At 65.5% G+C, this 108,945-nt stretch carries 119 protein-coding genes, 4 tRNA genes and 2 riboswitches (2 of these 125 only partly in view); of the genes, 68 read left to right on the plus strand and 55 right to left on the minus strand.

Going from position 1 to position 108,945, the window contains the following annotated elements:
* The 17 genes from folP to dhaM form a co-directional block, all read left to right on the plus strand.
* Window positions 1-469, plus strand: the 3' portion of a protein-coding gene (gene folP, locus AC4D2Q_RS05725) for a dihydropteroate synthase (RefSeq protein ID WP_490945601.1). Its footprint begins 437 nt before the window's first position; the window shows 469 of its 906 coding nt (coding positions 438-906); its start codon lies beyond the left edge, outside the window; its stop codon occupies window positions 467-469.
* 3 nt (window positions 470-472) lie between these two features.
* On the plus strand, window positions 473-895 hold the full coding sequence (gene folB / locus AC4D2Q_RS05730; RefSeq protein ID WP_490927518.1) for a dihydroneopterin aldolase: 423 nt from the start codon (window positions 473-475) through the stop codon (window positions 893-895).
* Window positions 892-1,392, plus strand: coding sequence for a 2-amino-4-hydroxy-6-hydroxymethyldihydropteridine diphosphokinase (folK, locus tag AC4D2Q_RS05735; RefSeq protein WP_490927519.1), 501 nt, complete (start codon window positions 892-894; stop codon window positions 1,390-1,392). The genes folB and folK overlap by 4 nt, the downstream gene beginning before the upstream one ends.
* 6 nt (window positions 1,393-1,398) lie before the next feature.
* Window positions 1,399-1,911, plus strand: coding sequence for a DUF3180 domain-containing protein (locus tag AC4D2Q_RS05740; protein ID WP_490927520.1), 513 nt, complete (start codon window positions 1,399-1,401; stop codon window positions 1,909-1,911).
* Window positions 1,904-2,416 (plus strand): PH domain-containing protein, encoded by a 513-nt coding sequence (locus AC4D2Q_RS05745; RefSeq protein ID WP_490945602.1) that lies wholly within the window; start codon window positions 1,904-1,906, stop codon window positions 2,414-2,416. Before AC4D2Q_RS05740 ends, AC4D2Q_RS05745 begins: the two co-directional genes overlap by 8 nt.
* Window positions 2,413-3,975 carry a PH domain-containing protein gene (locus AC4D2Q_RS05750; protein ID WP_490945603.1) on the plus strand — a complete coding sequence of 521 codons (1,563 nt, stop codon included), beginning with the start codon at window positions 2,413-2,415 and terminating at the stop codon, window positions 3,973-3,975. The genes AC4D2Q_RS05745 and AC4D2Q_RS05750 overlap by 4 nt, the downstream gene beginning before the upstream one ends.
* Window positions 3,962-4,885, plus strand: coding sequence for a Rossmann-like and DUF2520 domain-containing protein (locus AC4D2Q_RS05755; RefSeq protein WP_490945604.1), 924 nt, complete (start codon window positions 3,962-3,964; stop codon window positions 4,883-4,885). The genes AC4D2Q_RS05750 and AC4D2Q_RS05755 overlap by 14 nt, the downstream gene beginning before the upstream one ends.
* Window positions 4,882-5,811, plus strand: coding sequence for a pantoate--beta-alanine ligase (gene panC / locus AC4D2Q_RS05760; protein ID WP_490945605.1), 930 nt, complete (start codon window positions 4,882-4,884; stop codon window positions 5,809-5,811). Before AC4D2Q_RS05755 ends, panC begins: the two co-directional genes overlap by 4 nt.
* 129 nt (window positions 5,812-5,940) lie before the next feature.
* Window positions 5,941-7,395 carry a lysine--tRNA ligase gene (lysS, locus tag AC4D2Q_RS05765; RefSeq protein ID WP_490945713.1) on the plus strand — a complete coding sequence of 485 codons (1,455 nt, stop codon included), beginning with the start codon at window positions 5,941-5,943 and terminating at the stop codon, window positions 7,393-7,395.
* A gap of 5 nt (window positions 7,396-7,400) precedes the next feature.
* Window positions 7,401-7,580: a hypothetical protein gene (locus AC4D2Q_RS05770; RefSeq protein WP_490927525.1), complete on the plus strand. Its 180-nt coding sequence runs from the start codon at window positions 7,401-7,403 to the stop codon at window positions 7,578-7,580.
* A 101-nt stretch (window positions 7,581-7,681) separates the two neighbouring features.
* Entirely contained in the window at window positions 7,682-8,008 is a 327-nt protein-coding gene (locus AC4D2Q_RS05775; protein WP_490927526.1) for a histone-like nucleoid-structuring protein Lsr2, read from the plus strand.
* Window positions 8,009-8,133: 125 nt separating this feature from the next.
* Window positions 8,134-10,641, plus strand: a complete 2,508-nt coding sequence (locus AC4D2Q_RS05780) for an ATP-dependent Clp protease ATP-binding subunit (protein ID WP_490927527.1) — start codon at window positions 8,134-8,136, stop codon at window positions 10,639-10,641.
* Between the two features lie 140 nt (window positions 10,642-10,781).
* Window positions 10,782-11,297, plus strand: coding sequence for an amino-acid N-acetyltransferase (locus AC4D2Q_RS05785; protein WP_490927528.1), 516 nt, complete (start codon window positions 10,782-10,784; stop codon window positions 11,295-11,297).
* A 175-nt stretch (window positions 11,298-11,472) separates the two neighbouring features.
* On the plus strand, window positions 11,473-11,649 hold the full coding sequence (locus AC4D2Q_RS05790; protein WP_104159952.1) for a CsbD family protein: 177 nt from the start codon (window positions 11,473-11,475) through the stop codon (window positions 11,647-11,649).
* Between the two features lie 208 nt (window positions 11,650-11,857).
* Window positions 11,858-12,856 carry a dihydroxyacetone kinase subunit DhaK gene (dhaK, locus tag AC4D2Q_RS05795; protein WP_490945606.1) on the plus strand — a complete coding sequence of 333 codons (999 nt, stop codon included), beginning with the start codon at window positions 11,858-11,860 and terminating at the stop codon, window positions 12,854-12,856.
* Between the two features lie 2 nt (window positions 12,857-12,858).
* On the plus strand, window positions 12,859-13,500 hold the full coding sequence (gene dhaL / locus AC4D2Q_RS05800) for a dihydroxyacetone kinase subunit DhaL (protein ID WP_490945607.1): 642 nt from the start codon (window positions 12,859-12,861) through the stop codon (window positions 13,498-13,500).
* Window positions 13,497-14,246, plus strand: a complete 750-nt coding sequence (gene dhaM, locus AC4D2Q_RS05805; RefSeq protein ID WP_490927531.1) for a dihydroxyacetone kinase phosphoryl donor subunit DhaM — start codon at window positions 13,497-13,499, stop codon at window positions 14,244-14,246. The genes dhaL and dhaM overlap by 4 nt, the downstream gene beginning before the upstream one ends.
* Before the next feature lie 41 nt (window positions 14,247-14,287).
* Here the strand turns inward: dhaM and AC4D2Q_RS05810 are convergent, their stop codons facing one another.
* Entirely contained in the window at window positions 14,288-15,241 is a 954-nt protein-coding gene (locus AC4D2Q_RS05810; RefSeq protein ID WP_490945608.1) for an HhH-GPD family protein, read from the minus strand.
* 87 nt (window positions 15,242-15,328) lie between these two features.
* Here AC4D2Q_RS05810 and AC4D2Q_RS05815 point away from each other — a divergent pair, with 87 nt between their 5' ends.
* Window positions 15,329-16,021 carry a hypothetical protein gene (locus AC4D2Q_RS05815; protein ID WP_490927533.1) on the plus strand — a complete coding sequence of 231 codons (693 nt, stop codon included), beginning with the start codon at window positions 15,329-15,331 and terminating at the stop codon, window positions 16,019-16,021.
* Window positions 16,022-16,172: 151 nt separating this feature from the next.
* Here AC4D2Q_RS05815 and disA read toward each other — a convergent pair whose 3' ends face one another.
* The 3 genes from disA to AC4D2Q_RS05830 form a co-directional block, all read right to left on the minus strand.
* Window positions 16,173-17,249 carry a DNA integrity scanning diadenylate cyclase DisA gene (gene disA / locus AC4D2Q_RS05820; protein ID WP_400929856.1) on the minus strand — a complete coding sequence of 359 codons (1,077 nt, stop codon included), beginning with the start codon at window positions 17,247-17,249 and terminating at the stop codon, window positions 16,173-16,175.
* A gap of 142 nt (window positions 17,250-17,391) precedes the next feature.
* A complete protein-coding gene (radA, locus tag AC4D2Q_RS05825) occupies window positions 17,392-18,759 on the minus strand; it encodes a DNA repair protein RadA (protein WP_400929853.1) in 1,368 nt (455 codons plus the stop codon).
* A 54-nt stretch (window positions 18,760-18,813) separates the two neighbouring features.
* Window positions 18,814-19,944, minus strand: coding sequence for an FUSC family protein (locus tag AC4D2Q_RS05830; RefSeq protein WP_490945609.1), 1,131 nt, complete (start codon window positions 19,942-19,944; stop codon window positions 18,814-18,816).
* A gap of 244 nt (window positions 19,945-20,188) precedes the next feature.
* Here AC4D2Q_RS05830 and pstS point away from each other — a divergent pair, with 244 nt between their 5' ends.
* From pstS to pstB, 4 genes are all read left to right on the plus strand, one after another.
* Window positions 20,189-21,310: a phosphate ABC transporter substrate-binding protein PstS gene (gene pstS / locus AC4D2Q_RS05835; protein ID WP_490945610.1), complete on the plus strand. Its 1,122-nt coding sequence runs from the start codon at window positions 20,189-20,191 to the stop codon at window positions 21,308-21,310.
* Between the two features lie 148 nt (window positions 21,311-21,458).
* Window positions 21,459-22,391 carry a phosphate ABC transporter permease subunit PstC gene (pstC, locus tag AC4D2Q_RS05840; protein ID WP_490927536.1) on the plus strand — a complete coding sequence of 311 codons (933 nt, stop codon included), beginning with the start codon at window positions 21,459-21,461 and terminating at the stop codon, window positions 22,389-22,391.
* A complete protein-coding gene (gene pstA / locus AC4D2Q_RS05845; RefSeq protein ID WP_490927537.1) occupies window positions 22,391-23,494 on the plus strand; it encodes a phosphate ABC transporter permease PstA in 1,104 nt (367 codons plus the stop codon). The genes pstC and pstA overlap by 1 nt, the downstream gene beginning before the upstream one ends.
* 68 nt (window positions 23,495-23,562) lie before the next feature.
* A complete protein-coding gene (pstB, locus tag AC4D2Q_RS05850; RefSeq protein WP_490927538.1) occupies window positions 23,563-24,342 on the plus strand; it encodes a phosphate ABC transporter ATP-binding protein PstB in 780 nt (259 codons plus the stop codon).
* A 55-nt stretch (window positions 24,343-24,397) separates the two neighbouring features.
* Here the strand turns inward: pstB and AC4D2Q_RS05855 are convergent, their stop codons facing one another.
* The 3 genes from AC4D2Q_RS05855 to AC4D2Q_RS05865 form a co-directional block, all read right to left on the minus strand.
* On the minus strand, window positions 24,398-25,411 hold the full coding sequence (locus AC4D2Q_RS05855) for an inorganic phosphate transporter (RefSeq protein WP_490945611.1): 1,014 nt from the start codon (window positions 25,409-25,411) through the stop codon (window positions 24,398-24,400).
* Entirely contained in the window at window positions 25,412-26,029 is a 618-nt protein-coding gene (locus tag AC4D2Q_RS05860) for a DUF47 domain-containing protein (protein WP_490927540.1), read from the minus strand.
* Between the two features lie 236 nt (window positions 26,030-26,265).
* Window positions 26,266-26,910 carry a hypothetical protein gene (locus AC4D2Q_RS05865; RefSeq protein ID WP_490927541.1) on the minus strand — a complete coding sequence of 215 codons (645 nt, stop codon included), beginning with the start codon at window positions 26,908-26,910 and terminating at the stop codon, window positions 26,266-26,268.
* Between the two features lie 215 nt (window positions 26,911-27,125).
* Between AC4D2Q_RS05865 and AC4D2Q_RS05870 the strand changes: the two genes are divergently transcribed.
* Window positions 27,126-27,198: transfer RNA gene (locus AC4D2Q_RS05870), tRNA-Lys, on the plus strand.
* Window positions 27,199-27,272: 74 nt separating this feature from the next.
* On the opposite strand, the gene AC4D2Q_RS05875 is transcribed toward AC4D2Q_RS05870, so the two are convergent.
* Window positions 27,273-27,599, minus strand: a complete 327-nt coding sequence (locus tag AC4D2Q_RS05875; protein WP_490945612.1) for a CDGSH iron-sulfur domain-containing protein — start codon at window positions 27,597-27,599, stop codon at window positions 27,273-27,275.
* The gene (locus tag AC4D2Q_RS05880) at window positions 27,596-28,681 is read right to left on the minus strand and encodes an iron-containing redox enzyme family protein (RefSeq protein WP_490945613.1); all 1,086 of its coding nucleotides are present in this window, start codon (window positions 28,679-28,681) and stop codon (window positions 27,596-27,598) included. The genes AC4D2Q_RS05875 and AC4D2Q_RS05880 overlap by 4 nt, the downstream gene beginning before the upstream one ends.
* Window positions 28,682-28,892: 211 nt before the next feature.
* Between AC4D2Q_RS05880 and AC4D2Q_RS05885 the strand changes: the two genes are divergently transcribed.
* The 4 genes from AC4D2Q_RS05885 (at window position 28,893) to AC4D2Q_RS05900 (ending at window position 31,470) form a co-directional block, all read left to right on the plus strand.
* Complete coding sequence (locus tag AC4D2Q_RS05885) at window positions 28,893-29,489, plus strand: hypothetical protein (RefSeq protein ID WP_490945614.1); 597 nt, start codon at window positions 28,893-28,895, stop codon at window positions 29,487-29,489.
* A gap of 46 nt (window positions 29,490-29,535) precedes the next feature.
* Window positions 29,536-29,850 carry a GNAT family N-acetyltransferase gene (locus AC4D2Q_RS05890; RefSeq protein WP_490945615.1) on the plus strand — a complete coding sequence of 105 codons (315 nt, stop codon included), beginning with the start codon at window positions 29,536-29,538 and terminating at the stop codon, window positions 29,848-29,850.
* Window positions 29,851-30,136: 286 nt separating this feature from the next.
* Window positions 30,137-30,739 (plus strand): hypothetical protein, encoded by a 603-nt coding sequence (locus AC4D2Q_RS05895; protein WP_490927546.1) that lies wholly within the window; start codon window positions 30,137-30,139, stop codon window positions 30,737-30,739.
* 83 nt (window positions 30,740-30,822) lie between these two features.
* Entirely contained in the window at window positions 30,823-31,470 is a 648-nt protein-coding gene (locus AC4D2Q_RS05900; RefSeq protein WP_490945616.1) for a hypothetical protein, read from the plus strand.
* Window positions 31,471-31,630: 160 nt separating this feature from the next.
* Here AC4D2Q_RS05900 and AC4D2Q_RS05905 read toward each other — a convergent pair whose 3' ends face one another.
* The 4 genes from AC4D2Q_RS05905 to AC4D2Q_RS05920 are packed head-to-tail and all read right to left on the minus strand — an operon-like array spanning window position 31,631 to window position 36,950.
* Complete coding sequence (locus AC4D2Q_RS05905; RefSeq protein WP_490927548.1) at window positions 31,631-31,909, minus strand: HPr family phosphocarrier protein; 279 nt, start codon at window positions 31,907-31,909, stop codon at window positions 31,631-31,633.
* Window positions 31,910-31,959: 50 nt separating this feature from the next.
* Window positions 31,960-33,672: a phosphoenolpyruvate--protein phosphotransferase gene (gene ptsP, locus AC4D2Q_RS05910; protein ID WP_490945617.1), complete on the minus strand. Its 1,713-nt coding sequence runs from the start codon at window positions 33,670-33,672 to the stop codon at window positions 31,960-31,962.
* Window positions 33,673-33,702: 30 nt separating this feature from the next.
* Window positions 33,703-35,919 carry a PTS fructose transporter subunit IIABC gene (locus AC4D2Q_RS05915; protein WP_490945618.1) on the minus strand — a complete coding sequence of 739 codons (2,217 nt, stop codon included), beginning with the start codon at window positions 35,917-35,919 and terminating at the stop codon, window positions 33,703-33,705.
* Complete coding sequence (locus tag AC4D2Q_RS05920) at window positions 35,919-36,950, minus strand: 1-phosphofructokinase family hexose kinase (protein ID WP_490945714.1); 1,032 nt, start codon at window positions 36,948-36,950, stop codon at window positions 35,919-35,921. Before AC4D2Q_RS05920 ends, AC4D2Q_RS05915 begins: the two co-directional genes overlap by 1 nt.
* A 319-nt stretch (window positions 36,951-37,269) precedes the next feature.
* Here AC4D2Q_RS05920 and AC4D2Q_RS05925 point away from each other — a divergent pair, with 319 nt between their 5' ends.
* From AC4D2Q_RS05925 to AC4D2Q_RS05935, 3 genes are all read left to right on the plus strand, one after another.
* Window positions 37,270-37,926, plus strand: a complete 657-nt coding sequence (locus AC4D2Q_RS05925) for an alpha/beta hydrolase (RefSeq protein WP_490945619.1) — start codon at window positions 37,270-37,272, stop codon at window positions 37,924-37,926.
* Between the two features lie 129 nt (window positions 37,927-38,055).
* Window positions 38,056-38,328 carry a GlsB/YeaQ/YmgE family stress response membrane protein gene (locus tag AC4D2Q_RS05930; RefSeq protein WP_490927552.1) on the plus strand — a complete coding sequence of 91 codons (273 nt, stop codon included), beginning with the start codon at window positions 38,056-38,058 and terminating at the stop codon, window positions 38,326-38,328.
* A 163-nt stretch (window positions 38,329-38,491) separates the two neighbouring features.
* Window positions 38,492-39,238 carry a hypothetical protein gene (locus tag AC4D2Q_RS05935; protein WP_490927553.1) on the plus strand — a complete coding sequence of 249 codons (747 nt, stop codon included), beginning with the start codon at window positions 38,492-38,494 and terminating at the stop codon, window positions 39,236-39,238.
* On the opposite strand, the gene AC4D2Q_RS05940 is transcribed toward AC4D2Q_RS05935, so the two are convergent.
* Window positions 39,235-40,491: a DUF445 domain-containing protein gene (locus AC4D2Q_RS05940; protein ID WP_490945620.1), complete on the minus strand. Its 1,257-nt coding sequence runs from the start codon at window positions 40,489-40,491 to the stop codon at window positions 39,235-39,237. The two genes, AC4D2Q_RS05935 and AC4D2Q_RS05940, sit on opposite strands and share 4 nt — an antisense overlap.
* 180 nt (window positions 40,492-40,671) lie before the next feature.
* On the opposite strand from AC4D2Q_RS05940, the gene AC4D2Q_RS05945 reads away from it, so the two are divergent.
* From AC4D2Q_RS05945 to AC4D2Q_RS05955, 3 genes are read left to right on the plus strand one after another with little or no spacing between them, the layout of a single operon-like run.
* On the plus strand, window positions 40,672-42,585 hold the full coding sequence (locus AC4D2Q_RS05945) for a glycoside hydrolase family 15 protein (RefSeq protein ID WP_490945621.1): 1,914 nt from the start codon (window positions 40,672-40,674) through the stop codon (window positions 42,583-42,585).
* Complete coding sequence (locus AC4D2Q_RS05950; protein ID WP_490945622.1) at window positions 42,582-42,977, plus strand: DoxX family protein; 396 nt, start codon at window positions 42,582-42,584, stop codon at window positions 42,975-42,977. The genes AC4D2Q_RS05945 and AC4D2Q_RS05950 overlap by 4 nt, the downstream gene beginning before the upstream one ends.
* Before the next feature lie 9 nt (window positions 42,978-42,986).
* Window positions 42,987-43,496, plus strand: a complete 510-nt coding sequence (locus tag AC4D2Q_RS05955; RefSeq protein WP_490945623.1) for a metallophosphoesterase family protein — start codon at window positions 42,987-42,989, stop codon at window positions 43,494-43,496.
* 12 nt (window positions 43,497-43,508) lie between these two features.
* Here the strand turns inward: AC4D2Q_RS05955 and AC4D2Q_RS05960 are convergent, their stop codons facing one another.
* The 4 genes from AC4D2Q_RS05960 to pta form a co-directional block, all read right to left on the minus strand.
* A complete protein-coding gene (locus AC4D2Q_RS05960) occupies window positions 43,509-44,693 on the minus strand; it encodes a zinc-dependent alcohol dehydrogenase (RefSeq protein WP_490945624.1) in 1,185 nt (394 codons plus the stop codon).
* A gap of 143 nt (window positions 44,694-44,836) precedes the next feature.
* Window positions 44,837-45,367: a hypothetical protein gene (locus tag AC4D2Q_RS05965; protein WP_490945625.1), complete on the minus strand. Its 531-nt coding sequence runs from the start codon at window positions 45,365-45,367 to the stop codon at window positions 44,837-44,839.
* 114 nt (window positions 45,368-45,481) lie between these two features.
* A complete protein-coding gene (locus AC4D2Q_RS05970) occupies window positions 45,482-46,639 on the minus strand; it encodes an acetate/propionate family kinase (RefSeq protein ID WP_490945626.1) in 1,158 nt (385 codons plus the stop codon).
* Entirely contained in the window at window positions 46,639-48,711 is a 2,073-nt protein-coding gene (pta, locus tag AC4D2Q_RS05975; RefSeq protein ID WP_490945627.1) for a phosphate acetyltransferase, read from the minus strand. Before pta ends, AC4D2Q_RS05970 begins: the two co-directional genes overlap by 1 nt.
* A 275-nt stretch (window positions 48,712-48,986) precedes the next feature.
* Between pta and AC4D2Q_RS05980 the strand changes: the two genes are divergently transcribed.
* The 3 genes from AC4D2Q_RS05980 (at window position 48,987) to AC4D2Q_RS05990 (ending at window position 51,956) form a co-directional block, all read left to right on the plus strand.
* Window positions 48,987-50,537, plus strand: a complete 1,551-nt coding sequence (locus AC4D2Q_RS05980; protein ID WP_490945628.1) for an APC family permease — start codon at window positions 48,987-48,989, stop codon at window positions 50,535-50,537.
* A gap of 62 nt (window positions 50,538-50,599) precedes the next feature.
* A complete protein-coding gene (locus tag AC4D2Q_RS05985; RefSeq protein ID WP_490927563.1) occupies window positions 50,600-50,944 on the plus strand; it encodes a thiamine-binding protein in 345 nt (114 codons plus the stop codon).
* Window positions 50,945-51,080: 136 nt separating this feature from the next.
* Window positions 51,081-51,956, plus strand: a complete 876-nt coding sequence (locus AC4D2Q_RS05990) for a spermidine synthase (RefSeq protein WP_490945629.1) — start codon at window positions 51,081-51,083, stop codon at window positions 51,954-51,956.
* Window positions 51,957-52,082: 126 nt separating this feature from the next.
* Here AC4D2Q_RS05990 and AC4D2Q_RS05995 read toward each other — a convergent pair whose 3' ends face one another.
* Together AC4D2Q_RS05995 and AC4D2Q_RS06000 are read right to left on the minus strand one after the other, a co-directional pair.
* Window positions 52,083-53,513, minus strand: coding sequence for an NCS2 family permease (locus tag AC4D2Q_RS05995; RefSeq protein ID WP_490945630.1), 1,431 nt, complete (start codon window positions 53,511-53,513; stop codon window positions 52,083-52,085).
* 149 nt (window positions 53,514-53,662) lie between these two features.
* Window positions 53,663-54,367 (minus strand): FAD-dependent monooxygenase, encoded by a 705-nt coding sequence (locus tag AC4D2Q_RS06000; protein ID WP_490945631.1) that lies wholly within the window; start codon window positions 54,365-54,367, stop codon window positions 53,663-53,665.
* 271 nt (window positions 54,368-54,638) lie between these two features.
* Here AC4D2Q_RS06000 and AC4D2Q_RS06005 point away from each other — a divergent pair, with 271 nt between their 5' ends.
* The gene (locus AC4D2Q_RS06005; RefSeq protein WP_490945632.1) at window positions 54,639-55,643 is read left to right on the plus strand and encodes a universal stress protein; all 1,005 of its coding nucleotides are present in this window, start codon (window positions 54,639-54,641) and stop codon (window positions 55,641-55,643) included.
* Window positions 55,644-55,658: 15 nt separating this feature from the next.
* On the opposite strand, the gene AC4D2Q_RS06010 is transcribed toward AC4D2Q_RS06005, so the two are convergent.
* Both AC4D2Q_RS06010 and AC4D2Q_RS06015 read right to left on the minus strand, forming a co-directional pair.
* A complete protein-coding gene (locus tag AC4D2Q_RS06010) occupies window positions 55,659-56,588 on the minus strand; it encodes a cation diffusion facilitator family transporter (protein WP_490945633.1) in 930 nt (309 codons plus the stop codon).
* Between the two features lie 13 nt (window positions 56,589-56,601).
* Entirely contained in the window at window positions 56,602-56,961 is a 360-nt protein-coding gene (locus AC4D2Q_RS06015) for a metallopeptidase family protein (protein ID WP_400930911.1), read from the minus strand.
* Window positions 56,962-57,119: 158 nt separating this feature from the next.
* Here AC4D2Q_RS06015 and AC4D2Q_RS06020 point away from each other — a divergent pair.
* The 9 genes from AC4D2Q_RS06020 (at window position 57,120) to AC4D2Q_RS06060 (ending at window position 60,451) form a co-directional block, all read left to right on the plus strand.
* Window positions 57,120-57,192 (plus strand) — tRNA-Glu (locus AC4D2Q_RS06020).
* Between the two features lie 59 nt (window positions 57,193-57,251).
* Window positions 57,252-57,325: transfer RNA gene (locus AC4D2Q_RS06025), tRNA-Asp, on the plus strand.
* A 58-nt stretch (window positions 57,326-57,383) separates the two neighbouring features.
* A tRNA-Phe gene (locus tag AC4D2Q_RS06030) sits at window positions 57,384-57,459 on the plus strand.
* A gap of 124 nt (window positions 57,460-57,583) precedes the next feature.
* Entirely contained in the window at window positions 57,584-58,027 is a 444-nt protein-coding gene (locus AC4D2Q_RS06035; protein WP_490945634.1) for a pyridoxamine 5'-phosphate oxidase family protein, read from the plus strand.
* Between the two features lie 56 nt (window positions 58,028-58,083).
* Window positions 58,084-58,614, plus strand: a complete 531-nt coding sequence (locus AC4D2Q_RS06040; protein WP_490927570.1) for an Asp23/Gls24 family envelope stress response protein — start codon at window positions 58,084-58,086, stop codon at window positions 58,612-58,614.
* A 64-nt stretch (window positions 58,615-58,678) separates the two neighbouring features.
* On the plus strand, window positions 58,679-58,870 hold the full coding sequence (locus tag AC4D2Q_RS06045; protein ID WP_400929742.1) for a hypothetical protein: 192 nt from the start codon (window positions 58,679-58,681) through the stop codon (window positions 58,868-58,870).
* Window positions 58,867-59,262: a hypothetical protein gene (locus AC4D2Q_RS06050; RefSeq protein WP_490945635.1), complete on the plus strand. Its 396-nt coding sequence runs from the start codon at window positions 58,867-58,869 to the stop codon at window positions 59,260-59,262. Before AC4D2Q_RS06045 ends, AC4D2Q_RS06050 begins: the two co-directional genes overlap by 4 nt.
* A complete protein-coding gene (locus AC4D2Q_RS06055) occupies window positions 59,259-59,843 on the plus strand; it encodes a DUF6286 domain-containing protein (protein WP_490927572.1) in 585 nt (194 codons plus the stop codon). Before AC4D2Q_RS06050 ends, AC4D2Q_RS06055 begins: the two co-directional genes overlap by 4 nt.
* Complete coding sequence (locus tag AC4D2Q_RS06060; protein WP_490945636.1) at window positions 59,840-60,451, plus strand: hypothetical protein; 612 nt, start codon at window positions 59,840-59,842, stop codon at window positions 60,449-60,451. The genes AC4D2Q_RS06055 and AC4D2Q_RS06060 overlap by 4 nt, the downstream gene beginning before the upstream one ends.
* Window positions 60,452-60,469: 18 nt before the next feature.
* On the opposite strand, the gene AC4D2Q_RS06065 is transcribed toward AC4D2Q_RS06060, so the two are convergent.
* The 3 genes from AC4D2Q_RS06065 to nadE are packed head-to-tail and all read right to left on the minus strand — an operon-like array spanning window position 60,470 to window position 62,997.
* On the minus strand, window positions 60,470-61,324 hold the full coding sequence (locus tag AC4D2Q_RS06065; protein ID WP_490945637.1) for a DUF8083 family protein: 855 nt from the start codon (window positions 61,322-61,324) through the stop codon (window positions 60,470-60,472).
* 2 nt (window positions 61,325-61,326) lie between these two features.
* Window positions 61,327-62,130 carry an exodeoxyribonuclease III gene (locus AC4D2Q_RS06070; protein WP_490945638.1) on the minus strand — a complete coding sequence of 268 codons (804 nt, stop codon included), beginning with the start codon at window positions 62,128-62,130 and terminating at the stop codon, window positions 61,327-61,329.
* 30 nt (window positions 62,131-62,160) lie between these two features.
* Entirely contained in the window at window positions 62,161-62,997 is an 837-nt protein-coding gene (gene nadE, locus AC4D2Q_RS06075) for an NAD(+) synthase (protein WP_490927576.1), read from the minus strand.
* A 65-nt stretch (window positions 62,998-63,062) separates the two neighbouring features.
* On the opposite strand from nadE, the gene pyrE reads away from it, so the two are divergent.
* Together pyrE and AC4D2Q_RS06085 are read left to right on the plus strand one after the other, a co-directional pair.
* Window positions 63,063-63,632 carry an orotate phosphoribosyltransferase gene (pyrE, locus tag AC4D2Q_RS06080; RefSeq protein WP_490927577.1) on the plus strand — a complete coding sequence of 190 codons (570 nt, stop codon included), beginning with the start codon at window positions 63,063-63,065 and terminating at the stop codon, window positions 63,630-63,632.
* Window positions 63,633-63,680: 48 nt separating this feature from the next.
* Window positions 63,681-64,694, plus strand: coding sequence for an alpha/beta fold hydrolase (locus tag AC4D2Q_RS06085; RefSeq protein WP_490945639.1), 1,014 nt, complete (start codon window positions 63,681-63,683; stop codon window positions 64,692-64,694).
* A gap of 42 nt (window positions 64,695-64,736) precedes the next feature.
* On the opposite strand, the gene AC4D2Q_RS06090 is transcribed toward AC4D2Q_RS06085, so the two are convergent.
* Complete coding sequence (locus tag AC4D2Q_RS06090) at window positions 64,737-65,489, minus strand: HAD-IIA family hydrolase (RefSeq protein WP_227891138.1); 753 nt, start codon at window positions 65,487-65,489, stop codon at window positions 64,737-64,739.
* A gap of 169 nt (window positions 65,490-65,658) precedes the next feature.
* Between AC4D2Q_RS06090 and AC4D2Q_RS06095 the strand changes: the two genes are divergently transcribed.
* The 3 genes from AC4D2Q_RS06095 (at window position 65,659) to AC4D2Q_RS06105 (ending at window position 67,889) form a co-directional block, all read left to right on the plus strand.
* Complete coding sequence (locus AC4D2Q_RS06095) at window positions 65,659-66,297, plus strand: TrmH family RNA methyltransferase (RefSeq protein ID WP_490945640.1); 639 nt, start codon at window positions 65,659-65,661, stop codon at window positions 66,295-66,297.
* A 144-nt stretch (window positions 66,298-66,441) separates the two neighbouring features.
* Entirely contained in the window at window positions 66,442-67,461 is a 1,020-nt protein-coding gene (gene fbaA / locus AC4D2Q_RS06100; protein WP_104053615.1) for a class II fructose-bisphosphate aldolase, read from the plus strand.
* Window positions 67,461-67,889 (plus strand): DUF3151 domain-containing protein, encoded by a 429-nt coding sequence (locus AC4D2Q_RS06105; protein WP_490945641.1) that lies wholly within the window; start codon window positions 67,461-67,463, stop codon window positions 67,887-67,889. The genes fbaA and AC4D2Q_RS06105 overlap by 1 nt, the downstream gene beginning before the upstream one ends.
* 65 nt (window positions 67,890-67,954) lie before the next feature.
* Here AC4D2Q_RS06105 and AC4D2Q_RS06110 read toward each other — a convergent pair whose 3' ends face one another.
* From AC4D2Q_RS06110 to AC4D2Q_RS06125, 4 genes are all read right to left on the minus strand, one after another.
* Window positions 67,955-68,443: a DUF427 domain-containing protein gene (locus AC4D2Q_RS06110; RefSeq protein WP_490927581.1), complete on the minus strand. Its 489-nt coding sequence runs from the start codon at window positions 68,441-68,443 to the stop codon at window positions 67,955-67,957.
* A gap of 149 nt (window positions 68,444-68,592) precedes the next feature.
* Window positions 68,593-69,132, minus strand: a complete 540-nt coding sequence (locus AC4D2Q_RS06115; RefSeq protein ID WP_490945642.1) for a sortase domain-containing protein — start codon at window positions 69,130-69,132, stop codon at window positions 68,593-68,595.
* 198 nt (window positions 69,133-69,330) lie between these two features.
* Window positions 69,331-69,774, minus strand: a complete 444-nt coding sequence (locus AC4D2Q_RS06120; RefSeq protein ID WP_490945643.1) for an excalibur calcium-binding domain-containing protein — start codon at window positions 69,772-69,774, stop codon at window positions 69,331-69,333.
* A 138-nt stretch (window positions 69,775-69,912) separates the two neighbouring features.
* The gene (locus AC4D2Q_RS06125; protein WP_490945644.1) at window positions 69,913-70,506 is read right to left on the minus strand and encodes a hypothetical protein; all 594 of its coding nucleotides are present in this window, start codon (window positions 70,504-70,506) and stop codon (window positions 69,913-69,915) included.
* Between the two features lie 231 nt (window positions 70,507-70,737).
* On the opposite strand from AC4D2Q_RS06125, the gene AC4D2Q_RS06130 reads away from it, so the two are divergent.
* On the plus strand, window positions 70,738-72,027 hold the full coding sequence (locus AC4D2Q_RS06130) for an adenylosuccinate synthase (RefSeq protein WP_400929701.1): 1,290 nt from the start codon (window positions 70,738-70,740) through the stop codon (window positions 72,025-72,027).
* 68 nt (window positions 72,028-72,095) lie between these two features.
* Here AC4D2Q_RS06130 and mscL read toward each other — a convergent pair whose 3' ends face one another.
* The 3 genes from mscL to AC4D2Q_RS06145 all read right to left on the minus strand — a co-directional run bounded on the left by mscL (window position 72,096) and on the right by AC4D2Q_RS06145 (window position 74,232).
* Entirely contained in the window at window positions 72,096-72,524 is a 429-nt protein-coding gene (gene mscL / locus AC4D2Q_RS06135) for a large conductance mechanosensitive channel protein MscL (RefSeq protein WP_490945645.1), read from the minus strand.
* Between the two features lie 97 nt (window positions 72,525-72,621).
* Window positions 72,622-73,182, minus strand: coding sequence for a CueP family metal-binding protein (locus AC4D2Q_RS06140; RefSeq protein WP_490945646.1), 561 nt, complete (start codon window positions 73,180-73,182; stop codon window positions 72,622-72,624).
* 57 nt (window positions 73,183-73,239) lie between these two features.
* Window positions 73,240-74,232 (minus strand): DUF2804 domain-containing protein, encoded by a 993-nt coding sequence (locus AC4D2Q_RS06145; RefSeq protein ID WP_490945647.1) that lies wholly within the window; start codon window positions 74,230-74,232, stop codon window positions 73,240-73,242.
* 72 nt (window positions 74,233-74,304) lie between these two features.
* Between AC4D2Q_RS06145 and AC4D2Q_RS06150 the strand changes: the two genes are divergently transcribed.
* Window positions 74,305-75,111: a carbon-nitrogen hydrolase family protein gene (locus AC4D2Q_RS06150; protein ID WP_490945648.1), complete on the plus strand. Its 807-nt coding sequence runs from the start codon at window positions 74,305-74,307 to the stop codon at window positions 75,109-75,111.
* 177 nt (window positions 75,112-75,288) lie between these two features.
* On the opposite strand, the gene AC4D2Q_RS06155 is transcribed toward AC4D2Q_RS06150, so the two are convergent.
* A complete protein-coding gene (locus AC4D2Q_RS06155; RefSeq protein ID WP_490945649.1) occupies window positions 75,289-75,795 on the minus strand; it encodes a CoA-binding protein in 507 nt (168 codons plus the stop codon).
* Entirely contained in the window at window positions 75,785-77,110 is a 1,326-nt protein-coding gene (locus AC4D2Q_RS06160; RefSeq protein ID WP_490945650.1) for an O-acetylhomoserine aminocarboxypropyltransferase/cysteine synthase family protein, read from the minus strand. Before AC4D2Q_RS06160 ends, AC4D2Q_RS06155 begins: the two co-directional genes overlap by 11 nt.
* A gap of 86 nt (window positions 77,111-77,196) precedes the next feature.
* On the opposite strand from AC4D2Q_RS06160, the gene AC4D2Q_RS06165 reads away from it, so the two are divergent.
* Window positions 77,197-77,457: a hypothetical protein gene (locus AC4D2Q_RS06165; RefSeq protein ID WP_490927589.1), complete on the plus strand. Its 261-nt coding sequence runs from the start codon at window positions 77,197-77,199 to the stop codon at window positions 77,455-77,457.
* Here the strand turns inward: AC4D2Q_RS06165 and acs are convergent.
* The 4 genes from acs to AC4D2Q_RS06185 all read right to left on the minus strand — a co-directional run bounded on the left by acs (window position 77,451) and on the right by AC4D2Q_RS06185 (window position 82,243).
* Window positions 77,451-79,427, minus strand: coding sequence for an acetate--CoA ligase (gene acs / locus AC4D2Q_RS06170; protein WP_490945651.1), 1,977 nt, complete (start codon window positions 79,425-79,427; stop codon window positions 77,451-77,453). The two genes, AC4D2Q_RS06165 and acs, sit on opposite strands and share 7 nt — an antisense overlap.
* Complete coding sequence (locus tag AC4D2Q_RS06175) at window positions 79,418-80,248, minus strand: ABC transporter permease (protein ID WP_490945652.1); 831 nt, start codon at window positions 80,246-80,248, stop codon at window positions 79,418-79,420. The genes acs and AC4D2Q_RS06175 overlap by 10 nt, the downstream gene beginning before the upstream one ends.
* Window positions 80,245-81,306, minus strand: a complete 1,062-nt coding sequence (locus AC4D2Q_RS06180; RefSeq protein ID WP_490945653.1) for an aliphatic sulfonate ABC transporter substrate-binding protein — start codon at window positions 81,304-81,306, stop codon at window positions 80,245-80,247. Before AC4D2Q_RS06180 ends, AC4D2Q_RS06175 begins: the two co-directional genes overlap by 4 nt.
* A gap of 112 nt (window positions 81,307-81,418) precedes the next feature.
* Entirely contained in the window at window positions 81,419-82,243 is an 825-nt protein-coding gene (locus tag AC4D2Q_RS06185; protein WP_490945654.1) for an ABC transporter ATP-binding protein, read from the minus strand.
* 327 nt (window positions 82,244-82,570) lie between these two features.
* A riboswitch (SAM riboswitch) is annotated at window positions 82,571-82,685 on the plus strand.
* Here AC4D2Q_RS06185 and AC4D2Q_RS06190 point away from each other — a divergent pair.
* From AC4D2Q_RS06190 to AC4D2Q_RS06230, 9 genes are all read left to right on the plus strand, one after another.
* Window positions 82,641-84,263 carry an LLM class flavin-dependent oxidoreductase gene (locus AC4D2Q_RS06190; RefSeq protein WP_490945655.1) on the plus strand — a complete coding sequence of 541 codons (1,623 nt, stop codon included), beginning with the start codon at window positions 82,641-82,643 and terminating at the stop codon, window positions 84,261-84,263. It overlaps the preceding riboswitch by 45 nt.
* Before the next feature lie 38 nt (window positions 84,264-84,301).
* Window positions 84,302-84,919 (plus strand): alpha/beta fold hydrolase, encoded by a 618-nt coding sequence (locus tag AC4D2Q_RS06195; protein WP_490927595.1) that lies wholly within the window; start codon window positions 84,302-84,304, stop codon window positions 84,917-84,919.
* Window positions 84,920-84,977: 58 nt separating this feature from the next.
* Entirely contained in the window at window positions 84,978-85,394 is a 417-nt protein-coding gene (locus tag AC4D2Q_RS06200) for a CoA-binding protein (protein ID WP_490945656.1), read from the plus strand.
* Between the two features lie 177 nt (window positions 85,395-85,571).
* Window positions 85,572-85,670: riboswitch (SAM riboswitch) on the plus strand.
* A gap of 103 nt (window positions 85,671-85,773) precedes the next feature.
* Complete coding sequence (locus tag AC4D2Q_RS06205; RefSeq protein ID WP_490945657.1) at window positions 85,774-86,568, plus strand: methionine ABC transporter ATP-binding protein; 795 nt, start codon at window positions 85,774-85,776, stop codon at window positions 86,566-86,568.
* The gene (locus tag AC4D2Q_RS06210; RefSeq protein ID WP_490945658.1) at window positions 86,561-87,226 is read left to right on the plus strand and encodes a methionine ABC transporter permease; all 666 of its coding nucleotides are present in this window, start codon (window positions 86,561-86,563) and stop codon (window positions 87,224-87,226) included. The genes AC4D2Q_RS06205 and AC4D2Q_RS06210 overlap by 8 nt, the downstream gene beginning before the upstream one ends.
* A 52-nt stretch (window positions 87,227-87,278) precedes the next feature.
* Window positions 87,279-88,193: a MetQ/NlpA family ABC transporter substrate-binding protein gene (locus tag AC4D2Q_RS06215; RefSeq protein ID WP_490945659.1), complete on the plus strand. Its 915-nt coding sequence runs from the start codon at window positions 87,279-87,281 to the stop codon at window positions 88,191-88,193.
* A gap of 13 nt (window positions 88,194-88,206) precedes the next feature.
* Window positions 88,207-89,706, plus strand: a complete 1,500-nt coding sequence (locus AC4D2Q_RS06220) for an LLM class flavin-dependent oxidoreductase (protein ID WP_490945660.1) — start codon at window positions 88,207-88,209, stop codon at window positions 89,704-89,706.
* A 2-nt stretch (window positions 89,707-89,708) separates the two neighbouring features.
* Window positions 89,709-90,587 (plus strand): MetQ/NlpA family ABC transporter substrate-binding protein, encoded by an 879-nt coding sequence (locus tag AC4D2Q_RS06225; RefSeq protein WP_490945661.1) that lies wholly within the window; start codon window positions 89,709-89,711, stop codon window positions 90,585-90,587.
* Window positions 90,584-91,822 carry an acyl-CoA dehydrogenase family protein gene (locus AC4D2Q_RS06230; protein WP_490945662.1) on the plus strand — a complete coding sequence of 413 codons (1,239 nt, stop codon included), beginning with the start codon at window positions 90,584-90,586 and terminating at the stop codon, window positions 91,820-91,822. Before AC4D2Q_RS06225 ends, AC4D2Q_RS06230 begins: the two co-directional genes overlap by 4 nt.
* Before the next feature lie 58 nt (window positions 91,823-91,880).
* On the opposite strand, the gene AC4D2Q_RS06235 is transcribed toward AC4D2Q_RS06230, so the two are convergent.
* The gene (locus AC4D2Q_RS06235; protein ID WP_490945663.1) at window positions 91,881-92,708 is read right to left on the minus strand and encodes a DUF1206 domain-containing protein; all 828 of its coding nucleotides are present in this window, start codon (window positions 92,706-92,708) and stop codon (window positions 91,881-91,883) included.
* Window positions 92,709-92,823: 115 nt separating this feature from the next.
* Here AC4D2Q_RS06235 and AC4D2Q_RS06240 point away from each other — a divergent pair, with 115 nt between their 5' ends.
* On the plus strand, window positions 92,824-93,210 hold the full coding sequence (locus AC4D2Q_RS06240) for an MmcQ/YjbR family DNA-binding protein (RefSeq protein WP_490945664.1): 387 nt from the start codon (window positions 92,824-92,826) through the stop codon (window positions 93,208-93,210).
* Window positions 93,207-93,776 (plus strand): DUF1990 domain-containing protein, encoded by a 570-nt coding sequence (locus AC4D2Q_RS06245; protein ID WP_490945665.1) that lies wholly within the window; start codon window positions 93,207-93,209, stop codon window positions 93,774-93,776. Before AC4D2Q_RS06240 ends, AC4D2Q_RS06245 begins: the two co-directional genes overlap by 4 nt.
* Here the strand turns inward: AC4D2Q_RS06245 and AC4D2Q_RS06250 are convergent.
* From AC4D2Q_RS06250 to AC4D2Q_RS06285, 8 genes are all read right to left on the minus strand, one after another.
* Window positions 93,752-94,285 carry a GNAT family N-acetyltransferase gene (locus AC4D2Q_RS06250; RefSeq protein WP_490945666.1) on the minus strand — a complete coding sequence of 178 codons (534 nt, stop codon included), beginning with the start codon at window positions 94,283-94,285 and terminating at the stop codon, window positions 93,752-93,754. The genes AC4D2Q_RS06245 and AC4D2Q_RS06250 overlap by 25 nt on opposite strands.
* A 148-nt stretch (window positions 94,286-94,433) precedes the next feature.
* On the minus strand, window positions 94,434-96,743 hold the full coding sequence (gene purL / locus AC4D2Q_RS06255) for a phosphoribosylformylglycinamidine synthase subunit PurL (protein WP_490945667.1): 2,310 nt from the start codon (window positions 96,741-96,743) through the stop codon (window positions 94,434-94,436).
* Complete coding sequence (purQ, locus tag AC4D2Q_RS06260; RefSeq protein ID WP_490945715.1) at window positions 96,743-97,519, minus strand: phosphoribosylformylglycinamidine synthase subunit PurQ; 777 nt, start codon at window positions 97,517-97,519, stop codon at window positions 96,743-96,745. Before purQ ends, purL begins: the two co-directional genes overlap by 1 nt.
* On the minus strand, window positions 97,519-97,773 hold the full coding sequence (gene purS, locus AC4D2Q_RS06265; protein ID WP_400929618.1) for a phosphoribosylformylglycinamidine synthase subunit PurS: 255 nt from the start codon (window positions 97,771-97,773) through the stop codon (window positions 97,519-97,521). The genes purQ and purS overlap by 1 nt, the downstream gene beginning before the upstream one ends.
* A gap of 154 nt (window positions 97,774-97,927) precedes the next feature.
* Window positions 97,928-98,710 (minus strand): amino acid ABC transporter ATP-binding protein, encoded by a 783-nt coding sequence (locus AC4D2Q_RS06270; protein ID WP_490945668.1) that lies wholly within the window; start codon window positions 98,708-98,710, stop codon window positions 97,928-97,930.
* Window positions 98,697-99,365, minus strand: coding sequence for an amino acid ABC transporter permease (locus AC4D2Q_RS06275; RefSeq protein ID WP_490927609.1), 669 nt, complete (start codon window positions 99,363-99,365; stop codon window positions 98,697-98,699). Before AC4D2Q_RS06275 ends, AC4D2Q_RS06270 begins: the two co-directional genes overlap by 14 nt.
* A gap of 8 nt (window positions 99,366-99,373) precedes the next feature.
* The gene (locus AC4D2Q_RS06280; protein WP_490945669.1) at window positions 99,374-100,174 is read right to left on the minus strand and encodes an amino acid ABC transporter substrate-binding protein; all 801 of its coding nucleotides are present in this window, start codon (window positions 100,172-100,174) and stop codon (window positions 99,374-99,376) included.
* A 92-nt stretch (window positions 100,175-100,266) separates the two neighbouring features.
* Complete coding sequence (locus AC4D2Q_RS06285) at window positions 100,267-100,680, minus strand: hypothetical protein (RefSeq protein WP_490945670.1); 414 nt, start codon at window positions 100,678-100,680, stop codon at window positions 100,267-100,269.
* A 168-nt stretch (window positions 100,681-100,848) separates the two neighbouring features.
* Between AC4D2Q_RS06285 and AC4D2Q_RS06290 the strand changes: the two genes are divergently transcribed.
* Entirely contained in the window at window positions 100,849-101,331 is a 483-nt protein-coding gene (locus tag AC4D2Q_RS06290) for a DUF4442 domain-containing protein (protein WP_490945671.1), read from the plus strand.
* Window positions 101,332-101,349: 18 nt separating this feature from the next.
* Here the strand turns inward: AC4D2Q_RS06290 and AC4D2Q_RS06295 are convergent, their stop codons facing one another.
* From AC4D2Q_RS06295 to AC4D2Q_RS06310, 4 genes are read right to left on the minus strand one after another with little or no spacing between them, the layout of a single operon-like run.
* A complete protein-coding gene (locus tag AC4D2Q_RS06295; RefSeq protein ID WP_490945672.1) occupies window positions 101,350-101,850 on the minus strand; it encodes a hypothetical protein in 501 nt (166 codons plus the stop codon).
* 40 nt (window positions 101,851-101,890) lie between these two features.
* Window positions 101,891-102,418 (minus strand): SRPBCC domain-containing protein, encoded by a 528-nt coding sequence (locus AC4D2Q_RS06300; RefSeq protein ID WP_490945673.1) that lies wholly within the window; start codon window positions 102,416-102,418, stop codon window positions 101,891-101,893.
* The gene (locus AC4D2Q_RS06305) at window positions 102,361-103,362 is read right to left on the minus strand and encodes a 3-methyladenine DNA glycosylase (protein ID WP_490945674.1); all 1,002 of its coding nucleotides are present in this window, start codon (window positions 103,360-103,362) and stop codon (window positions 102,361-102,363) included. Before AC4D2Q_RS06305 ends, AC4D2Q_RS06300 begins: the two co-directional genes overlap by 58 nt.
* Window positions 103,349-103,807 (minus strand): MarR family winged helix-turn-helix transcriptional regulator, encoded by a 459-nt coding sequence (locus AC4D2Q_RS06310; protein WP_490945675.1) that lies wholly within the window; start codon window positions 103,805-103,807, stop codon window positions 103,349-103,351. Before AC4D2Q_RS06310 ends, AC4D2Q_RS06305 begins: the two co-directional genes overlap by 14 nt.
* A gap of 87 nt (window positions 103,808-103,894) precedes the next feature.
* Between AC4D2Q_RS06310 and AC4D2Q_RS06315 the strand changes: the two genes are divergently transcribed.
* Window positions 103,895-104,110 carry a hypothetical protein gene (locus AC4D2Q_RS06315; RefSeq protein ID WP_490927617.1) on the plus strand — a complete coding sequence of 72 codons (216 nt, stop codon included), beginning with the start codon at window positions 103,895-103,897 and terminating at the stop codon, window positions 104,108-104,110.
* Between the two features lie 140 nt (window positions 104,111-104,250).
* A complete protein-coding gene (locus AC4D2Q_RS06320) occupies window positions 104,251-104,562 on the plus strand; it encodes a hypothetical protein (protein ID WP_490945676.1) in 312 nt (103 codons plus the stop codon).
* Between the two features lie 65 nt (window positions 104,563-104,627).
* Here the strand turns inward: AC4D2Q_RS06320 and AC4D2Q_RS06325 are convergent, their stop codons facing one another.
* The 3 genes from AC4D2Q_RS06325 to AC4D2Q_RS06335 all read right to left on the minus strand — a co-directional run.
* A complete protein-coding gene (locus tag AC4D2Q_RS06325) occupies window positions 104,628-105,914 on the minus strand; it encodes an aspartate kinase (RefSeq protein WP_490945677.1) in 1,287 nt (428 codons plus the stop codon).
* 205 nt (window positions 105,915-106,119) lie between these two features.
* Window positions 106,120-106,716 carry a recombination mediator RecR gene (recR, locus tag AC4D2Q_RS06330; RefSeq protein ID WP_400929581.1) on the minus strand — a complete coding sequence of 199 codons (597 nt, stop codon included), beginning with the start codon at window positions 106,714-106,716 and terminating at the stop codon, window positions 106,120-106,122.
* A gap of 113 nt (window positions 106,717-106,829) precedes the next feature.
* Window positions 106,830-108,945 carry the 3' portion of a DNA polymerase III subunit gamma and tau gene (locus AC4D2Q_RS06335; protein WP_490945678.1) on the minus strand. 965 nt of this gene lie beyond the right edge of the window, so only the last 2,116 of its 3,081 coding nucleotides appear in the window; the start codon falls outside the window, past its right edge; its stop codon occupies window positions 106,830-106,832.

Raw genomic sequence — 108,945 nt, forward strand, 5'->3', positions numbered from 1 at the left:
GATGCCGGAGCTGATAGCCCGCACGGGGGTCCACTACGTGCTCATGCACAGCCGCGGCGCGGTCCGCAGCAAGGACCCGAACGCGTCCTACACCTCGGTGGTGGACGAGGTCATCGCCGAACTGAGCCAGATCCGGGAGCGGTTCTACGCCGCCGGAGTCTCGCCCGAGCAGATCATCATTGATCCCGGGCTGGGGTTTTCCAAGGACGGGGAATCCAACTGGGAGCTGCTGCGGTCCCTGGATCAACTCAACGGCCTGGGCCACCGGGTATTGATCGGCGCCTCCCGGAAGCGTTTCCTTGGCACCCTGCTGGCCACGGGAGGCCGCCCGGTTCCGCCCCGGGAACGTGATGACGCCACCACGGCGGTCACGGCCCTGGCCGCGTTCTCCAATGCCTGGTGCGTTCGCGTACACAACGTCAGCCCCAGCGCGGCTGCCGTCAAAACCACTGCTGCCTGGAAGGGCTAACCCATGACCACATCCGGAAGGGCGAACACCCTGAACACTGAGGCTCCCGCCCGCAGCCCCCTGCGCGACACCATTACCCTTACCGGCATCACCGCGCAGGGATTTCACGGCGTATTTGAAGACGAGCGGCGCAACGGCCAGCCGTTCGTGGTGGACGTTGTCCTGCATGCTGACCTGCGCCCGGCCGGAATCAGTGACGACCTGACGCAGACCGCCCACTACGGCGAACTTGCCGAGCAGGTGGCTGCAATCATTGCGGGCGAACCGCTGAACCTGATCGAGGCCCTGGCAGAACGCATTGCCGGTGCCGTCCTCGCCGGCTATGCCGGCGTTGATGCCGTGGAGGTCACCGTGCACAAGCCGCAGGCGCCCATCACGGTGCCGTTCGGCGACGTATCAGTCACCATCCGCCGGGACCGCTCATGACCGCGCCGGGCGCGGTGACCGCCGTCCTGGCCCTGGGCAGCAACCTCGGGGAAAGCCGGGACACCCTTTCGCGTGCCGTGGCTGAGCTGGCGGACCATCCCGGCGTGCGGCTGCAGGCGGTTTCCCCCGTGGTGCGGACCCGGCCGGTGGGCGGTCCGGAGCAGCCCGACTACCTGAACCTGGTGATTTCGGTGGAGACGGACCTTGCTCCGCACGAGCTGCTGGCCCACTGCCAGGCGGTGGAAACCCTCCACCACCGCACGCGCGAGGTGCGCTGGGGGCCGCGGACGCTCGACGTCGACATCATCACCTACGGGGACACCGAGATGGCGGACGAAACCCTCACCCTGCCGCATCCGCGGGCGCACACCCGGGCCTTTGTGCTGCAGCCCTGGGCATGGATGGACCCGGACGCCGTGCTTTCGGGAACTCCCGTTGCCGAGCTCGCCGCCCGGGCAGAGGACCTTCCCGGCCTGGAAATCTTCGAGGGGGACTAACCCGCCATGGGGAACATCCGCTACCGCTGGCTGGCCCTCATCGCCGTCGGATCCGGTGTGGCCGGCTGGCTGGTCAACAACTGGGCCGCCCGCAATTCCCTGCCCACTCCCGTCCTGAGCATCGTTGGGCTGCTCACTGTGCTGCTGATATCCGGGGCCACCCTGATCCTCGGCCTGCGCGTGCGGCGCTGGCAGCAGGGCAACCGAACCCGCGAGCTGGACCCGATCGCCGCGGCACGCACGCTGGTCCTGGCCCAGGCCGCCGCATATGCCGGCTCCCTGCTGCTCGGCTGGCACGCCGGGATTTTCATTGACCTGCTGCCGCTGTGGTCGCTGCGTCCCGGGCATGCCGCCACCTGGGGATCAGTGGCTATGATCGCCGGAGGAGTCCTCATGATCTCCGTCGGCCTCCTGGTGGAACGTTTTTGCCGCCTGCCGCCGGACGACTCCAACGGACACGGCGGAACGGCAGCCCGTCCGGACGCCAGGGAAGAACCGGGAGACGGAGAATATGCCTAGTCAAGCGATCGACCCGGACGGCCTGTCCTGGGAGCACGTCTCGCCCAAATACCTCACGGTCCGCCTTATCGGCTGGGCGGTGGAAGCCGTGCTGATGGTGGCCCTCTGCTGCCTTCCCCTGATCATGCTTGCCGCCGCGGACTGGGCCTGGATCCCCTCATGGCTGGCCTGGGGACTGCCCGCCGTCGTAGCGGCGGCTTATCTGTGGCGGGGAGTGCTGCTGCCGCGCCAGGTGCGCGCCGTCTGCTATGCCGAACGCAACGAGGACTTCCTGCTGCGCCGCGGCATCTTTTTCCAGCGCACCCTGGTGGTGCCCTACGGCCGGATGCAGTACGTGGATGTCACCGTTGGGCCCCTGGAGCGGGCCTTTGGCCTGTGCTCCCTCAAACTCCACACCGCCGCCCCCGGCACCAACGCAGCACTGCCCGGCCTGCCCGCATCAGAGGGCGCCCGGCTGAGGGAGCACCTCTCCGAACGCGGCGAAGCGCAGCTGGCAGGGTTGTGAGCACCCCGCACAGCGGGGAATGGACCCGCGTCCACCCCGTTTCGCCCCTGGTACGCGGCTGGATTGCCCTCGCCGCGTTCGCCTTCATCCTCGGCCGGAACTGGGTGGAGGATTTTGCCGGCCACGACGACGGCGGCGCCCCCGCCCGCCCGCCGGACGGCACCACCTTGCTGATCGCCGCGGCCGTCCTCGCCGGAATCCTGCTGATCCTTGCCGGCCTGTTCTTCCTGTCCTGGTGGTTCACCCGCTATCAGGTCACCAATGATCACGTCCGGGTCCACTCCGGAGTGGTCTTCCGCCAGCAGCGCCAGGCGCGCCTGGACCGGGTCCAGGCCATTGACATTGTCCAGCCGCTGCTGGCGCGGCTCTTCGGGCTGGCTGAGTTGCGGTTCGAGGTTGCCGACGCCGGCGAATCCGCCGTCCATTTGGCGTACCTGAAAGTCGACGACGCCAGGAGCCTGCGGGCCCTCATCCTGGGCCGTGCTTCCGGCGCCCTCGCCCCCGCGGCGAATCCCGCAGCGGAGACGGCGACGGCGGATCCCGGGACAGCGGCTGCCGGAACCGCTGTTACCGGTGACGGCAGCGCCGTCGTTGAAGCCGGAACAGCTCCGGGCGTCGCCGAAGCCCCCGAGCAGCCCATCCTGGCGCTGACCCCCGGAAGAGTCATTGCCGCTACGCTGCTTTCCGGAACCAGCTTGTTCCTGATTGCCGGAATTGCCGCCGTTATTATCCTCACCGCCCTCACCGGCGCGCCCCTCAGCCTGGCCATCCTGCTGCCCCTCCTGTTCGGTGCGGCGGGCGGCTTCTGGACGGAGTTTTCCACCTCCTTCAACTTCCGGGCCTCGGTGTCCCGGGACGGAATCCGGGTCCGGTACGGACTGTTGGACACCCGCACGCAGACGGTCCCCCCGGGCCGGATCCAGGCAGTGTCCGTGACGCAGCCGCCCCTGTGGCGGCTCACGGGCTGGTATCGGATCTCCGTGAACGTGGCCGGTTACGGAACCGGCAGCAACAACGCAGGGCAGGCCCGCACCAAGCTCCTGCCGGCCGGAACCCTTTCCGAAGTCTTTGACATCCTCGCCCTGGTCCTGCCGGAGCCGGGTACCGACCGTCCGATTGACGTGTTCACGGCCGGCATTACCGGGCGGGACAACGAGGCCGGCTTCGCGACCACCCCCCGCCGGGCCCGCTGGATCGCACCGCTGGCCTGGCGCCGGAACGGATTCGTCCTCACCGACACAGCCCTGCTGATCCGCAGCGGTGCGCTCTGGCGCGTGCTGTCCGTGGTGCCGCATGAACGCACCCAGTCGATGGCACTGGAGCAGGGCCCGCTGCGCCGGCGTTTTGCCACCAGCGACCTGGTCCTGCACTCAACGCCCGGCCCGGTCCGGCCGCGGATCCGCAAAATGGACGACGACGCCGCCCGCCGGCTCTTCCGGGAACAGGCGACCCGGGCGCGCGAGGCCCGGCGCCGGGACCGTACCGGCTCCTGGAACTCGCCCGCTCCAACCACCCCCACCGATCCGTTTTCCAAGGAGATTCCCCATGAACAGCGCTGAGACGAGCACGGCCGACAAGCGAAGGCGCGGCCGGCTGGGAATCGGCGTCATTGGTGCCGGCCGGGTGGGTGCCGTACTGGGTGCGGCCCTGCGGGCCGCTGAACACGCCGTCGTCGGCGTCTCTGCAGTCAGCGAGGAAAGCCGCGAGCGCGCAGCGAACCTGCTGCCCGGCGTACCGGTCCTGGACATTCCGGAAATTGTGGAGCGCTCGGAGCTGGTGCTGCTGGCCGTGCCCGACGACGCCCTGGGGCCGCTGGTGGCGGGGCTGGCGAAGACCAATGCCTGGCAGGCAGGCCAGCTGGTGGCCCACACCTCGGGACGGTTCGGCACGGATATCCTCGAACCCGCCCGCCGCGCCGGAGCCATCCCGCTGGCACTTCATCCGGCCATGACCTTCACCGGGATGAGCCTTGACCTGACCCGGCTGGCCGACTGCTCGTTCGGGGTAACCGCCCCCACCGCCGTGCTGCCCATTGCCCAGGCGCTGGTGGTGGAAATGGGCGCCGAGCCGGTGGTCATCGACGAGGCGGACCGGGTCAATTACCACCTGGCACTGGCCCACGCATCCAACCACCTCGTCACCATCACCGCCCAGTCAGTCCAATTGCTCAAGGACATCGGAGTGGAAAACCCCGACCGGCTGCTGGGGCCCCTGATGCGGGCCTCGCTGGAAAACGCCCTGGCCTCCGGCGAACACGCACTGACCGGTCCGGTGGCCCGCGGCGACGCCGGCACCGTGGCCGCGCACCTGCAGGAGCTGAGCCGCCAGGACAGCGCCGATCTGCAGGACACCTACCGCGCCCTGTCACTGGCCACTGCGCGGCGCGCCATTGACCGGGGACTGCTCAGCGAGACGCGCGGCCAGGCCGTCATTGATGCCCTGACCCTCGACGCGGAAGGACCGCGGTGAACGCTCCCCGCGTGCTGCGCACCGCAGCTGAACTGAAAAGCGCCATCGCTGAAGCCCTTGCCGCCGGCACAGAGTCCGGCGGGAATGCGGTGCAAAGCCTTGGTCTGGTCCCCACCATGGGCGCCCTCCACTCGGGGCACCGCTCCCTGATGGATGCCGCCCGGGCGGAGAACGACGTAGTTGTTGCTTCCGTGTTCGTTAACCCCCTGCAGTTCAACGATCCGGAAGACCTGCGCCGCTACCCCCGTGACCTAGAGGCCGACCTTGAACTGCTGGGTACGGCCGGCGTGGACCTGGTGTTTGCGCCCGCTGAGGCGGAGGTCTATCCGGACGGAGAACCGCTGGTGCGGATCAGCTCGGGAGAGCTGGGTGCCCGTTACGAGGGAGCCTCGAGGCCGGGGCATTTTGACGGCGTACTGACCGTGGTGGCCAAGCTGCTCCACTATGCATCCCCCACTGCATCCCCCACCGCCCCGAACGTCCGGTTCCGGGCCTACTTCGGGCAGAAGGACGCCCAGCAGCTGGCCTTGATCCGCCGGATGGCCGCGGACCTGAACTTCGACGCTGAAATTATTGGTGTTCCCGTGGTCCGCGCCGCTGACGGTTTGGCCGAATCCAGCCGCAATGTCTTCCTGGACCCGGCACAGCGCAGGGCAGCAACGGTGCTCTCCCGCGCCCTGTTCTCCCTGCAGGAACGGGTTGCCGCCGGCCGGCCCGCAGACCTGGACGCCGCCGTCGCCCTGGTGGCGGCAGAACCGCTGGTGGAACTGGACTACTTCGACATCGTGGACCCGCAAACGCTGCAGCCGCTGGCGGACGAAAACGGCCCGCTGGAAACACCGGCGCTGGCACTCCTGGCCGCACGCGTGGGGCCGGTGCGCCTGATCGACAACCTGCCGCTGCAGCCCGGCACGGAAACCAGCTGACCCAGCGGTCTGTGCGCCAGCCGGGAGCAAGCTGGGCGCCGGCCGTAAACCCCCTTCGCGCAGCTCTGTAAACTTAAGGGTGTGACCACACCTAATCCCGTTCCCGAAGCAGCCGACACCTCCGAGCAGATGCGCATCCGCGCCGAAAAACGCGCTCGTCTCATCGCCCGGGGCGATGAGGCCTACCCGGTGGGCGTGGAACGCACGCATTCCCTTAAAGAAATACGGGAGAAGTTCGGACACCTGGCCGCCGATGAAACGAGCGGTGAAACCGTAGGCGTTACCGGCCGCGTCGTCTTTGTCCGCAACACCGGCAAGCTATGCTTCGCGACCCTTCAGGAGGGCAACGGAACCCGCGTCCAGGCCATGCTGAGCCTGGCCGTTATTGGCGAAGAGGCACTTGCCGACTGGAAGGCGCTGGTTGACCTCGGCGACCATGTCTTTGTCCGGGGTGAAGTGATTTCCTCCCGCCGCGGCGAGCTCTCCATCATGGCCGACTCCTGGTCCATGGCCTCCAAGGCGCTGCGTCCCCTGCCCGTGCTGCACGCCGGTCTGAACGAAGAAACCCGCGTCCGTCAGCGCTATGTGGATCTCATGGTCCGCGAGGAAGCCCGGGACATGGTTTACAAGCGGGCAGCCATTATCCGCGGTGTCCGGGACACTCTCCACGGCCACGGTTACGTGGAAGTGGAAACCCCCATGCTGCAGCTGGTTCACGGCGGCGCCGCAGCGCGTCCGTTCGAAACGCACTTGAACGCCTTTGATCAGAAGATGACCCTGCGGATCGCCACCGAGCTGTACCTCAAGCGTGCGGTGGTCGGCGGCATTGAGCGGGTTTTCGAGCTCGGCCGCATTTTCCGCAATGAGGGAGTGGATTCCACCCACAGCCCCGAATTCACCACGCTGGAATGCTATGAAGCGTATGCGGACCAGTATGTGATGGCGGACCGCATCAAGGAAATCATCCTGCACTGCGCCGATCTGGTGGGCAGCCGGCAAATTGAAACCGAGGCCGGCACCATTGACCTGGACGGTGAATGGAAGTGGCTGTCCGTCTATCCGGGCCTTTCCGAGGCCGTGGGCGTGGAAGTCACCCCTGAAACCGATCTTGAGACGCTGCGCGGCATTGCGGAAAAGCACTCCGTCAAGGTGGATCCCAAGTGGGATGCCGAGAAGCTCGTGGTTGAACTCTTCGGCGAAATCGTTGAGCCCACGCTGATCCAGCCGACATTCGTCTATGACTACCCGCCCTCCGCCCAGCCCCTGGCACGGCCCAACCGCGACGATCCCCGCCTGATCGAGGCCTGGGACCTCATCATCGGCGGCATGGAGCGCGGCACGGCATTCTCGGAGCTCATTGACCCGGTAATCCAGCGTGAGCGCCTCACCGAGCAGTCCCTCCGGGCCGCCGGCGGCGATGAAGAAGCCATGGCGCTGGACGAAGACTTCCTGCGGGCCCTTGAATACGGAGCACCGCCCATGGGCGGCATCGGCCTGGGAATTGACCGTTTAGTGATGCTTTTCACGAATACAGGAATCCGGGAAACAATTCTGTTCCCTCTCCTGAAGCCGGAAATGGGTTAGAGACTATGGAATACGTGGAAGTCCTACTGCCTTCAGTGTGTGTTGCAGCACTTTTCTATTTTGTGATGAAGGCGCTGCTGAATGTGGACCGGTCAGAGCGAAAGGCGCTGGCTGAAGCGGAACGGGAGGCCGACCTTGCGGCTGACCGCGATACAAGTAGTGGCGCCCCGGAAAAAGAAAAGTAATTAAATTTGGCTCCTACGCTTTGACGAGGGATTCGAATTTGCGCCATACTCTAAGTGGTCTCATTCTCGTTTTCCCGGTTTAAACTGCTTAGGAGCCTGTCGTGGCGCAAAAGGTAAATATCATTCTGGTCGATGACCTCGATGCTGGAAGTGCGGATGAGACCGTACGGTTTGGTCTTGACGGATCCCAGTACGAGATCGACCTGTCAAAAGACAATGCAAAGAATCTTCGTGCAGCCCTGAAGCCCTACGTTGATGCCGGCCGCAAGGTGGGCGGCCGCACGGGCCGTCCCCGTGCTGCAGGTGCTGCGCGGAGCAATGAAGCAGCCCAGATCCGCGAGTGGGCCCGCAACAACGGGTACACCGTGTCCGAACGCGGCCGCGTGAACAGCGAAATCATCGAGGCTTACCGCGCAGCCCAGGGCTAACACCCGGGGCTGGGGGTCTGGGGGCCCCCAGTTGGAGCACCTTGGTCACGCCTTGGGCGAACACGCTCCTTAAGCACGCGCAGGACACGTAGCATCGAATTACGCGTTAGCTAGGAGTGTGCCTCATGTTTGAAAGATTTACCGACCGTGCCCGTCGCGTTGTCGTGCTTGCCCAAGAAGAGGCTCGCATGCTCAACCACAACTACATCGGCACCGAGCACATCCTGCTCGGGCTCATTCATGAGGGCGAAGGTGTCGCAGCTAAGGCCCTTGAATCCCTGGGTATTTCACTGGGTGCCGTGCGTGAGCAGGTGCAGGAGATCATCGGTCAGGGCCAGCAGGCCCCGTCCGGCCATATCCCCTTCACCCCCCGTGCCAAGAAGGTGCTTGAGCTTTCCCTCCGGGAAGCCCTGCAGCTTGGCCACAACTACATTGGAACCGAGCACATCCTGCTCGGCCTGATCCGCGAAGGCGAAGGCGTGGCCGCACAGGTCCTCGTCAAGCTGGGAGCGGACCTGAACCGGGTGCGCCAGCAGGTTATCCAGCTGCTCTCCGGTTACCAGGGCAAGGAGCCTGTCAGCTCGGGCGGCCAGCAGCAGGAAGGCCAGCCCGCCGGTTCGGTGGTGCTGGACCAGTTCGGCCGCAACCTGACACAGGCTGCACGCGAATCCAAGCTTGATCCCGTCATCGGGCGCGAGCATGAGATGGAACGTGTCATGCAGGTCCTGTCCCGCCGTACCAAGAACAACCCTGTTCTGATTGGTGAGCCCGGCGTCGGCAAGACCGCGGTTGTCGAGGGCCTGGCCCAGGCGATCGTGCGCGGCGATGTTCCGGAGACCATCCGTGACAAGCAGCTGTACACCCTTGACCTGGGTTCGCTCGTCGCCGGATCCCGCTACCGCGGTGACTTTGAGGAACGCCTGAAGAAGGTCCTCAAGGAAATCCGCACCCGCGGCGACATCATCCTCTTCATCGATGAGATCCACACCCTTGTGGGTGCCGGTGCCGCCGAAGGCGCCATCGACGCAGCATCCATCCTGAAGCCGATGCTGGCCCGAGGCGAGCTGCAGACCATTGGTGCCACCACGCTTGATGAGTACCGCAAGCACATTGAGAAGGACGCAGCCCTCGAACGGCGTTTCCAGCCGATCCAGGTCAACGAGCCTTCCGTTGCCCACTCCATCGAGATCCTCAAGGGCCTGCGGGACCGCTACGAAGCGCACCACCGCGTGTCCATCACGGATGCTGCGCTGACATCGGCGGCCACCCTGGCAGAGCGGTACATCAGCGACCGCTTCCTTCCGGACAAGGCCATCGACCTGATTGACGAAGCCGGTGCCCGGCTGCGCATCCGCCGCATGACCGCTCCGCCGGAGCTCAAGGAGATCGACGAGCGTATTTCCGCGCTGAAGCTGGAAAAGGAATCGGCCATCGATTCCCAGGACTTCGAAGGCGCCGCCTCCCTGCGGGACAAGGAGCAGAAGCTCCATGACCAGCGGGCGGAAAAGGAGCGCCAGTGGAAGTCCGGGGGACTGGATGACATTGCCGAGGTGGATGAAGAACTCATCGCCGAGGTGCTCGCCAATTCCACCGGCATCCCCGTGGTCAAGCTCAACGAAGAAGAATCCACGCGCCTGCTCAAGATGGAAGACGAGCTGCACAAGCGCGTCATCGGTCAGGACCAGGCCATCAAGTCCATCTCGCAGGCCATGCGCCGTACGCGGGCCGGACTTAAGGACCCCAAGCGTCCGGGCGGTTCCTTCATCTTCGCCGGTCCCACCGGTGTGGGTAAGACGGAGCTTGCCAAGGCGCTGGCGGAATTCCTCTTCGGGGACGAAGACGCGCTGATCACCCTGGACATGTCCGAATACTCCGAGAAGCACACAGTTTCCCGGCTCTTCGGTGCCCCTCCGGGCTACGTCGGCTACGAAGAAGGCGGGCAGCTGACCGAAAAGGTCCGCCGCCGTCCGTTCTCCGTGGTGCTGTTCGACGAAGTTGAGAAGGCCCACGCTGACCTGTTCAACTCGCTGCTGCAGATCCTCGAAGACGGCCGCCTGACCGACAGCCAGGGCCGGGTGGTGGACTTCAAGAACACCATCATCATCATGACCACCAACCTGGGAACCCGGGACATCTCCAAGAGCGTCTCCACCGGTTTCCAGTCCGGCACGGACACCAAGACCGGTTACGACCGGATGCGGGCCCGGGTCACGGAAGAGCTGCGTCAGCACTTCCGCCCCGAATTCCTCAACCGTGTCGATGACACGGTGGTGTTCCCGCAGCTCACGCAGGACGAGATCGTTCAGATCGTGGACCTGTTCCTGGAACGCCTCGGCAAGCGCCTGGCGGACAAGGGAATGACCATCGAGCTGACCCCCGCGGCCAAGGAACTGCTGGCCACGCGCGGCTACGATCCCGCCATGGGTGCCCGGCCGCTGCGCCGGACCATCCAGCGCGAGATCGAGGACCAGCTCTCCGAGAAGATCCTGTTCGGGGATCTCAAGCCCGGCGAACTGGTATCCGTGGATGTGGAGGGCGAAGGGGACGACGCCACCTTCACGTTCGTGGGTCACGGTGCGCCCAAGGCCATCGAGGAAGCACCCTCGGCGATTGAGGCCGGCGTCGGCGACTAAGCCGCGCAGCGCTTGAATAATGCGGAAGGACCCGGCGGGCACTCAGCCCGCCGGGTCCTTCCGCATGTGCCGGCCCCTTCTGTTGCGTCGCCGGCGAAGCATTTTTCCGTCTGCGTCCCGCACAGTCCTAGACTGGGCCGGTGACTTCCGCGACTACCATCACAGTTCGGCGTGCCCGTACCTCAGATGTTCCCCTGATCCGCTCCCTCGTGGCGCCGCTGGCCGCTGACCGGATCCTGGTCGCAAAGGAAGCAGTGGCCTATTACGAGGGGCTGCAGGAGTTTCGGGTGGCTGTTGGGCCCGACGGCGCAGTGATTGGCTGCGGTGCGCTGCATGTGATGTGGGAAGACCTTGCAGAGGTCCGGACCCTGGCGACGGACGCCCGGTGGCGAGGCCGCGGGGTCGGCCACGTCCTGCTCGAAGCCCTGCTGGCCGAAGCGTCTGAAATTGGTGTGGACCGGGTGTTCTGCCTGACTTTTGAAGTGGATTTTTTCCGCCGCCACGGCTTTGAGGTGATGGCCAATCAGTCTGCAGTCGATCCGGAGGTTTATTCGGAACTGCTGCGCTCCCATGACGAGGGAGTTGCGGAATTCCTGGACCTCGCCCGGGTTAAGCCAAATACGCTCGGGAACACCCGAATGATCCGCAGCCTATAGCCGTTTTTCGGCCGGCAGGCCTAAAGTGCGTGTTCGCAATAAGGGAAACCGATGGACTCCGGCTGGTCTTTTGCGCTTTGGCGTGGATAAGCTCAGGGTACTGAGCATCACACAAGGTTCTGATTCCGGCAGTATTTCCGGCGGAGGGACCACGATCAGAAAGCGGGATCCTATTATGGGCGCAGATGACAAGGTGCAGAATTCAGCCGAGAAGCTTGGCGGCAAGGTCAAGGAAGGTCTTGGAAAGGCCACCGGCAACGAGAGCATGGAAGCTGAAGGACACGGCGACCAGGCCAAGGGCAGTGCCAAGCAGGCCGGCGAAAACATCAAGGATGCTTTCAAGGGTAAGTAGGACCCGCAGGACAACAGCGTCCTGAAAAGGTGTGGGAGAGGCGTAATGCCTCTCCCACACCTGTTTAACCCGAGCTTGCGGGCAGCCTGTCCAGCGACTCCAGTCGGGGGTAGGGTCGGAAGCACTCGCAAAACATGCCCTGATCCATGTCTGACCCGGGCCGGTGCGCTGCACCGCACGGGCGCTGCGCCGAAGGAGCTGCTCACGAATGAAGAAGCTGATCAATGATCCGCGCAGAGTCGTCTCCGAATCCCTCGCCGGATTCGGACTGGCTCATCCCCATCTGGTCCGGGTGCATCAGGATCCGGACCTCGTTCTGCGCCGGGAACCCTCGCAGGGCAAGGTGTCCCTGGTCTCCGGCGGAGGCAGCGGCCATGAACCCCTGCACAGCGGTTACGTGGGCCGGGGCATGCTGGACGCCGCGGTGCCCGGCGCGGTGTTCACCTCACCCACGCCGGACCAAATTCTCCCGGCCATCACGGAAACGGATACCGGAGCCGGGGTCCTGCTGATCGTGAAGAATTACACCGGGGACATCCTGAACTTTGAAACCGCGGCGGAACTGGCGCAGGCGGAGGGCGTCACGGTAGCCACTGTGGTGGTGAACGACGACGTCGCGGTGGAAGACTCGCTGTACACGGCAGGCCGCCGCGGGGTGGCGGGAACCGTGCTGGTGGAACGGATCGCCGGCGGCGCAGCTGAGCGGGGCGATTCCCTGGAGCAGGTGACCGCAGTGGCCGAACGCGTCAATGCGAACGTCCGGTCCATGGGAGTGGCGCTGGCACCGTGCACGGTTCCCCACGCCGGTGAGCCCAGCTTTACCCTCGAGGACAATGAAATCGAGCTGGGGGTCGGAATCCACGGCGAACCCGGACGGCGGCGGATGCCCATGGCAGACGCGGACACCATCACGGACCAGCTGCTGGAACCCGTCCTGCAGGATCTGGGCGCACTGGAGGGCGAACCGGTGCTCCTCTTCGTCAACGGCATGGGCGGCACTCCGCTCAGCGAGCTTTACATCGTGTACCGCCGGGCAGCGGAAGTGCTGGCCGAGCGCGGAATCCGCGTTGAACGATCGCTGGTGGGCAACTACATCACGGCCCTGGACATGCAGGGAGCTTCCGTGACGGTGCTGCGGCTGGATGAGGAAATGATGGAACTTTGGGACTCGCCGGTGAATACTCCGGCCATGCGGTGGGGGGTTTGACCATGGCACTTGATGCGCAGTGGGCAGCAGATTGGATGCGGGCCAGCGCCGCCGCGATGGCGGAAAACCGGCAGCGCCTGATCAATCTTGACCGGGACATAGGCGATGCGGACCACGGAGAAAACATGGACCGGGGCTTCTCTGCGGTGGTGGAGAAGCTGGAGGCGGACGGAATTCCGGAAACTCCGGGCCAAGTCCTGAAACTGGCCGCAATGACCCTGATGTCGAAGGTGGGCGGGGCGGCCGGCCCGCTGTACGGGACAGCCTTCCTGCGGGCCTCCACCGCCGCGGGACCGGCCACTGAACTTGACCCCGCCGCCGTCGTCGCCGTCCTGACGGCAGCACGGGACGGCATTGTGGCCCGGGGTAAAGCGGAGCCCGGAGACAAGACCATGGTGGACGCCTGGACCCCCGCAGTTGAGGCGGCCGGGACAGCGGCGGATGCCCACGCCGGACCTAAGGAAGTGCTGGCAGCCGCCGCCAATGCTGCTGACGCAGGACTGGCCGGGACGGAACCGCTCATTGCCCGCAAAGGACGGGCCAGCTACCTCGGAGAACGCAGTGCCGGGCACCTGGATCCGGGCGCCGCATCCACTGTGCTGATCCTGCAGGCGGCGGCGGAAACGGCGGAAGAGGACGCATGAGTGTTGGACTGGTGATTGTTTCCCACAGCGCCAAGCTGGCGGAGGGTGTCCGTGAGCTGGCGGCACAGATGGCGCGTGATGTGAGGCTTGAACCGGCCGGCGGCACCGATGACGGCGGTATTGGCACCAGCCTGGAGAAGATTCAGACTGCAATTGCCGCCGCGGACACAGGCGAAGGCGTCCTGTTGCTGGCCGACCTTGGGTCCGCCGTGATGACCGCTGAAACGGCAGTGGAATTCCTCGACGACGACCAGCGCGCCCGCGTCCGGCTCGCGGATGCACCTCTGGTGGAGGGGACAGTGGCAGCCGCCGTGGCTGCACAGAGCGGCAGGGCCCTCATGGCCGTCCTTCAGGAAGCTGAGGCTGCCGGACACCTTCCACCGTCCGCGGGAGCCGCGAACAGCACCGCAAACGCGCCCGGCGTGCAGACGACGGATGCATCCGACGAAGCCGATGCGATGGAGGATGACCTGGATCCCGCCGATGCGGGTGTCCACACCGGCTCCTGGGAGCTCATCAACCCGGCGGGCCTGCACGCGCGCCCGGCCGCCGCCGTCGCGCAGGCAATGTCCGATCTGGACGCCGAAGTCCGCATCAACGGCGTGGACGCCAAGTCCGTGATGATGCTGATGACGCTGGGCCTGGGTCAGGGTCAAACCCTGACCCTGACCGCCCGCGGCCCCGACGCCGCCCGCGCCGTGGACATCATGGCCCTGGAAGTGCGCAACGGTTTCGGGGAGATTTAGCCGTTCGCGCAGGTCCGGCCGGGTCAGCAGGTCCGGCCGGGTCAGGCGGGAAGCTGGAGGCCGCCGTCGTTCTCTTCGGCGAGCTTGTCCGCCAGGAGGCCGGCAACTGCGCGTTCCAGCTGCGCTGCGGGAGCCTGCAGTGCGTGGAGCTTCGCCAGTGCCGCCAGATCGGGGTCTGCGTCCGCTTCGGCCGTCGCCAGATCCACCGGACCCAGCAGCAGGCTGCGAAGCACCGGGCTGCGGGCAGAGCGCAGCACGGCCATGACGGCGCCGCGCACCTGGCGGTCCGTGCCGGCCCACGCCTGCCCCTTGGGCACGTAGTCGGGAGCCGGCTGTCCGGCGGCCACCCAGGCGCAGTGCCGGCGCACGGGGCAGATTTCGCACTTGGGAGACCTTGCCGTGCAGACCAGGGCGCCGAGTTCCATGACGGAGGCGTTCCAGGCAACTGATGCGGTCTCATCGGCGGGCAGCAGCTCAACGGCCAGCCGCATCTCTGCAGCGGTGAGCGCCGGCGATGGGAGGGCCTTGCCGGTGAGCGCGCGGGCATGGACCCGGCGAATATTGGTGTCCACCACCGCTTCCCGGCGGCCGAAAGCAAAGGCGGCGACGGCGGCTGCGGTGTAATTGCCGACGCCGGGCAGGGTCAGGAGTTCAGCATGGGTATCCGGAACCGCGCCGGCAAAGCGTTCTGTCATGGCCGAAGCTGCGGCATGAAGCCGCAGGGCCCGGCGGGGATACCCCAGCCGACCCCAGGCACGGACCGCCTCTCCGCTGGCCTCTGCAGCCAGCGCGGCAGGGGTGGGCCAGCGCTGCATCCACTGTTCCCATACCGGAAGAACCCGGACCACCGGCGTCTGCTGCAACATGATTTCACTGACGAAAACACCCCAGGGAGTGCACTCCCGGCGCCGCCAGGGAAGATCGCGTGCATTGGCGGTGAACCAGCTAATGATCTCCGTATGCAGCTGCGGTGCCGTCTGCAGGCCCGGTTCCATGCAATCTCCCTCGGTTATGACCACCAATACTCTACTAACCGGCGTGGTGCGGCAGGTAATCCGGAGCCGGTTACCTAGCCTTAAGGCATGGTTGGGAATGGATCATCACATCAGGCACCCGGACGCCCTAGTCCGGCTGTTTACCGGCGCCGCAGAATCGTCGCCGGAGTACTTGCGCTGCTGGTTGTCATCGGCATTGTCACGGGCATCGTCACCGTGGTGAATGCGCTGCGGGGGGACGACGCCGTTGCCTCGGACACCACCGGCACAGAGTCTGCTGCCCCCGTACCTGCCAGCACTGATCCCGGTGCCGAAAAAACGCCGGCGGCGACCCCGGCTCCTGCAGCAACGCCTTCAAAGTCGGCGAAACCGACGGAAACGGCCTCCGCGGCAGCACTGTGCCCGGCTGCATCCGTGGGCGTCAGCGCTACCACGGACGCGCTGAGCTACTCGTCGCAGGTCAGCCCCGTGCTGACCCTGACTGTTACCAACACCGGAACCGAGCCGTGCCAGGTCAACCTGGGAACCAGCCAGATGGAATTCATTGTCACCAGCGGTCCTGACCGGATTTTCTCCTCGGCAGATTGCCAGCAGCGCGGTGAGGACCTGCTGAAGACGGTAAAGCCCAACAGTGTGGAAACGGCCAAGTTCACCTGGGACCGCCAGCGGTCAACCGAGGGCTGCACGGATGTGTCCAGCAAGCCCGGTCCGGGAACCTACGCGTTCACGGCACGCCTGGGGGAGATCAGCAGCGAACGAACCACCTTCGAGCTGGAATAGCCGCTTCCCGGGGGCCGCTGCGCTGCCGGTGGCTGCCTCGGCAGCATGGGGCAGTGTGCTGCCGGCGGCCGGATAGAGCCTCGGGCTACCCGCCCGTCAGCTGGATAACCCGGGCAGATAGACAACCCGGGCAGTTAGACAAAGCCGTCAGTTACATAAACCGGTCAAGAAGGCTGGTCTCCGCAATGCGGGAAAGGCCTTCGCGCACCGTACGCGCCCGCTGTTCACCAATGCCGTCCACCGTCATCAGGTCTTCGATGTTGGCGGCCATCAGGTTCTGCAGCCCGCCAAAGTGGTCCACGAGACGGTTGGAGACGGCCGGCGGCACGGACTTGATATTGCTGAGCAAGCGGTAGCCGCGCGGCTGGACCACAGCTTCGAGGGAGTCCTGTCCGGGCTGGAAGCCCACGACGGCGGCAATCTTGCTCAGGTCAACCATGTCGGAGGAGCTGAGGTTCTGCAGCGTGGCCACCTGTTCCTCGGGCCGCTGGCTGCCGTCCTGCAAATCTGCGTAGTCCCGCACGATCATCTCGCTGCCCGGGCCCAGTCCGGCGGTGAGTTCTTCGAGCTGCAGTGAGAGCAGGCGGCCGTCCACGCCGAGTTCCAGGACGTACTGGGAGATTTCCTCGGAAATCCGGCGGACCATTTCCTGGCGCTGCAGGGTGACAGCCACATCACGGACAGTGACCATCGCTTCGATTTCCAGGGCGGAGAGGGAGTTGGTGACCTGGTCCAGCCGGGCGCGGTAGCGCTCCAGGGTGGCCAGTGCCTGATTGGCGCGCGCCAGCACGGGCTCGGACCCTTCCAGGACGTGGCGCAGTCCGCCTACGTACAGCTGGATGATCTGCATGGACTGGCTGACCGAGATGACCGGAAAACCGGTTTCAATGGCCACGCGCTCCGCGGTACGGTGCCGGGTGCCGGATTCATGCGTCTCGATTTTGTGGTCGGGAACCAGCTGGACCGCCGCCCGGAGAATGGACTTGGCATCCTTGTCGCAAACAATCGCACCGTCCATCTTGGCCAGTTCACGAAGCCGCGTTGGGGAAAAGTCAATGCCGATATCGAAGCCGCCGGAGCAGATGGAATCAACGGTGCGGTCAAAACCCAAAACGATCAGGGCGCCGGTGCGGCCGCGCAGGATGCGTTCCAAGCCATCGCGCAGATCTGTTCCGGGTGCTACCCGCGCCAAAGTGGCCTTCAGTGCATCTTCGGGTGTGCGCGCCATGGTCACTTCCTTCCGGCCGTCGGGCCCACGAACGTTCTGGGCGGACAATGCACAGACACTTCCCTATAGTAGTGGTCCTGCAGGGGACAATGGCCACTTTTGTGCCCTCCGGGCCCGGCCGCGTGGCGCCGCACGCAAGGATCTAGAACAACAGTTCCAGGGCCTCCGTGAGGGTTGACACTTCCCGGACCTTGAACCCGGCAGGAACCGCCACCGGACCGTTGGGGGAGGCCGGCACCACCGCATGGGTGAAACCGAGGCGTTCAGCTTCTTGGATCCGCCGGGCAATGCCGGGAATCGGTCGAACCTCTCCGGCCAGGCCAACCTCGCCGAAGGCGATGAGCTGGGCGGGCAGGGGCTTGTTCATTTTGGCGGAGGCCACGGCCAGCGCCACGGCCAAATCCGTTGCAGGTTCGCTGAGCTTGACCCCGCCCACCGTGGCCACATAGCTGTCATCCTTGGCCAGGTTCATGGACGCGCGCTGCTGCAGCACCGCCAGGAGCATGGCAACACGGGATGAATCCAGCCCGCTGGTGGCGCGGCGGGCCTGCGAGTTGCTGGTTTCGGCCAGCAGAGCCTGGACCTCGGCGACCAGCGGCCTTTTCCCTTCCAGCGTCACGGTGATGCAGGTGCCGGAGACCGGCTCCTTGGTCCGCGAGACGAACAGCCCGGACGGGTCCGCGAGGCCCTCGATCCCGTCTTCGGTCAGGTCAAAGCAACCCACCTCGTCCGTGGGTCCGTAGCGGTTCTTCACCGCCCGCAGCAGCCGCAGCCGGGAATGGCGGTCGCCGTCAAACTGGCACACCACATCCACGAGGTGTTCCAGCAGCCGCGGGCCGGCGATGGACCCGTCCTTGGTGACATGTCCCACCAGCAGCGTGGTCATGTTCCGGGTTTTGGCGGCGTTGATGAGGGACGCGGCTACCTCCCGCACCTGGCTGACCCCGCCGGCGCTTCCGTCCACAGCCGTGCTGCTCAGCGTTTGCACCGAGTCGACAATCAGCAGGCCGGGTTCAACCTGCTCCACCTGGCCCAGGGCCTGGCCAAGGTCGGTTTCCGCGCCGAGGTACAGGAAGTCGGACACCGCTCCGATGCGCTCTGCGCGCAGTTTCACCTGTGCGGTGGATTCCTCGCCGGTGACATACAGGACGTTCCGGCCGAGGTTTGCGACCTTGGCGGCCACGTCCAGCAGCAGGGTGGACTTGCCGACGCCGGGTTCGCCGGCGAGCAGGATGACGGCCCCCGGAACCAGGCCGCCGCCCAGGACCCGGTCCAGCTCATTGACGCCGGTGGGCTGGTAGGCCGCCGTGGTGGCATCGACGTCGGCGATGCGCTGGGCAGGACGCGCCACCGTGGCAGCGGCCGTGGTGCGGGCCAGCACCTCGCCCGCTTCCTCCACTGTCCCCCAGGCCTGGCACTCGCCGCAGCGGCCCACCCATTTGGCCGTGGTCCAGCCGCACTCGGCGCAGCGGTAGTTGGCGGTTTTTGCACGGGTAGTCTTGGTGGCCATAAAAACAGGCTATCCCGCCGCACTGACACTCCCGGCCCGCGGCGGACCGGGGGGTCACACCTGGGAGAGGTAGCTCACCGCTTCCTCGTGGCTGAGGCCGGTGGACTCGAGCAGGTCAACCACCAGTGGCCGGAACAGCATCACCAGGGCGTCCCCCTGAATGTCCGTGATGCCCAATTGTTCGGGATTGAGCTGGGCCCCCACCAGGGCCAGCTCATTGCGGGCCTGGCGCAGGTGCTTTTCCCGGGTACCGGCGGACTCCGCGCCGGCCAGGGCGCGGGCAAGGATATCCACGGCGTCGGCGGTGTCGTTCACTGCCTCAGACACTCGCTCAATGGCAGTGTCATCCAGTGCCGCGTGGTTAATCACCGATGTTGTGCGGCGGGCGAAAACCCGGCTGTTGCGCACGGCGAGGTCCAGATAACCGATGGATCCGCGCAGGTCACCCAGCTCGGCCAGATGGCGGCGGTAGGCCGGGGAGATGCGGGCAACCTCGCGTGCGTCCCGCACGCTGCGGGTCAGCGAATCAAGCTGCGGCTGGGTATTGCGGGCACGGACCAGCGCGTGCCAGGCCAGGGTGGAATCACTTTTGGCCAAGGCATCGGCGCATTGGCGCAGGACGGCGGAGAGCTCGTGCAACAGATCCCGGACGTTGGATTTGGGCTCCCTCCGGGGGTCCCGCGGAGCCAGCATGGTGATCAGAAGGGCAAACGTCCCGCCCACAATCGCGTCGAGGCTGCGGGTGAAGGCCCCGCCCTCGGGCGCCGGAAGCAGGACCACCAGCAGCGACTGCAGACCGAGCTGGGTGGTGAAGATGACGCCGCGGTCCAGGAACCGGGCCAGCATCACGGAGATGAAGAGCACGACGGCGGCCTGCCACAGGCCTGTGCCCAGCACATGCAGCAGCAGTTCACCAATGGTGATGCCCAGGGTGCAGCCGATGCCCACCTCCAAGACCCGGCGGGTCCGCGGTTCCCGCGAAAACCCCAGTGAGATCAGGGCGGCAGTGGCGGCGAAAAGCGGGCCCTGGTGCCCGAGGATGTATTCGGCAAAGCCGTAGGCGCCCACGGCGCAGACCGTCATCTGCACGGCGGGGAAGATGGAATCCCGGCTGCGCCGAAGCCCCACAAGGACACGGTTCCGCACAAAACCCCGGCTTTGGGCAAGGCGGTCGCGTGCGGGCATGCCATTAGTCTAGGGCCGCCCGCCCCGCCCCTCCATCCGAAGGGCCAGTGTGACGCTGCGCAAGCCCGTTTGCCCCCGCCCCGGGGCGGCTGCGGATAAGTTTTCTCCGCCGCTTGGCACCGTTCACCTTTCGTTAACCTTCCCGGTCCACGATCAATGAAGGACGCCAAGACGTCCCGGTGAACCGGAAGCGTGTGCCGGTGCGCCTGCTCCATGCAAATCGAGCCCTTGAAAGGGGCAAGACGTGTCGGTAACTCGTATTATCCGTTCAGCCGCTCTGTTGTCGGTTGCCGCGCTCGCCTTATCGGCCTGCGGCAGCGACAGCGCAACCGCTCCGGCCGAAGGCAGTGCGCCCTCGGCGTCGGAGAGCACGCTGACGGGAACGCTCTCCGGTTCGGGGGCTTCCTCCCAGGACTCGGCCATGCAGGCCTGGATTGCAGATTTCGCGGCCGCCAACCCCAAGGCGTCGGTGCAGTATTCCCCGGATGGATCCGGAGCCGGGCGCAAGGCCCTGCTGGCCGGGGGTGTCCAGTTCGCGGGCTCGGACGCCTATCTCGACGACGACGAAGCGGCTGCAGCCGTCGAAAAGTGCGGCCCGGACGGAGCCCTGCACCTGCCCGTGTATGTGTCTCCGATTGCCGTGGCGTTCAACCTGGCGGGGATTTCCGAGCTGAACCTGGACGCGGCCACCATTGCGAAAATCTTCCGCGGCGAGATCACCACCTGGAATGACCCGGCCATCGCTGCCGCAAACACCGGCGTGGACCTGCCCTCAACCCCGATCACTGCCGTGCACCGCGGCGACGAGTCCGGAACCACCAAGAACTTCACCGAGTACCTTGCTGCCGCAGCGCCGGAGGTCTGGACGGACAAAGCGTCGGGTGACTGGCCGGCGGCGATCGGCAACGGCGAGAATGCCTCCGGCACCGGCGGCGTCATCTCGCTGGTCTCCTCCACGGAAGGAGCCATCACGTACGCTGACGCCTCCGCCGCGGGAGATCTCGGCGAGGCCAGCGTCCTGGTGGGGGACACGTATGTGCCTATCAGCGCAGAAGCCGCTTCCAAGGCCGTGGAAACCTCCTCGCCGGTCACCGGTGCAGGCCGCCCGGCCGGGGATATGGCCATGAAGCTGAACCGTGACACCGAGGAAGCCGGTGTCTACCCGGTGGTGCTGGTGAGCTACCACATTTACTGCACCACCTATGAAGACCAGGAAACCGTTGATCTGGTGCGGGCCTTCGGCAGCTACGTGGTCAGCGAAGAAGGCCAGGCAGCCGCGGCGGAGGCGGCCGGAAACGCACCCCTCTCTGAGACCCTGCGCACAAAGGCAACGGACGCACTGGCCGGTATCACCGTCGCAAAGTAGTTGCGGGGGTGCGTGGGTTCGCAGTTCCCGGCGGTCATGGGACAGTGAAACGGGAACCGCACGCGGACCCGCGCACCCCGCAGGGTCCGGTATTACAGGTCAGTAAAGTGTTTATGTAGTTGCCAGTGAAGAACCGAAGGGTTGTGCAGTGTCCAGCAAGTCCATAGAAGGCACCGGCGGCGCGGGCCGTGCAGGGGACAAAGTTTTCTCCGGAATCACGCTCCTGGCCGGCTGCCTCATCCTGCTTGTCCTGTTTTCCGTGGCGGTGTTCCTGCTCTGGCAGGCGCTGCCCACGTTCACCGCAGGCTCCGCGGAGATCAGCGGAGGCGAGGGTTTCTTCACCTACATCTGGCCGCTGGTCATCGGCACCGTCATCGCCGCAGCCATAGCCCTGCTGATCGCCACCCCGGTGGGAATCGGCGTCGCACTGTTCATTTCGCATTACGCGCCCCGGCGGATGGCCCAGGGCCTGGGCTACCTTGTTGACCTGCTGGCCGCCATTCCGTCGGTGGTCTACGGCGCCTGGGGCATGATGGTGCTCGCGCCGGCCCTGGTGGGTCCGTACACCTGGCTCGCCGAGTACGCCGGCTGGATCCCGATCTTCTCCGGCCCCGCCAGCCAGACCGGCAAGACCATGCTGACGGCGGGAATTGTCCTGTCCGTCATGGTGCTGCCGATCATCACGTCCCTGACCCGGGAAATCTTCCTGCAGACGCCAAAGCTGCATGAGGAAGCCGCCCTGGCGATGGGTGCCACCCGCTGGGAAATGATCCGGATGGCAGTCTTCCCCTTCGCCCGTCCGGGTGTCATCAGCGCCATCATGCTGGGGCTGGGCCGGGCCCTGGGTGAGACGATGGCCGTGGCCCTGGTTCTTTCCTCCGGCGGGCTGATTGCCAGCCTGATCCGGCCGGGGAACCAGACCATCGCCGCGGAAATCGCCCTGAACTTCCCCGAAGCTTACGGCTTGCGCCTGTCGGAGCTGATTGCAGCGGGTCTGGTGCTGTTCCTGATCACCCTGGCCGTGAACGTGATTGCGCGCTGGATCATCAGCCGCCATAAAGAATTCTCCGGAGCCAACTGATGCAGACACAAACCCTCAGCCGCCAACCGGCCACACTGACGAAGAACCGCCTCCCGCGCTACGCGGTGTGGGTGGTCCTGGGTGCGGCACTGATCCTGGGTGCGGCCCTCTCCGCACTGACCGGCTTCGGCATCGCCAGCTTCACCATTTTCACCGCGCTGGTTTTCGTGCTTGCGGCCACCGTCCTCACCGGCGTCGTGGAAGGCCGGCGGCGGGCAGTGGACCGCCTGGCCATGTACCTGGTCTACGGTGCCTTCCTCCTCGCGCTGGTTCCCCTGGTCTCGGTGATCTACACGGTCCTGGCCAAGGGACTTCCCGGCCTAAGCCCGGATTTCCTGTTCACTTCCATGGGCGGCATGACGGGCGCCGTGGACAACAACAGCGCGCAGACCGGCGGCCCGGTGCTGGGCGGGGCGTACCACGGCATTGTGGGCACCCTGCTGATCACACTGTGGGCCACCCTTATTTCGGTGCCGATCGGCCTGCTCACCGCCGTCTACCTGGTCGAATACAGCCACGGAGGACCGCTGTCGCGGGCCATCACGTTCTTCGTGGACGTCATGACCGGTATCCCCTCCATCGTTGCCGGCCTCTTTGCCGCCGCCTTCTTCGGCCTCGTCTTTGGACCGGGGGTGCGCACCGGCTTTGTGGCCGCCGTCGCCCTCTCGGTCCTGATGATCCCCGTGGTGGTGCGCTCCACCGAGGAAATGCTTAAAATTGTGCCGAACGAACTCCGTGAAGCCGCCTACGCGCTGGGCGTGCGCAAGTGGCGCACCATCCTCAAGGTGGTGGTGCCGACGGCGATCTCCGGCATTGCCTCCGGCGTCACCCTGGCCATTGCCCGCGTGATCGGCGAGACGGCGCCGCTGCTGGTTACCGCAGGCTTCGTGAACACCATCAACACGAATGTGTTTGCCGGCTGGATGACCACGCTGCCCACGTACATTTACCGGCAGCTGATGAGCCCCACCTCGCCCACCAACACCGACCCGAGCACCCAGCGGGCCTGGGCCGCGGCGCTGCTGCTGATCATCATGGTGATGCTGCTGAACCTGGGTGCCCGCCTGATTGCCCGCCTGTTCGCGCCGAAGACCGGACGCTGACCGGCCCACCCCTCCGCCGCAGGACAACGCCGCCTGCAGCCCCGAAACTCCCCAACCAAAGGAACCACATGTCCAAGCGAATCGACGTCAAGGACCTCAACGTCTACTACGGCGACTTCCTGGCCGTAGAAAACGTCAACATCAACATTGAGGCCCGCTCCGTTACGGCCTTCATCGGTCCCTCCGGCTGCGGAAAGTCCACCTTCCTGCGGACGCTGAACCGGATGCACGAAGTCCTGCCCGGAGCCCGGGTGGAGGGCGAAGTCCTGCTGGACGGCGAGAACCTCTACGGACCCGGCGTGGATCCCGTCACCGTGCGCAGCCACATCGGCATGGTGTTCCAGCGCCCCAACCCGTTTCCCACCATGTCCATCCGGGACAACGTGCTGGCCGGGGTGAAGCTGAACAACAAGCGCATTTCCAAGTCCGACGCCGACGCCCTGGTGGAGAAGTCCCTCACCGGCGCCAACCTGTGGAAGGAAGTCCGGGACCGCCTGGACAAGCCCGGCTCCGGTCTTTCGGGCGGCCAGCAGCAGCGGCTGTGCATTGCCCGTGCCATTGCGGTGTCACCCGAGGTGATCCTCATGGACGAACCCTGTTCCGCGCTTGACCCCATCTCCACCCTCGCGATCGAGGATCTGATCGAGGAACTCAAGAGCGACTACACAGTGGTGATCGTGACCCACAACATGCAGCAGGCGGCACGGGTTTCGGACAAGACAGCGTTCTTCAACATTGCCGGTACCGGAAAGCCCGGAAAGCTGATCGAGTATGCGGATACTCCGGTCATCTTCAGCAACCCGTCCCAGAAGGCCACTGAGGATTACGTTTCCGGGCGCTTCGGATAACCGCTCCGGGAACTTGGGAACTCCCGAACGCCCGAACGCTCGGAGCGCCGGGCAGTCAGAGCAGCGGGCTCAGCGCCAGGAAGAGGATGCCGCCCAGCAGTGCGGTGACCGGAGCCGTGGTGAGCCAGGTGACCAGGATTTCCCGCAGCGGAATGAACCGCACGGTGGAGAAGCGCTGGTTGACGCCGGCGCCCACAATGGCCGAGGTCATGGTCTGCGTGCTGGACAGGGGGATCTGCAGCCACAGGGCGCCCATGAACAGCAGGGAGGAACTGGCCGCCGTCGCGCTCATGCCGCGCAGGGGATCAATGCGCACCAACCGGCTGCCCAGGGTGTGGCTGATGCGCCAGCCCCCGTACAGGCTGCCCACGGCCAGCGCGGCGCCGGAGAAGACCTGAACCCAGAGGGGTATGCCGCCGTCCTGAGCGGAGTAGCCGGCGGCCGCCAGGCCCAGGACAATGACTGCCATGGTCCGCTGGCCGTCCTGCATTCCGTGGCCCAGGGAGAACGCCGAGGTGAACACTGACTGGGCAATCCGGTTTCCGGCGTCTCCGCGCCGAGGCGCGCTGTAGCGCATCAGCCAGGTGGTGGGAAAGACCAGCAGGTAGGCCAGCGCGAACGCAATGGCGGGGGAGAGCAGCAGCGGCAGCACGATCTGGCCCAGAAGCAACTGGTAGGACTCGGCGATGTTTGGCCCGCCCACCAGCGTGGATGCTGCACCGGAGCCGACGATGCCGCCCACGAGGGCATGGGTGGAGGAGGAGGGCATGCGCCGCCACCAGGTCCACAGTCCCCAGCCGCACGCGGCGAGCAGGCCCGCAATCAGGATCCCGAGGCCCGGAGTTCCTTCGGGCAGCTGGATGAACCGGTCAGCGAGCACCAGGGCCAGGGCCGTGCTCAGCAGGGCTCCGGTCAGGTTGAAAATGGATGCGAGAACGACGGCGACGGTCGGCGTCAGTGCCCGGGTGCGCACGGACGTGGCAACTGAGTTGGAGACGTCGTGGAAGCCGTTGATGAAGGCATAGGCCCCGGCGAAGAGGACGACGGCGGCCAGCAGTACCGGCTCCACCTAGGATTCCCGGACCAGGATGCCGCCCACCGCGGTCGCGCAGCTGCGCAGGGCGGCAGTGGTGCCGGCCAGCTGATCGGCAAGGTCGCGGTGCCGTGCATAGGTGAGGGGCTTGTGGTCGCGCAGCAGCTCGGACATCCAAATCCGGTGCGTGCGCTCGGAACGCTTGGCCAGCCTGAGCATTTCAATCCAGTACTCATCCAGGTCCTCCAGCGAAGCGAGGCGGCGCATGGCGCCCACCGTCAGCTCTGCCTGCCTGCCAATGACTTCCAGCTGCTCGGCGGCCCGTCCGGAAATGCCGGTCAGGCGGTACAGGAAGGTGACTTCAGCCGCTGCGTCCAGGTTCTCCATCGCGGACATCAGCGTGAGGGAGAGTCCGTAGAGGTCCTCGCGCGGGAGGGGATTGATGAAACTGGACCGCATCTGCGTCATGAGTGCAAAATGCAGGTCTGTCGATTCGGCATCCAGCTGATGCATGCGCTCTGCAAGACGCTCATAGTCGCCCGGTTCGGCGCCTAACACCTCGGAGAGGGTGCCCGAGCCGCGCACCACTACGCTTGCCATCCGGGAAAGGAGTTCAAGCCCGGCATTTTCCTGGGGAAAGAGCCGCAGCCTCACGGGCGCATCCACGGGAATTGCGGGGCGGAACTGTTGGGGCCCTGCACTGAATAGGTCACGAGCCTAAGATTATCGGCTGTGCAGGAGGACACAAAAGCGGTGCCGGACCGGGAGCGCCTCTCGGCGGAAGGCCGCTCGAAGCGGCTCTAAGTTGAAGCCCGGGGGTTCCGCAGTCCGACACCAATTTCAGTTTTCTACTCTTCGCCGAGGATGTCAACATGAGCTCCGGCGGGCTGCTAATCCAGTTCCCCCCGGCGCCACGCTGCCGCTGAATGTTCCAGGTCCTCGGCCGTCCTGACCAGCCGGCGTGCGCTGCGGGTCAGATGCGTGGCTGACTCGGCGCTGCTGGCCTCCACAGCGTCGGCGTGGTGGGTCTGGCCCAGGGCCACCACCCGGCAGAATGCGGCGAAGCGCTCCAGCGCCACATCAAACTCTCCTTCGAAGGCTCCGGAGAGGATGGTGTCTGCCATGGCTTTGACTTCCTCGGCGCCAAGCGGCTCGGCAACTCCGGCGACCACCTTGGACACCTGGGCCACGTCCTTGCCGGCGGCGTAGTAGGCCGCCACGCGCTCCGGATCCTGCTGAGCGGCGGAACGGAGGGCATAAAGGCGCCAGAGGGCTCCCGGAAGGGAGCGGGCCGGGCTTTCCGCCCACATTTCAGCGATGGATTCCAGGCCCTGCCGGTCCGCGAGCTTCACCAGCCGGCGGGTGATCTCGGGATCCGAACTTTCCCGGCCGTGATGGACCAGCGCTTGGGCGGCCAGGTGGGCCGCTTCGGATACTCGGGCCGGATCCGCGCCTCCGGGGAAGTTGGCGAAGTCCAGCGGAGCGTACAGCTTGGGCTTGTGATGCCGCGGGGGCATTTCATTGGACTCACTCATAATCTGAGAATACTCCGCTGCAGGAACGGGCGTCGAGGACAGCTGCGGCTGCTGCCCGGCGGGCTGTCACGGGTATTGCCGCAAAGAAACAGCAAAGACCGGCACCCTTGTTTCGTGAGATGCGTCCCCTGTGCGATAAAGTGAAGAAGTCGATTCGTCGACGGCTCTTCTGCAGGGGAAATCTCCGGCAAAAACGGCCGTCCCGGAACGGCGGGGGGCCTTTAGCTCAGTTGGTAGAGCATCGGACTTTTAATCCGTGGGTCGTGGGTTCGAGCCCCACAGGGCCCACCTTCAAAAGAAGCACCCCGGTCTTCGGACCGGGGTGCTTCTCTTTTTGTCTGGTTTTTGTCTGGCTGCGGGTTTCAGGAACCTGTTCCGCTGCCGTCGACGACGGCGGGAGGCACCGGCCTGCGCCGGGTGGTGTCGAACTTCATCAGTTTGTGGGTGCCGTCGCAATAGGGCTTGATGGCGGAACCGCCGCACCGGCACAGGGCCACCGTTTCCCGGTCGCGGGGAATGAGCTCACCGTCCGGGGTGACTATTTCGAAGTCCCCGCGCACCAGCAGCGGGCCGTTGGGGTAGGCGACAACTGACGCTGCGGGGCGTTCTTCCGGTGCCGTTGACGCCGGCTCTGCGTCATCCGCTGCCGGGCATCCCCGGCACTCGTGTGACTCGGTGCCGCCGGTCACGGAGTAACCCCCGCTGCCAGCGCCGCACCCTCCAGGGCTGTTGCTGCAGCTCCCGCAGAAACCGCCTGCCGGAGGGCGCTGCGGTCATCCTGCCAGGCCGTCAACTGGTCACCGCCCATCATCGCGTCCAGCGTCAGTACTGTGGCCGCACCGAAAATCACATCGCCCAAAAGGTCCGGCTCCGACTCCACGAGTCCGCCGGCGAGGTCCCGCGCGGCGATCTGCTCATGGACGGCGTCGGCCTCCACATGTTCGTCAAAGTAATAGGTGACGTTGTCGTCGAAACCCAGCCGCCGGAATCCCCGGGCGTAGAAGGAATTGGGGATGGAGGAGGTCATCTCAAAGGCAGCCAGATGTCCGGCAATGGCGCCGCGCAGCCGCCGGTTCAAACCGAACAGGGACATGGCGTTGGAGGAAGCCAGCGTCAGCGCGGGCACAAAGTCCAGGTACCAGCCGTACTCGGTTTCCAGGTCCAGGCCCTTCATGGTCACCCCAAAAAGATGGGAGTGCATGCGCTCGGGCCGGCCTCCGCCGTACTCGTCGGCCTGGATCTCAATCAGGGCAGCCTTGGCCCGGCCCACCGGCAGCCGGGGAATGGCCCAGCTGTGGGGATCGGCCTCCTTCAGCTGGTAAACGGAGCGCAGGATCAGGAACTCCTGCAGCTGTTCGCGGGTTGCCTTGGAGGCGACGTAGCGCGAAACGCTGGGTCCGTCGTCGTCGGCTGCCATCCGGAAAAGCTCAGCGGCAACTGCCTCGGACGTGGGCTGCGGAAGCGCAGGCACGGGAACAACCTGCCGCAGGGCAGCCTCAAAAGCCTCCTCCAGGTTCAGCCGAAGGCCCACGAGTCCCGGGTGCCATTCCAGCGCGTCGGGCACCGACTCCAATCCGCTGTAGTGCAGTTCGTACAGGCAGAAGAGGGCCAGCTGGAGGTCTTCGTCGCGCAGGATATCCGCAGTCTCGGCGGCGGCAAGGCGCGCGGCTTCGGTGACTGCGGCAAGCGCGGATGCGTCCGGAGCAACAGGAGCGGTGAGCAGCTCAAAGAGGGCGGCACTGACAGGTCCGCGCGGTGCGGGGATTCTCATTCTTATCCTTTGTACTCCGGTGGAGGGGGCCGGGCGGAAGCCGGCGGCGGGACGATGAATCAAGGACATCAGCATACTTGGTACCTTTGCCCGGACCTCAATTGCGGGGCCCGGGAATGCCGGCGGCGTCGGCCCGAAGACATTGACCTTTTCGTCTATCCGGCGTGAGATGGAGGGAAGGCGAGAAGGCAACGCGGAAAGAGGGAAACCCATGCCGCTGGTGGAGGCAGGAACAACCGCGTTGGTTCCTGCCCTGATACTGCTGGCTGCAGCCGTGATTGTCACTGCTGCCAGGGTGGACGCGGCACTGGAGCGCGGAGACGGCGAAAAACTCTTCTGGGTTGGACTGACCGGCCTCCTCACGGCCCTGCTGGCCATCGTCTGGGCAGTTGCCGGAAGTCCCCAAAGCGGGCCATGGGTTGGGCTGGCCTCCATGGTTGGTGCAGCAGGAGCCCTTTGGTGGATCCGGGTCCGCCAGCGGCGGCGTGTGACCGCCCGGAAGCGGGAGGATCGGCGGCGCCGGATTGCTGCCGCCACGCGCAGGCACGACTCAGTGCTGGTGAGCTGGAGTTCCTATGAGCTGGACGCCTGGAAGGCCCTGGAGAAGCCGGGGATAGGGAACGTGGACCGGGTGGAAAGCAAAGCCCTGATGCGTGCCATGAAAGCCGCTGCGGCCTTGCGCCCTCACGAGGAGAAGTCCGCAGACATGAACGAGAAGGAGATGGCGGACTACGAATCCGCCGTCGCGAGGCTGGAAGAGGCCTGGGAGGACGCGGAAAACACGGCGGGCGGAGGCCGGGCCGCGTAATTGCTTCGGTCTGGACGAAACGCGGCTTCAATGTCAGGCTCAGGGCATGACCGGGAACAGCAGGGATGACATTGAGGTCTCCCACAATCGTGACCACAACCGATACGAGCTCCGCGTGGGCGGTGAGTTGGCCGGCACGGCGGAGTACGAGGAAGAAACGGACTCGGTGGCCCTGACCCATACGGTGGTCTTGGAACAGTTCCGGCATCAGGGATATTCATCGATGCTGGTGAAGTTTGCGGCGGAAGACATTATTGCGTCCGGACGGCGGATTAAGCCGTACTGTTCCTACGCGGCGTCTTACCTCGGCAAGCACCGGGAACTGAGCCACCACGTATCCTGGCCGCAGGAGACGCGCTAAACGCCACGGAAATACTCCGGCCGGTTGCTGAATTGGAGCTGACCCTTAAATTGGAGCTGGCTCCCCGCTCTGCATATGGGGGGAACGCAGAAGGGGGAGCCAGTGGAAATAGTATAGTGGCAACCGTCCGGATAAAACCAATTGGGGGGAGTCGCCGTTGGCTGTGTCCGCCAAAGCTTTTCAAAGATGGCGTTCCCTGGCGGCCCCGCGCGAGTCAACTGCTGATCTATGCCGCTTGGCCGGCATCAAACGGTCAACCCTGGCGCAGCAGCTGGTGCGTGGAAAGGTGCCTGAGAGCACCGTTGTCAGCGTGGCGAGGGCATGTGACCAGGATCCGGTGGCCGCGCTCTCCTACTTCGATGAATACCGCGATCTCCAGGCAGGCTCCCGCCCGCCCTCCGCCCGGGAACTGATCAGTCAGGTCTCCTATGTCTGCATCCTCCAGCTCCTGGTGATGCGGAGCCTGGATGCCGACTCCGGGAAGACCGACGCCCCGGGCTTGTGCACCTTCCCGCACCGCAACTCCGTCCGTGCCTGGTTCGACGCCGTGGATCAAGGGGATCTGCGGCATCGGCTCAGTGCCAAGAGCGGCGTGGCGCCGCAAAACCTGTCCGCGCAGCTCACGGCCGGACGGCTCGCCCCTGAATTAGCTGTTGAAGCGGCCCGGCTGGCGGGCGTTTCGCTGACCGGCGGACTGGTTGCCACGGGGCTGCTGACTCCTGACGAATGCGGATGGCCGCTGGGGGGCCGCGAGCGGGCCCTTGCGGACCTGTCGGATGCGGACCTGGTGCTTCTGGCCCGGGACCGGCTGGACACCCTGGGGAAAGTGCTTAAGAAGCTTGAATCTGATGAAAAGGACAATTCGGCGCTATTGGAGCTATTGGGATGACATTGCAGTGGGTCGCCTTTGGGCTAAGCATCTTTTTTGCACTGTTGCGGTTTCCAGCCGCCGTCAGGGGTGAGAACCGGGGAATGTTCTCCGCATTGGTTCTCCTCGCCGTAGCCATGGCGCTGAGTATTGGCCCCATTTACCTTGCAGTGGATTCTGTTCTTGGCGGCGCCAATGTTGCGAATTTGGTCATTAGATACAGCGTTTTTGCCGTTCTTCTGATCACGGGGTCCAAACTTGCCGGTGCCTTCAATGCACCGCGGGCCCAGCGGCTGATTGCCGGCCCTTGCGGCCTGGCCGTCCTGGGCCTGGTGTCAGCAGCGGTGGCGGTGCTCTTTGCGGCGAGCGACCTGCCGGAGTCATCTCCGGCTCTGCGGGCCTACTGGGATCAGGCCACGGTGGGTGCCTACGGTGACACCTCGCGGGTCTACCAGGCCTACGTGGCCGCCTGCCTGGCCCCGGCCCTGGTTCTGTGTTCCGCGGACCGGCAGCGCAGGGCGGATATCCGCAGCAGTGCCGGCCTGATGTCTTTGGGCTGCATTGCGATCGTGGTCCACACAGTGCTGACGGCTTCTCTTTGGGATATGCGGTTCGTGCTTTGGGACCGGATGCTTCCTTATTCCGCAGTCATCGCCTTTTCAATCGGACTGGCGCTTATCTGGAACTCCAAACGGGTCGCTAAAAGAGTGCCGCAATCCGGTTCACTGGCACAGGTCTACGGCGTCAGATAAAGAATTGGCATCGCTCGTTCACAATTTCATCATCCTGTGTCAGAATAATGATTATGTAACATCCGCTGCCTGTGGGGGGTCAGCGTGACGTTACGACCGAAGCCAGCGGATTACCTCCGCTGGCTTCGCTGTATCCGCTTCCATCCGCAGGACGCCGCGGCTATTGCGCGTCGAGGTCCGTTTCAAGGATCTTGACCAGGGCATCGAGGGCTTCGTCGGCGCCGTCGCCGTCAGCGCGAAGCACCACCACGTCGCCGTTGGAGGCGCCGAGGCTCATCAGAGAGAGCATGCTGGAGGCATCCATGGCCTCATCAGCGGGCTCCCCCTCCATGGCAATCGTGACGTCCACCGGTTGTTCAGCTGCAGCCTCCGCAAAGATCGAGGCGGGGCGTGCGTGCAGGCCTACTCGGCTGGCAATTGTCGCTTTGCGTTCTGGCATGGTGATTCCTTCCGGTTGTACTCAGGATGCTGAGGTGTGGGGGAGCCGGGTCACAGGCCCAGCTCCTCGAGGATGGTGAGACGGCTGCGGACCGCTGTCCGTGCCTCCGCTGCGGTGGCGGCTTCCAGGGCGAGCGCTGCCAGGTCCTGCGCTTCGGCAAGGCTCACGGAGGCCAGAACTGCACCCACCGTTGCGAGCGCGCGGGGTGTCATGGACAGGGTGTTCACTCCCATCCCGGCCAGCACGACGGCGAGGGCAGGGTCTGCGGCCGACTCGCCGCACACGCCCACGTTCTTGGGTGCGGATGCCGATGCACCCGGCTCCGCTGCGGCTTCGGCCGCCCGGGCACCGTCGACGGTCCGTTTGATCAACTGCAGGACTGCCGGCTGCCAGGGGTCGTTCAGTGAAGCCAGAGAGCCCAGCTGACGGTCGGCGGCCATGGTGTACTGCGTGAGGTCATTGGTTCCCAGGGAAGCGAAGCGAACCTTTGACAGGATGGCCTGCGCCAGGACCGCAGCTGCGGGGACCTCGATCATCACCCCGGGGATTGCCAGTCCGGCGCCCGTGCACTTGACAGCAAAATCGGCGGCTTCCTCAGCGGTTGAAATCATGGGGGCCATGACCCACACATCGGCTTCATGGGCGCCGGCGGCGGCCGCGATCGCCTCCAGCTGGCGGCCGAGCACTCCCGGGGAGGAACGGTCGGTGCGGTATCCGCGAACGCCGAGGGCGGGATTGGGTTCGGTCGTATCCGTCAGGAAGGGCAGCGGCTTGTCCGCCCCGGCATCCAGGGTGCGAACCACCACTTTCCGCCCGGGGAACGCCTCAAACACGGCCCCGTAAGCGGCAACCTGCTCCTCCATGGTGGGTTCGGAATCGCGTCCGAGGAAACAGAATTCGGTGCGCAGCAGGCCGATGCCTTCGGCTCCGGCCTCCGCGGCCGCACGGGCGTCCTTGCCGGAGCCAACATTGGCGAGCAGCGGAACCCGGTAACCGTCCGACGTCGTACCCGTGCCTCCGAACGCCGGCAGCGAACCGCGGGAGGCGTACTTCTGTGCCGCTTCCCGTTCCGCGGATCCGGGGTCCACCACGACCGTCCCGGCAGCACCGTCAAGATAAACTTCAGCGCCGTCGCTAATGGATTCAGAGCCCACGGCGCCCACGACGGCGGGCAGGCCGAGGGATCGGGCCAAAATGGCCGTGTGGGACTGCGGCCCGCCGCCGGAAGTGACCAGGCCGATCACTTTGCCCGGGTCCAGGGTGGCTGTGTCCGCGGGCGCCAGTTCCTCGGCAGCCAGGATGAACGGCACGTCGGAAGCCGGGATTCCCGGCGCGGGCAACCCGTCGAGCTGGGCTACGATGCGAGCCCGGACATCGAGGACATCCTGGGTCCGTTCAGCCATATAACCGCCAAGGCTCTGCAGCATGGCGGCAACCTCCAGACCGGCCTCCCAGACCGCCCGGTCCGCAGCCATGCCGGCATTGATGTGCTTGCCGGCCGCCTTGAGCAGCATGGGGTCGGTGGCCATCATGGCCGTTGCATCCAGTACTGCTTTGGCATCCCCGCTCGCGGTCTCGGCACGGTGGCGCAGATCTGCGCGGACTTCCTCCGCTGCGTCCTTCAGTCGGGCCTTCTCGCCGTCCACCGTGCTGTCCGCGCCAAAGGCGGCGTCAGCGGCGGGCTCGGGCACCGGCGGCGGCATCCGCAGTGAGGGGCCCAGGACCCGCCCGGCGCTGACTCCGATTCCCTTGATGGTCCGCATCAGTGTGCCTCTCTGTCGGTAGGGGTTTGGCTAGGCAATGACCGGCTCCTCTGCGCGTTTGGGAGCCGTCCACCGCTTGAGCGCAACATAGATCAATCCTGAGGCCACCATTCCAGCGAGGATAGCCACAATGAACATCAACAGGTTGCCGATTGCGAAGAACACGAAGATCCCGCCGTGCGGAGCCTGCGAAGTAACACCGGTGCCCATGCAGATGGCGCCGGTAAGCGCCCCTCCGATCATGCACGACGGAATGACGCGCAGGGGATCCGCCGCGGCGAAGGGAATGGCCCCTTCGGAGATGAAGGCGGCACCCAGCAGCCAGGCGGCCTTGCCGTTCTCGCGCAGCGCCATGGTGAACTGCTGCTTGTCCACCACGGTTGCCAGGGCCATGCCCAGCGGCGGAACCATACCGGCGGCCATGACCGCGGCCATGATCTCCCAGGGTGCCTGGTTTTGGACGCTGCCTGCGCTGAGGCCGGCCACGGCAAACGCGTAGGCGACCTTGTTGATGGGCCCGCCCAGGTCCGATCCCATCATCAGCCCCAGCACAATGCCCAGGACGATGGCGGCCGCTCCGGACAGGCCGGACAGCCAGTTGTTCAGTCCCAGGGTCAGGGCGGCAATCGGCCCGCCAAGTACGAGGATCATCAGTCCGGAGGCTATCAGCGACGTGATAAGCGGAATGATCACCACCGGCATCAGTCCGCGCAGCCAGGACGGAACGGTCCAGCTGCCCACCCACCGGGCGATGTAACCGGCCAGCAGGCCGCCGATCAGTCCGCCGATGAAGCCCGCATCCATGAACAGGGCCACTGCGCCGGCGGTAAAGCCGGGAGCTATGCCCGGGCGGTCAGCCAGGGCATAGGCAATGTACCCGGCGAGCGCCGGAACCAGGAAGCCCAGGGACAGGTTGCCGATCTTCCAGAAAACGGCGCCCAGATACGTGAGCAGCCCCTGGTCGCCCGGGTTGAAAAGTGTTCCGCCGTCCAAAATCATGTCGCCGGTAAGGTTGCCGTCATCGTCGGACAGTGAGAGCTCATAACCTCCCAGCAGGAATCCGAGGGCGATGAGCAAACCGCCGCCCGCCACAAACGGAATCATGTAGCTGACGCCCGTGAGCAGCGCCCGCTTGAGCTGCCCGCCGAATCCTTCACCGCCGCCGCTGCTTTGCGGATCTCGCTCCTCGCCGCCGCCGCCGCCTCCGGCCACACGCCGGGCATTGGGATCCTTGGCCGCAGCAAGGGCCTCGTCAATCATGACTCCGGGTTCATCAATGCCCCGCTTCACCGGACCGGCGACGACGGGGAGCCCGGCGAACCGGCCCTTGTCCCGAACGTCCACATCAGTGGCGAAGATGACGGCGTCCGCGTTGCGGATGACCGAGGGATCCAGAGGCGTGGACCCGGCAGACCCCTGAGTTTCCACCTGAAGGTCAATACCCCGCTCCGCGGCCACCGCAGCCAGCGAATCTGCCGCCATATAGGTGTGGGCAATGCCGGTGGGGCAGGCGGTGACAGCAACCAGGTGCTGAACCTTCCCGCCGTCGCCGGTGTTTGTCCCGCTCCCGACGTCGGCCGTTACCCCGGATGCCTGCGCACCGGCGGTGTGGGCACCGCCGGAACTGCCGGAACCGGTCTCCGTGCTTCCGTCGTGGTTGCTTCCCGCCGCAGCTGCACCGGCGCCCGCCGCCGCGCCTGCCGTTGTACCGGTACCCGCGGCGCTGGCTCCCGTCGCCGGAGCTGCATTAGCGGCACCCGGCGCCGTTCCGCCTGTTTGGGACTCCGGCACCGGACCCAGTCCCAGCGCGCCGTCCACTAAGTCAACAATCTCCTGCGGGGACTGCGCCGTTCGCAGGGCGCCCGTGAAGTTCTTCTTAATCAGCGAGCGGGCGAGTTTGGACAGCAGCTGCAGGTGTTCCTGGTCCGCGCCTTCCGGTGCGGCTATGAAGAAGACGATGTCCGCCGGTCCGTCCTTGGCGCCCCAGTCCACCGGAGGATTAATGCGGGCCATGGCCAGGGTGGCCTGGGTTACGGCTGAGGACCGGCAGTGGGGAATGGCAATGCCGCCGGGAACGCCCGTGGCTGTCTTGGACTCCCGGGCCATGGCGTCCGCATACAACGAGTCGAAGCTGGTTGCGCGGCCAAGTGAGACCACGTTCTGGACCAGGTGACGGATCACCTCGGACCGTTCGCTGCCCAGGTTTTGGTCCAGTGTGACCAGTTCCGGGGTAATGAGATCAGACATCAGTCGTCCTCCTTTGTGGATGCGGTCTGAGCGGGTGCCCCGTCTGAGACGGCTGCGTATCCTGCGATCTCCGTCACCGTTACGGCTCCGGGGTCCGTTTGTGCCAACGTTGGAACGGTGCTTCCCGGCAGGGACGCAGCGGCTGCGCCGTGCGCCACTGCCTGGCGGAGGCAGTCACCGGGCGGAGCGCCGGCGACGTCCGCCAGCAGGTATCCCGCCAGCGACGAATCGCCGGCGCCAACGGTTGAGCGGGCTTCCACCGGGGGACGGGTTGCCTGCCAGGCGCCTTCTGCTGTGACCAGCAGCGCGCCCTTGGGGCCGAGGGTGGCCAGGATTGCCCCGACGCCCTTGGCGATGAGGGTCCGTGCCGCCTCGACTGCCAGCAGCGGATCCGCTTCAAGTGCGTCTTCGCTGCCCACCCCGGTTACCTCGGCAAGCTCCTCCGCGTTGGGTTTGAGCAGATCGGGGGCGGCGTTGTGCAGAAGGGCTCCCAGCAGCGGAGCCCCTGAGGAATCGATCGCAATGCGCGGAGCGGAGCCGCCGAAGCGCTGGCGGACGGCATGGGCCACCAGGGCGTAGAGATCCGGAGCAGCTCCGGGCGGGAGGGAACCGGCCAGAACCAGCCACGAAGCCGGCATGCCGTCCTTGCCCGAGGCGCAGGCGCTGACCAGCAGGGCAATCAGATCTTCCTGTTCAGCAGCACTGAGGGGCGGGCCGGGCATATTGATCTTGGTTGTGGTGCCGTCCGGCTCGGTAAGCGTGATGTTGCTCCGGACTGCCGATTCAAGGGGCAGATTCACGTAGCGGATGCCGGCAGCGCGCAGCCCCGCCATCACTGGATCCTCGTCGCGTCCTGGCAGGACGGCAACCGACTCCACGCCGGATGCGGTCAATGCGCGGCAGACGTTGACGCCCTTGCCCCCGGGCTCCTCGCTGATGGCTGCTGCACGCTGCACAGCTCCGCGGACGAGCACCCCGGGCAGCTCAATGGTTCGGTCCAGACTGGGGTTGACGGTGAGGGTGACAATCATTGAACCACCATGTTCGGACTCCTGAAGGGGCTGCATGCAGTCTGCATAAGGTTGCCGGTGCGCCCGCCGGCGACGGGGCGGGAAAAACGGGGAAGGCCTGGGCCGGACACGGCTCCGAACAACAGCGACGCCGGCGGTCCCTTTACGGGGCGCTGAATTCTCCGCATCAATACCCGCAATCCGCGGCACCTCAAAATGTGGCAGATGCCACGTCCGGTGCGCTGAACCAACGGTATTTAGGTTGCAGGGTGATTGCAATGGGCGGCGTTTCCAGCGCCCTCCGGAAGGCCAAACGGATCACGCGAACTAGGGTGGGTGGATGCATAACGTCCTGTGGTCCGCATTGCCCGATGACCGTCCAGGCACCCACCTCCTGGTGATGTTTCATGGCTATGGGTCGGATGAACAGAGCATGGCCGGCCTGTTTCCGTCACTGCCGGAAGGAATCACCGGTGCGGCGCTTCGGGGAACCTTCCCGGTGGGGGACTCCCGCGGATGGTTCCTGCTGGACCCGTATCTGCAGTCCGGCACCACTGAGGTGCTGGAAGCTGCAACGGGAATCTTTACCTGGCTGGACCGGACTCTGGCCGAGGGCTCCTTCACGGGTGTGTCATTGCTGGGCTTTTCCCAGGGAATGGCGATGGCAGCGACCCTGGTCCGGCTGCGGCCAAAGGCGTTCACAGCGGTAGTCGGGCTCTCCGGGTTTGTCGCCGAGAACGAGCTCCTGGCCATGGCGGAACCTCTGCCGGAGCCGGTCCCCTTTTTCTGGGGGCGGGATCGGAATGACTGGGTGATAAACGAAGACGCGATTGTTTACACCGAGAATTGGCTGGCCGAAAATACAGCTCTGACCGCCCGTACTTATCCGGGCATGGGACACAGAATCGGTGCGGACGAGCTGCGGGACCTGGCGCTTTTCCTCCGACGTTATGTAGTGCCCCAACCCCATGATGACGGGGAAAACAAAGCGCCCTAACATCTGAAAGTCCGGAAGAAAAATCACGGGCGACTACTACCTAAGCATGCTTATGAAGTACACTGGAGGAAAGCGCGGCCCACAGGCCGTTCAGAATAATCACTCGTTACACAGCAAGGAGTATTCATCATGGGTTTCATTGCTTTCCTTATTCTGGGTCTTATCGCAGGTGCAATCGCTAAGGCAATCCTTCCGGGTCGCCAGGGCGGCGGCTGGGTTGCCACTCTGGTTCTCGGCGTCGTTGGCGCCCTGCTGGGTAGCTGGATCGGCGGTGCCATCTTCAACAAGGACACCGACATCTTCTCGCTGACCTCGGCTGCCACCTGGATCTTCGCAATCCTGGGTTCCATCATCGTCCTCGTGATCTACGGCTTCGTTACTCGCAAGAGCAGCCGCGCCTAGTTTGTGAGTCCGCGCTCCGGCGCGGCGTTCTGCAGCAGACTGCAGAGATAAAGCGGGACCGGCGGATCATCCGCCGGTCCCGCTTTTTTCATACCTGCCTCACGTAGGCTTAACCGGGCCGGTGCCCTGCACCGGTTCGCCAGTGTCGAAAAGGAGCGTTGCCGTGGGATTTATATCCAACCGTGCTGTCAAAGCTGCCGGAGGAACCGTCTTCGAAAAGGACGGGACACCGAAAGCTTCGCTGCTTCGGGCGATGGAACGTGCAGTGGAGGTCCAGCGTCCGCTGGTGCTCGCGAACATTCGCAGACTGCAGCGCAAGCATCCCGAGGCGACTCCGGAACAACTGGTGTCGATCGTGGAGAAGCACTATCTGAATACCGTGACCGGCGGAGGAGCGGCAGTCGGCGCCACCGCCGTCGTACCCGCAATCGGCACCGTGGCGGCCCTGGGGCTCTCAGCGGCGGCAACTGTGGGTTTCCTGGAGGCTACGGCTTTCTACGCCCAGTCAGTCGCTGAGCTGCACGGTGTGCACCTCGATGATCCGGACCGGTCGCGGACCATGGTGATGGCCATCATGCTCGGCGAAGAAGGAACCGCCATGATGCAGTCCGTTGCCGGACGCGGGGGAAAGCCATGGGCCAGCTCCCTGGGCGGTATGCCCTCCGGCCTCATGGGCTCCGTGGGCTCCTCCATCCGGAAGCAGTTCATGAAACGCATCGTGGCCCGGCAGGGAACAGCCATGCTCGGCCGCGCGCTCCCGCTCGGCATCGGTGCGGTGGTAGGCGGAGCCGGCAACCACGCCATGGGCAAGGGAGTTATTAAGACCGCCCGGCGCGCTTTTGGCCCGGCCCCGGAGACCATCAGCGGAGAGCTGGCCCAGGAACTGCGTCAGCTGCCGGATCAGCCCTAGCCAAAGACGGCGTGGGCGATCGTGAAAATCACCAGCCCCGCCAGCGAACCCACCACGGTGCCGTTGATTCGAATGAACTGCAGGTCCTTGCCGACCTGCAGTTCAATCTTCTCTGAGGTCTCCTGGGCGTCCCAGTGCTCCACCGTCTCGGTGATGACGCCGGCAATGTCGCTGCTGTAAGTCTTCACGAGGTAGCCGGCGGCGTCGGCAATCCAGTTATTGACCTTCGCCGCCAGCTCCGGCTCGGTGGCCAGGCGGTGACCGAAGTCCTGCACGGCGGCCTTGAAGTTTTGGGTCAGCTCGCTGTCCGGATCATCCACCGCAGTGGTGAGGGCATTTTTGATGGTGGCCCAGGTCTGCGTGATGAGCTGCTGGACACGCGGATCGTCCAGCACCTGTTCCTTGATCGCGTCAGCCTTGGCCATCACCGCAGGGTCTTCCTGGAGGTCCCTGGCCAGGCCCTTGAGGTAGTTGTCCAGGGCTCGTCGCATCTCGTGGTTCGGGTCGTCCTGCACGGCCCGCAGGAAGCGGCCCACCTCCACCTGTACGCGGTCACCCACCAGATCATCCACGAAGGACGGCACCCAGGACGGGGACCGCTGCGCCACCAGGTCCGAGATGACGCTTGGATTGGCCACCACCCAGTCACTGACGCTGTCCACCACCAGGTTCACCAGCTGATGGTGGTGCCCCTCCTCGAAGACCCGTTCAGCTACGCGGCCCATCGGCGGGCCCCACGGCGGATCAACCACATGCCGGCGGAACATGGACTCCAGAACCGTCTTGACGGCGTCGTCGTCCAGCACACGGAGAATTCCGCGGATGGCGGCGGAACCCTCGGTGGCCACTCTGGCCGCACTTTCCGGACGCTCAAGCCAGGCACCTGCTTTTTGGGCCAGTTCCATGGAGCCCAGCTTCTGCGTAATAACCTCTTCGGAGAGAAAATTGCTCTCTACGAACTGGCCCAGCGACGCACCGATCTGGTCCTTCTTGCGCGGAATGATGGCAGTGTGGGGAATCTTCACGCCCATCGGATGTTTGAACAGGGCCGTGACGGCAAACCAGTCCGCCAGGGCGCCCACCATGCCGCCCTCTGCCGCCGCCCGCACGTACTGCAGCCAGGAGTATCGGTCCTGCAGGGCGAAGGAAATGATGAACACCACCGTCAGGGCAACCAGCAGTCCCGTGGCGAGCGTCTTCATCCGGCGAAGACCCGCCGCGCGCTCGACATCATTCAATACCGGCATGCTCATGCTGCGCTCCTGCTTTCGTCCCCGCGGGCGCACCGTGCGGCCGGTACCTGGAATAAGGCCAGTGCCGGAGTTGAGTTCAAAGCCGCTCCTCTGCTTGTGCCGGTTCATCTGCAGCGGGCCAGTGCGGCGCCGCGGCAGGAACCGTCCAGTCAATCTAATCAGTCTGCTTGCCAAGGCGCCATGCGGGCAAACCCGCACCGGCCGGAGCGTGCGGCGACCGGTGTCGCCGGTGTGTGGTTGAGTGGGGTCATGGCTACCCCCATCGAGGACTACGCGCTGGTTTCAGACCTCCATACCGGTGCCCTGATATCCCGCCGGGGAAGCATTGACTGGCTCTGCCTTCCCCGGTTCGACTCGGCGTCGGTATTCGGTGCGCTGCTCGGCACCGAGGATCACGGCCGATGGCTGCTCGCGCCTGTCGGGGACGCCGCCGTCGTTAGCCGCAGCTACCTGGGATCCACCTTCATCCTGCAGACCAGCTGGGCCACTGACACCGGCACTGTCCTGGTGACGGACTTTATGCCGGTGGGCGACGGCCGGGCTTCCATCGTGCGCCGGGTGGAGGGGATCAGCGGAACTGTGCACATGCGCCAGGAGTTGGAAGTGCGCTTCAACTACGGCACCGTCCTGCCCTGGATGCGCCGTGACCCGGATCCGCACGGTGAGCGGCTGCTGGCCGTGGCGGGGCCGAACGCGCTGGTGCTGCGCGGGGACAACCTGCCCAGGGCAGAGGACCACAAGCATGTTGGCCGCTTCACCGTGAGAGCCGGAGAGCGGGTCGACATGGAACTGACCTGGCATCTGTCCCACCTCGAAGTGCCTCGGCTGACGGACATCGACGCCGCCCTGGAATCCACCGCCGCGTATTGGGAGGCGTGGGCGCTCCGGCGGGATCACGCAGGCCAGTATGAGGAAGCCGTCCTGCGGTCACTGCTGGTGCTGCGGGCACTGACGCATGAGTCCACCGGCGGCATTGTTGCGGCTCCCACCACCTCGCTTCCGGAAACAGCGGGTGGAGAACGCAACTGGGACTACCGCTACTGCTGGCTCCGGGACGCCGCCCTGACACTGGAGGCCATGCTGGACCACGGCTATGCGGATGAGGCGCTGCACTGGCGCAACTGGCTGCTGCGGGCCGTGGCGGGGGATCCCGAGGATCTGCAGATCATGTACGCCGTGGACGGCGCGCGCGAATTGCCCGAACGTACCCTGCCCCAGTTCTCCGGTTATGCGGGATCCGTTCCGGTGCGCGTGGGAAACCGGGCCGTCAGCCAATACCAGGCCGACGTCGTGGGTGAAGTTATGGTGGCCCTCGCCAAACTGCGGGACAAGGGTGTGGCAGAGGACAATTTCTCCTGGCCGCTGCAGCGCGCACTCATGACCTTTCTGGAACGCCATCTGGAGGATAAGGACCACGGCATCTGGGAAATGCGCGGCGAACCCCAGCACTTCACGCATTCCCGCGTGATGATGTGGGCTGCATTTGACCGGGCCGCAACCGCCGCCCGCACCCACGGCCTGGACGGCCCGCTGGAGCTTTGGGAAGCGCTTCGGGACGGACTGCGCGAGGAAATCCTCCGCCGGGGCTTCAACAAGAGCCTGAACTCCTTCACGCAGTACTACGGCAGCAGTGAGGTGGATGCAGCCCTCCTGCAGCTGCCGCAGGTGGGCTTCCTGCCCTACGACGACGAACGCATGCTGGGAACGGTGGCCCGCCTGGAAAAGGACCTGCGCACGGAGTCCGGGCTGCTGCTGCGCTATGCCACCCACAGCGGTGTGGACGGACTGGAGCCGGGGGAGAACCCCTTCCTCGCCTGCAGCTTTTGGCTCGTGGAGCAGTACGCGGCCACCGGCCGGGCTGAAGAAGCCCGCGCACTGATGGACCGATTGGTGGCATACTCCAACGAGCTGGGCCTGCTCAGCGAAGAATATGACCCGGTCAACAACACGATGGCCGGCAACTTTCCCCAAGCTTTCTCACACCTAGCCCTGGTCCGGGCTGCGGATGCTCTCAACACCATGGCTCCGCTCTCCGGGCAGGCATCCTCCGCGCCCATCGGCGCGGATGTTTCCTCCGCAGAAAGAACTAAATGAACCGCCAGAGTCTCTCAGCCTCCGCCATGGCAGCACTGCTGTCCGTAAGCGCCGTCAACCACTTCCGCAACCCGCGGTTCTACAACGCGGTGGTTCCCCGCAGCATCAGCACGGATACCGGCGGGAAGTACGGCGTCCTGACCCGCCGGCAGTGGACACATGTCAGCGGGGTGCTGGAATTTGCCGCTGCTGCGGGTCTCCTGCTGCCGGCAACCCGCCGTGCCGCCGCCACCGGAACCACCCTGATGTACGTAGCCTTCATCGCCGGCCACCTCAGCGCCCTGCAGCGGGCCTTCGGTCCCCGCGGATCCGACCGGGAAAAGGCCATTCATTTGGCCCGGCTTCCGCTGCAGCTGCCTTTGATTCGCTGGGCGTGGAGCCTGCGCGGGTAGGGAGGCGGCATGGCCACGGATCTGCTGGTGCTGTCCGACACCCATCTACCCAAACGTGCGCGGGAGCTGCCGGCGCAGCTCTGGCGCGACATTGAGTCTGCTGACGCCGTGATCCACGCAGGGGACTGGGTCAGCGAGGAATCGCTTGATGAAATGCTGCAGCGCTCCCGCAGGCTGATCGCCTGCTACGGCAACAACGACGGCGGGGCGCTGCGGACCCGGCTGCCCCTGATTGCCACGGCCGAGGTGGAACAGGTGCGGCTGGCGGTCATCCACGAAACCGGTCCGGCCGCGGGCCGGGAGAAGCGCATGGACGAACAGTTCCCGGACCTCGACCTGCTGGTCTTCGGCCACAGCCACATTCCCTGGGACACGGTGACGCCCGCCGGGCTGCGGCTGCTGAATCCCGGATCGCCCACCGACCGGCGCCGCCAGCCGTTCTGTACGTACCTGCGGGCAAAAGTTGAGGGGAAAGCCGTCACCACGGAACTGGTGCGGCTTCCCCCTCGGAAGGCTTAGGTTGCTGCGGGCTTAGTTGGCGCCCGGCGTGAACACAACCTTGATGCAGCCGTCTTCCTTCTTCTGGAACTTCTCGTACAGGTCCGGTGCTTCTTCCAGGCCGGCCTCGTGGGTCACCAGGTTGGTCACGCCCAGCGGATCGGCGGAATCCTCGACCAGCGGCATGAGGTCATCGGTCCAGCGCTTGACGTTGCACTGGCCCATCCGCAGGTTCAGCTGCTTGTCGAACATGGCCATCAGGTTCATCGGATCGGCCGTGCCGCCGTATACACCGCTCAGGGAGACGGTGCCGCCGCGGCGGACGGCGTCAAGGGCTCCGTGCAGGGCGGACAGGCGGTCCGTGCCGGCGGTTTCCATGGCCTTCTGGGCCAGCTTGTCCGGCAGCAGGCCCACGAGGGTCTGGGCTGCTTTGCCCACGGGGGAGCCGTGGGCCTCCATGCCGACGGCGTCCACTACGGAGTCCGGTCCGCGGCCGTCGGTCATTTCGCGCAGCTCGTCGGCGACGTCCTTATGCAGGTTCAGGACCTCCACGCCGTACTGGGCGGCGAGGTTCCGGCGTTCCTCCACCGGCTCAACGCCGATGACGCGGTAGCCCAGATGCGTGCCGATGCGGGCAGCGAACTGGCCCACCGGCCCCAGGCCGTACACGGCGAGCGTGCCGCCGTCGGGCACGTTGGCGTACTGCACGCCCTGCCAGGCGGTGGGGAGGATGTCGGAGAGGAAGAGGTAGCGGTGGTCCGGAAGTTCCGTGCCAACCTTGATGGGGTTGTAGTCCGCAAGCGGAACCCGCAGGTATTCAGCCTGTCCGCCGGGGACGGAGCCGTACAGCTCGGAGAAGCCGAACAGGGCGGCGCCTGAGCCCTTTTCGCGGACCTGGGTGACCTCGCACTGGGTCTGCAGCCCCTGGCGGCACATGTAGCAGCTGCCGCAGGCGATCTGGAAGGGAATGACCACGCGGTCGCCCTTCTTGAGGCTGGTGACGGCCGAGCCGACCTCTTCCACGATGCCCATGGTCTCGTGGCCGAGGATGTCACCCGGCTTCATGTACGGCATCAGGACGCCGTAGAGGTGGAGGTCGGAGCCGCAGACGGCAGTGGACGTGACCCGGATGATGGCGTCGGTGGGTTCCTGAATGGTGGGATCAGGTACTTGCTCCACGCTTACGGAGTTTTTTCCCTGCCATGTAACTGCTTTCACGTGCGGTCCTCCTGCTGATTGCTTTGGGTGCTTTGAAAGTGCGTAGTCCCACTATCTCAAATAGTAAGGGTACTGACAAAACCCGTTGTTGCACCGGTGATTCGCAGCGGGGGTTGATTGCAGGAGGCTACGTTGGCTGCAGGCTACGGGGAACGGGGGATTGGGTCCTGGCCGGTTCTCGGCCGGTCCGCCAGCACCCGGGGATCCCTGCGCAGGAACGCTCTTTCCATGGCCTCCTCGTTGGTCAGCGCGGTGCCGGGAACAGCGGTGCCGGGAACAAGGGAGCCGCCGGGGGAAGCCGCAGGGGGCTCGGAACCTAGCCGGCATACGGGAAGGGTATTCGGCGTCAGGATTTCCACCGGCACAGCTTCAGGGAGTCCGGAGGGGCAACCCGTTCCGGACACAGCTGCGGAACCGGCGGCAACAGCGGCGTCGGCACCGCAGCGCAGGTTGTGCAGTGCGCCGGTTTCCAGGTGCTCGGCCTTCAGGAGGTTCACGCGCACTCCCGCTCCCAGGGCCCCCGTGTGGGTCAGGATGTTCACCAGAGTTGGATATGTGGAGGCGGTGAGGCAGCCCCGGACTTCCAGGCACGCCAGCCCCAGCTGCGTGTCAATGCGGACCAGGACCCGAAGTGCGTGGTCGGTTGAGGGGTACTCCCGCGAGTGGCTGAGCATCGAATTCTCCGCACGTGAATGTGACAGACGGCCTTTGCTTAACCGGTTAACCGACGTTAGCCCACTGGCTGCCGTCTGTCTGCACCCCGACGCCGGTTACCGGCACGGCACTCGTTAAGAGGACGCAGCGCCCGCAGGAGAGGTGCTGTTTCGAGCCACTACGGCTGCCGTGGCTTCGGCGATCGCTTCTTCCTCATCGGTGGGCACGACCAGGACGGGAATGGCTGAATCCGGAGCGCTGATCAGCCGTGCGGCGGATCCTCGGGCGCGGTTCGCCTCAGGGTCCAGGGAGATCCCCAGGGCGCCAAGACGATTCACCGTCAGTTCACGGAACTCCCAGGCGTTCTCACCGATTCCGGCCGTAAAGACCACTGCCCGGGCGCCGCCTACGGCCACGTGGTAGGCGCCGATGTACTTGGCCAGCCGGTAGGCGGCAATGTCCAGGGCCATGGCAGCCTGTTCATTTCCGCCGGCCGCGACCTCCGTCAGGGTCCGCATGTCCGAAGCTCCGCCCAGTGCCAGCAACCCGGATTCACGGTTCAGCAGATCATCAAGGGTGTCCGCGTCATAGCCTTCCCGGAGCAGGAAAACCAGAATGGACGGATCAACGTCGCCGCTGCGGGTGCCCATGACCAGCCCCTCCAGCGGGGTAAAGCCCATGGAGGTATCGATGCTTTTGCCGTCCTTGATTGCGGCAACCGAGGCTCCGTTGCCCAGGTGGGCGATCACGCCGTCAAAGTGGTCCGGTTCAATGCCCAGGAAACGTGCTGCGGCCGGAGCCACGAAGCCGTAGCTGGTTCCGTGGAATCCGTATCGGCGGATGCCGTATTTCCGGTAGAGGCTGTTTGGAAGGGCATAACGCCATGCCTCCTCCGGCAGCGTGCGGTGGAAGGCGGTGTCAAAGACGGCCACCTGCGGGATCTTGGGCCACTTGTCGTGCACGGCACGGATGCCCCGGGCGCTGGCCGGGTTGTGCAGGGGCGCCAGCGGGCTGAGCCGCTCAATGGAGCGGACAATCTCATTGTTGATCAGGACGGGTTCGCTAAAGCGCTCGCCGCCGTGAACCACCCGGTGCCCGACGGCGTCCACCTCGCGGCCGCCGAGCGCAGCAGGCAGGCGGGAGCTGAGCTCTTCCAGTGCCGCCCCGTGATCCGGCACCGGCTCCTCGCCGATCCGGTCGATGATCCCCTTGGTCAGGAGTTCGCCGCTCCCGGTGTCCCGGACCTGGTATTTAAGTGACGAGGATCCGGAATTGATGACCAGTACCAGCATCAGCCCTCCTGGGCTTGGACCGCGGTGATGGCCACGGTGTTGACGATGTCCTCAACGGTGCAGCCCCGGGAGAGGTCGTTGACCGGTTTGCGCAGTCCCTGCAGGATGGGGCCCACAGCCACTGCGCCGGCTGACTGCTGAACAGCCTTGTACGTGTTGTTGCCGGTATTAAGGTCGGGAAAGATGAAAACGGTGGCATGCCCGGCCACATGGGAGCCCGGCAGCTTTGACGCCGCAGTGGTGGCGTCCACTGCGGCGTCGTACTGGATGGGACCTTCCACCGGGAGATCGGGGCGGCGGCTGCGGACCAGTTCGGTGGCCTCGCGCACCATTTCCACCGATTCCCCCTTGCCCGAGGCCCCCGTGGAGTAGGAGAGCATGGCCACCCGCGGAGTCACACCGAATTTCCCTGCGGTGTCCGCGGAAGCCAGGGCGATGTCTGCCAGCTGCTTGGCGTCCGGATCCGGGTTCACGGCGCAGTCCCCGTACACCAGCACGCGGTCCTGCAGCAGCATGAGGAACACCGAGGACACAATGTCCACGCCGTCCTTGGTGCGGATGAATTCCAGTGCCGGGCGGATGGTGTTGGAAGTGGTGTGGGCGGCACCGGAGACCATTCCGTCCACGCGGCCCAGATGAACCATCATGGTTCCGAAATATGCCCCGTGGAGCATACGATCACGGGCATCCTCCAGCGTGACGCCCTTCTTGGCCCGAAGAACTGCGTATTCGCGGGCAAAATCGTCCCGCAGTCCGCTGGTGGCGGGGTTGATGATGGTGGTTCCGCTGAGGTCGATGCCCTCGCTGGCCGCCAGCTCGCGGACCTGCCCTTCGGGTCCCAGCAGGGTCAGTGCGCACACATCGCGGCGCTGCAGGATTTCCGCTGCCCGGAGCACCCTGGTGTCCAGGCCCTCGGGCAGGACAATGTGCTTGCGCTGCGAGCGGGCACGGACAATGAGCTCATTCAGGAACCGAAGCGGCGTGGTTTTCTCCGGCCGGGGCAGTTCCAGGCGCTCAAGAAGCTCATGCTCATCCACGTGCCGGGTCCACACGCCCAGGGCGGCCGCAACCTTCCGCCGCTGCCCGGACGCTATCTCGCCGCGGACCCGGCTGACTTTGCGGGCCGAGGTGTAGGTGTCTTCCTTCACGGCGAAGACCGGGAACGGTGCCTGGGACAGCAGTGCGAGGATGCCTGCATCAATGGGCAGGCCGCCGGTCAGGACCATGCCGCTGGGAACCGGAAACTCCGGTGCGACGGCGGAGGCCAGTGCGGCCACCATGACGTCCGCGCGGTCGCTCGGGGCGATGACCAGGTTGCCGTGCTCCAGCTGCGAAATAAAGTTCCCCACGGTCATGGCCGCCACCTTGATGCCGACAACGTCCCGCTCCAGCGACGCACTGCCGGCCACCTGGCGGGCGTTCAGGGCTTTGGCGACCTCGGACATGGACGGCTGGGAAATTTCGTTGAGCTCCGGCATCACGTACACGGGCCGGCCGGATGCACCCGGCCGCACGGCGGCGCGGACCTGATCCAAAACCTCCGGATCGGCGCGGTTGACCATCATGGCCAGCAGGTCACAGCGGGCGGTGCTGAGCTCGTGGCGGGCCAGGTCCACGGCGTCGGCCGTTTCAGCAACGCTCATTTCCCGGGCGTTCACCACGGCAAGCACCACGGCACCCAGGTTGTTGGCGAGGCGGGCGTTCAGGTCGAACTCGAGAGCGACGTCGTGCCCCGACAGATCAGTGCCCTCAATAATCACCACGTCGCAGTGCGCTGCCACCTCGTTGTAGATGGCCATGCAGCGTGAATCCACCTCGCCGCGTTCGCCCGCAACCAGCAGGGCGCGCAGTTCCTTGCGGGTCAGGCCGCCGCGGCTCGTCTCCGCGGTGAGGTTGAACTTGCGCTGCATCAGCCGCACCATGGGGTCCTCCGCCGGCTCGGCGCCTTCCACAATCGGCCGGAAAAACCCCACCCGGTCCGCATGGCGCAGCAGCATGTCGGCAAGGCCCAGCGTGACCAGGGATTTTCCGGACCCCGGGGTCATGGCACTGATGTAAATTCCACGGGCCATGATGTTGTCCGATCTGTGGGGCTTCAGGATTGCACGAGCGGTGCCGCGGCCCCATCCGGCAACCCGCCGGACAGTGTGGTCCCCAACACTCCTAACATCCTCCCAAATGCACCGCGCAGTAGCTAGCTGACATGCTTCACCGGTGCTTCGGAGGCCGCTTCGATCCCGTTCGCCGACTGCCGCGTCTCACGATGTGGGATTAAACTGGGGACTAACGGCCTGAAGCCTACGATTGGTCGGTAGTTTTGACGGATTACCCGAGTACAAGGACCGCTGTGAGCCTCTTCCGAACCAAGCCCATCGAGGATTCCCTCGCCGACGCCGATGAACCGGGGCGCCGGCTAAAACGCTCCCTGACCACCTGGGATCTCATGATCATGGGCGTGGCAGTGGCAGTGGGCGCCGGCATCTTCTCCGTGGGCGCCAAAGCAGCCGCAAACTTTTCCGGCCCTGCCGTAACCCTGTCCTTTGTCCTCGCCGCGCTCACGTGCGCGCTGGCCATCATGTGCTACGCCGAGTTTGCCACGGCCATCCCGGTTGCCGGATCGGCCTACGTCTTTACGTACGCCACAATGGGCGAATTCATTGCTTGGATCATCGGCTGGAACCTGATCCTGGAACTGTTCACCGCGGCGGCCGTGATCGCCAAGTACTGGGGCATTTACCTCAGCGAGGTGTTCAAGCTGCTGGGCCTGGATATTCCGGCCACTCTGGATCTGGGCCCGGTGGACCTCACCTGGGGTCCCCTTCTGATCGTGGCGGTCTTCACCGTTCTGCTGGTGATGGGCACCAAGCTGTCCGCACAGGTGGGCAACGTCTTCACGCTGATCAAGGTGGGCGTGGTGCTGTTCGTCATTGTTGCCGGCTTCTTCTACGTCAAGGCAGAGAACTACACCCCGTTCATCCCGGACAGCGTTTCCACCGAGGGTCCGGGAGCCCAGGGCGTCATGGAACAGTCCCTGTTCTCCTTCCTCACCGGCGCTGCGCCGGCGCAGTACGGCACGCTCGGCGTCTTTGCCGGTGCCGCGATCGTTTTCTTCGCGTTCATTGGGTTCGACGTCGTTGCCACCTCGGCTGAAGAGGTGAAGGACCCGGGCAAGACCCTGCCGCGCGGTATCTTCGCAGGCCTGGCAGTGGTCACGCTGCTCTACATCGGTGTTTCCCTGGCCCTGACCGGCATGGTTCCCTACACGGAGCTCGCGGCCGCAGAAGCGCCGAACCTGGCAACGGCGTTCACCCTGGTGGGCAACCCCTGGGCAGCGCAGGTCATTGCGGTCGGTTCATTGATCGGCCTCACCACCGTCATCATGGTCCTGCTCATGGGCCTGGCCCGGGTGGTACTGGCCATGAGCCGCGACGGGCTGCTGCCGCGCCAGCTGTCCCGCACCAGCGACAAGCACGCAACGCCCGCCCGCCTGCAGATCCTCTGCGGCACGCTGGTGGCGCTGGTGGCCGGATTCACGCAGGTGGACGTGCTGGAGGAAATGATCAACATCGGCACCCTGTCCGCCTTTGTAGTGGTCAGCCTCGGCGTGCTGGTGCTGCGCCGCAAGCGCCCGGACCTCAAGCCTGCTTTCCGCGTCCCCTTCGGTCCGGTGATCCCGGTGCTGTCAGCCCTGCTGTGCCTGTACCTGATGACCAACCTGGCCGTGGAAACCTGGATTTACTTTGCCGGCTGGCTGCTGATCGGTTTCCTGCTGTACTTCGCCTACGGGCAGCGGCACTCCCGGATGAATGAGAAGTTTGCGGACATCCGGCAGGCGGAGCGGGATGCCCGTGCCGATCGGCTGGAGCGCGAACAGGCTTCGCCCGCGCCGGAGGCCTGACCCGGCTCACCGGTTCCGCCGCAGGGCTTGTGCGCGGCGGAACCGGTGGCAGACTGGAGGGCATGTTGGTTGCCTTTTCAGTCGCTCCGTCCGGCATTGGTCCGGACACTCCCGCAGGCCCCGAAGCAGCGGACGCGTCGGTGCACGACGCCGTCGCCGCTGCCGTCCGGATTGTCCGCGAATCCGGCCTGCCGAACCGCACGGATTCCATGTTCACCACGGTGGAGGGTGAATGGGACGAGGTGATGGAGGTGGTGCGCCGCGCCACGGAAGCGGTGGGCCGTTACGGCAGCCGCGTGTCCCTGGTCCTCAAGGCGGACATCCGGCCCGGCCACACCGGCGAACTTGAGGGCAAGGTGGAACGCCTGGAGGCAGCCCTGGACCGCTCCCGCCCGGCGGCCGGCTGATCCCCGCCCGCGGCAGCCGGCCCGGACCGGGACCTCAGCTGGCCGAGCCTTAAACTGGAGGCATGACCCTTACCCCCAGCACGACGACGTCGGCCCGTTCCTTCCGGGCCATCCCGACCTACGGGACGGCCGCCTGATGGGCCGCCAGCGGCCGGGGAAAGCAACCGCGGACACCGCGGACACCGGAGGCGCCCCCTCCTCCGGGCCGGTGGCCGGAACCTATCCGGTGGACACCGGTACCTGCGAACTGATCCCGGACCAGTTCAATCCCAACGGCTGGATCCTGAAGGTCAACGGCGTCCACAGCTCACACATTGATGTTGCGGATCCCCGCCAGCTCGATTTTGAATACATGCGGTGGATTGCCGCCCTGGTGGACACCCACTGGGAGGCCGACGCCAAGCTGCGGGCCCTGCATCTGGGCGGCGCCGCATGTTCCATGGCCCGCTACTTTGCCGCCGGCTACCCCAACGCCCGGCAGGTGGTGGTGGAACTGGACGGCCGCCTGGCCGAACTGGTGCGCGCCTGGTTTGATCTTCCCCGTGCGCCGCTGATGCGCCTGCGCGTGGGTGAGGCGCGCGAGGTGACCGAAACGCTGCACGATGACAGCCGCGACCTGGTGATCCGCGACGTCTTCGCCGGAGCCAAGACTCCGCTGCCGCTGACCACGCTCGAATTCACGGCGCAGGCGGCCCGGGTGCTCTCTCCGGGCGGGCTGTACATCATCAACTGCGGTGACACCCCGGACCTGCGCGGTGCTCGCCGCGAAGCTGCAGCTGTGTGCGAGGTGTTTGCCCATACCGCGATTGTGGCGGACCCGGCCATGCTCAAGGGCCGGAGGTACGGCAACATGATCATTGCCGGCTCCGACCTGCCCTTCGCCGGCCACCCGTCCCTGCCCCGGACGCTGCTTGGCGGCGGGGTGCCGGCGCATCTGTGGGATGACGCGCAGGTGAGGTCCTTTGCCGCCGGAACCCGCCCCCTCACCGACGCGCAGGCTGCCGCCGGCTAAGCGGCCGGCGGGTGCACCGAACCGGAACCACAGGTTAGATACTCCTGGCACGGCAAAGGCCGCCCGATCCGCGTCATGCGTTTCGGGCGGCCTTTGTCAGTTGGCGGCTGTCAGTTAGCGGGAGGGCTAGACGCCGAGAGCGGCGGAAACGGCGCCTACGGAGAAGAACAGCACGAACGCTGCGGCAACCACGTACATCAGCGGATGGACTTCTTTGCCGCGCCCCTGGAAGAGACGGATCACTGCGAAGGTGACGAAGCCTGCGCCCAGGCCCGTGGCGATGGAGTAGGTGAACGGCATCAGGACGATCGTCAGGAATGCCGGAATGGCCAGCCCGATGTCGCTCCAGTCGATCTTGCCCACCTGGGAAACCATCAGGAATCCCACCACCACCAGCGCAGGGGCGACGGCCTCAAAGGGCACCAGGTAGATCAGCGGGGTCAGGAACATTGCGATGATGAACAGCACGCCTGTGACCACGGAGGCCAGGCCGGTGCGGGCACCTTCGGCAATGCCGGAGCCGGATTCCACGAAAATCTGGTTGGAGGAAACACCCGCGGCACCGCCAACAACGGCGCCGGCGGCATCCACCAGGAGCACGCGGTCAACGTTCGGGATGTTGCCGTCTTTATCGATTGAACCGGCCGCGGAGGCCAGGCCCACCATGGTGCCCATGGCGTCAAAGAAGATGCTGAGCAGGATCACGAAGGTCAGCAGGGATGCCGCAACAACCCCAAGGGTCTGGAATGAGCCGAAGACGCTGACCTCGCCGAGAAGGGAAAGATCGGGTGCCGCCCATTGCGGCATGCTCGGGGTCACCAGCGACCAGCCGGTTTCCACGCCGGCGCCCTGGGAGCCCGGGGAGGCCACCGTCTCGATGATCACGGCGAGGACGGTGGAGGTCACGATGCCAATGAGGATGGCACCCCTGACGTTGCGGGCCATCAAGACGATTGTGATGATCAGGCCAACGACGAAGACCAGGCTCGGCCAGCCCAGCAGCTGTCCGCCGGAGCCCAGTTCAAGCGGAACGGTGGTGCCGGCTGCGTCGGGGATGCGGCGGACAAAGCCCGCGTTCACAAAGCCCAGCAGGGCAATGAACATGCCGATGCCGACGACGATTGCCGTTTTGAGGCTGGCAGGAACGGCCTTGAAAACAGCGGTCCGGAAACCGGTCAGGACCAGAACGAACATGGTCACGCCGGACAGCAGGACCAGGCCCATGACATCAGGCCAGGTCAGTCCCGGATTGGTTGCCACTGTCGCGGCGACGAAGGCGTTGACGCCCAGCCCGGTGGCGAGCGCAAACGGGTGCTTGGCCCAAGCCCCCATGATGATCGTCAGTACACCGGCAACGAGGGCCGTGGCTGCTGCAACGGCAGGAGCGGCCAGCGGATTTCCGGCGGAATCAGGGCCGCCGAGGATGAGCGGGTTCAGGACCACGATGTAACTCATGGCGAAAAATGTGGCCAAACCACCCCGGACTTCGCGGGAGACCGACGAACCCCGTTTGGAGATTTCAAAATATCGGTCCAGCTTTGAACCTTGTTTGAGCATGACGCATCCTCTGAATGGGTGGTGGCTTTGAGGGTAAGAAGATCCCGCCATCCGATCTTATCGCGGCCGCCCCGCCACCCAGAGGGGAACAGGAACGCTGTCCGGACCCCGAAACGTGATCTTCGTCCCCTGCAGAGGGCTGGGGTGAGTTAGGCGATACCTGTCTGCAGCCCGTGACGGCCGGCGAGTGCGCTGTTCCGAACGGCTATGTCCTCCGCTGCCCGTTTGGCGGAACGGGCGAGTTCCCGGGTGGGACAGGCCAGTGCTTCGCCGGCACCCACCACGTACAAACCCACGTTGCGCAGGGCGTTCCGCAGATCCGTGCCGGCTGCGAACCCGAGGGAGCGGACGAGGCCCAGGAGAGCCCGCTTTCCGCAGCCGGTGAGCACCACGGCGTCCGCCAGGAGGATGCCCTCATCAGTATGGATGGCCCACTTGGTTGTCCCGGGGACGGGGACCGGAACTCCGGAGCCGCGCAGCAGGCCCAAGCCCTGTGCGGCGGTGCCGGTCCGGATGTCCAGTGAATGTCCAGCTGCATAACCGTGCAGCAGGCGCAGCAGCTCTGCACGCTCCGGCAGGCTTCCGGCGTCCCGAACCGCAGAGTGGGCGGACTCGGTGTCCTGCGCCAGACCGTTCAGGACAATTGCCTCGACGCCGTGCCGGCTCAGCTCACTGGCCACCGCCAGTCCGCTCAGTCCACAGCCAATAACGACGGCGGCTGTTACCTCCGTGTGCGGCGCGCCTGCAGGGAAACTGCCGGAATTTGCACTGGCCGACGTGCCAACCGAAGTGCCCGTCCTCTTACCCGTGCCCGTACCGGTGCCGGTTGCTCTGCCCTTCCTTGCTCTACCCACTGAGGCAACCCCCTGACATAGATCAAGGCTGCGCAGAACGGCGCCTCTTCCGCTCCTGCAGTTGGACGCCCCAAGACCTGAGCGGGCGTTCTCCGGTTGTGCTGCCCGAAGCCTATCCGTGTTTGCAACCTCTGTGTAGTGCCGCTTTCGGCGTGTTCGGGACGGCCGGGTTCAGCGGGCAAAGAGCGTTGTAGGCTACGGGTGGAATCACTGTGCGGGCGTTCAGGGAAGCGCATCGGCAGCCGTGAATGGACTGGGAGGGGACGGCACTGTGAGCGGTTCAGTATGGAACGAGGACAGCGGACTGGAGACGTCGCCCGGCGTCGTCGTGGGAGTGGACGGATCCGATCAGAGCATCTGCGCCCTTGTGTGGGCGGCAAAGGAAGCTGAACGGCGGCGAAGTCCGCTGCACGTGATCACTGCCTACACCGTGCCCATCTTTGCGGCCTCGTCCATGGATGCCGGATATACGACCATGGACGACGCGATTATCCGCGAGGGTGCACAGGCAGTGCTGGACAAGGCCCTTGAACGCATCAGCGGCTACAACATTGAAGTGTTTCCGCGGGTGGAAACCGGAGACGCGTCGGCTGTGCTGCTGGAACTTTCCGAAGAAGCGGACCTGATGGTTGTGGGCTCACGCGGCCGCGGCGGTTTTGTGGGGCGCCTGCTGGGATCTGTCTCCAGCGCGCTGCCCGCCCATGCCAAGTGCCCCACGGTGGTGGTCCCGCTGCGGACGGCGGGGCGCCTGCCCGAGGCCGGAGTCCGGCCGCCCGCCGGAGCGCCCACCGTGCAGACCGTCGAGGACGTGGTCGTGGTGGGTGTTGACGGTTCCGAGCAGGGGCGCGCAGCGTCCCTCGTTGCCGCCGAAGAGGCGAAGGACCGCGGGCTTCCCCTGCAGATCCTGTGCGCGCTGCCTCCCTTCAGCGGTTCCCTTGCCTGGGTGCCCGCCCCGATGGACGTTGAGGCCCTGCACGAGGAACTTGCCGAGCAGCTCCGGGCCGGCCAGGCCTGGCTGCAGAGCCATTTCCCCGATGTGCCGATGTCCGTCCAGCTCCTGGACGGCGCCCCGGCGGAAATCATGATCGACCGGACGGCTGATGTGGAGCTCCTGGTGATGGGAACCCGCGGCCGCGGCGGTTTCGCCGGGATGCTGATGGGCTCCACCAGTCAAAGCGTGCTCCACCACGCCAAGGGGCCGGTGATGGTTGTTCCGGACCATGAGGACCCGCGCCTTGATGACCGGGCGTCGTTCGGGGCCCTGCCCGAAGTGTGAGCGGAGCTGTTCCGGTCAGGCGTGCTGCTGCCCTTCGTGGACGGCATGGCTGGCCGGTTCCAGCTGGAACGTGCAGTGCTCGGTGTCGAAGTGTTCGCTGAGGCATGTGGTCAGCCGGTCCAGAAGCTGGTCCATCCGTTCGGACGTAAGGTGGTCGTCGTCAACCACCACGTGCGCCGAGAACACCGGAACGCCGGAGGTGATGGTCCAGATGTGGATGTCGTGGGCGTCTGAGATGCCGTCCACCCGGACAATGTGGTTCCGGATCATTTCCGTGTCCACGCCCTGCGGGGTGGCTTCAAGCAGGACGTCGATGACTTCCTTCAACAGCGACCAGGCCCGCGGCAGGATCATGAGGGCGATGAGGATGGAGGCCCAGGAGTCCGCCTGCTGATATCCGGTGAGCATGATGATGACGGCGGACACCACCACCGCGGCGGATCCCAGCAGGTCGCCCAGGACCTCCAAATACGCGCCGCGCACATTCAGGCTTTCCTTGCGGCCGCTGTGCAGCACCAGCAGCGAGGCAAGGTTTGCCAGCCCGCCCACAAGGGCGGCAGTGAGCATGAGTCCGGTGTGCACGTCCGGTTCCGTTCCGAACCGGCGGATGGCTTCAATGAAAATGACGGTGGCGATCACGATCAGCAGTACGGCGTTGGCCAGGGCGGCCAGGACTTCCGCGCGCTGATAGCCGTAGGTGCGGCGCTTGGTGGCCGGGCGGGTGGCGATCCACGCCGCGAGCAGCGCAATGGAGACGCCGGCGGCGTCGGAAAGCATGTGGCCGGCGTCAGCCAGCAGTGCCAGCGACCCGGACAACACGGCGCCGGCAACCTGAAGGAAAACAACGCTGAGGGTAATGACAAAAACGATCAGCAGTTTGCGCCGGTGCCTGCCGGTTGCGGTGCCCGCGGGCAGTCCGTGGCTGTGGCCGTGATGATCTCCCATGCCTTAAGGCTAGCTACCCCCAGCCGAGTTCATGCAGCCGCTCATCATCGATGCCGAAATGATGGGCCACCTCGTGGATCACTGTGATGCGGATTTCATCCACCAGCTCCTCCCGGGTGGAACACATCCGCATCAGCGGCCCGCGGAAAATGACAATGCGGTCCGGGAGCGAACCGGCATCCCACCAGGAGTCACGTTCCGTCAGGGGAGTGCCCTCGTAAAGTCCGAGCAGCTCGGTTTCCGGGTCCTCGCCGGGGCGGGGTTCGTACTCATCCTCAATGAAGATGGCCACGTTGTTCATGGCGGCAGCCAGGTCCGCGGGGATGGAGTCGATGGCGTCATCAACTGCAGTTTCAAAGTCGTCCGGAAGCATGTCTATTGGCACCTAAGCCACTCTAGTGCGGTGCCCGGTCCGGGGCCCTGATCAGCTCGTTTTGCTGTTTGCCCCAACAGGCCCTATAGTTTTATGAGTCCACAGGGGCGCAAACGAACGGAATCTTCCGCTTCAAAGCGTTCCCGTGTGTTCTAAAGGCCCCCATCGTCTAGCGGCCTAGGACACCGCCCTTTCACGGCGGCGGCACGGGTTCGAATCCCGTTGGGGGTACTCAGGAGTGGTAATTGGACCGGCGAAATGCTGGTAGAGTTTACACTCGTGAAAAGCAAGGCCCTGTAGCGCAGTTGGTTAGCGCGCCGCCCTGTCACGGCGGAGGTCGCGGGTTCGAGTCCCGTCAGGGTCGCTCAGATTTTCTGAAGCGATTTGGAAGATCTCGGTGATCATCGGTTGCGATGATGCCCGGCTCTGTAGCTCAGTTGGTAGAGCGTTCGACTGAAAATCGAAAGGTCACCGGATCGACGCCGGTCGGAGCCACCAGCTAAAACCCCGGACTTACGAGTCCGGGGTTTTTCTTTGCCCGGCGGCCGGTGGCCGGTGCTTCTCTTCCCAAAATTCTCCCGTTTGCGTTTGACTGGTCCGAAATCAACCTTCGGAGGCAAAGATGGCGACGGATGCGCAGGATTTTATCGGGGATACCGCGGCTCATCATCAGAGCGAGGACCTGAGCGAAACCGAATGCTGGGCGCTGCTGGCCGGCGGCGGAATCGGACGGGTGGCGTACCAGGAGAACGGTCGGGTGCTCGTATTTCCGGTCCATTACGTGGTCCACGACCAGTCGGTGTACTTCCGCACTTCCCCCGGAGGCGCCCTGGGGAGCGGATCGGAATCGTGGAACGCGTCCTTTCAGATTGATGACCATGACTCAGCGCGCATGGACGGATGGTCGGTCCTGCTCAGCGGACGTGCTTCGGCAGTTCGGGATCCGAACCTGCTGACGGAACTCTGGGGCCGGCGCATGGATGAGCCGTGGGGCGGCGGGCAGCGCGATGTTTTCGTCAGCATTGCGCCCGGCATCCTTACCGGGCGCCGCGTGGGGATGCGGTGAAGGGCTCTGGGGCATTACCTGCCCAAAAACGAGGGCTGCAGGATACGCTGGGCAGCATGGATGACGCCGTGAACCAGAATTATTCCTCCGCTCAGGACGGCCCGGCCGCGGGCGGTATCGGTGCTGCAGCACCCCACCCGGCGCCGTCGCATGCCCCCCTTTCCAGCCCGGCCGGTGCCGCGGGAACCGTGATCGGCGGCAAGACCGCCATCAGCGAGCAGGCCGTGGCCAAGATTGCCGCGATTGCGGCCCGGTCCGTGGACGGCGTCTTTGCCCTGGGAACGGGCAGCGGATCCGGAAGGGCGCTGGGTGCTGTCCGGGATGCAGTGGGCGTCTCCAGCGCCACGCAGGGTGTCCATGTGGAAGTGGGTGACACTGAAGTGGCGGTGGATGTGACCTTGGTGGCGGTTTACGGGACGCCGCTGACCCGCATTGCCGACAACGTTCGGGCGTCGGTCTATTCCGCAGTGGAATCCCTGGTGGGCCTGCGGGTGGTGGAAGTGAACGTTGACGTCAGTGACGTACAGATCCCCGGCGCCGCCGAAGGCCGTTCCGACAAGCCGAGGACCGGCTCCACGCCGGCTTAGCGAAGGCTCCGCAGCGGTATAGGGTCGAAGAAGAGTTCGGGATCACCGTCATGAGGCAGGAATAATGAAACCAACCGTAACGGGCATGGCGATCGGGGCTGTCCTGGCTTTCACCGCCCTGATTTTTGATTTTTGGGGATTCCTGCTGATGGCACTGTTCATTGCAGCCGGGGCCCTCTTCGGCAGGGCGGCCGAGGGCAAAGTGGATTTCCGCACCGTCCGCGATGCGCTGACCGGACGCCGTTCGTCCTCGTGAGCTCTGCAGTCCCGGTGGTTTTCCCGGTGCTTGAGCACAGCTCCGCCCTCGCCGGACACAACCGCATCAGCACACAGGCGCTGACCTCCACGGCCAAGGCTGCAGCTGCGGAGTTCTTTCGGGTGCCCCCGGCCCAGATCCGGGTGTCCTGGTCCGATGACCAGGGCATGCTGGCCCTGTCACTGGCGCTGCCCGCGTCCCTGCCGCCGCTGACCCGCATTGCCGCCGATCCGGGTCTCGTGGACCGTGTCGGAGGATCGGTCTGGGACCGCGCCCATGAAGCCAAAGCCCTCCTGAAGGACAAGGTGACCGAGCTGACCGGCTCACTGGTCTCGAGGGTGAACGTGCGCATCACCGGTGTGCAGGTCGATGAAGCAAGCAGGGTCCGGTGAGCGGCAGGGACATCCGCACGCAGCGGATCGTACGCCGTGAAACCCATGCCAGCAGGGCCGCTGCGTCCGTGGTTGTGGTGATTCTGGGCATTCTCTTTTTCCTGTATGTCCTGCTGGAAGCAACGCTGCAGGCACTGGGGCAGGAGCCCTGGCTAACGGATCCCGGCGCCCTGGGCAGCTGGCTGGCGCGCCTGCCCGCAGAAACCGACTCCGCCATCCTAGGGCTCAGCGGCCTGCTGATCCTGCTGGCGGGACTCGTCTTCTTCCTCCAGGCTGTCCTGCCCGGCCGCCGGCCGCGCTATGCCCTGCCGAACCCGCGCGCCGCCGTTGTCGTGGACGCGGAAGTGCTGGCCTCCTCACTGGCACGGTGCGCCCGGCTTACCGCGGGTGTCAGCCCCGAGCAGGTGCTGGTCACCGTGGGCCGGTCCCGGGTGGATGTTCGGATCCGCCCCACCTCCGGCGTTCCGGTGAGCGAAGAGGCAGTACGGGACGCCGTGGCCGAAGAGCTGCAGCTGACCGGACTGGATCCGCAGCCGGACGTGCGCGTCTCGGTTTCCACAGCGGGGGTGATCGGGCAGTGAACCGGACTCCGCGGGTAGTGAACCGCGTCCTGCTGGGCCTGCTGGGCCTGATCCTGATGGGTATCGGCGGCGGCCTGCTCTGGATCAGCTTTGACGGCAATGCCGCCCGCCGCTGGCAGTCCTTTGCCCCCGGGGTACTGGACCGGATCCGGAACTTCGGTGCGGAAACCGCGCTGCCCGGGCAGTCCCAGAGTTGGATCTGGGTGTTGCTGGCGGTGCTTATGCTGCTGGCGATTGTGCTGCTGGTCCTGTGGGCGGCGGCGCAGGGCCGGGGCCGGAGCGGAACCCTGGTTTCGGAATACGACGACGACGGCGCCCCCGGCCGTGTTGCCCTCAGCAGCGCTGTGGCGGAACAGGCGCTGCGGGCTGCGCTGCAGGAAGATCCGGACGTGGCTGCCGCAGCCGTAAGCACCTACGACATCCGCGGCAGCTCAGCGCTGCGGATCCGCATCAACCCCCGGCACGGCGCTGCACCCCACCTGATTGCGGCCGATGCCACGCGCCTGGTTGAGGCGCTCGATGCCGCACTTGGACGCCAAACGGTGGTGCTGATCAGTATCGATGCCGGACGCAAACTGCGGTTCAGCCGGGAGGACCGCGTCCGGTAAAAGCGCAGTCCGGGTCCGTCAGCTCGCGCGGGCCAGCTGACGGATCGGAATCCAGCGGTTGGCCAGCCTGCGGTAGGAAGCGGCGGCGCCGGTCATGTCCCCTTCGGCGAGGGATTCAATGCCCAGACGGACGTCCGAGGGGGAGTCGTCCGGGAAAACCAGGTCCGCCACGGGGCCGTAATCCAGCTCCAGCACTGCATCCTCGGAAAAGACTTCCAGCCAGTTGGTCAGCTCGTCGAGCTCGTCCAGCAGGTCGAGTTCCGGTGCGGCCAGCGCCAGTGCGGCGGTGGCACGGCGGGCACGGTCCAGGCACTGGGAAACGGGGGCGGAGAGCCGGACGGTCTGGACCTTTCCGTCATCCTCCACCACCTCGCTGTGGTCGTCCTCGTGCAGGAGCACAAACCAGCCGAACGGCACGCCCCAGGTCGCTGATCGGGTGTGCAGCCGGGCCAGCGAGTCGGCAAAGGAATCGGGATCTATCCGTGCGGCGTGTGCCTCCCGGGCCACCTCGGGCACCAGCACGTCCACGAGCGGTCCGCGGATGCTTTCGCCCAGTGACTCCGCTGCCAGCGAGGTCCGGACGGCGAGCTGGTTGGGGCAGTACAGCCGGCGGGTGGAGCCTTCATGGCCCGGGTAATGCAGCACCCGCACCAGATCCGTGGAACCGTGCGGGAACGGATCCGACACCGCACGCACCAATCGCCGGACGGCGTCGCTGCGCTCCAGGACTTCGGTTTCATGGCGTCCCCGTGCGCGCTGTTCCAGGATGACCAGCTGCTGGTCGTCGTCGAACACGTCCAACGGCTCGTAGACGCGCAGATGGGACACGTAGGGGAACGTGCGGTACAGGGAGCGCTGGGGATGCGCGCTCATGGTCAGTCCAGCTCCACCATCACGGGAGCGTGGTCTGATGCGCCCTTGCCTTTGCGCTCCTCACGATCGATGGAAGCGCCGGTAACGCGGGAGGCAAAAGCGGGAGAGCCGAGGACGAAGTCGATGCGCATGCCTTCCTTCTTCGGGAAACGCAGCTGCGTGTAGTCCCAGTAAGTATAGACACCGGGGCCGGGCGTGTAGGGGCGGACGACGTCGGTGAATCCGGCGTCGAGGAAGGCCTGGAACGCTGCCCGCTCCGGTTCGGTGATGTGGGTGGCGTTCTGGGCGCGGAACCAGTCAATGTCCCACACATCCTCATCCCGGGGAGCGATGTTCCAGTCGCCCACCAGTGCCAGCGGCAGCTCCGGGTTGTCCTTTATCCAGCCTGCGGCCTGGTCCTTCAGGACGTCCAGCCACTGCAGCTTGTACGGCATGTGCGGATCCCCTACGGCCCGGCCGTTGGGCACGTACAGGCTCCAGACGCGCACGCCGTTGCAGGTGGCGCCGATCGCGCGGGCCTCCGTGGCGGTGGTCGCCTCGGTCTTCCCGAACGCAGGCTGGCCCGGGAAGGTGCGCTCGACGTCGTCGAGCCCCACCCGGGAGGCGATGGCCACGCCGTTCCACTGGCTCAGGCCGAAATGCGCCACTTCATAGCCGTTGTTCTCAAAGATTTCCCACGGAAAATTCTCGTCCTTGGCCTTGGTTTCCTGAATGGCCAGCACGTCAACGTCGGAGCGCTGCAGCCACGCTTCGACGCGGTCGGCACGGGCACGGATGGAGTTCACATTCCAGGTAGCAATCTTCACCCTTGCTACGTTACCGAATGTGCAGCCCGATCAGGGCATGCCTTCCGGCTTCCACCACGTGTCCAGGATGCTGACCGGCACGGTGCGCTTGTGCCGGGTCATCAGGAACCGGCGTTCAATCTTCTCCGCGGCCTCTTCGGGAACCTCCCGGCCTTCAAGGTAATCGTCGATGGTGTCGTAGCTGATTCCCAGCTCCGTCTCATCGGTCTGACCCGGAGCGTCATCGAGCAGGTCTGCTGTGGGAGCCTTGTGCACCAGGACCTCCGGAGCTCCGAGCTCGGTCAGCAGCTGCCGGTTCTGGCGCTTGTTCAAGCCGAACAGCGGCAGGACATCGGCTCCGCCGTCGCCGTACTTCGTGAAGAAGCCGGTGACGGATTCCGCGCCGTGGTCGGTTCCGATCACCAGCAGGTTGTGCTGCCCTGCGACAGCGTACTGCGCGGTCATCCGCGCCCGGGCCTTGATGTTGCCCTTGTTGAAATCACTGATCCGCTCGCCGCTCATCTTCACGTACTCCTCCTCATAGCCGTCAACGGCCGGAGCAACGTTGTAGACCCAGGAGAGGTCGGGCCGGATGAACTCCAGAGCTGCCTGGGCATCCGCCTCATCATGCTGGACCTGGTACGGCAGGCGCAGGGCAATGAACTGCGCCTCGGTCCCCTCGGCGCGAAGTTCTTCGGCGGCCAGCTGGGCCAGACGGCCCGCCAGCGTGGAGTCGATTCCCCCGCTGATTCCCAGGACAAAACCACCGGTGCGGGAGGCCGCCAGATAGGACTTCAGGAAATCCACTCGGCGGCGGATTTCCGCAGCGGCATCGATGGTGGGCCGCACGCCCATTTCGGCGATGATTTCAGCTTGTAGTTGGCGCATGTGGTCCACCCTATATCTCCCGTCACATCTCTGTCCCGAACCTGCACTCGGCTAGGATGAAAGCCATGACTGCGCCCGTTCTTCCCGCTGCCCGTGCCCGCCTCCTGGATTTGATCAGTGAATTGGCCGTGGTCCGCGGCAAGGTCATTCTTTCCTCCGGTGCGGAGGCTGACTATTACATTGACCTGCGCCGCATTACCCTGCACCACGAGGCCTCCCAGCTGGTGGGCGACGTGATGCTGGACCTGATTGACCGGGCAGGCATTGCCTTTGAAAGTGCGGGCGGACTGACCATGGGTGCTGACCCGGTGGCAACGGCCGTCATGAATGCCGGTGCCCGCGCCGGCCGGCCGATTGACGCTTTTGTGGTGCGCAAGGCCCAGAAGTCCTACGGCATGGGCCGCCAGGTTGAGGGCCCCGATGTTGCCGGCCGGAACGTGGTGGTCCTGGAAGACACCTCCACCACCGGCGGATCGGCGCTGGCAGCCGTGGAAGGTGTCCGCCGGGCCGGCGGGAACGTGGTGGCCGTTGCCGTGATCGTGGACCGGGACACCGGATCGAAGGAGCGCATTGAAGCCGAAGCCGGCGTGCCCTACCTCTATGCCTTCGGCAAGGATGAGCTGGGCCTGGACTAGGCCCGGCAGGGGTCGGCTGCGGGAACCGGTCCCCTCGTGAGTGCGCCTGTGAGCTCGCACGGAAACGAGGATCCGGCGGAGTTCCTGCGGACCGCGGTCAACCTTAAACGATTCTCCCGCCGCCGATTCCTGGCCGGGAGTGCCCTGGGGCTGACGCTGGCCTCGGACCTGTTCGTGACCCGGCTGATCCAGCGGTACCGGGAGGATCTGGAAATCCTGCGTGTCCGCGACGAGACAGCCGAACGGCGCTTTCCCGCAGCCTCCTGGTTCCTCTTTCCCGGCTATAAGACCAGCTGGGAGGAGGCTGTCTGGATCCTGAATTCCCTGCGCCCGGCACTAACCCTGCGGGGGCAGCTGGCCGGCATTGGATATTCCAACCGGGGTCTGGACGTGGAAGACATTGTTGCCGCCGTGTTCCGGTACATCCGTATTCATCAGATGCGGCGCATCTACTTCTACGGGCACAGTTTCGGCGGCATGCTGGCCGTGCAGGTGGCGGCCCGGCTGCGGGAGCGGGGCATCGCCGTCGAACTGATCATCCTGGACTCCAGTCCCGCAGCGGGCACGGATGTCCTGGACCATGACATGTTTGAAGGGGTGGCGGCCCTGTACGACGCCGGCTACCGGATTCCCAGCGTGGTGCGCGGCGGATACGAGCTGGGGGAGCGGGTCCTGCACAAACATGAACGGACCTGGCGCACCGTGGCGGACCAGACACTGGAGCAGCTCTCCCCGCTGGCGCCGTCCACCACGCTGATCCAGTCGCAGGCGTCCTACATTTACCACTACGACGCGCAGCGCTATGCGAATTCCCTGGCCGGCACGTCCCTGGCCTTCATCGGGAATCCGGAAGACCGCACGGTGAACTACCGAAGCGCCAGGGCGGGATGGGCGGCAGCGTTTCCGAAGAACCTGGTCTCCGACTCCCTGGTGACCGAGGGCGCCGGACCGGCGCATGCCAGCCCGCAGTGGAATCCGGGTGTTTACCAGCGTGTAGTGGGTGAGGTGCTGCGGCTGTACTCTCCCGCGGAGCGGGGCGGCGGCCTGAAATCCGTGTACTAGGATCCGGTTCCGGACGCTGCGGAACTCCGGCCGCCGGCCGGACTACACCGTGCTGATCAGGTCCGAGACCGAGTTGACGATCTGGGTGGGCCGGAACGGATAGGAATTGATGTCTTCGCGCTGCGTGATGCCGCTGAGGACCAGGACCGTGGTCAGCCCGGCCTCGATGCCCGCAATGATGTCCGTATCCATCCGGTCACCGATCATGGCGGTGGTTTCCGAATGCGCATCGATCTTGCGCATCGCGGAGCGGAACATCATGGGGTTGGGCTTGCCCACAATGTAGGGCTTCATATTGGTGGCGGCGGTGATCAGGGCTGCGATGGCTCCGGTGGCCGGCAGCGGGCCTTCCGGGGACGGGCCGGTGACGTCGGGATTGGTGGCGATAAAGCGCGCGCCTCCCATGATCAGGCGGATGGCCTTGGTGATGGTGCCGAAGGAATAGGTGCGGGTTTCGCCCAGCACCACATAGTCCGGGTTGGTGTCCGTGAGGATCATTCCGGCTTCATGCAGGGCCGTGGTCAGTCCGGCTTCGCCCACTACGAAGCAGCGTCCCGGCACACCGGCGTTCTTGACCTGGTCCTTGAGGAACTCGGCCGTGGCCAGCGCCGACGTCCACAGGTTTTCCTCGGGGATTTCCAGTCCGGAGGCGTGCAGCCGGGCCGCAAGGTCCCGCGGAGTGTAAATCGAGTTGTTGGTCAGCACCAGGAACCGCTTGGAGGTGGCCACCCAACGGTCAATGAGTTCGGCTGCACCCGGAATGGGATTGTTCTCATGGACCAGGACGCCGTCCATGTCCGTCAGCCAGCATTCAATGTTCTCGTTTTCGCCCACATTGTTCCTTTTCAGTTCACACCGACGGGTGTTCCCGGTCTCATCGCTGGTTGCCGCGATCGTGCGGTCCAGTCTTTCACCTTACGCTTGAAGGGTGATAGAGAGCGTTGAGCAATTGCCGGAGCCGCCCGTGGAAACAGTAGAAACTGCGCCTGCGCAGCAGGTGGGCGTGGGCCCCTGGGAAGGTCCGCTGCCGGAGGGTGACCACTGGGACCCGGAGCTGCTGGCCAACGGCGACGCCCGCAACGTGGTGGACGAGTACCGCTACTGGAACCACGAGGCGATCGTGGCGGACCTGGACACCAAGCGGCATCCGTTCCACGTTGCCATCGAGAACTGGCAGCACGACTTCAACATTGGCACCGTGGTGCGCACCGCCAATGCGTTCATGGCCAAGGAAGTGCACATCATCGGACGACGGCGCTGGAACCGCCGCGGAGCCATGGTCACCGACCGCTACCAGCACGTCCGCCACCACCCCACGGTGGAGGACTTCGTGGAATGGGCCCGGAGCGAGGACCTGCACATCATCGGCATCGACAACTTTCCGGACTCCGTGCCTCTGGAGACTTACGAGCTTCCGGAGAACTGTGTCCTGGTGTTCGGCCAGGAAGGGCCGGGCCTCAGCGCGGAAGTCCACGCAGCCGCGGAAGCCACCCTCTCCATTGCCCAGTTTGGCTCCACCCGTTCCATCAATGCCGGCTCCGCCGCGGCCATTGCAATGCACGGCTGGATCCGGCGCCATGTCTTCGGCCAAAAGGTAAATTGACCCCAAAAGGAACGGCCTTCTGTTCCTTGTGGCGCCGCGGCCCGTTCCCCGGTGACATGACCTGCTGCCGGACGGATACTTGTGGCTAGGATGTAGGAAGCCAATGAGGGCCCCGGCCCTGCCGCTATCGACTTTGGAGTCAGCATGCCTATTGCAACCCCTGAGATTTATGCCGAGATGATCGACCGCGCGAAGGCCGGGGGATTTGCCTATCCGGCAGTGAACGTCACCTCGTCCCAAACGCTCAACGCCGCGCTTGCAGGGTTTGCGGAGGCAGGCTCGGACGGCATCGTCCAGGTTTCCACCGGCGGTGCCGCCTACTGGTCCGGCGCCAAGATCAAGAACATGGTCACCGGCTCGCTGGCGTTCGCGGCCTACGCCCGCGAAGTTGCCAAGAGCTACAACGTGAACATTGCCCTGCACACGGACCACTGCCCCAAGGACAAACTGGACGACTTTGTCCTTCCCCTCCTCGCGGCCTCCGAGGCAGCGGTCAAGCGCGGCGAAGATCCCATCTTCAACTCCCACATGTGGGACGGCTCGGCTGAAACCCTTGAGGACAACCTGCGCATCGCCCAGGAACTGCTGGCCCGCACCCACGCTGCCAAGATGATCCTCGAGGTGGAAATCGGCACCGTCGGCGGGGAGGAAGACGGCGTGGAGAACGCCATCAACGAAAAGCTCTACACCACGGTGGCCGACGGCATGAAGACCATCGAGGCCCTGGGTGCCGGCGACAAGGGCCGCTACCTGACCGCCCTGACCTTCGGCAACGTCCACGGCGTGTACAAGCCCGGCGGAGTGAAGCTGCGTCCGGAAATCCTCAAGGACATCCAGGACGCCGTGGGCGAATCCATTGGCCGCGAACGCCCGTTCGACCTGGTTTTCCACGGCGGTTCCGGCTCCTCGGCGCAGGAAATCGCCGACGCCGTGTCCTACGGCGTGGTGAAGATGAACATCGACACCGACACCCAGTACGCGTACACCCGCCCCGTGGTGGACCACATGTTCCGCAACTACGACGGCGTCCTGAAGGTCGACGGCGAAGTTGGCAACAAGAAGCAGTACGACCCGCGCGTGTGGGGTGCCTCGGCGGAAGCCGGCATGTCCGCCCGCGTGGTGGAAGCAGCACAGAACCTAGGATCGGCAGGCAAGTCCCTCTAATGTCAGATGAATTCCGCAAGAACCTGCTCGGACCAGAGCCCACCTACCTGCCCGAGGAGTCCGACGTTGTCGAACGCCTTGAAGCCGGCGACGAGGCCCTGGACCTGGCAGCGAAACACCCCACTTCTTCGCAGGTCTGGGCCATTCTGGCCGATGAGGCCTTCGACGAAGGGCGCACCATCGAGTCCTACGCCTATGCCCGGGTGGGTTACCACCGCGGTCTGGATGCGCTGCGCCGCTCCGGCTGGCGCGGTGCGGGCCCCATCCCCTGGGAGCACGTTCCCAACCAGGGCTTCCTGCGTGCGCTGTACGCCCTCGGCCGGGCGGCAGCGGCTATCGGCGAGTCCGAGGAAGTGGACCGCATTACCAAGTTCCTGAATGAGTCGGACCCGCAGGCGAAGGTTGCCATTGAAGGGCGCGAGTCCTGACCTCGGCCTGACGGCGGTATAAAGGCGGGTGCCCAGCTTCTGCGGGGCACCCGGCCTTTGCTGTGTCACCAGCCGCCGGTCCCCGGTGCGCCCTTGAAGGGCCCGGTGACGCGTCCCGTAATCCAGCCGCCGTAGAAGTCGCCCTCCTGCGCCTGGACCTCCTCACCGTCCACGGTGCAGCGGTCCATCCTTCCCGGATACACCGCGGCCCGGCTGGCCAGCAGTCCGTAGCCGGGAACGGGGTCCGGATAGGTCCAGGCTGCGCGCTCCGCCCGAACGTCTCCGCCGATGACGTCAAAGTAGGCGGCCTGCCCCTTGAATTCACACCAGGTGGATCCGCTGGCCGGCATGAGCGAGTCCGGAGCAAAGTCCTCCAAGGGGATGTAATACACCGGGGGATGGCTGGTTTCGAGGACCCGGACGGCTGCAGTGGTGTCCGCTACCAGCTGCCCGCCGAGGAAAACCTGCACATGCTCCGACGTCGGTTCCACGCGCGGCGGACGGGGATAGTCCCAGACGGATTCCACGGTGCGGTTTGTTCGTTCCTGTTCCATGGCCAGCCTTTCGCATGCCGGCTTCAGCCGGACGTTTCCCCTGGCTCTCTCCTTGATCCAGGTTAAGCCGGGGTTCGCGGCCAAAGCTCCCGCGGATGGCTTGCCCCGGTGGTTAACCGCAGCGGCCTTCTTGACGGTCGGATGGCGGGCTACCGGGCCAGGCTGGCGTAAACAACGTAGTTGTCTTCGAAGGTGCCTGTTTTCGGGTCATAACCGTCGCAGGTGATCAAGCGGAGTTCAGGTCCTTCAGTGTTGCCATAGACCTTCCCGGTGGGAAAGGCATCCTTGGGATACGGCTCGCCGAACAGCACAATGAACACGGCGGTGGAACCGTCCTCGCGCTGGATCCGGACCTCGTCGCCGGGCTTCAGTTCGCGCAGGTTGGCGAAGACACCCGGCCCGCCGTCCTCCGCGTTCACATGGCCAAGGAGCACGGCCGGTCCGGTGTCTCCGGGCCGCGGCGAACCGGTGTACCAGGCAGCCGGTGCCCCCGGATTCCCCGGAGGAACTTCCAAGACGCCGTCAGGGCGCAGGCCAACCTGCATCAGGTCGGAGCCGGCACCGATGGACGGAAGTTCCAATGTGCGGGGCAGGGGGACGGTTTCGGTGTTCGGGGGCGGAGAAGGCACCGGTTTGGTGGTCGCTTCCGCTGCGCTGGGGCTGCTCGTTGTCCCTTGGGGGGAGGGCACCGGAGATTGCCAGGATGATGCGGTGGGCTGTGAGGCGTCGGCTCCGGGTCCTGAACCGCAGGCTGCAAGCCCCGCAGATGCGGCAATGAGCAGACCGGCGGCCGCAGTTGCCCGAAGGCTCCTGCGGCCGCCCGCCTTGGGTGCTGTCAGCGGGATCATGAGCGGTGCGACCCCGCAGCGCAGCCCGTGCGCCTGGAATTAGGCATGGTTCCCGCTCCGGCGGCGAACCACGTACATCCCGGCCCCGGCAGCTACCAGAACCAGCCCGCCGGCCAAGGCAACCGAACCGAGGTCTGTTCCCTTATCCGGAGTGACACCGGCGTCAACGCCGCCCCTGGGCATGCCGCTCATTTGATCGGTCGGCATGGGCGGAGTGGCGGGCGGGTTAGAGGGCTGATTCGGGGTATTGACAATCGGGGTCAGGGGTTTGCTGTCATCTTCGCAGCCAACGCCCTCCACCCCGCCTTTGTCCAAATGCTCTCCGTACCTGTAGTCACCGCGTTGAATGTTGAAAACTCCGTCCGCTTCCGCCGCGTCACAGTTCTCATAGGGGCCGTCCGTGACTGCGAAAGCCGGAGTGGCTGAAAGAGCTGAGAGTCCGGTTACGGCTGCTAGGGCCAGTCCTGCAGTGCGTTTTTTCATTGTGCCTCTGCTTTCCATATGAAGTAGTCATCCAAGTGATGGCGACAGGAACGAGAGTATGCATTGGGTTGTTTTGTCACCCGGGTAGCCGGCACTTTTGGGCTGGAGGCACGCAGAAAAAACCGAGGCAAAGGAGCCTCAGGGAAGGATGCTGGTAGTCACGGCGACAATTTGCGGTTTGGGCGGAACAGAGCTGAATCCGAAGCGAACGGGCGGGTCTATGGCGGACAGGCCGCCCAAATCCCGCCCGTCCCAGCTGGCCCGGGCCCCGGTAAGGGAGCGGATGGACCGGACGCCGTAATACTCGCGGCGCTCGCCGCCCGCAGATCCGGCTGTCCGCACGCCCGGAACCAGCAGTCCTGCCAGCGGGTTGATGGCGCCCAGCCAGCGCGGATGTACGGCCACAACAGGAGGGATGCGCTCCAGCAGCCGTCCCAGCACGGTCCGGGTCCCCAGATCGACGTTCAGCCGCAGCGGCCCTGCGCTGACCAGCAGCTGGTCCGCGGTGAGCCGGGCCTCCACCTCACGCACGTCTACGGCATCAAAACGATAGGTGCCGCCCACATACTCGGCGATTTCCGGACTGGGTGCCAGCAGCAGCCGGGACCCGGCCGCATTCTCCGCCATGACATCCGTAAACGCCCCGAACGGGGATTCCAGCCAGTGGCCCACCACCAAGCGAGTACCGGAGGTGGTGCCAATGCCGGCGATAAAGCCGCGAAAACGGTCCATCGGGCCACGCTACGCCGGGATTGCTCCGAGTAATACCCGGTACGACGCCGGCAAAAGGGCAGAGGACCCACAATCGGCTAAACTTGGTAGGTAAGAGCCCCGCGACTCCGGCTAGACCCGGTTCACACCCAATTCAGGCCCGGCCTGCGAGTTTAGGGGCATTCTCATGCACGGAAGCGGATCGCGCCGTCGGCGTTTTCTCCCCTTTCGTAACTAATGGGGGAGGATCCCATGCCCGCAATTGTCATCGTCGGCGCCCAGTGGGGCGACGAAGGTAAAGGTAAGGCCACAGACCTGCTCGGGGGACGCGTCGATTACGTCGTCAAGCCCAACGGCGGGAACAACGCCGGCCACACCGTCGTCGTCGGCGGTGAAAAATACGAACTTAAGCTCCTCCCGGCCGGCATCCTGAGTCCCAACGCCATTCCCGTCATCGGCAACGGCTGTGTGGTGAACCTTGAGGCGCTCTTCGCCGAGATTGACGGCCTGGAAGCACGCGGCGCGGACACGTCCAAGCTGCGAATCTCCGCCAACGCCCACCTGGTGGCCCCGTTCCACCAGGTGATGGATAAGGTCACCGAACGTTTCCTGGGCAAGCGTGCCATTGGCACCACCGGCCGCGGCATCGGCCCGGCCTACATGGACAAGGTGGCCCGTCTGGGCATCCGTGTCCAGGACATCTTCGACGAGTCCATCCTGCGCCAGAAAGTTGAAGGGTCCCTGCGGCAGAAGAACCAGCTGCTGGTCAAGGTGTACAACCGCCGCGACGTTGATGTCGACGAAATGGTTGAGTACTTCCTGTCCTATGCGGACCGGCTGCGCCCCATGGTCATCGACTCCACATTCGAACTGAACCGCGCACTGGACGAGGGCAAGGTCATCCTGATGGAAGGCGGCCAGGCGACGTTCCTGGACGTGGACCACGGCACCTATCCGTTTGTGACGTCCTCCAACCCGACCGCCGGCGGTGCGTCAGTGGGCTCGGGCATCGGGCCCACCCGGATCAACCGCGCTGTGGGCATCATCAAGGCCTACACCACCCGTGTGGGTGCCGGTCCGTTCCCCACCGAGCTCTTCGACGACATGGGGCTGTACCTGCAGAAGACCGGCGGCGAATTCGGTGTCAACACCGGCCGTCCCCGCCGCTGCGGCTGGTACGACGCCGTGCTGGCGCGCCACGCTTCCCGCGTGAACGGCTTCACGGACTACTTTGTGACGAAGCTGGATGTGCTCACCGGGATCGAGCAGATTCCCGTGTGCGTGGCCTACGACGTCGACGGCGTGCGGTTCGACGAAATGCCGATGACGCAGACCGACTTCCACCACGCCAAGCCGATCTTCGAGTACTTTGACGGCTGGACCGAGGACATCACCGGCGCCAAGACCCTGGACGATCTGCCCAAGAACGCCCGGGACTATGTGCTGGCTCTGGAAAAGATGTCCGGCACCCGGTTCTCCGCCATCGGCGTCGGCCCGGACCGCGACCAGACCATCGTGGTGCGGGACCTGATCAGCGAGTAGGACTTCGAGACAAGGAAGGCCCCGCAGCCCTGAGGCTGCGGGGCCTTTTCCTGTTTTACCGGCTCTGATTAGTGTTTCGGCCCGCCCGGGGACGTTGCTGTCCCGTTCGGCGGCTGCGAAGTGAGCGCATCCCGGATCTCGGTCAGCAGCATCACCTGCGGATCCGCGCTCTCCTCCGGGGTGATACCAAGCCTCCGGTTGCGCCGTTCGATCATCTTGTTCATCGGCAGCACGATTACGAAGTACACGGCAGCCGCGACGAGCAGGAAGTTCACGACGGCGGTCAGCAGGACCCCGAACCGAATCTGGTTCCCGTTGAAGGTAACCGCCGCGAAACTGTCGAAGTTCGGCGAACCGACGAGGCCGGAGATGAACGGCATAAGCACCGAGTTGACCAGGGCGTTCACGACGGTCGTAAACGCTGCGCCGACGATGACGGCAACCGCCAGGTCCAGCACGTTGCCCTTCATGATGAATTCCTTGAATCCCTTTAGCATCTCGCCAGAGTAACCGCCCCGGGACCCGCGGCGCCTCCCTCACCCTGAGATTTAAGTCTTGCGCAGCAGTATTTCCCGGACCGACTGGCCGGTGTGCTTACACGAGCCGCAATGTGGTAATGCAGGTGGGGCTGTCTTCGAAGGTGCCGAAGTCCTGGGTTGCAGTGCCTGACGCGGAGGTGATCTGCAGGGAGCCGGTAATATCCTTCGGCAGCCAGAAGCCGGCAAAGCCGTTCTCATAGGTGCTGGTGCTTTCATCCACCAGCACCGTTCCGTCGGCGGCGGTGATCCGGACCTGCACGGGGGTGTTGGTGAGTTCACCCTGGCAGCCCGAGAGACTGTGGTGGAAACACTCGTGGGTGGTGGTGGTCCAAGGTGCTACGGCCAGATAGAACTGTTTCTCCGGCAGAGCCAGGACGGTCTCCTGCCCGTTGTCCTGGAGGATGACCGAATCGTAGGTCACCGAGGCGGACAGGCCGGTGGAACGGTCCTCATTGGTGCGGTCCAGCTGTTCAACGACTTCCGAGGTGCTGGCATGCTCCAACCCGTGCTTTTGGAGCAGATCACGGCCCTTCGTCTCGCTGGTGTCCGTTCCGGAGGCACAGCCTGTGGCCAGCAGGAGTGCGGCAACGGGCAGGATGAGGCGCTTGAAGTTCATGGCACCAGCCTATGAGAGGGCCGCGCCGGGGCTGAAAACGCCGCTGTGACCGCGGGTTCACCAGCGGTGCTGAGCTTCCTCGATCCAGCCGGTCAATCCGTCCAGCGAATATGAGGTTCCGTCCGGGGTTCGCGCCGTTCCTGTCCAAGAACCAAAGGCCTGCCAGATCTGCGAGGAGATCACGCCGAGTTTGGTGGCTGAGGTCCTGCGGTGGAACGGCGTCAGCACCGCGTCGATCCAGGGCCCGTGAACCGTCCAGGTGGAGTCCGGATTGGTGAGGTCGTACTTGAACTCCAGTTCGCCGTCGTAGTGATGCAGCCGGCCGTCCACAATCAGGGCGTTCTCCGTGGCGGGCGTTCCGGCCGTCCACTGCCCGCCGATCTGCAGGCCCAGCCGGGTTCCGTCGACGGTTCCAGAGCCGGCACCCCAGGTCCACTTAGTCCGGTACGGCCAGCGCCCGCGGCCACGGTCCAGCACAGCGAAGGCGCCGGCCCCCACCTCGTGGGTCCTGCTGTCCACCGTGACCGTTCCGGACACGCTGCGGGCCACGTCCTTGAGCGTGTACTGGAAGAGGCGGTCCGACCACGGAACCACCACGCCCAGCACGTCCCCCTCGGCCGGAGCGTACAGATCCACCGACACCCGCGGGGAGCGTGCCCGCAGGTGGGTGCCGCCGCCGTCGTCATGAAAACGCAGCGTCACGTCTCCCACCGTTCCCAGCGCCGTGAGCGGCGGCAGGGTATCCGGAAGCACTATGTCCGAAGTCCCCGGCAGGATCTTCAGCGGTTCAATGCTGATCTCTTCTCCGGTGGCACGGTCCAAAACGTAAATCTGCAGGGTGGCGGCGTAGCCCAGGTTCACAATCGTCATGCCCAGCGCCAGGTCGGGCGTGAGCACGCCCCAGTACTCCCACCGCTTGGTCCGCATCCGGGAAACGGTGCTGCCGGGCAGCGCGGTGCGGTGCAGCGGCGTGCGCGAATAGCCCACCGCTTGCGGATTGAGGTTTCCGCGGGCGGTGGCCAGATCCGTCGGCAGCGTGAGTTCATCCATGCGGCCCAAGTCTAGGTTGGCATCCTGGTCTAGGCTGGGGGAAACGCAGGGTTCACGGAAGGCGGTTGGACAATGTTGGTGAGCGTAGGCCAGTTCAGTCCTGCGGGGGACGTGGCGGAAAATCTTGAAACCATGCGCTCGCTGGCGGCCAAGGCCCGGGCGGAGGGTTCCGAGCTGATCGTGTTTCCCGAGGAATCGATGTTTAGCGTGGGGAAGGTCGAGGGTCCGCTGGCTGCCGCCGTGGACGCCTCCTGGTCCACCTTTGTGCAGCAGCTGTCGATGCTGGCCGCCGAACTGGGCATCGCCGTCGTCGCCGGCGGATACGAATCCAGCGGTGAGGACCGGCCCTACAACACGCTGGTGCTGATCGACGACACCGGCCGGATTGCCGGCACCTACCGCAAGCTTCACCTGTACGACGCCTTCAGCTATTCCGAATCCACGCGCATCAAACCGGGTGACGGCGGCGTGCTCGTGGTTGAGGTGGGCGGCATCAAAGTGGGCTTGATGACCTGCTATGACATCCGCTTCCCCGAGCTGGCCCGGGCACTGACGGACCAGGGCGCGGACCTGCTCGCCGTGCCGGCCGCCTGGTTCAAGGGCGAACACAAGATTGAACACTGGGAAACCCTGCTGAAGGCACGGGCCATCGAAAACACTGTCTGGGTGGCAGCGGCCGGTACCTCCAGCCGCCACACGGTGGGGCACTCTGCCATTCTGGATCCCATGGGAGTGCCGCAGGCGTTCCTGGACGACGAGGCCGAAGCCGTTGTCACGGCGGAGGTCACCCGCAAACGGATCGACGACATCCGCGAGTTCCTGCCGGTGCTGAAGAACCGGCGCTTTGCTGCCAACGAGCGGATCAACTCCGCCGAATAAACCCCGGCCGGGTTTGACGCGCCTCATGGACATAAAAGGGACATGAGATGAAAGTTTTCGCAAATCGGGTACGATTACATGCTTGGAACGACCGCACCGAGGCTTATCCCCCCAACGAGCCCCGCTGCGGTCGTTTCTTACTGTCCGGACAGGCGCCCCGGCCTGCAGCCGGCCGCCCTACGCGGTCCGCTGACGCTTGGAGGAAATAACCCCGGTGTTGAACCCCGCCAGGTTCAGTCCGCCGTGGAACCGGGCATGCTCAATCTTCACGCACCGGTCCATCACCACGTCCAGGCCGGCAGCTTCAGCGTTGCGGGCAACCTCCTCGTGCCAGGAACCCAGCTGCAGCCACAGCGTTTTGGCACCGACGCCGATGCTCTCCTGCAGCACCGTAGGCAGGTCGTCGTGGCGGCGGAACACGTCCACGATGTCCGGAACCTCGGGCAGGTCAGCCAGCGATGCGTAGACGGGCCGTCCCAGGATTTCCTTCGCCACCGGGTTGACGAAATAGACCGTGTACGGCGAGGACGACAGCAGATAGGTCGCCACGAAGTAGGACGCCCGGGACGGTTTGTCCGAAGCGCCCACGATGGCGATGGTCTTGGCCCGGCTCAGCAGCGCCAGACGTTCCGGGGCGCCGGGACCTTCCCAGGTGCGCGGTGTTGCGGCAGGTTCAGCGGACATGGAGGGACTCCTTCAGTTCGTGGGCAGAATCGGGTACCGCGGCGGCCAGCGCCTGGTCCAGGTCCCAGAGGATGTCCTCCAGATCCTCCAGGCCAACCGAGATCCGCACCAGATCCTCGGCCACACCGGCGGCGGTGAGCTGCTCGGCGGACAACTGGCCGTGCGTGGTGGACCCCGGATGGATCACCAGGGTGCGCGAGTCGCCCACATTGGCCAGATGCGATGCCAGCTGCAGGGCCTCAATGAACGCCTTGCCGGCCTCCCGGCCCCCGCGCACCCCAAAGCTGAACACCGACCCCGGCCCCTTGGGCAGATACTTCCGGGCACGGTCATAGTGCGGATGGGAGGGCAGCCCGGCATAGCTCACCCAGGACACGCGCGGATCCGCTTCCAGCCACTGCGCCACCGCGGAGGCGTTGCGCAGATGCTCGTCCAGGCGCTGCGGCAGGGTTTCCACGCCCTGCAGCAGCTGGAATGCCGACTGGGCGCTGAGCGAGGGGCCGATGTCCCGCAGCTGCTCCGAGCGCAGCTTCGTCAGGAAGCCGTACTCGCCGAAGTTCCCCCACCAGGAGATGTTGCCGTAGCTGGCCACCGGCTCGGTCATGGCGGGGAACTTTCCGTTGCCCCAGTTGAACTTTCCGGACTCCACGACGACGCCGCCCAGGGTGGTGCCGTGCCCGCCGAGGAACTTGGTGGCGGAATGGATGACAATGTCCGCGCCGTGCTCAAAGGGCCGCACCAGGTACGGCGTGCTCAGGGTGGCGTCCAGGATCAGCGGCACACCGGCGTCGTGCGCCACCTTCGCCAGGCCGGCTATATCGGCCACCTCGCCGCTGGGGTTGGCCACCACTTCGGCGTAGACCGCCTTGGTGTTCTCCTGAATGGCCGCGGCATAGTCCGCCGGATCCGTGCCGGGAACGAAGGTGGTGTCGATCCCGAACCGGCGCAGCGTCACGTCCAGCTGCGTCACGGTGCCGCCGTAGAGCTGCGCCGCGGCAACTATGTGGTCGCCCGCCGCGCACAGGGCCGCAAAGGCGACAAATTCGGCGGACATGCCCGACGCCGTCGCCACTGCTCCGATGCCGCCTTCCAGGGATGCGATGCGCTCCTCGAAGGCCGCCACCGTGGGGTTGCCGATCCGCGAGTAGATGTTCCCGTATTTCTGCAGCGAGAAAAGGTTCGCGGCGTCGTCGGTGTCCTTGAAGACAAAGGACGTGCTCTGGTAAATCGGGACCGCACGCGCACCGTGCGTAGCGTCGGGGGTGCCGCCGGCGTGCAGGGCACGGGTCCGGAAGCCAAACTGGCGATCACTCATGAAATGAGTGCTCCTTCCTGGTGGGCCGCAGCAAAGCGGCGGGGGGATCGTTGCAAGTTGGGGACCGCGGACGAACAATGATCCTTATGGACGAGTACGTGGTTGTTATTGAAACCGGCTACAAGTTGGCTGCTTCCACCCATAAGATCTCCGCCACCGAACCGCTGCCACATGTGGAGGCGAACCGGCTGTTCCTGGAAATCCTGGACGGCATGCATGAGGATCTGCTGCCCGCGAAGGCGGATACGACCACGCTGGAGGTCTCGCCCACTGAGTTCATGCGCATCCACCGCCTGATGGGCGGCGTGGTGGTCATGGACCGGGTGACCCTGACCCGCGTTCACTGAACTCCTCCGCGGCGCGCTTCGCAGGCACGGGCAATGTCGGCGATGCACGGTTCGTTCTGGAGGCTGGTGGTGTCACCCAGCCGGGTGCCCTCAAACAGCTGGGTCAGCAGCCGCCGCATGATTTTGCCGGAGCGGGTTTTGGGGACATCCGGAACGACGACGACGGCGGCCGGCTTGGCGATCGGCCCGATCTGCCGGGCGACGTGGGACCGGAGTTCCGCGGCGACGGCATCCTTGTTTCCCGCTGCTGCGTCCGTGAGCACGACGAATGCCGCGATTGCCTGTCCGGTCTTCGGATCGGCAACGGGGCAGACGCCGGCTTCTGTGACCCAGGGGTGGGATACCAGGGCTGATTCAATCTCGATCGTGGACAGCCGGTGCCCCGACACGTTCAGCACGTCGTCGGTGCGCCCGAGGATCCAGGTGTCGCCGTCGTCGTCATATTTGGCGCCGTCACCGGCCAGGAACCAGCCCTGCCGCGCATACTTCCGCCAGTAGGAAGACAGGTAGCGCTGCGGGTTGCCCCAGACCGTGCGGGCCATGGCCGGACCGGTCCGATCCACCACAATGAAGCCCTGGGTATTCGGGGGAACCGGATTTCCGGCGTCGTCCACAATCCGGGTGCTGACGCCGGGCAGGGCGCGGGAAGCGCAACCGGGCTTGAAACCGGTGTCAGTGGGGCGCGGCGAGAGGATGGTGGCGCCGGTTTCGGACTGCCACCAGGTGTCGATCACGGGCACCTCGCCACGGCCCAGCTGGGCGCGCAGCCAGCGCCACGCTTCGGGATTCACGGCCTCCCCCACCGTGCCGAGCAGGCGGATGGAGGAGAGGCTGTACTGTGCCGGAACGCCGTCCGGGAACCAGCCCATGAGGGACCGGACCAGGGTGGGCGCGGTGTAGTAGCTGGTCACCTGGTAGCGGTCGATGATTTCCAGATGCCGGCCCGGATGCGGAGTGTCCGGGGTGCCCTCGAAAAGGACCTGGGTGACGCCGTTGGAAAGCGGTCCGTAGATCTCATAGGTGTGGGCGGTGACCCAGGCCAGGTCCGCGGTGCACCAGTGGACATCCGTCTCCCGCGCGGTTTCATCGGGGTTGGCGAAGAGGAACTCGTAGCTCCAGGACGCCTGGGTGAGGTAGCCGCCCATGGTGTGCACCAGGCCCTTGGGCTGTCCGGTGGTTCCGGAGGTGTACATGATGAACAGCGGTGTTTCGGCGTCGAATGCTTCGGGGCGGTGGATGCTGGAGGCGGTGTCCACGGTTTCGTGCCACCAGAGATCACGGCCCTGTGTCCAGGAAATGTCGGATCCGGTGCGTCGAACCACCAGGACGTGTTCAATGGCGTTTTCGCCGGACACTGCAAGATCAGCGTTGTCCTTGACCGGCACGGCGGCGCCGCGCCGGAACTGGCCGTCGGTGGTGACCAGCAGCTTGGCGCCGGTGTCCTCCACCCGGAACTTCAGCGCCTCCGCGGAGAATCCGCCGAACACCAGGGAATGGACGGCGCCGATCCGCGCGCAGGCCAGCGTGATGACAATGGTTTCCACGAGAACCGGCAGATAAATGACCACGCGGTCGCCGGCGCCGATGCCCAGGGTCAGCAGGGCGTTGGCGGCCCGGGAAACTTGCTCCTGCAGGTCCGCGTAGGTGACCGTGCGCCGGTCTCCGGGCTCGCCCTCGAAATGCAGGGCCACCTTGGATCCGCGGCCGGCCGCCACATGCCGGTCCACGCAGTTCACGGCCACGTTCAGGGTTCCGCCGGCGAACCACTCGATGACCGGGACGCTGTAGTCGGCATCGTCCTCCGGGATCTCCGGTCCGCTCAGGCTCTGCGGCGGCGTGAAGGTGTGCGCGGTGTGCCAGGGCTGTTCCCACTGGAGCCGGCGGGCGGCGGTTTCCCAGAAGGCGATGCGGTCCTCCTCGCTCTGAGGATCCGCGGCGGCAGTATGTTCTCTTACCGGGCTCAGGCCCATTTGGCGACCGCCTTTTTCTCGGCCAGGCCCAGGAGGGCGTCGGTGGTTTTGCCGATGAGGGCCAGCAGGATGATGGAAAGCAGCAGCCGGTCGGTGCGCCCGTTGTTCTGCGAATCGGTCAGCAGGAAGCCCAGCCCCATGGATGAGGCGATGAGTTCCGCGGCCACCAAAAACAGCCAGGACTGGGCCAGTGCCAGACGCAGTCCGGAGAAAACAGCGGGCACGACGGCGGGCAGCTGCACGGTGGTCAGCAGCTTTAATCCGTTGAACCCGAAGGCCCGGGCCGCTTCCACCAGGTTCCGGTCCACGTGGCGCAGGGCCAGGGACACGGTGGTGAACACGGGGAAGAAGGCGCCGATGGCGATCAGTGTGATCTTGGAATCTTCACCGATCTTCAGCCAGAGGATCAGCAGCGGCACCCACGCCAGGGACGGAACGGCGCGCAGAGCTCCGACCGCCGGGCCCAGGAGGGTGTCCGCCAGCCGGGACAGACCCAGCAGGGCGCCCAGTGCCAGGCCCAGCAGACCGCCGATCGCGAAGCCGATGAGCACCCGCTGCGTGGAGATGGCCACGTGAATGCCCAGCTGGCCGCGGCCGATCAGGTCTGCCGCCGCCGTGTACACCGCGGCGGGGGAGGGCAGTTGTACCGGGCTGAACGTCCCGGTGGCGGTGCTGATCTGCCACGCGGCCAGGAGCAGGGCCGGAACCACCAGTCCCAGTGCCAGCCGGATCCACCGGCGGGCCAGGATGCCGCCGCCGGTTTGTCCGGCAGTGCTCCCGGCGGCAGCGGCCGGAGGCGCCGCGTTCCCGACGGCACTCATTTGGCATCCTTCACGGCAGACGGATCGGCCTTCTGCACAAACGAGTTCTCCAGCAGCCCGTCCAGTGCCGTGTCCACGGCGTCCTGGCTCGCAACGTCGCCGGTTTCCACCAGGGTGGGACCGATCTTCGCCAGGACGCTGCGCTGCGCGTCACCGGGTGCCGGGTCCACATCCAGGTTGCTGCGCTCCAGCACCACGGTCTGCGCCACGGCCGGGTCCAGCCCGGCGACGTCGGCGAGGATCCGGGCAGTTTCCTTCGGATTCTCCGCGGCCCAGGCGCGGGCCTTCTCATACGCATTGACCACGGCCTGTGCCTGTTCCGGCTCTTCTTCCAGGAAGGATTCATTGGCGGCGAGCAGACCGTAGGTGTTGAAGTCCAGGTTGCGGTAGATCAGCCGGGCTCCGTTCTGCTCGGCACCGGCCATGATCGGGTCCAGCCCGGCCCAGGCATCCACGGAGCCGTTTTCCAGGGCGGTCCGGCCGTCCGCGTGCTGCAGCTGCTCCACCGTCACGTCTTCCAGGCTCAGCCCGGCCTCGTCCAGGGCCTGGACCAGGAAGAAATACGGGTCAGTGCCCTTGGTGGCGGCCACCGATTTGCCCTTCAGATCCGCCACCGAGGCGATGTCCGAGTCGGCACCTACCACCAGGGCGGACCACTCGGGCTGGGAAAACACGTCTATGGCCTTGATCGGGGAGCCGTTGGCCCGGTTGAGCAGGGCGGCTGACCCGGCGGTGGAACCGACGTCGACCGCCCCCGAGCGCAGGTTCTCATTGGCCTTGTTGGAACCGGCGGACTGCACCCATTCCACGGTGACGCCGTCTTCGGCCAGGGTGGATTCCAGCCAGCCCTGGTCCTTGATGATCAGGCTCAACGGGTTATAGGTGGCGAAATCCAGGGTCAGGGTGCCGCCGTCGGCTCCGTTCACGTTGGCTGCGGCGCCGGAATCCTCGCCGGCCACGCAGCCGGTCAGCAGCAGGGCGGCTGCCGCAGCAGTGGCGGCCAGGGTCTTGAATCCGGGGCGCCGGGCGGGGCGGGAAGTGCGGGAACGGCTGTTCATGGGAGTTCTTTCTGCTGGAAAGGAAGAGGAAAAGGCGCCTGTCGCGCGGAAAATGGCGCGGATCGGCTGGGGAAGCGTCCCGGAAGAAGCGGGTGCGCGGTGGGAGAAGCGGTTAGTGGCGGTCGACGCCGAGCCGGGCCAGGAGCTCGCCGCGCATTCGGGCCAGCTCGGCCGAGGCACGGTCACGGGGACGGCGCCCTGGCACGGTGACGGTATCCGTGATGGTGGCTCCGGGAAGCCCCGGCTGCCGGCCCAGGATGATGATGCGGTCCGCCAGCTGGAGGGCTTCATCCACATCGTGGGTGACCAGCAGGACCGTGGCGGGGGCGGCCTTGTGGACCGAGAGCAGCAGATCCTGCATCTTCAGCCGGGTCAGGGCATCCAGGGCACCAAAGGGCTCGTCGAGCAGCAGCACCCCGGGTGTCCTGGCCAGGGCGCGGGCGAGGGAGGCCCGCTGCGCCATGCCGCCGGACACTGCCCGCGGGCGGTGCTTGGCGAACTCCGCCAGTTCCACCAGTTCCAGCAGTTCGGTCACCTTGGCTTTGCCGTTCACGGCGCTGATGCCCTTGGGCAGGCCCATGGCAATGTTGGCCTGCAGAGTCTGCCAGGGGAGCAGCCTTGGTTCCTGGAACGCGACGGCGCAGCGGTCATCAATGCCGCGGACCGGCGTGCCGTTGATCCGGACCTCACCGCTGCTGGGGGTGTCCAAACCAGCCGCGGCCCGCAGGAGCGTGGACTTTCCGCAGCCGCTGGATCCCAGGATGGCGAGCACTTCGCCGGGGTGAACGTCAAAGGTGATGTCGCGCAGCACCTGGCGGGCTTGGCTGCCTGAACCAAACGTTCTGCCCAGTCCCGAAAAGCTGACGGGAAGGGCGGAGCCGGCCGGCCCACCGGAGGGCGGCGCGGCGGCAGGGGACTGTGAAGCCAGAGCGGTCATGTTAATCTCCATCGGTCCTGGCAGTAGCACCCTACGGAGAACACCTTGGGCCCTGACGGGCCTCCTGCGGTGCTGTCCTCGTTATTGCCGTTTCTCAAGGAGGAAATACGGCAACCAGGGTTGCTGCGGCTTCACTGATCCAGGTCTCTCAGCCGCTCGGGATGGTCAAGAGCAACTAAACGCGCCATTGCCCAAACGGGCAAGTCCCCGCCGTAATATTTCGACGCCGCATTCCTCCGCGCGGTCTGCTGCGGCCGCGGGCCGTTACGCAACATGACTGGAACGGCTTGCGGGGCAATCCGTGGTGTGCAGATACTGGTGACGCAGGATCATGAGTCCCAACGTGAAGCTCTGGCTGGTTGGGCGGCAACCCTCGTTCCGTAGCGGGGTGCCCCAGATGAGGATCCGGCCGTGTCGCGTCCGCGAACGGCAAGTACGGCGCCCCCAAGCGGTGCGTCCCGGTGAAGGGTTTCCCGTGCCTAATCAGTCCTCCCCGTCAGAAAAGTCCGCACCCGGCTCGAACGAACGCCGCCAGATCCGGTTTAACGCCTTTGACATGAACTGCGTGGGCCACCAGTCCCCGGGGCTGTGGCGCCATCCGCAGGACCAGTCCGCGAACTACACGGACATCCGGTACTGGGCGAACCTTGCCCAAACCTGCGAGCGCGGGCTGTTTGACGGCATCTTCATTGCCGATGTGCTCGGCACCTATGACGTGTACGGAAACTCCAACGAGGCCACCCTCCGGCAGGGCACCCAGGTTCCGGTGAATGACCCGCTCCTGCTGGTTTCCGCCATGGCGCTGGTGACCGAGCACCTCGGCTTCGGCGTCACTGCGGGCACCGCCTATGAGCATCCCTACCCCTTCGCCCGCCGCCTCTCCACCCTGGACCACATCACCAACGGGCGGGTCGGCTGGAATGTGGTGACCGGCTATCTGCCCTCCGCCGCACGGAACCTGGGCGCGGAAGACCAGCTGGAGCACGACGAGCGCTACAACCACGCGGACGAATACCTCGAGGTGATCTACAAACTGCTGGAAGGCTCCTGGGAGGACGACGCCGTCGTCCGCGACAGGGAACGGGGCATCTTCACTGATCCGGCCAAGGTCCACGACATCAACCACGAGGGCAAATACTTCAAGGTGCCCGGCATCCACATCAGCGAACCGTCCCCGCAGCGCACCCCGGTGATCTACCAGGCCGGTGCCTCGCCCCGCGGGATCGCCTTTGCCGCCGGGAACGCCGAGGCCGTTTTTGTGGGGGCCCCGACGGTGGACAAGCTGAAGGCAACCGTCGGCCGTATCCGGGACGCCGCTGAAGCAGCTGGCCGGGACCGGCACTCCATCCGCATCTATACGCTCCTCACCGTCATCACTGCGGCCACTTCCGCGGAGGCCGCAGCGAAGCATGAGGAATACCAGCGGTATGCCAGCGACGAGGGCGCCCTGGCCCTGATGTCCGGCTGGATGGGGGTGGACCTGTCCACGTACAACCTGGACGAACCGCTGGGCAATGTGAAGTCCAATGCCATCCAGTCCGCGGCGGCGAACTTCCAGAAAGCCAAGGACGACGGCGAACCCTGGACGGTGCGCGACATCGCCGAATCCGCGGGGATCGGCGGCCTTGGTCCGCGGATGGTTGGCTCCGGTGCTGAAATCGCGGAGGAGTTGATCCGCTGGCAGGAGGAGACCGACGTCGACGGCTTCAACCTGGCCTACGCCATCACGCCGGGTACCTTTGAGGACATCGTGGAATTTGTGGTGCCCGAACTGCAGAAGCGCGGCGCCTACCGGACCGGGTACACGCCGGGCACGCTGCGCAACAAGTTGTTCGGAGCCGGAGACAAGCTGCCTTCCGAACACCGCGGCGCCTCCTTCCGCCGGCAGCCGCGGGCCGGTAAGTTGCGGGTTGGTCAGTTGCCGGACAGTCAGTTGCGGGCCGGGCAGCCGGGGGCCGCTTCCGGGACCGGGTTCCAAGCGGGGGCATTGACCGGGGACGGAGCGTCTCCTTACGTTTGAAGGGTCCGCAGTGCCCCTCCCGCGAGCAGGAGTCCGTCATGGAACCTTCCCCCAGTGCCTCCGGAATGGCCCTTTCCGCAGACGGCACCCAGATCGCCTGGTCCCGCCAGGGTGACGGACCGCCGCTGGTGATCGTGGATCCGCTGACCTCGGACCGGAACAGCTCCGGCACCCGTGCGCTGGCGAATCTGCTGTCCGAGAACCACACGGTGTATACGTATGACCGCCGCGGGCTGGGTGAGAGCGGGCTCGGCGAGGAGTACACCGCCGAGTCCGACGTCGATGACCTGCTGGCCGTGGTGCAGGTGGCCGGCGGCACCGCAGACCTCTACGGCTTTGCGTCGGGGGCGTTCCTGGCTCTGCGGGCAGCCGAGGAATCCGCCGTCATCACCCGCGTTGTGGCACTGGAACCGGCCCTGGCCCTGGATGAAGGCGAGGACGAGCTGCTGGTGATGCAGACGGAACTGGAAGGACTCGGCGGCGTCCAGGTCCCCGTTCTGGTCCTTGCCGGAAGCACCAGCGGGGATGAGACCCGCGATCTCGCCCGCCGGGCAGCCGATGCCCTGGACGAGGGAGAGTTCCAGCTGGTGGAAGGCGATGTCTCCCGGGTGCCGGACGCCGCCCTGGCCGACGCCATCGAATCCTTCCTCGGCTGATTCTGCCGGCCGGGCGTAAGCTGGAGCCCCATTCCAGCACTCCGCCGAAGGACCGCAGATGCCGCACGTCAACGACCCCACAGTTATCGAATCCCTCCTGAAGAACAAGGGCCGCTGGGCCGTGGTGGGCCTGTCCAACAATCCGCTGCGCACCGCCGTCGGCGTGTCCCGCTATATCCAGGACCACCTGGGCATGGAGATCATCCCGGTGAGCCTCAAGGGCGACGACGTACACGGCAACAAGGGCTACCGGAGCCTGAAAGAGGTTCCCGGCCACATCGACGTCGTTGACTGCTTTGTGAATTCTTCCCGCGTGGGCGCAATCGTTGACCAGGCCATCGAAGTGGGGGCCAAAGCCGTGTGGCTGCAGCTGGGCGTCATCGACGAGGCCGCGGCGCAGCGGGCGGCCGACGCCGGGCTGGACGTTGTCATGAACACCTGCCCGGTCATCGAGGCACCGCGCTTCGGCCTGTAGCCCGCTGCCGCCCCTGGCACACTTTCTTTTCCCCGGACCTTTCACTTGCCCTGCCGCGGACGCCCTCATCCGCTGTGGAACTCCAAGATGACGCCGGGCAGGTCATGATTCGCAATGCTTCGCCGCATCATGACATCTGATTGCGCATCTGCACTGCCCCGGCAACCATGGAACCTGTAACCATCCAGAGCGGCTGAGAGACCTGGCTCCGTGACGCCGCAGCAACCCTTCCGCGATCCTGCGGAGCAAGGGTGCTACCGCCAGGACCGATGGAGAAGCACCCGCTTTCGCCCGGTCCCCTGCAGTGCGCTCCGGCGCACCCGCCGCCGGTCCGGCCTGCGGCGGCACCTCTTCTCGGGCTTGGACCCAGGAGGAACACATGATCCGGATTGAGAACGTCTCAACCGTCTTTGACACCGGCGGGCAGCAACTGACCGCCGTCGACAACGTCTCACTGAACATCGGCCGCGGAACCATCCAGGGCATCATCGGGTTTTCCGGTGCCGGCAAATCCACGCTGCTGCGCAACATCAACCTGCTGGAGCGGCCCACATCCGGCCGCGTGCTGGTGGACGGAGTGGACCTGGTGGGCCTCACACCGCTGGAGCTGCGCAAACGCCGCCACGGCATCGGCATGATCTTCCAGCACTTCAACCTGCTCAGCAATCTCACCGCGGCCCAGAACGTTGAACTGTCGCTGAAGTTCGCGGGAATCGGGAACTCGGCCGAGCGCCGCAAACGTGCGCTGGAAGCACTGGAAATTGTTGACCTGCCGGAGAAGGCCGGAACGTATCCGGCCAAGCTTTCCGGCGGGCAAAAGCAGCGTGTCGCCATTGCCCGCGCCCTTGCCACCAAACCCAAAGTGCTGCTCTGCGACGAACCGACCTCCGCCGTCGACCCCCGGACCACGGCCTCGGTACTGCAGTACCTGGCGGACGTCAACGCCCGCTTTGGCATCACCATTGTGGTGGTCACCCATGAAATGAACGTCATCAAAGCCATCGCTGAGAACGTTGCCGTCATGGAAGAGGGCCGGGTGGTGGAACAGTTCAACCTGAGTGAGCTGAAGCGCCCCGGGTTCAGCCCTGCCACGTCGATTGGACGCTACCTGGTGTCGGATGAGATCCGGCTTGAGCGGCCCGCAGCCCACCGCAAGGGGGCCCTCCATGTTTGACCGCATCCTTGAGGTCTGGCCCGAACTGCTGGCCGCGCTGGGAGAGACCGGCACCATGCTGATCATTGCCATTCCGCTGGCTGTGCTGCTGGGGACCCCGCTGGGGGTGCTGCTGTACGCCGTCGGACCCCACGGACTGTCACCCCGGCCCAAGCTGCACCGGATCCTGGACACGCTGGTGAACCTGGTGCGTTCCTTTCCGTTCCTTATCCTGCTGATCGCCATCATCCCGCTCACCCGGCTGCTGGTGGGAACCACCATCGGCACGGCAGCCGTGATCGTGCCGCTGACCATCAACGCGGTGCCCTACTTTGCCCGCTTCGTGGAACAGAACATCACCTCGCTGGGCGGCGGCGTGGTGGAAGCGGCGCGTTCGATGGGAGCCGGCCGGCTGCAGATCGTCCGCGACGTACTGCTCGTCGAGGCCCGCCCGGGCCTGATCAGCTCGGTGACCATCATGACCGTCAGCTTCATCTCCTACTCCGCCATGGCCGGGCTGGTGGGCGGCGGCGGGATTGGCGACTTCGCCATCCGCTACGGCTACTACCGCTACGAAACCGGGCTGATGGTCACCGCCATTGTGCTCATGGTCCTTCTGGTGCAGGCCGTGCAGCTGAGTGGTTCCTGGATCTCCCGCCGCGCCGACAAGCGCGTATGACCCGCCGCTGATCCCTTTCAGCGCTCGCACTCCAACTTTTGAAGAGGACACGTTGCACTCCATCACACCCAAAAACAGTTCTGCTCCGCCCGCACTAAGCCGCCGCACCCTGCTTGCCTACCTCGCGGCTGCCGGGGCTGCCGCGCCAGTCCTGGCCGGCTGCGGATTCCGTTCCGCCGATGCCGGCACCGACGAACGGACCATTCGTCTCATTTCCTCGCAGGTGAAGGTTTATGAGGAACCGGTGGGCATCGCCGGCCGGCTCCTCGCGGAAAAGGGCTGGAAGCTGCAGCCAACCTTCGTCAATGACATCAATCAGCCCAACATTGCGGTGGCCAACGGTGAGGCGGACGCCAACTGCTTCCAGCACATGGCTTATCTGGCGCAGTTCAACCGGGACAAGGGCCTGGATCTGGTGCCCCTGTTCTATATCCGTAATTCGCCGGCGGTGCTGTACTCCCGCCGGCACGCTGCGTTGGCCGACCTGCCCGACGGTGCGACCATCAGCATCCCGGTGGATCCCGCCAACAACGGCCGCGCCCTGTTCATGCTCCGCGCCCACGGCCTGCTGGAACTGTCCGACGGCGTCACGGTGGTCAACGCCTCGCAGCAGGACATCACCGCAAACCCGCGGAACCTGTCCTTTGTGGAGGTGGACCAGTTATCACTGAGCCAGACCCTGGCGGACGTGGATGCCGGTTTCATGTTCCAGTCCACCGCGATCGACGCCGGCATCGACAAGGAGGCCACGGTTGTGGCCGAGGAACAGGAAGCGGACGAGGTTCCTTACCGCTCAGTCTTCGCCGGCACCCGGGAATTCGCCGCCGGCGAGGGTGCCCGGGAACTGCGCGCCGCAATCCAGAGCCCCGAGGTCCGGGACTTCTTTGCCGGATACCAGGACGGGTTCTTCCAGCTTCCCTGGGACGAAGATCCGTTGCCCGCATTCGAACAGCTCAGCCGTGCCTGAGCGAGAGGACACCATGAGCACCCCCAGTTCCCGCTATCCGCAGGGCCGTCCGCGGCTGCTGCTCAACGCGTTCCTCATGAACACCGCCAGCCATATCCGGGGCGGACAATGGCGCCATCCCGACGCCGAACAGCACCGCTTCAATGAGCTTTCCCTCTGGACCGGGCTGGCGCGGCAACTGGAAGAGGCCAAGTTTGACGCCCTCTTTTTCGCCGACGTCGTGGGCCTGTACGGAGACCACGACGGCGGCTGGGACTACCACGTGCGCCGGGGACTGCAGGTGCCGGCCAATGATCCGGTGCTGCTGCTGGCGGCCCTCGCCGGGGCAACGAGCGAAATTGGCCTGGCTGCGACGTCGTCGGTTATCCAGTCCCATCCGTTCCACTTCGCACGCCAGATGTCCACGCTGGACCACCTCAGCAACGGCCGTGCCGGCTGGAATATTGTGACCTCGGTGCTGGAGAACGCACACCGGAACTTCGGTTCGGACGGGCTGACCGCCCACGACCGCCGCTACGACTGGGCGGATGAATACGTGGAAGCCGTATTCAAGCTCTGGGAGGGTTCCTGGGACGAGGGCGCCCTCCTTCAGGACAAGGCCTCGGGCGTTTATGCGGATCCGCAAAAGGTGCACAAAATTCATCACCGGGGCGAGCGGTATTCGATTGAGGGCCCGCACCTGAGCGCTCCGTCACCGCAGCGCACTCCCTTCCTGTTCCAGGCCGGCAGTTCCGGGCGCGGCCAGCAGTTCGCTGCAGCCAACGCCGAGGCAACGTTCATTTTCGCTCCGGGTCCGGAGTACGCGGGAAAGGTGGCGGCCGGAGTGCGCCGGCATGCCGCGGCCGCCGGCCGCCTGCCCGGGGACATCAAGGTTTTCACCGGGTTGTCCTTCGTAGTGGGCGGAACCGAGGCGGAAGCCCGCCGGAAGAGAGCTGAGCTGGACGAATACCTGGATCTGGACGCCGTCATCGCCCACATCGGCGGCGGGCTTGGCGTGGACTTTGGCGGCCTGCCGCTGGATACCCCGGTGGGCAGCATTGAAACCGAGGGCGGACGAGGCGTACTGGAGGCCATCATCGCCTCCACCCCCGGGCGCAACCCCACCCTGGCGGACGTTGCCCGGTACCGCACCGAGGCGCAGCAGGTGGCGGGAACCCCTGAACAGATCGCCGATGAATTGGAGCGCTGGCAGGACGCCGGCGTGGACGGCATCAACATCATCAACGCCGTGCTGCCCGGCTCCTACACCGATTTCATTGACGGAGTGCTGCCCGAACTGCGCAGCCGCGGACTGGCGCAAACCGACTACTCCCCGGGAACCTTCCGGGAAAAGGTCTTTGGCCGCAGTGCGGAATATCCCGGTCCTCTGCTGAATGACCGCCATCCGGCGGCCCGCTGCCGCGGAGCCTTCGGCGCTTCCATCCGGGACGTTCAGCCCGCCGCCTCACCCGGGTTACTCGGGGAACCCCAACGAATCCCGGCCGCCGCAGCCGCTGCGGCCCGAAAGGACTGACCTTGCATCGCAGACATTTCCTCCGCCTGGCGCTGGCCGGCAGCGGGGCCGCCGCACTGGCAACTGCCACCGGCTGCGGCTTCAGCTCTTCAACCTCCTCTGCCGCCGATGACCGGCGGATCCGGATTATCGTCACGGAGTCCGCGCCGTACCAGGAGCCGACCAAAATTGCCCAGCGGCTCCTGAAAGAACAGGGCTGGACGCTGGATGCCACCTACGTCACCGACATCATCCAGCCCAACCTGGCCGTATCCAACGGCGAGTTTGACGCCAACTATTTCCAGCACGGCGCCTATCTCCAGCAGTTCAATGCGGACAAGAACCTGCAGCTGGAACCGCTGTTCTACGTCTATGGGTCACCGGGCGGCATTTGGTCCGAACGCTGGAAATCCCTGCAGGAACTGCCCCACGGCGCCCGGATCGCCCTGCCGGTGGACCCGGCAAACAACGGCCGCGCGCTGGTGTTGCTGCGGGACGCAGGGCTGCTTGAACTGCAGGACGGCGTAGGCGTCATCAAAGTCTCGCAGGAATCGATCACTGCGAACCCGCGGAACCTGGAGTTCGTGGAGGTGGATCAGCAATCACTGTCGAAAACCCTGCCGGACGTTGACGCCGGGTTTCTGTTTGTCCGCCTGGCAGCCGAGATTGGCCTGACGGTTGAAGAGGCGCTGGCCTTTGAAGCGGAAGCGGACCAGCTGCCGTTCCGCTGTGTGGTTGCCGGCACCGCGGCTTTCGCGGCCACCGAAAAAGCCCGTGTGCTGCAGGAGGCGTACCAGTCGGAGGAGGTCCGCGGATGGTTTGCGGACTACATGGGCGGGGTGCTGCCCACTCCCTGGGACACTGACCCCCTTGATGAGCTGCCGAAGTGGTGGCAGGCATGAGCGCCGTGATTCCTGCCGGGACGGAAGGCAGCACGGAGTCCGGCTACCAGCTGCTCGCGGCCCGGTTCCGGCCCGTGTTTGCGCGGATAGCCGAAGGAGCCCTGGACCGTGAACTGACCCGGACGCTTCCTTTTGAGCAGGTGCGCTGGCTCAAGGAAGCCGGTTTTGGTGCCGTCCGCCTGCCTGCCGAAGCCGGCGGCAGCGGCGCCAGCCATACGGAGTTCTTCCGGTTGCTGGTGGAGCTGGCCGAAGCGGACTCAAATGTGGCGCATCTGCTGCGCTCCCATTTTGCGTTCGTGGAAACCATCGGCCGCGAAGACGCCGGATTCCGGGAGCGCTGGTATCCGCGGGTGGCGGCCGGGAAGATCTTCGGGAATGCCGCCACCGAGCGTTCCGGCAATGCCCTGGGCACCACGAATACCAAACTGCGGCCGGGCCCGCAGGGGTGGGTGCTGAACGGCGAAAAATATTACACGACGGGCAGCATCTTTGCTGACTGGATTGCCGTCATGGCCACTACCGACGGCGTTCCCGGCCGGCAGTATGCCGTGGTTCCGGTGAACAGTGAGGGAGTGCGGATCGTGGACGACTGGGACGGTTTCGGCCAGCAGCACACCGGCACCGGCACCACCTTTTTCACGGATGTGCAGGTACCCGCCCGGAACGTGATTCCGCGCGGTGCTGCGGAGAGCACCCTGGAGGCGGCGTTCTTCCAGCTGGTGCTCCTTGCCGTTCTTGCCGGCATCGGGCGGGCGGCCGTCCGGGATGCTGCAGCCCTGGTCCGCGGCCGCAAACGCACCTTCAACACCGGAAGCGGAAGCCTCTTCCGGCACGATCCCCTGATCCAGCAGCTGGTGGGACGGCTCTCGGCCAAAGCCGCAGCGGCGGAGGCGACCGTGCTGGCCGCCGCCGCGGAACTTGACGCTGCCTCCGACCCGGCCCTGAACCTGGACCCGGGGCAGGCCTACCTGCGCGGCGAGCTGGCAGTGGACCGGGCGCAGATCATTGTTCCGGAGCTGGTTCTGGATGTTGCGCAGGGCCTGTTCGACGTCACCGGGGCGTCAGCGGTGTCCAGGGACAAGGCCCTGGACCGGCACTGGCGAAATGCCCGTACGGTGGCCACCCACAACCCCGCGGTTTTCAAGGCGCGCGGGGTGGGGGACTGGGAGATCAACGGCACGGTGCCGCAGGGACTGGGCAGCATCGGCGATGCACCGGGGGCGGGCGCGTCATAGCTGCTCCGTCCGGGGCCCCGACGGTGTGCGCTGGCCGGGGCCCCGGGGGAAGCGGGTCCTACAACTTGGCGAACCGGGCGCGCAGGATGCCGGTGTACAGCCCGTAACACATCAGTCCTATGCCTACCGCTCCCAGCGCCAGCCCGCCGAAAGGCTGCCCGCGCAGGGCGTGGAGGGCGCCGTCGAGCCCCGTGGACTTCTCAGGATCGGCAGTGAAGGCGGCAACCGCCACCAGAATGCCCAGAATTCCCAGGGAAATCCCCTTGGCCACATAACCCGCCGTGCCGGTGACGGTGACGGCGCGGTCCCAGGTACCCGCCGGCACTGCCTGCAGCTTCTTGCGGAAGCCCTGGGTGGCGCCCTTGTAGACAAAGTAGCCGCCGACGACGACGATCCCGAGTCCCACCAAACCCAGCAGCACGGCGCCGGCGGGCTGCTCCATCAGCCGTGCACTCCAGCCGGCCGAGCTCTGCCCGCTGTCCTTGCCCGCGCCCATGGCGAAGGTGCCGAAGGACACGCCAATGGCCGCGTACGTGACGGCCTGGCCGGCGGCGGAAGCGCGGACCTTCCACGCCTCGCTGCCTTCCAGGCCGCGCCCGTCGAGCCAGATCCGGGAGAGCTGAAACAGTGCCAGCGTGAGGCAGCCCAGGAGACAGATCCAGAGCAGGACCAAACCGCCGGGCTGTCCGGCCAAAGCCGCCAGGGCGCCGGAGGAATCCGCGTCACCGCTGCCGCCGGTTGCGATCCGCAGCGCAATCACGCCGATGAGCAGGTGCAGCAGACCGCTGGCTACGTAGCCCATACGCGCCGCGCGTTCAAAACCCTTCGAGTCGGCTGCCTTCTCCGCGGCGGACGCCAATCTGTCCCCGTGACCTGTCTGCCCCAAAACTGTCCTCCAAGATTCGGGCGTACACCGTGGGGAGTACACCGGTTAGATACTGATCCGGATTCCATCCTGTCACTTGTGGCGCAGCCCTGCGGCGGCGGACTACGCTCGGACGATGGACGCGGCAGAAGTGAAACAGGTGTGCCTGCGGTTCCCGGGCGCCTTTGAGGACTATCCGTTCGGGCCGGGGACGGCCGTTTTCAAGGTGCGGGCCTCCGGCGGCCGGGCCAAAATGTTCGCCATGTTCTCGCCGGCGGTTTTGCCGGTGGTCATTTCCCTGAAGTGTGAACCGGAGCTGGCGGAGCAGCTGCGGGCAGCGCACCCGCAGATCAACGGCGCCTGGCACATGAACAAGAAGCACTGGAACTCGGTGGTGCTCGACGAAGGAATGGATGATTCCCTGGTGCGTGACCTGGTGGAGGACTCCTACGATCTGGTGGTGGCCTCGCTCCCGGCCAGGGACCGTGAATCGCTGGCGTGGAAAGGCCTGGCGGCCGGATGATCCGGGAACTGACCTATCCGGACGCCGGTTACACCCGCCGGCCGTATCCGCAGCCGCTCACGGACCACTGGCCGGAAGGTTACCGGCTGGTGCTGCGCCGGGAACAGCTTGAGGTTCCCGATCCCGCCGCAGGGTTCCTGCGCCTGGCCAACGGCATCCTGGGCTGGGACCTGCACCGCGGAGCCGGGCTGCGGGTGGCGGCGGCCACGCCGCGCGCGGCGCCTGGAGTGGAAATGGCTTCGGGTGTCGGTGTGGGCCCGCTGCGCTACTACGCGCCGTGCCGTGTTCTGTGGGCGGAGGAACCGGCAGTGGACGACGACGGCGTTCCCGTGCCGGGTCAGCGGGCGGGTTTTTGCTACGGCACGCTGAAGGGCCACCCGGAACAGGGCGAGGAGGGTTTCTACGCGGAGCTGGACCCGGACGGAAATCTGATCTTCCGGGTAGCCGCGTACAGCCGGCCGGCGAACCGGCTGATAGCTGCCGGGGACTTCGCGAACCGCGGCGTACAGGCCTTCATTACGCGGCGGTATCTGGCCGCAGCCTACAAACTGGCGTCGGTCAGCTGATCGCGGAGCAGGACAAATGCCAAGCCCAAACCCGGAACTTCCACCGGCATGAAACCGGCCGTCAGCAGGAGCTCCTGCGAGGCGGTGTTCTCCTCCTCGGTGTGGGCAATGACCCGGGAGACCGTCGGTTCGCCCAGCGCCAGGCGGACGAGGGCCAGCAGCGCTTCCGTGGCGTAGCCGCGGCCGCGCCGGGACGGCACCACGCTGTAGCTGACCTCTACGTCGCCTGCTTCGGGCAGCGTCAGGAAGCCAATGGTTCCCACCACCTCATTCGTGTCCCGTTCGCGGATGAGGCGGGTGCCCAGAGCTGCGGCAGCACTGTGGATACCCTGTTCAAAAAACTGCCGGACGGCGTCGTGGTCGGTGGGCTGGGGAAAGTCCTCCGCCCAGCCGGGAAGCCTGGACTGGCCGATGAGGGCATCCAGCTCCGCGGGGGACATAGTGTCCAGGAGCAGTCGTTCGGTAACGACGCTGGTGGACGGCGCCGGACGTTCGGGGGTAAGAGTCACAGCATAATTGTGCACCCCCTGTGGACATTTGCTGATATCGGGTGAGGTGATTCCTCTTCCCCCCTCCGCGAGATGACAGTAGGTGCACGTCTCGGGCCTGAGACGTGCACCTACTGGTGTATCGATGGGAGGAGGAAGGCAGGGAGGCTTAGCCGAAGTGCTTCGGCAGGGTCCCCTCGTAGGCTTCCTTCAGCTCGGAGAGCGGCAGTGAGAACTGGCCCTGGAAGTCCAGCGCCTCAATCTCGGTGTCCACCACGCCAATGCGCATGTGCGCGTAGCCGCGGGCGGAGCACATGTCCTTGAACCGGACCTCCTCGCTGCGGGCCACGGACACCAGGGCACGGGACTGGGATTCGGAGAACAGCATCGTGAACAGGTCCACTCCGTCGCGCTCGCAGACCTCGTCCAGCCCAATGCGGGCACCCACGCCAAAACGCAGCGCCATCTCGGACAGCGCCGCAGCCAGTCCGCCCTCGGAGAGGTCATGGGCGGCGTCGATCATGCCGTCGCGTGAGGCGTTGACCAGCAGCTCGCCCAGCAGCTTCTCGCGCATCAGGTCCACCACGGGCGGCTGTCCGCCCAGGTGGCCCTGCAGGTTGGCGAATTCGGAACCGTCCAGCTCGTCCTTCGTGACACCCATGAGGTAGATCGCCTGCCCGTCCTCGCGCCAGCCCGACGGCGTGCGGCGGGCGACGTCGTCGAACACGCCCAGCACACCCACCACGGGGGTGGGATGGATGGCAACGCCGCCGGTCTGGTTGTAGAGCGAAACGTTGCCGCCGGTGACCGGGATGCCCAGTTCCCGGCAGCCGTCGGCCAGGCCGCGGACCGCCTCGGCAAACTGCCACATGACCTCGGGGTCCTCGGGGGAGCCGAAGTTCAGGCAGTCGGTGACGGCCAGGGGGATGGCTCCGGAGGTGGACACATTGCGGTAGGACTCGGCCAGGGCCAGCTTCGCGCCCTCGTACGGGTTGAGGTAGGCGTAGCGGCCGTTCGCGTCGGTGGAGATCGCCACACCCAGGCCGGTGGTTTCATCCACGCGGATGACGCCGGCGTCGTCGGGCATGGCCAGCGCGGTGTTGCCCTGCACATAGCGGTCAAACTGGTTGGTGACCCAGGACTTGTCGCACATGTTCGGGGACGCCATGAGCTCCAGGATGGACTTCTTGATGGCCTCGGTACCGAACGGGCGGGTGCCGGAGAACTCATCCGCCTGCAGCCGGTCCTGCCATTCGGGGCGGTGGAACGGACGGTGGTAGACCGGCCCTTCATGCGCCACGGTCTTCGGGTCCACGTCCACAATGGTCTCGCCGTCCCAATCGATGATCAGCCGGCCGCTGCCGGTGACCTCGCCCAGCCAGGAGTACTCCACGTTCCACTTGTCCATGATGGCTTCGAACGCCTCAACGTTCTCCGGCGTCACCACGGCCATCATGCGTTCCTGGGACTCGGACATCAGGATTTCGCCCGGGGTCAGGGTGGGATCGCGCAGCAGCACCTTGGTCAGTTCCACATGCATGCCGCCGTCGCCGTTGGAGGCGAGCTCCGACGTCGCGCAGGAAATGCCGGCCGCACCCAGATCCTGGATACCCTCCACCACGGAGGACTTGAACAGTTCCAGGCAGCACTCAATGAGGACCTTTTCGGCGAACGGATCGCCCACCTGGACGGCGGGGCGCTTGGACGGCTTGTCTGCATCGAAGGATTCGGAAGCCAGCACCGAGGCGCCGCCAATACCGTCGCCGCCGGTGCGTGCACCGAAGAGCACCACCTTGTTGCCGGTGCCGGAGGCGTTGGCCAGCCGGATGTCCTCGTGGCGCATGACGCCCACGGCCAGGGCGTTGACCAGCGGGTTGCCCTGGTAGACGGAGTCGAAGACCAGTTCCCCGCCGATGTTCGGCAGGCCCAGGGAGTTGCCGTAGCCGCCGATGCCGGAGACGATGCCGTGCACCAGCCGGGCGGTGTCCGGGTGGTCAATGGCGCCGAAGCGCAGCGGATCCATCACGGCGACGGGGCGGGCACCCATGGAGATAATGTCGCGGACAATGCCGCCGACGCCGGTCGCCGCGCCCTGGTAGGGCTCCACGAAGGAGGGGTGGTTATGGGATTCCACCTTGAAGGTCACGGCCCAGCCGTCGCCGATATCCACCACACCGGCGTTTTCGCCGATGCCCACCAGCAGGTGTTCCTTCATCTTCTCGGTGACCTTCTCGCCGAACTGGGAGAGGTGCACCTTGGAGGACTTGTAGGAGCAGTGCTCGGACCACATGACCGAGTACATGGCCAGTTCAGCGGCGGTGGGCCGGCGGCCCAGAATCTCCACCACGCGGTTAAACTCGTCTTCCTTCAGGCCCAGTTCGGCCCAGGGGAGGTCGGTCTCCGGAGTGGCGGCGGCGTGCTCAACCGTGTCGATGCGGAATTTCTTCGTCCCGGCGGTGGAGTCTGCGGACACTGTCATTATTTGCCTCCGGCAACGAGCGAAGTGAGTACTGATGTGAAGATGCCCAGGCCGTCGGTGCCGTAGCCCAGCCCAACCTCGCCGTAGGCGGAGGAATCCGGGCCGAAGCCTGCTTCCACCGCGTGTTCGGGGTGCGGCATGAGCCCGACGACGTTGCCCGCGGCGTTGGTGATGCCGGCAATGTTGCGGCGCGAGCCGTTGGGGTTGACGCCGTCGTAGCGGAACACCACGCGGCCTTCGCCCTCCAGCTCGTCCAGTGTCTTTTCGTCAGCGACGTACTGGCCGTCCTGGTTCTTCAGCGGAATCACCATGCCGGAGTCTTTGGCGTAGGAACCGGTCCAGGCCGTCGTGTTGTTTTCCACGCGCAGCAGCTGGTCCGCGCAGGAGAACTTCAGATGGTTGTTCTTGATCATGGAGCCGGGCAGCAGGTGCGCCTCGGTGAGGATCTGGAAGCCGTTGCAGATGCCCAGCACGGGCATGCCGCCCTTGGATGCATCCACGACCTTGTCCATCAGCGGGGCAAAGCGGGCAATGGCACCTGCGCGCAGGTAGTCGCCGTAGGAGAAACCGCCGGGAATGATGACGGCGTCCACGGACTGCAGGTTGGCTTCGTTGTGCCAGAGGCCGACGGCGGTGCCGCCGGCGAGTGTGACTGCACGGGCGGCGTCGCGGTCATCCAGGGTGCCGGGAAAGGTGATGATGCCGATCCGGACGGCCCGCAGCTGTTCGTTGTCCGGCACAACGGAGAAATCGCCAATCAGGGGAGTGCTCAAAATCAGGCCTCCGAGATTACTTCAACGCGGGTGACGTCCTCGATGACCGGGTTGGACAGCAGTGTGGCGGCTGCCGTGCGGGCCTGTTCGAGGACCTCTTCCGTGACGTCTCCGTCCACGGTCAGCTCAAAGCGCTTGCCCTGGCGGACACCGGTGAATCCGGTGAGGCCCAGCCGCGGAAGGGCGCCGGCGATGGCCTTGCCCTGCGGATCGAGGATTTCAGGTTTGGGCATAACGTCAACAACGATCCGGGGCATCCGGGCAACTCCTGTGAGAGAAATGGGTGGCCGCGGACCCTGCCGTCTCACGCTGATTCAGCGCTCCGCGAGCTTGCACTGTTCAGTCTAGCGGCGTTTTCCGCGGCCGTCCGAACATGTCACCGGGGCGCGAAAATGCAGCCCCCGGCTCCGCTCAATGGTCGAGCAGCCGCTGCACAAACTGCCGCGTGCGTTCCTGCCGCGGCGCAGCGAGCACCTCGGCGGGCGTGCCCTCCTCGACGACGACGCCACCGTCCATGAAGATGACGCGGTCCGCTACATCCCGGGCGAAGCGAAGCTCGTGCGTAACCAGCAGCATGGTCCAGCCCTCTGCCGCCAGTTCGCGGATGGCCTCCAGCACTTCCCCCACGAGTTCCGGGTCCAGGGCCGAGGTGGGCTCATCGAAGAGCAGCAGCCGCGGCTTGAGCGCGAGGGCGCGGACAATGCCCACCCGCTGCTGCTGGCCGCCGGAGAGCTCATACGGATAGGCATCGCTCTTATCGGCAAGTCCAACGCGCGCGAGCAGGGCAAGAGCGTCAGCAGTAGCGTCCTTTTTGGGCCTCCGCTGAACCCGGACCGGCCCCTCGATCACGTTCTCCAGCACTGTGCGGTGCGGAAACAGGTTGTAGTGCTGGAACACCATGGCGCTGTGCTCGCGCAGCCCCGAGACTGCCCAGCGCGGCGGTTTGGCCCCAAAGTCCACCGGGGTGCCGCCGGTAAAGTGCACGGTGCCGGAATCCGGCACCTCGAGGCCGTTGAGGCAGCGCAGGACAGTGGTCTTACCGGATCCGCTCGGCCCGATAAGCGCGACGACCTGGCCGCGGCGGATGTCCAGGTCGATTCCCTTGAGCACCTCCACGGCGCCGAAGCGCTTGTGCAGGCCGCGGACGGCCAGGACATCGGAGCCGGAGTTCTCCGGAGCCTCATTTAGCGACATGGCGGTCCAGCCTCCTTTCAAGGGCAGATTGTCCCGTGGACAGGACCAGGCAGATGATCCAGTAAATGAACGCGGCTTCGATGTAGACGGCCATGAACTCCTGGCTGAACGCTGCAATCTCCTGCGCCTGCCGGAACAACTCGGTAACGAGAATGAGGGAGGCGAGGGAGGTGTCCTTCACCAGGCTGATGAACGTGTTGGACAGCGGCGGCACCGAAACCCGGGCTGCCTGCGGCAGGATGACGCGGATGAGGGTCTGCGCGGAGGACATCCGGATGGTGTAGGCCGCTTCCCACTGACCGCGCGGGACGGAAAGGATCGCAGCCCTGATGACCTCGGCTGCGTAGCCGCCCACATTGAGGGAGAACGCGATGACGGCGCTGGGCCACGGGGGAACCAGCACCCCGATGGAGGGCAGGCCGTAGAAGATGACAAAGAGCTGCACCAGCAGCGGGGTTCCCCGCACGACCGACACATAGACACGGGCGATCGCGGAGAGGATCCGCACCTTCGACAGCCGCAGCAGTGCGATGCCGAGGGCGATGGCCAGTCCCAGGGCGAAGGAAACCAGCGCGAGCGGAATCGTGCCTTTGACCGCGCCTTCAACAAGCGGCAGGAAGGAGCGCAGGACGAGGTCCCACGTCGACTCATCCATGGACCCGCCTACTCCGTGACGTTCTCGCCGAAGTACTTCTCGGAGATCTCGGCGAGCGTTCCGTCAGCGCGCAGTTGGGCCAGTGCGTCATTGACGGCGTCGCGCAGCTCGGTGTTGCCCTTGGTAAAAGCAAAGGCCGAGAGCGCGGGATCGTCGGTTTCGGCCGCGATCTGAAGCGGGGCATCCGGCGTCTGCTGCATGTAGTCGAGGTAGGTCAGCTTGTCATTGACGGTGGCGTCCACGCGTCCCTGCTCAAGCAGGGATACGGCCTGCGCCCATCCCTCCACGGCCTCCACCTTGGCGCCGCTCTCCTGGGCAAGCGTGTACCAGTTGCTCGTCAGTGACTGGGCCGTCGTCTTGCCGTCGAGATCGGCGAAGGAACTGATTGATGTTTCGCCTTCGGGCACCACAATGACGCCGGGGCTCACGGTGTACGGCTCGGAGAAGTCGTACGCCTCCTCGCGGTCCGGGTTGATGGATACCTGGTTGGCAATCATGGCAAAGCGGTTGGCGTCGAGTCCGGCGAAAATGGCGTCCCACTGGGTCTCTTCGAACTTCACGTCGACGCCGAGCTTGTCGGCAACCGCTTCGGTGATTTCGACGTCGTAGCCGGTCAGGTCACCGGAGCCGTCAGCGTGGAAGCTGAACGGGCGGTAAGTGCCTTCCGTGCCGACCACGATGGTGCCCTCGTCCTGAATGGCCGCGAGTCCCGTCTGGGCGGTGTCGTCCGCTCCGCCGGAGCCGCAGGCGGCCAGAGTCAGGGTGCCGGTGGCCAGGGCAAGCGCCGCGAGGGTCTTATGGATGCGCATGTTTCTCCTAGAGTTTGCCTGCCACGATACGCACCTTCGCGGATCTGTACACGGTGTTTGTTACGCCGTGTGTAGACCGGCGGGTGACAGGCTTACGCGGGAACGCTGATCTGGAAGCCGCAGCGGCACCGCAGCAGCGTGGTGTCCAGCTGGACTTCAGGAACAGCAGCGCCGTCCGGGTCAGTAAAGAGGGGTTCAAAGATGGACACCGTTGCCGTGTCCCGGGGCTGCATGGGCTCGCCGCAGTGCAGATACTCGGCGTCCTCCGGGCTGCCCGCGTTGAGGCTGCGCGCCCGGACAGCGGAATGCCGGACCGGGTGGCCGTAAAAGCGGTTGCATTCGGAGCAGGTATAGCTGATTTCGAGGAACTCCGCGGCGTCTTTGCCAACGGCCGGTTCCACGGATTCGATGATCAGGTATTCATCCGTCCCGCAGTGGGTGCACCACGGGACGTAGGGTTCCGGTGCAGGATCTGCTGCACCTTCGGGTCTCGCTTGCGTTGACATTTCGTGCCTCCAATTGAGGTCCGGACGAAAGGGCTCCATCACCCGTCGTCCCGAACGCATACTAAGTATGCTTATGTAGTTTACGCAGGGCGCAGGCGTGCAACAAGTCCGCCTGGGTGCCGCGAGGGCTTCAGCTGTGACCGGTTTTACTGCCGCTAGAGTGGGTCCGTGAAAGCCCTTACTGCCAAGCCGGCCATCGTGCGCCGCTATATGAACTGTTGGCCCCCGTTCGCCTTTTCCGGTATCCACATCACTGATCTGGGCGGGGATTTTATGTCCGCTGAGGTGAGGCTGCGGCTGCACTGGTGGAACCGCAATGTGGCCGGCGTGCATTTTGGCGGTTCGCTCTTCGCCATGACGGATCCGTTTTGGATGATGCTCCTGCTGCGCCAGCTGGGCGGGGACCACGTGGTGTGGGACCGGGCAGCTGAAATCGACTTCATCAAGCCCGGCCGCGGCGATGTCACGGCCCGTTTTGTCCTGGAGCCGGCCGATGTGGAGCGCCTCAGGAAGCTGGCTGCCGGCGGCGGGAAAGTGCTGGAGTGGTTCTCCGTGGACGTGGTGGACGCCGACGGCGAGGTGGTGGCGCGGGTGAAAAAGCAGGTTTATGTCCGGCGCAAGCGGGAAAAGTCTCCGCTGCCGATTTCCTGATCCCGGGCTGCTGATTCCCTAGAGGGTTGCCTCTGCCGGGCCCAGAAGCGCGGTGAGGTTTTCCCACCGGCCGATCTCGCAGCCGTCTCGCAGTGAGAAGGTCCGGTCCACCGATTCCCCGTTCACGGTTCCGGTGACCTTGGCCCGCTGCATCCCGATGATGTTCTGGGTGCACATCAGGTTAGGATCCGGTGCTGCAAAGAGTGAGGCGCCGGAGCCGGCCAGCACGGCGCAGGCGGCAGCAGGATCCGGAGCATCGGAGGTTCCCGCGGGGTCTGCACCGTTGCACTGCAGCGTCCAGGTCCCGCTCGGCGTGTCTCCGTCGGCAAGGAATTCAACGGTCAGTGAGGTGCCGGCCGCAGCGGGGGATCCGCTGGGGGTCACCGACGGCACGGACGCTGAGGGTGACGGGGACGGCGCCGTCGAACCGCCTGTTGGCGCGCCGGCGGAGTCTCCGCACGCGGACAGGGCAAGGGCGGCAAGTGTCAGGACCAGCAGTCCTCGAAGCGGGCGGAACATGGTGAGACCTCCGGGTAGGGTGGCCCCAGCTTAGCGAGCTTCAGCGGCCGGTTTCGTGAGCATCGGCTGCTGCCCGTGCCTGGGCCAGGAAGTAGGGGCCCTGGCCCGGGTAATATTCCTCGAATTCCGGAACGGTTCCGCCGGTGCGGACCGCCGTGAGCCGGTCCAGATAGTATTCCCAGCCGGGTCCCACGCTTTCCGCTGCCAGCGGGTCGTCCAGGTGATGAATAAACTCCAGCCCGGCGCCGCCCGGGGCGTCCCGAAGCCGGATCTCCAGGTCCCAGCTGCCGTACTCATCCTCAACCAGCACCCGAAGCAGCTCCGGGGCCGAACATTCGGAAATCCGAAATCGGCTCCACGGCAGCCCTTCCTCGTACAGCATCTGCACATCCACGCTGTCGCCCCGGCGCGGGGAACCTTCCCAGCGGCCAAACCACGGGGCTGCGAGGGAGGAGTCCGTGAAGCTGGACCACACGGAGGAGGGAGATTCGGTAAACGTGCGGGTAAGGGTCAGGTGGTAAGACTCCGGTCCGGTGCGGTGGACCCTGCCGGTGGGTTGTGGCTGCATGGCCGCTCCTGTTGGGGTTCCAGCAGGCCGAGGATGCGGGCCCGCAGCTGCTGCGACTCTTCGCTGAACTGCCGCTGGGCAGAAGCATACTCACTGCGGCCTGCCGGGGTCTCCACCGGGATCGGAGAATAGCCCCAATCCTGCAGATCGTAGGGGGAGGCCCGCATGTCCATGGTCCGGATGCGCCAGGAGAGTTCAAAGCAGTCCATTACCAGTTCGCTGGGCAGCAGCGGGACGAGCTTGTAGGCCCACTTGTACAGATCCATGTTGGCGTGCAGGCACCCGGGCTGTTCCAGCTCGGGCTGGTTCTCCCGGGTGGGAACCAGCTCATTCAGGGGTGCGGCCTGCGGTGCGTAAAAGCGGAACGCGTCAAAGTGGGTGCAGCGGATCTTGCTGCGCTCCACCAAATCATCGGTTCCTTCGGCCCCCAGGCGCAGCTGGAGGTATTCATGCCGGATGCCGTTCGTCTCCGACCTATAGGCCATGGCCCATTCATGCATGCCGAAGCAGCCCAGGGTTGGCTTCCGGGCTGCGGTGCGGGAAAGCAACATGCGGGTGAACGCTGCTGCGTCACCGCGCGCGGCCGCAAAGGCCGGCAGATCAACGGTGACAGCCGTCGTCGTACTGCTGAGGCCTTCCGCTGCCAGTTCCGCCTCGCTGAGGGGGCGGTAGAACTTCCAGCCTGCGCGCTCGCCGGCCGCGGGACCGGTCAGTACGACGCCGGCCCCCGGGTGCCAGCGCAGCAGCTGCCCGGGCTTCTGGGAATAGTAGGTAAAGAGGAAATCCTCCACCGGATGCTTCCGCCCGGCCGACCTGCGGGTGAGGAAACCCTGAACGAACGGCTGGACGCGTTCAACGTGCTGCCGGCTCAGCGGCAGCCACTGTTCCTCGGTCAGGACGGCGGTAAAGGCGGAAGAAGTCACTGCACCATTATCCTGCCTCATGCTCCGGCACTGCCTGGGCTGCGCTGATCAGGCGGCGCATTGCCTCATTGAGCTCCCGAACCTGTTCCCGGCTCAGATCCAGCTTGCCCATCATGATGCCCGGAACTTCAGTGGCATCCCGGCGCAGCGCCCGTCCGGCCTCGGTCAGATCCACCGCCAGGGAACGGTCATCCTGCGGAGAGCGGTTGCGGGAAACGAATCCGGCAGACTCGAGGCGCTTGAGCATGGGGGAGAGGGTGGCCGGTTCCATGGCCAGCGCCCCGCCCAGGCTGCGCACGGTGCGCGGGCTCTGTTCCCACAGGGCAAGCATGACGAGGTACTGCGGGTGGGTGAGGCCCAGCTTTTCCAGGACCGGCTTGTAGGCGCCCACCACGCTGCGGGATGCCACCGACAGGGCAAAGCAGAGCTGATGCTCCAGCAGGAGGTCGTCGTCTGCCTGTTTCATGATCCAGCCCTCTTCCCAAACCGTTAGTGCACTAATGATTAGCGTACTATGGGCATCAGGCTACGACGTTGCGGAAAGGTTCTGGAGATGGCTGACAAGGAAAGCTTCACCTCGAAATTCATGCGGGCCACCGGCAAGGTGCGGCTGATTTTCGGTCCTGCCCAAACCAGTGCCCTGGACCATCCCATGACTGATGAGAATCAGCAGCTGCTCAAGCAGCAGCAGGCGCAGGAGAAGGCGCAGTGGGAAACCGTCACGCGGGCGGACGGCAGCAGCTACATCGTGACGCGCAAGCCGGAGTAGCAGCCCCTCCGCGTAGCCGGCATAAAAGTTTGCGTATTCCGCCCGCAGCGCGGCGGGCAACGCGTACGGTTGATTAATCCGGAATCCAGGAGCCCTGAGCCTGGACGGACTTCCGGCCTCAACCGCACAAGGAATCTTCCATGAGCGATGAAATCCCCGCCCGTCCCGCGCCCGTATCTCACGGCCCCGGACCCCTGGGCAAGCTCGGCCGCCTGGTAGCCGCGTTCTACGGAGACGCCGCACGTGACGGCGCCACGGAGCCGGTTCGGCATCTGCATGACGAATTGGAAAACGAGATCGACGACCAGATTCGGTCCATCCGCGTGGAGACCGACGGCGGCGGCCGGCATTACGGCGTCCGGATCGTTCCTCCGGCGGAGCCGTATCCGCAAGGATATCTGCTCTCGTATCCGTCCTACGGCAAGCGCCCGCCAATGCTGCCGGAGCCCTGACCCGGGCACCTGAACCCGGTTGCCCGGACCTCTTCGGGCGTCCGGGCAGAGGCGAAGACCTTGACCTAGCGCCCGGTTCCGCCGTAGACCGTGGCTGCGTCGTCGCCGTCGAGCCCGAACGCTCCGTGGACCGCCCGCACGGCCGTGTCCAGCAGCTTGGCGCTGGTGACCACGGAGATGCGGATCTCCGAGGTGGAAATCATGTCGATGTTCACTCCGGCGTGGTGCAGTGCCTCGAAGAACCGGTGTGAGACTCCGGGATTGGAGCGCATGCCGGCGCCGATCAGTGAAAGCTTGCCGATCTGCTCGTTGTACTGGATCGCGTCGAAACCGACCTCGTCCTTGGCCGCGTTCAGCGCGTCAATGGCTTCCTTGCCGTCGATGATCGGCAGCGTGAAGGAGATGTCCGTCCGTCCCGAACCCTTGGTGGAGATGTTCTGGACAATCATGTCGATGTTGGTGTTCGCGCCGGCCACAATCCCGAAGATTTCCGCGGCCTTGCCGGGGATGTCGGGAACGCCCACCACGGTGACCTTGGCTTCGGAGCGGTCATGGGCGACGCCGGAGATGATGGGCTGTTCCAAGGGTTCTCCCTCTTGAATCTTGATCTTGTCATCGGGGCTGGGCAGGACCCAGGTTCCCTCGTGCGAGCTGAAGGATGAGCGGACGTGCAGGGGCACACCGAAGCGCCGGGCATATTCCACGCAGCGAAGGTGCAGGATCTTGGCGCCGGAGGCGGCCATTTCCAGCATTTCCTCGCTGGAGATCTTGTCGATCTTCTGAGCGGAGGACACAACGCGGGGATCGGCGGTGTAGATGCCGTCAACGTCGGTGTAGATCTCGCAGACGTCCGCGCCGAGTGCTGCGGCCAGCGCGACGGCGGTGGTGTCCGAACCGCCGCGGCCCAGAGTGGTGATGTCATGGCTGTCCCGGCTCATGCCCTGGAACCCGGCGACGATCGCGACGTCGCCCTTTTCAATGGCTGTCTTGATCCGGTGCGGCGAGACGTCAATGATGCGTGCCTTGCCGTGAATGGCATCAGTGATCATTCCGGCCTGGCTGCCCGTGAAGGACTGGGCGGAGCCCCCTCGTTCATTGATCGCCATGGCCAGCAGGGCCATGGAAATGCGTTCGCCGGCGCTGAGGAGCATGTCCATCTCGCGGGCGTTTCCGTCGGTGGTGATCTGGCCCGCCAGATCCAGCAGCTCATCCGTGCTGTCACCCATGGCGGAGACCACCACCACCACCTCGTTGCCGGCGGTGTGTGTATCCATCACGCGTTTGGCGACGCGCTTGATGCCTTCGGCGTCGGACACGGAGGAACCGCCGAATTTCTGAACAATCAGGCTCATGCGTACACGCTCTCTGAATCACTTCCGGTTTGGTGCCCGGCGACGTCCTTGGCGCGGTGCAGTCGATGTCAGCCCCGGCAGTCCCGGGAAGCCGGGGCCGCAGAAGCTGCGGCCAACCATCAAAAGTCTATCGTTGCGCCCCGAACGCGCCGAAATAGAAGGGACACATGCACTTAATGTCACGTTCCGCGGCGGAGGCCAGGAGCTAGGACATGCTCCGTCGGCCTTCAAATGCCCGGCCCAGCGTGATCTCGTCGGCGTATTCCAGATCTCCGCCCACCGGCAGCCCCGATGCCAGCCGGGTCACGTTGATGCCCAGGGTCTTGAGCATCCGGGAGAGATAGGTGGCCGTGGCTTCGCCCTCAAGATTGGGGTCCGTGGCGATGATGATTTCCGAAATTTGTTCATCTGAGAGCCGGCTGAGCAGTTCCCGGATGCGCAGCTGATCCGGTCCGATCCCCGCAATCGGATTAATGGCGCCGCCGAGGACGTGGTACCGGCCGCGGAAGGACCGTGTGCGTTCCACCGCAATGACGTCCTTGGATTCTTCCACCACGCAGATCATGGTGGGATCCCGGCGCGTGTCACGGCAGATGGCGCACGTTTCCTGCTCGGTGACGTTGCCGCAGATCGTGCAGAACTTCACCTTGTCCTTCACCGTGATGATGGAGGACGCCAGCTTCCGCATGTCCTCCGGATCAGCTTCCAGAATGTGGAAGGCAATGCGCTGGGCTGACTTGGGGCCAATCCCCGGAAGCCGGCCCAGCTCATCAATCAGTTCCTGAACTGCGCCTTCGTACACGTGACCTTCTCTGCTGGATGGATGTGCGCCGCCGCTCAGGCGGCACCGGTGCTGCGGGTTGTCTCTGCGGGCCAGCCGCGGAATCGGGCGGCGGGCCAGCAAAAACGGGAGGGCTAGCGGCCGTCCACGCTGCGTTCTTCGATCAATCGGCCACCCAGAATCCGCTCGATGGCTTTCCTGCCCACCAGCCCGGAATCTTCCAGCCGGATGTCATCCGCGCTGGGGATGTCCTCCACCAAGTTTACGTTGCTGCGTCCGGCGGAGGGGTTGGGCGAGCCGCCGCGTGCGGCGGCTTCGTTGAGCAGTTTTTGATAGCGGCTCAGCGGCCGGCCGTCATTGTTGCCGGGGCCCGGGCCGGACGCGTGCGGCGCTGCCGGCTGCGCCTGCGGGCGGGCCGGTGCTGCAACGGACGACGACGACGATGACGACGACGCCGCCGCGGCTCCCGGACCGGCCGACGCCTGAGCAATCGACGCCGAAGCAGTCGAGGACGGCTTGCCCCCGGACGCAGGAGCAGCCTGGCGCCCTGCGTTTCCGGTGTTGCCAGCGTTGTCGGCGTTGCCGGTGCTGTTGCCGCGTGCGCTGTCGGCAGCCCTGGCCGGCGAAGAACCGGTTCCGGCCCAGTTGGTCGCTGCCCATTCGCTGTCCGACAGGTTGCCCGCCGAATACACGTCCGCCGGCGGCTCGGCCTGTTCCCAGGCGTTGCTTTCGGGTCCTCCGGCGTAGGGGTCCTCGGGCGGTTCCTGCTGCCAGTCTTCGGGCAGCGGTCCGGGCGCGGCAACAGGCTTGTTTCTGGCACTGCTTGCCGCGGACTGAGACGGCGACTGACCCGCCGACTGAGCCGCGGACTGCGGCGGCGACTGACGCGGCGATGACGACGGCTGATCCGCCGCGGAAGGACCGCCCTGCTGGGGTTGCCGGGATCGCTGCGGCTGCTGAGCATCGGCGCCCTGCTGGGGTTGGGTGCGTCGCCGATTCAGCGCGGCAGCGGCCGCGGGTCCGGACACAACGGCTGAGGAACCGTGGGCGGGTCCTGCCTGTGACGGCGCAGATCCAGCGGCTGCTTTTGGCGGCGCCGGAGCTTCAGCGGCTGCTTCAGGTGCCGCAGAAACCGGCGCAGAAGGAACCGGCGAAGAAGAAACAGGTGATGCGGGAGCCGTTTCCTGCCGGACGGCGTGTTGTTGCTGGGACGGAGCCTGGACCTTCGCGGAAGCCGGCGCCGGGGTTAACCGGCTACCTGCTTTTGGGCCCGACTCACCCGCCGAACTGTCATGCACCACGTTGACCTGGCAATCCACGCCAAGGACCTGGTTGACTGCCTTGCGGAGGTTCTCCAGGTGGTCGGGGCGGTTGAAGTTGGTGGCGGCGCCCTGGTTGCTGAAGGCCAGTTCCAGGATTCGTCCGTTGAAGGACTTGGGGCTGGCGTTCTTGCTGACGTTGAGCCAGGTGGCACGGCGGATTCCCGTGAGGGCATCCATGATCTCAGGCCAGGCCCGGCGGATCATCTCAATCTGCCCGCCGGCATCGCCTGATTCAGCAGCAGCAGGCTGGCCGGCAGGAGCCGGCGCGGATGTGGAGGCCGGTGCCGCAGAATTCCCCGGCGCAGAATTACCCGGCACGGACTGCCGGGCCGGCGAAGCAGCGGGTGAGGGAGCCGCCGTCTGGTGACCACGGTCGGGAGCAGCTGCAGAGGAACCAGCATGTGCCCCAACCCGGTCCGCGGCAGGTGCGGACTGCCCCGTTCCAGCGGTTCCGTGTGCAGCTGCCTGCGGCTCGGGGGCTGTTGCCCAGGTTCCGCCCCAATCCAGGGGCGAACTCTCCGACGGCGCAGCGGCGGCTGCCGGTGCTGCTTCCGGCCCGGACACATGTGGCTGCGTACCGATGGCCGAACCGTTCGACGGCGAAACCGTCGGCGCGGCCGGTGCGTCCGCTACAACCGCGGGCTCGTCCGCCGTCGTCGGTGCAGCCGGAATGGATTCCACCGGGGATGCTGCTGCGGCGGCACGTCCAACGGCCTCGGTGCTGTCACCGGCGTAGCTGAGCCGGCGTTCAATCCGGTCCACCCGGGCAGCTGTGCCGCGCTCGGTCTGGTCGGCGGCGGGCAGCAGGATGCGGGCGCAGAGCAGTTCCAGATGCAGGCGCGGCGAAGTGGCGCCCGTCATCTCGGTCAGTGCGGTGTTGGTGATGTCTGCCGCGCGGGACAGTTCGGCACCGCCAAGCTGGGTGGCC

It is taken from the genome of Arthrobacter sp. TJ-178 (assembly GCF_058269275.1).

Excerpts from the sequence above, each read along its gene's own strand:
- AC4D2Q_RS06155 (WP_490945649.1), bottom strand. The coding sequence starts at position 75,795 with ATGTCCGCTGAACCTGCCGCAACACCGCGCACCTGGGAAGGTCCCGGC.
- AC4D2Q_RS06145 (WP_490945647.1), bottom strand. The coding sequence starts at position 74,232 with ATGGATGAACTCACGCTGCCGACGGATCTGGCCACCGCCCGCGGAAAC.
- AC4D2Q_RS06275 (WP_490927609.1), bottom strand. The coding sequence starts at position 99,365 with ATGGATGAGTCGACGTGGGACCTCGTCCTGCGCTCCTTCCTGCCGCTT.
- AC4D2Q_RS05970 (WP_490945626.1), bottom strand. The coding sequence starts at position 46,639 with ATGCTGGTACTGGTCATCAATTCCGGATCCTCGTCACTTAAATACCAG.
- AC4D2Q_RS06160 (WP_490945650.1), bottom strand. The coding sequence starts at position 77,110 with ATGAGTGATCGCCAGTTTGGCTTCCGGACCCGTGCCCTGCACGCCGGC.
- radA (WP_400929853.1), bottom strand. The coding sequence starts at position 18,759 with ATGGCCACCAAGACTACCCGTGCAAAAACCGCCAACTACCGCTGCGCC.
- AC4D2Q_RS06065 (WP_490945637.1), bottom strand. The coding sequence starts at position 61,324 with ATGAGCGCGCATCCCCAGCGCTCCCTGTACCGCACGTTCCCCTACGTG.
- AC4D2Q_RS06175 (WP_490945652.1), bottom strand. The coding sequence starts at position 80,248 with ATGAGTGCCGTCGGGAACGCGGCGCCTCCGGCCGCTGCCGCCGGGAGC.
- AC4D2Q_RS06120 (WP_490945643.1), bottom strand. The coding sequence starts at position 69,774 with ATGAAAAAACGCACTGCAGGACTGGCCCTAGCAGCCGTAACCGGACTC.
- purL (WP_490945667.1), bottom strand. The coding sequence starts at position 96,743 with ATGACAGTGTCCGCAGACTCCACCGCCGGGACGAAGAAATTCCGCATC.
- AC4D2Q_RS06110 (WP_490927581.1), bottom strand. The coding sequence starts at position 68,443 with ATGGAACAGGAACGAACAAACCGCACCGTGGAATCCGTCTGGGACTAT.
- folK (WP_490927519.1), top strand. The coding sequence starts at position 892 with ATGACCGCGCCGGGCGCGGTGACCGCCGTCCTGGCCCTGGGCAGCAAC.
- ptsP (WP_490945617.1), bottom strand. The coding sequence starts at position 33,672 with ATGCGGACCATCAAGGGAATCGGAGTCAGCGCCGGGCGGGTCCTGGGC.
- AC4D2Q_RS06220 (WP_490945660.1), top strand. The coding sequence starts at position 88,207 with ATGAGCACCCCCAGTTCCCGCTATCCGCAGGGCCGTCCGCGGCTGCTG.
- AC4D2Q_RS05945 (WP_490945621.1), top strand. The coding sequence starts at position 40,672 with ATGCGGGCAAACCCGCACCGGCCGGAGCGTGCGGCGACCGGTGTCGCC.
- dhaM (WP_490927531.1), top strand. The coding sequence starts at position 13,497 with ATGAGTGTTGGACTGGTGATTGTTTCCCACAGCGCCAAGCTGGCGGAG.
- AC4D2Q_RS05920 (WP_490945714.1), bottom strand. The coding sequence starts at position 36,950 with ATGATTGTCACCCTCACCGTCAACCCCAGTCTGGACCGAACCATTGAG.
- AC4D2Q_RS05990 (WP_490945629.1), top strand. The coding sequence starts at position 51,081 with ATGGGCCGCCAGCGGCCGGGGAAAGCAACCGCGGACACCGCGGACACC.
- AC4D2Q_RS05790 (WP_104159952.1), top strand. The coding sequence starts at position 11,473 with ATGGGCGCAGATGACAAGGTGCAGAATTCAGCCGAGAAGCTTGGCGGC.
- AC4D2Q_RS05995 (WP_490945630.1), bottom strand. The coding sequence starts at position 53,513 with ATGCTCAAACAAGGTTCAAAGCTGGACCGATATTTTGAAATCTCCAAA.
- AC4D2Q_RS06240 (WP_490945664.1), top strand. The coding sequence starts at position 92,824 with ATGGACGCGGCAGAAGTGAAACAGGTGTGCCTGCGGTTCCCGGGCGCC.
- AC4D2Q_RS05815 (WP_490927533.1), top strand. The coding sequence starts at position 15,329 with ATGGTTGGGAATGGATCATCACATCAGGCACCCGGACGCCCTAGTCCG.
- AC4D2Q_RS05740 (WP_490927520.1), top strand. The coding sequence starts at position 1,399 with ATGGGGAACATCCGCTACCGCTGGCTGGCCCTCATCGCCGTCGGATCC.
- AC4D2Q_RS06245 (WP_490945665.1), top strand. The coding sequence starts at position 93,207 with ATGATCCGGGAACTGACCTATCCGGACGCCGGTTACACCCGCCGGCCG.
- AC4D2Q_RS06230 (WP_490945662.1), top strand. The coding sequence starts at position 90,584 with ATGAGCGCCGTGATTCCTGCCGGGACGGAAGGCAGCACGGAGTCCGGC.
- AC4D2Q_RS06310 (WP_490945675.1), bottom strand. The coding sequence starts at position 103,807 with ATGAAACAGGCAGACGACGACCTCCTGCTGGAGCATCAGCTCTGCTTT.
- mscL (WP_490945645.1), bottom strand. The coding sequence starts at position 72,524 with ATGCTAAAGGGATTCAAGGAATTCATCATGAAGGGCAACGTGCTGGAC.
- AC4D2Q_RS06045 (WP_400929742.1), top strand. The coding sequence starts at position 58,679 with ATGAAACCAACCGTAACGGGCATGGCGATCGGGGCTGTCCTGGCTTTC.
- AC4D2Q_RS06295 (WP_490945672.1), bottom strand. The coding sequence starts at position 101,850 with ATGTTCCGCCCGCTTCGAGGACTGCTGGTCCTGACACTTGCCGCCCTT.
- folB (WP_490927518.1), top strand. The coding sequence starts at position 473 with ATGACCACATCCGGAAGGGCGAACACCCTGAACACTGAGGCTCCCGCC.
- AC4D2Q_RS06165 (WP_490927589.1), top strand. The coding sequence starts at position 77,197 with ATGGACGAGTACGTGGTTGTTATTGAAACCGGCTACAAGTTGGCTGCT.
- AC4D2Q_RS06040 (WP_490927570.1), top strand. The coding sequence starts at position 58,084 with ATGGATGACGCCGTGAACCAGAATTATTCCTCCGCTCAGGACGGCCCG.
- AC4D2Q_RS06090 (WP_227891138.1), bottom strand. The coding sequence starts at position 65,489 with ATGGACGGCGTCCTGGTCCATGAGAACAATCCCATTCCGGGTGCAGCC.
- pta (WP_490945627.1), bottom strand. The coding sequence starts at position 48,711 with ATGGCCCGTGGAATTTACATCAGTGCCATGACCCCGGGGTCCGGAAAA.
- AC4D2Q_RS06140 (WP_490945646.1), bottom strand. The coding sequence starts at position 73,182 with ATGAACTTCAAGCGCCTCATCCTGCCCGTTGCCGCACTCCTGCTGGCC.
- AC4D2Q_RS05940 (WP_490945620.1), bottom strand. The coding sequence starts at position 40,491 with ATGAGCATGCCGGTATTGAATGATGTCGAGCGCGCGGCGGGTCTTCGC.
- AC4D2Q_RS06205 (WP_490945657.1), top strand. The coding sequence starts at position 85,774 with ATGATCCGGATTGAGAACGTCTCAACCGTCTTTGACACCGGCGGGCAG.
- lysS (WP_490945713.1), top strand. The coding sequence starts at position 5,941 with ATGCGCATCCGCGCCGAAAAACGCGCTCGTCTCATCGCCCGGGGCGAT.
- AC4D2Q_RS05890 (WP_490945615.1), top strand. The coding sequence starts at position 29,536 with ATGACCGGGAACAGCAGGGATGACATTGAGGTCTCCCACAATCGTGAC.
- AC4D2Q_RS06180 (WP_490945653.1), bottom strand. The coding sequence starts at position 81,306 with ATGAACAGCCGTTCCCGCACTTCCCGCCCCGCCCGGCGCCCCGGATTC.
- AC4D2Q_RS05830 (WP_490945609.1), bottom strand. The coding sequence starts at position 19,944 with ATGCCCGCACGCGACCGCCTTGCCCAAAGCCGGGGTTTTGTGCGGAAC.
- AC4D2Q_RS05905 (WP_490927548.1), bottom strand. The coding sequence starts at position 31,909 with ATGCCAGAACGCAAAGCGACAATTGCCAGCCGAGTAGGCCTGCACGCA.
- AC4D2Q_RS06305 (WP_490945674.1), bottom strand. The coding sequence starts at position 103,362 with ATGAGGCAGGATAATGGTGCAGTGACTTCTTCCGCCTTTACCGCCGTC.
- AC4D2Q_RS06185 (WP_490945654.1), bottom strand. The coding sequence starts at position 82,243 with ATGACCGCTCTGGCTTCACAGTCCCCTGCCGCCGCGCCGCCCTCCGGT.
- AC4D2Q_RS06270 (WP_490945668.1), bottom strand. The coding sequence starts at position 98,710 with ATGTCGCTAAATGAGGCTCCGGAGAACTCCGGCTCCGATGTCCTGGCC.
- disA (WP_400929856.1), bottom strand. The coding sequence starts at position 17,249 with ATGGCGCGCACACCCGAAGATGCACTGAAGGCCACTTTGGCGCGGGTA.
- dhaL (WP_490945607.1), top strand. The coding sequence starts at position 12,859 with ATGGCACTTGATGCGCAGTGGGCAGCAGATTGGATGCGGGCCAGCGCC.
- AC4D2Q_RS05810 (WP_490945608.1), bottom strand. The coding sequence starts at position 15,241 with ATGGAACCGGGCCTGCAGACGGCACCGCAGCTGCATACGGAGATCATT.
- dhaK (WP_490945606.1), top strand. The coding sequence starts at position 11,858 with ATGAAGAAGCTGATCAATGATCCGCGCAGAGTCGTCTCCGAATCCCTC.
- AC4D2Q_RS05770 (WP_490927525.1), top strand. The coding sequence starts at position 7,401 with ATGGAATACGTGGAAGTCCTACTGCCTTCAGTGTGTGTTGCAGCACTT.
- AC4D2Q_RS06210 (WP_490945658.1), top strand. The coding sequence starts at position 86,561 with ATGTTTGACCGCATCCTTGAGGTCTGGCCCGAACTGCTGGCCGCGCTG.
- AC4D2Q_RS05745 (WP_490945602.1), top strand. The coding sequence starts at position 1,904 with ATGCCTAGTCAAGCGATCGACCCGGACGGCCTGTCCTGGGAGCACGTC.
- AC4D2Q_RS06325 (WP_490945677.1), bottom strand. The coding sequence starts at position 105,914 with ATGAGCCTGATTGTTCAGAAATTCGGCGGTTCCTCCGTGTCCGACGCC.
- AC4D2Q_RS06130 (WP_400929701.1), top strand. The coding sequence starts at position 70,738 with ATGCCCGCAATTGTCATCGTCGGCGCCCAGTGGGGCGACGAAGGTAAA.
- pyrE (WP_490927577.1), top strand. The coding sequence starts at position 63,063 with ATGACTGCGCCCGTTCTTCCCGCTGCCCGTGCCCGCCTCCTGGATTTG.
- AC4D2Q_RS06015 (WP_400930911.1), bottom strand. The coding sequence starts at position 56,961 with ATGCTTCCGGACGACTTTGAAACTGCAGTTGATGACGCCATCGACTCC.
- AC4D2Q_RS06320 (WP_490945676.1), top strand. The coding sequence starts at position 104,251 with ATGAGCGATGAAATCCCCGCCCGTCCCGCGCCCGTATCTCACGGCCCC.
- AC4D2Q_RS05755 (WP_490945604.1), top strand. The coding sequence starts at position 3,962 with ATGAACAGCGCTGAGACGAGCACGGCCGACAAGCGAAGGCGCGGCCGG.
- pstA (WP_490927537.1), top strand. The coding sequence starts at position 22,391 with ATGCAGACACAAACCCTCAGCCGCCAACCGGCCACACTGACGAAGAAC.
- AC4D2Q_RS05950 (WP_490945622.1), top strand. The coding sequence starts at position 42,582 with ATGAACCGCCAGAGTCTCTCAGCCTCCGCCATGGCAGCACTGCTGTCC.
- AC4D2Q_RS06315 (WP_490927617.1), top strand. The coding sequence starts at position 103,895 with ATGGCTGACAAGGAAAGCTTCACCTCGAAATTCATGCGGGCCACCGGC.
- AC4D2Q_RS06300 (WP_490945673.1), bottom strand. The coding sequence starts at position 102,418 with ATGCAGCCACAACCCACCGGCAGGGTCCACCGCACCGGACCGGAGTCT.
- AC4D2Q_RS05865 (WP_490927541.1), bottom strand. The coding sequence starts at position 26,910 with ATGAGTGAGTCCAATGAAATGCCCCCGCGGCATCACAAGCCCAAGCTG.
- AC4D2Q_RS05930 (WP_490927552.1), top strand. The coding sequence starts at position 38,056 with ATGGGTTTCATTGCTTTCCTTATTCTGGGTCTTATCGCAGGTGCAATC.
- AC4D2Q_RS06105 (WP_490945641.1), top strand. The coding sequence starts at position 67,461 with ATGTCAGATGAATTCCGCAAGAACCTGCTCGGACCAGAGCCCACCTAC.
- AC4D2Q_RS05915 (WP_490945618.1), bottom strand. The coding sequence starts at position 35,919 with ATGTCTGATCTCATTACCCCGGAACTGGTCACACTGGACCAAAACCTG.
- purS (WP_400929618.1), bottom strand. The coding sequence starts at position 97,773 with ATGCCCCGGATCGTTGTTGACGTTATGCCCAAACCTGAAATCCTCGAT.
- AC4D2Q_RS05880 (WP_490945613.1), bottom strand. The coding sequence starts at position 28,681 with ATGAGAATCCCCGCACCGCGCGGACCTGTCAGTGCCGCCCTCTTTGAG.
- AC4D2Q_RS06190 (WP_490945655.1), top strand. The coding sequence starts at position 82,641 with ATGAGGATCCGGCCGTGTCGCGTCCGCGAACGGCAAGTACGGCGCCCC.
- AC4D2Q_RS06285 (WP_490945670.1), bottom strand. The coding sequence starts at position 100,680 with ATGTCAACGCAAGCGAGACCCGAAGGTGCAGCAGATCCTGCACCGGAA.
- AC4D2Q_RS06150 (WP_490945648.1), top strand. The coding sequence starts at position 74,305 with ATGTTGGTGAGCGTAGGCCAGTTCAGTCCTGCGGGGGACGTGGCGGAA.
- AC4D2Q_RS05900 (WP_490945616.1), top strand. The coding sequence starts at position 30,823 with ATGTTCTCCGCATTGGTTCTCCTCGCCGTAGCCATGGCGCTGAGTATT.
- acs (WP_490945651.1), bottom strand. The coding sequence starts at position 79,427 with ATGGGCCTGAGCCCGGTAAGAGAACATACTGCCGCCGCGGATCCTCAG.
- nadE (WP_490927576.1), bottom strand. The coding sequence starts at position 62,997 with ATGCGCCAACTACAAGCTGAAATCATCGCCGAAATGGGCGTGCGGCCC.
- AC4D2Q_RS05925 (WP_490945619.1), top strand. The coding sequence starts at position 37,270 with ATGCATAACGTCCTGTGGTCCGCATTGCCCGATGACCGTCCAGGCACC.
- AC4D2Q_RS05955 (WP_490945623.1), top strand. The coding sequence starts at position 42,987 with ATGGCCACGGATCTGCTGGTGCTGTCCGACACCCATCTACCCAAACGT.
- pstB (WP_490927538.1), top strand. The coding sequence starts at position 23,563 with ATGTCCAAGCGAATCGACGTCAAGGACCTCAACGTCTACTACGGCGAC.
- AC4D2Q_RS06195 (WP_490927595.1), top strand. The coding sequence starts at position 84,302 with ATGGAACCTTCCCCCAGTGCCTCCGGAATGGCCCTTTCCGCAGACGGC.
- AC4D2Q_RS06010 (WP_490945633.1), bottom strand. The coding sequence starts at position 56,588 with ATGGGAGATCATCACGGCCACAGCCACGGACTGCCCGCGGGCACCGCA.
- AC4D2Q_RS05965 (WP_490945625.1), bottom strand. The coding sequence starts at position 45,367 with ATGCTCAGCCACTCGCGGGAGTACCCCTCAACCGACCACGCACTTCGG.
- AC4D2Q_RS06200 (WP_490945656.1), top strand. The coding sequence starts at position 84,978 with ATGCCGCACGTCAACGACCCCACAGTTATCGAATCCCTCCTGAAGAAC.
- AC4D2Q_RS06280 (WP_490945669.1), bottom strand. The coding sequence starts at position 100,174 with ATGCGCATCCATAAGACCCTCGCGGCGCTTGCCCTGGCCACCGGCACC.
- AC4D2Q_RS05885 (WP_490945614.1), top strand. The coding sequence starts at position 28,893 with ATGCCGCTGGTGGAGGCAGGAACAACCGCGTTGGTTCCTGCCCTGATA.
- AC4D2Q_RS05985 (WP_490927563.1), top strand. The coding sequence starts at position 50,600 with ATGTTGGTTGCCTTTTCAGTCGCTCCGTCCGGCATTGGTCCGGACACT.
- AC4D2Q_RS06125 (WP_490945644.1), bottom strand. The coding sequence starts at position 70,506 with ATGGACCGTTTTCGCGGCTTTATCGCCGGCATTGGCACCACCTCCGGT.
- AC4D2Q_RS05780 (WP_490927527.1), top strand. The coding sequence starts at position 8,134 with ATGTTTGAAAGATTTACCGACCGTGCCCGTCGCGTTGTCGTGCTTGCC.
- AC4D2Q_RS06035 (WP_490945634.1), top strand. The coding sequence starts at position 57,584 with ATGGCGACGGATGCGCAGGATTTTATCGGGGATACCGCGGCTCATCAT.
- fbaA (WP_104053615.1), top strand. The coding sequence starts at position 66,442 with ATGCCTATTGCAACCCCTGAGATTTATGCCGAGATGATCGACCGCGCG.